Consider the following 106,135-nt stretch of genomic DNA (forward strand, 5'->3'; position numbering starts at 1 on the left):
AATAACCAATACGCTTGAATTTGTGCCGCAGGAATAAACAACAGTGCACCCAATGCCATGGTGCCTAAACCAAACGACATTCCATGTTTATAACTGAATATTTGCAAAATCTTAGCGCTTGGCAGTGCCATCACGGTATAGGCGATATAAAACACCAGTGTCACCATGTAAGCTTCAATATGGTTGAGATCGCAGACCATTTGTAAAAATGGGATCAAGGAGCCGTTAAGCCAAGTTATAAAACCAAATAAGAAAAACAAGCCACCTATAATCATCATAGGCAGTAATTGCGTGCGATTGGTGTGTTCTGTTTGCTCTAACAGTGAGCTTTGTGTTGTCATTTTTGTCACCAAAGAAGATTGTTGTGAAATAATCATAAAACAAAATTCGTAAGTTTTGAAAGTTTTATTTTATTTCGAAACTAAATTTGGCTTTGAAACTGTAAATTGTGTAATATTGAACTACAAATTTGAAAGCAGCTATTAAAACAACAGGCCAGCTATGCTAACCACAATAGAAAGAAGACAAAAAATCGTCCTGATGACTGAGGAAAATGGCAAAGTAAATGTTAAAGATCTTGCAAAGACCTTTGATATTTCGGAGGTTAGCATTCGCCATGATCTTAACGAGCTCGGTAAGCGTGGCTTAGTTGTCCGTTCACGTGGTGGGGCAATTGCCTGCGATAAATTGGCTAAAGAGCTTTCGGTAAAAGATAAGCATAACGAAAACTATGCTGTGAAAGTGTTATTAGCGAAAGCTGTGGCAAGTTTGGTTGATGATGGCGATTCATTGATTATTGATTCTGGCACCACCACAGAAGAAGTTGCCAAAGCATTAACCAATAAGCAGGGCCTTACTGTGATGACAAACGGCCTTAATATTGCCCATGTACTGGCTGATATTGAAGATGCAAATGTGTTTATGCTGGGTGGGCAATTACGAAAGAAATCAATGTCTTTTTACTCAAATGAAGTCGAGCAAGCACTTAGTAAATATAACTTTAAAAAGGTTATTTTAGGGGTTGATGGTATCGATTCAGAAGCAGGGATCACCACCCATTATGAGCCCGAGGCAATGCTGAATCGCACCATGTGCACCCGCGCAGATAAAGTCATTGCAGTCACAGATTCAAGTAAATTTGGTAAGCGTGCTTTGTATAATGTATTGCCGCTTAAATCAATCGATGTGCTGGTCACCGACAAAAATATGCCAGCAGAGTTTGTTGAATCATTAACGAGCTTAGGTATTGAGGTGATTACTGTTTAACTCTCTAGTTAAATAGGATTAATGAAAGGTGGCTTTTGCCGCCTTTTTTATTATCCAAAATAAATCGTACCAGCCCGCCGAAAGAAAATCTTTTAAAAAAAATCATTATCGTAACTTTCGAAATTAAAGTCCCATATTTAAAGGCATTCGAAGCCATTTTTTTCATATGTAAAACAAATTTCGTAACAATCGAAAGTTTCACAAGGTAATTTATTGTTGCTAGATTGTTTCATTTTGTTATAGATTAAATATAAGGCCTTACTCATTACCATTTTTATGGTGAAAAAATCTGAACATTTAAAAACAGGAAATCATCATGGCAACAACAACTAGAAAAACATATTTGAGCGTGCTGATAAGCTCGATTCTGGCCTCATCAGTCAGTTTCGCTGCAACGGCCCAACAACAAGAAAACGACAGTAAGGCCGAAGAGGATGTTGAGGTTATTGAAGTTACAGGGATCCGTAGCAGTATTAAAGAATCAAACTTTCGAAAGAAAGAAGCAACGACGGTTGTTGATGTCGTTGTCGCTGATGACATCGGTAAGTTCCCCGATGAAAACTTAGCGGAAGCATTGCAGCGTATTCCGGGCATCACCATTACTCGTAATGGCGGTGAGGGGCAAAATATTTTAGTCCGTGGTTTAGGTGGCGGCTACAACATTACCACGTTGAATGGTCGTAAACTGGCTTCTGAAAACTCAGGCCGCGACTTTAACTTTGACACCATTGCTTCAGAGTTAGTGGGTGCGCTTCAGGTGTATAAGTCGCCAGAAGCACGCTTAATTGAAGGGGGCATTGGTGCAGTTGTTGATATCGAAACGCGTAAACCACTAGACCAAGATGGCTTTACCTTGAGCGCTTCAGCAAAAGGGATTTATGAATCTCGAACAGGCGATGTACACCCGCATGCTTCATTCATCATCGGTGACAACTTTAATGATGATACTTTTGGTGTGCTTTTCTCGGGTGCGTATTCTAAGAAAACCTTACGTGCAGACACATACTCGGCAAGCGGCTTTTTTGACGAAGAAGAAGGTTGGGGGGCAGACAGCGCTGGTGTGCCAGTCGACATGAACGGCAACGGAGAAATTGATGGGCAAAGTGAAATATTTGCCTCAAAAATCCCGAGTTACATGTATTTTGCCAACGCGCAGGATGTGCGTGAACGCGTCGGTGCGACGTTAGCAATGCAATGGCGCCCAACAGATACCCTAGACATTAACTTTGATGCTCTTTATTCACGTTACAACACCGATGGTCATCGCTATCAAATTGGTTTTGTTAACTATGATGAAAGCTGGACGCCAGGCACGCCAGTGTTTACTGATGCAGAATTTGATGACTCAGGTCGTGTAGTGTCTATGACGCAAACCGGTAACACCATGGTGGAGCTACTCAACTTAACCAACCCACGTAAAACCGATACTTATCAGTTTGCCCTTAATGCCAAATGGTATCCAATGGATGGCCTAACACTGGCTGTAGATGTTGCCCATTCAAAAGCGAAAAACGAAAACGGCGGTGATAACCGCTTTATTGTTGCGCGTGGTTTTATTGACTCGATTGGGATTGATTACACCACAGGTAATATGTTGCCAGATGTGACCTTATCGCCGGGCTTAACTGCGGATCAATCTTACGGTGCACACTATAGCCGTAATACAGGTACTGGGGTTGAAGACACGGTTAATGACTTTAAGTTTACCGGTACGTTTGTGCCTGAAAGTGATTTAGTGACCCGTGTTGATTTTGGTTTAACCTACCTTGAACAAACTAAAAGTCAGCTTGAATATGCATCAAAAAATGCCAGCCAATTCAGTAATGGTGGTCAGTATTTAGAGCGCGATGGCTATGAATTTGATGACAGCACCGTGGTCAATGTTGGTGATTTTAACCTCTTTGAAATCCCAAGTGATGTGTTTGTTGAGGCAAATTTCGATAACTTTTTAGAGGGCGAAAGTAGCATTACACCAGAGCCATGGCCAAGTTTCGATTACGATAAGTTACTTGCTTATTATCGCTCAATTAATGCTGAAGCAACCGATAAGAGCATTGTTGCATCGCTTAATTCTTCGGGCACTTATGAGGTAACCGAAGAAGTTTTAACTGCGTATGCGCAAGTGACGCTCGAGAGCACTCTTGCAAATATGCCGTATATGTTAAACGTTGGTATTCGCGGCTCGCAAACTGAAGTGAGCTCTAAAGGGTCGGTTTATGATCTATCGTTAATTGACTTACAAGAAGATGGTAAACCACTTGAAAATGGTTGGCGCGAAACAGTTGAGCAATCATTTAAAGGGGACTATAGCAACATTTTACCAAGCATGAACTTTAAGCTTAGTATTACCGATGATTTAATTTACCGCTTCTCTGCGGCACAAGTGATTAGCCGCCCATCTTTAAGCTACTTACGTCCGTGGCTTGCGCCAAACTTTGATACATATCGTGAAGGCTTACCGCAACTTTCTATGGGTGATTCGTCGTTAACACCTGAAGAAGCTAATCAAGCAGATATGACTTTAGAGTGGTACTTTGAAGACAGTAGCTCGTTAAGTGGCGGGGTGTTTGTAAAAGACCTGAAATCATTTATCGATTACGTCGAAAGCCCAGTTGAAATCGAAGGTGTGCGTTACTTTGCATCTTACCCAGGTAAGAGTGAATATGGTGCAACTATTAAAGGGGCTGAGTTTGCTTATCAGCAGTCGCTAGAAAACTTACTCCCCGAACCGTTCAATGGCTTAGGCTTTCAGCTTAACTACACCTATGTTGACAGTAGTTACGATGAGCCAGAGCTAAAAGAATCAGGTTTGCCATTTAGAGGCATGTCGAAGAACTCATATAACGCCGTGGTTTACTATGAGCAATATGGTTTCCAAGCACGTTTAGCGTATAACTGGCGTAGCAAGTTCTTGTCGGATCCTGACGCATGGGGTGGTCCATATTGGATCTCTGATTATGGTCAGTTAGATGCCAGCATGAGCTATAACATCAGTGACCAATTCACAGTGTTTGCCGAAGCAACGAACTTAACTAATGAACGTTATTGGGGTTACACCAAGCGTACTGACCAAGTGAGTTACCTTGAGCGCTTTGGTACTCAAGTTGCCTTGGGTGTTCGCGCTAGTTTTTAATACCAATTCGCTTAATTAAGTGGTCTATTTTGAGGCAAGAAAACCTCGTTGATAACAAGGCAAAAATTTCGTTATTTAGTTGTGCTCGGCAATTGCTCCTGCATTGCTCTACCTTCTGCATCCATGCAGTCGTAAATCAGAAATTTTTAACGCGGGTAGCGACAGGTTTAATCCCTCAAAATGACTAAGTATTATTGCGGATTGGTATAATTTTAGTATTCCTAGTGTTAGTGTTGAACAAGCGCCTGTAAGGGCGCTTTTATTTTAAAATGAGGTTGTTATGGCAGGAATTAGTGTTTGGCAATTAGCCATTATTGCTGCAATTGTGGTGCTGTTATTTGGCACAAAAAAGTTATCCCGAATAGGTGGAGATTTAGGGACGTCAGTCAAAGGGTTTAAACGCGCTATGCAAGATAAACCTAATGATGAAGCCTAGCCCATAAGTATTTTAAATTATATTGCTACCTTGTTCTGGATCGCGAGATTGATCCGCTTGTTCGCGAATATCATCGGCATCACTGCTAACGTCATCAAGGCTGTGGTCGTCGAGTGATTTTGCCGTTTTAGGCTCTGCGTTTACATTATTTTTTGGCTGCTCATTATCGTTTTCGCTATTTAAAATAATTCGCTCGCGAGCATCATCAGGCATGCTTATTTGCTCTGCTAAATAGGTATTGACCAGCTCTCGCATTAATTGTGATGCCACTTTGATAGTACTGTGTTCGTTACTATTGACCCAAAAATAAATGGTTAGATTAAGAGTCGCTGAGCCTAATGAATCAATTAACACTTGGCTTGGCGGATCATTAATAACAGCAGGGTGTTGATTAACCACCTTCATTGCTAATTGTTGGGCATAGCGAATGTCATTATCGTAGCCAATGCCAACATTAAAGTGACCCCGCATTTTTGGGTTCGCAGTGAGGTTTTTAATGACGTTTTTATATACGGTCGCATTAGGAATTTGAATGTGATTGCCATCAAAATCAACCAAGGTGGTGGCGCGAGCCGTAACTTTTTTAACTACCCCTAAACGACCATCAACTTCGATAACATCGTCAATACGAAAAGGGCGCTGCACACTAAGCAGCATACTTGAAATAAAGTTTTCGGCGATATCGCGAAAAGCAAAACCTAAAATAAGCCCAACTAAACCAGTCCCACTCATAATCGCCACAGCAAAACTGGTGAGCCCTGCAAGACGCAAAAATAAGTACACGCCAAACAAGATGATAATGATGCTAAAAAAGCGCCTAGTCACCACATGCAAAAGTTTACTTTCACTGACAAAACCAAGCGGTTTGATTAATAAATACGACAAAGGGCGGGCTAATAAGTAGCAAACAATGATGGCTACAATACCGAGTGTCAGTGCAGGTAACATTTGCCATGTAGTATGTAAAAACTGCATAATTTGAGAGTTTAAGTCTTGCCAAGATAAGCTCTCAGGGATTGCTTGCGATGTTACCAAAATGGTGGGACTGAACAAACTAGCCAATTGATTTTTAATAAGTAAATAATAATTCATCGCACCGCTCCATGGACCTTTATACTGTTTTTATAAGCTTAGCTTAATGCAATTCAGACGCCATTATTACTGGCAAGTTGTTTGCAGTTTGAGAGTGTTAAAGGCAATTTTTTAGGTCGTTTATGAGTAAGGATAATCGAGGTTACCAAGCTCGCTCACCGATGGAGATCCCAATGCGAGGCTGGTGGGATATCTGCAAGCGGGTTTATCACAACCTATCACAAGACAATTTATCTTTTGTGGCGGCGGGTGTGGCATTTTATGCCTTGTTGGCTATTTTCCCTGCGCTGGCGGCTACTGTCTCTGTGTATGCATATTTTGCCTCGCCAACAGATATTTATGATCAGCTTGATAAAGTGATTGCCATTTTACCTGAAAGTAGCCGTGACATCATTTTGCTACAGGTTAGTGGTATCACTCAGCAATCGCAAAAGGTATTGAGTGCAAGTGCCATAGGTACTTTATTATTGACTGTTTGGAGTAGTAGCAAAGGCTGCCAAGCTCTCATCACTGCCTGTAATATTACCTACCATCAGCGTAACAAGCGCCAGTTTTTTATGGCATTAGTGGTGCGCTTTTTATTTTCGCTAGGTGCTATTGTGGTTGCGCTGGTGGCGTTATTGATCATTGGTATTTTACCGATAGTGCTTAACTTAGTTGGCTTAACTGAGCTTATCGATTTAATGATTCAGCTTATTACTTGGCCGCTATTAGCCATTATTTTTAATTGCGCATTAGCATTTTTATATCGCTATGCACCGCATAGAACGCCTGCAAAATGGCGTTGGATCACACCAGGTTCAATACTTGCCACGTTGCTGTGGATTATCGCATCAATCGGTTTTTCATATTATGTATCGCAATTTGCGAGTTATAACGAAACTTATGGTTCGTTAGGCGGTGTGGTGATCATGTTGATGTGGCTTTATATCAGCGCATACATCATCATTTTTGGTGCGGCCATTAATGCAAGTGCTGAACAACAAACCTTAGTAGATAGCACCATAGGGCCAGAGAAAGAAGTTGGAGAGCGGGGTGCTACAGTGGCTGATAGATTAACCAGACAACAAAATGAGCATTCTTAAAAATAGAATAATTAGCGCTAATTTTACTCATGGTTGTTAGTTAAATTAGCGCCTACAATCATTTCATACAATTTACGGGAGTAAAGTTATGAAAGTGATTCAACAATTAAATAGTCATGCCACACAAGATGGTGACGGCGTAAACATCAGTCGTATTCCTGGCTTTGATGGCAAGTATTTAGACCCTTTTTTAATGATCGATGAGCTTAAGTCAGATGATCACAGTGATTTTATGGGTGGCTTTCCTGCGCATCCTCACCGTGGTATTGAAACCTTTACTTATATTATTAAAGGTGGCTTTGAGCACCAAGATCAAATGGGTAACAAAAAAGCGATTCGTGCTGGTGATGTGCAGTGGATGAGTACCGGTTTTGGTGTGATCCACAGTGAAATGCCATTAGCGGATGCCAAAGAAGGCATGCACGGCTTTCAGATTTGGCTCAATATGCCAAGTGCCGAGAAACTAAGAGCACCACGTTATCAAGATACCACTGAAGCGCCAGCACCAACGACTCAAAATGAGCAAGGTGTTGAGCTTAAAGCGTTGGCTGGAAGTTGGCAATTTGCCGGTGAAGAGCAGGTATCAAGCCTACAAGACCTCGCCGCTGATGGTATGCTTGCTGATGTGACTTTACCGGCTGGTACGCAGTTTTACCATGCACCATTAGCGCAAACTAAGGTGATGATTTATATCCATACTGGAGAAATTCATACTGAACAGGGCGGCCCAGTTAAAGCAGGCAGCTTATTGATTTTAGAGCCTGGCAGCAACATTGAGTTTAACTCGCAAACTGGTGCTGGGGCGTTAATTCTAGCCGGTGAGCCGCTTAAGCAACCAATCGCTCATATGGGCCCGTTTGTAATGACAACCCAAGCTGAGTTACAGCAAGCAGTACGTGACTATCAGCTAGGTAAATTTGGCACACTATAGGAGGTTATTGTGGGATTACTAGTAAATGGCCAATGGCATGATAAATGGTACGACACCGATAACAATCAAGGTGAGTTCAAACGTGAGGCAGCCCAGTTACGTAACTGGGTTACCGAAGATGGCAGTGCAGGGCAAAGTGGTGATGCGGGCTTTAAAGCTGAGAAAGATCGTTACCATCTTTATGTCTCTTTAGCTTGCCCTTGGGCTCATCGCACTTTGATTTTTCGCCATTTAAAAGGCCTTGAAGATTATATCAGTGTGTCGGTTGTAAGTCCTGACATGCTAGAGCATGGCTGGACCTTTGATAAAGACAATCACAGCACCGGTGATGCACTTTTCGATAGCGAATTTATGCATCAAATTTATACGCGTAACAAAGCCGATTATTCAGGTCGTGTTACGGTTCCCGTGCTTTGGGATAAAAAAACGCAGCGTATTGTTAGCAACGAATCAGCTGAAATTATCAGAATGTTTAATAGCGCGTTTAATGCCCTAACAGGTAATGAACGCGACTTTTATCCGCAATCGTTACGTTCTGAAATTGATGAAGTTAATGAGTTTGTTTATCACAACATTAATAATGGGGTGTATCGTGCAGGCTTTGCGACAACGCAAGAAGCTTACACGGAAGCCTTTGATGATCTCTTTGCTGCTCTAGATAAGATTGAGCAACGCTTAACAGCTAATCGTTATTTAGTGGGTGATACATTGACTGAGGCCGACTGGCGGTTATTTACCACTTTAATTCGCTTCGACAGTGTTTATGTGGGCCACTTTCAATGTAATTTGCGTACTATTGAGAGCTATCCGGCGATCAGCAACTATTTACGTGAGTTATATCAAATTGAAGGTGTAAGTAAGACCGTTGATTTTTATCATATAAAACGTCATTACTATTTTAGCCACACCATGATCAACCCAACTCAAGTTGTGCCAAAAGGGCCTGATATAGACTACGCTCGACCACATAATCGTGGTTAATAGACTCTGATAACTAACAGTTTAATGACTGATTAAGCTGTTAGTTATAACTATCCATGACCTTGCGGATAGTGTCGATGCCAAACATCACCTTTTGAATAAATGACTCTGAACTTTTCACTAAATTAAAGTTAGGGTGCTGTGACCAAACAGCTTGCAGTTTGTCATCAAGCATTATGGCTTGCTGATCAGATTCGTTTCTAACAGGGTTATTAGAATGAATACTTTGCCCAGACTTAGCAGCTGTTTCAAAAAAGATCACTGCATCATACTGGTTAAGTTCGATTTCTAGGCTGGTGTTTAAACACTGAAAAAACTCATCTTGCTCACCGGGCCAATAGGCAAGCCCATCTAAACTACCACGATCGCAAAGCATTAAACGATCTGGGTGCATGGTTCGCTGAATATGTTCAAGGTGTTTTTGTAAGCTGAAGATAGCTTGTTGGTGAGCTTTAATGAGGTGAGTTGCATCACCACGTTCTACACCACCGCTGAATAGCATGGTCGCAGACTCCGGTACAACAACAATTTGATTAGAAAATTCACGTCTTAATAGATCGATGGCTGTTGTTTTACCACCGCCAGGGCCGCCTGTTAATACAATCCTTTTTTTCACCTTACATTCTCACAAATTGCTCGTTTGTGTTTAAGGTAATGAAAATAGGTGGCAAAGAGAAGTAAAAAGCAAACATTACATGATAAAGATCACAACAAACGCAGTAACCAGCTGAAGCGGCTGACTTGTTTCAATTTACCATCTTTGTGGTCTGAGTTATTAAGTGCTTCGTAGCCCATTCCCGCAGTGAAGGCACTGGCAATACCTACTTTACTTACTGCAAAGCGTTTTAAACGGTATTTGAATGCTTGATGGTGTTGACGTTTAAGCTCATCTTGTAGATCCATTTGTTGGCTTAGTTCAGTCACTCTGTGCTGTGGTTTATTAATAAAATAATCAATTAACATCATTCATCCTTATTAATATTAAATAATTGGCGAACGCTTTTTAGCGTGTGATCAAAGCCTATCTTACTACTTACATAACCAATATTTTTCCAAAGCCATGCAAGGCATAGCAGTTGTAATGCAATCAGTGAAATAGCGGCTAACCACAATGATTGGCTAAAGCTAAATATTGCGATACCTACAGTAGCAAGTAGACCAGCCCAAAGTAGCACCAAGCCGCCTGCAAAACAGACGAGTAGGATAATAGTTAAGGCGAGTGAGCGTGTTGATAAGCGCCACTCAGCAGCTGCAAGCTTTTTACAAGTTCCAGTTTGTTCACGGTAGTCAATGTATAGCTGTTTGCCGTAATCAGATAATTTAGCAAGATGATCTTGCCACTGATCAGCGTTTAACGGCTGTTCAGTGGCATCTTGCGTTTTCTCATCTGTAGATTGAGAAGACTGCATAACAATTACTTACGACGAATAAGAGCAGTTACTAACATGCCTGCAGCAAAGGCAATACCTGCTGTTGCAAGTGGGTTTTCTGATGCAAGCTTACGAGTTTTACCACTGTACTCATTAATTTTAGCGCGTGCTACAGCTTGCTTTTCAGATAGCGTTTGAGCAGAGCTCGATGCGCCTTGGCGAACACTATGTTCAGCACTTGCTGCACGAGTTGAAAGTGCATCAACAGCGTGATGTGCTGCTTCAGTTGCTTTTTCTGTGAATGGCGCCTCTACTTGAGCCGCGTTCGAGTTTGCACTGCTATTAGTTTCTGTGCTTGAGTTCGATTTAGAAGTTGCGGTAGTCATAATCATTCCTTAAAAATTGCCATTTAATTGGTAGCTAACCTATCGCAACCTTCATACCAAATAATAAAAACTAACTTTTTCAATGCATTATAATTTTTAATCAGCCATTGGAGGGAGAGCATTCGTAACTCTTGCAGGGTGATTAAGTAAAAATTACAACATTCGATAATTTTGTAATTATTCATTGGTTATTCATTAACCATTTTTCCCTAATACATCGCCAAGAAAATTGAAAAAATATTTTTTTTTCGATGTTTTCCACTTTTTCCCACGTAATTCATAGGCTTTGCTTGAGGCCTTATTTTTTCTGGCTTCACAAGGCGCTTATGATGATCTGCTTACTTGACAAAATGGCTTGTCAAGCCCTAAACTGGAGCACTGTGGTAAAAAGTGGTTTTTAGTGGATCAAACTGGATCGGAAATAATCATTAACGATTAACAACCTATTTTTAAGGCAAGTTATGTTTCGGGGTGCGAGCTCTCTGAGTTTGGATGATAAAGGACGCTTTGCGGTACCAACTAAGTACCGAGATGCGATCTTGTCTGAAGATCAGGGAACGGTTATCTGCACTGTGGCCTTAAATGAACCTTGTTTGTGGTTATACCCGCTAGCAGAATGGCTCGAAATTGAAGAACGATTATTAAAGATTTCGAACATGAATCCACGCGCTCGCCGTATGCAACGTATGCTGCTCGGTAACGCTACAGAGTATCAACTAGATAAAAATGGCCGAATTTTGCTGGCGCCGTCGTTACGCGCACATGCAGAACTTGGAAAAAAAATCATGTTGGTTGGCTTGATGAACAAGTTTGAAATTTGGGATGAAGATCGTTGGCATGAACAAATGCGCCAAGATACTGAAATTGAACGCCTAGGCGATTTTGAGGCGAATCCTGAGTTCGATAATTTCTCACTCTAACCACAATAATAAAAAGGCAAAAACTAGCTAATGACAGCGCAATTTGAACATGTCTCTGTACTGATGGACGAAACCATAGATGCTTTGGATATTAAACCCGAAGGCATTTACATGGATGGCACATTTGGTCGCGGTGGGCACTCTGGACAAATTCTTGCGCGTTTAAGTGAGCAAGGTCGTTTACAAGCAATTGACCAAGATCCACAAGCTATTAAAGCCGCCGAAAAGTTTGCTGATGATGCACGTTTTTCGATTGCCCACACTCGTTTTTCAAACCTTAAAACAGTTGCCGAAGATAACGATTTAATCGGTAAAGTAGACGGTATTTTGTTAGATATCGGTGTTTCTTCGCCACAGCTTGATGATGCTGAACGCGGTTTTAGCTTTATGAAAGATGGCCCGCTTGATATGCGCATGGACCCAACCAGTGGTCGCAGTGCTGCACAATGGCTAGCTGAAGCTGAACTTGAAGATATTACCCATGTGATTAAAACCTACGGCGAAGAAAAGTTTGGTCGCCGTATCGCTCATAAAATAATTGAAACACGTGAGCACACTGCTATCACAAGCACAAAGCAGCTTGCTGAGTTAGTCGATGAAGCGGTGCCAGTGAAAGATAAACACAAACACCCAGCTACACGTACATTCCAAGCGATCCGTATTTATATCAACAGTGAACTTGAAGAAATTCAAACTGCACTGCAAGCCGCTGTTGACGTTTTAAAACCAGGTGGGCGTCTAGTCGTTATTTCGTTCCACTCGTTAGAAGATCGCATTGTTAAGCAGTTTATAAAAAAACAGAGTAAGGGAGAGGCGATACCCAGAGGTCTGCCTTTAACTGATGCACAAATAAATAAAAACCTGACGTTAAAGGCAGTGGGTAAAGCCATTAAGCCGAGTAAGGCGGAAATAGAAGTTAACCCGCGTTCACGTAGTTCTGTATTAAGGGTTGCTCAGAGGTTGTAATGAAAGCTAAAGCGACACATCGCCAACCCAGTTTATTTGTAGAGATTTTTAAAGGCCTAGGAGCTAATAAGCTGACCTTGGCCTTGTTGGTTGTGATCCTTGCTTCGAGCTTGAGTGTGGTTCAAGTGACGCATCTAGCGCGTCAACAATTGATTGAACAAGATAAATTACTGCAAGAGCGCGATGAACTTGATCTTGAGTGGCGTTACTTGCTTGTAGAAGAAGAATTTTATTCGCAGCATGCGCGTATTGAAGAAGTCGCAACCATGCAATTAGAAATGAAACGGCCAACTAGCCAAGACGAACAGGTGGTGGTACTGCAATGAGAAGCAGAGGGAAAAAGCCAACGAATACCTTGATAACATGGCGCTTTTTGCTCGTGTGCTCAGTGGTGTTGCTAGTCTTTATGACGCTGGTTGCGCGTGCCGCTTTTTTACAGGTCATTGAGCCAGATAAAGCGCGTTCAGAAAGTGATAAACGTACTGTGCGAGTTGAAAAACAACATGTGCAGCGAGGCATGATCTTCGATCGTAATGGTAAAGAGTTGGCAGTCAGCGTGCCTGTGGTGAGTGTGTATGCCGATCCTAAAGCACTACATAAATCACTGATCAGTAAGGTACTGCGTCAAGCACGTAAAAATGGTGAAGATCAACAAGCGCTTGCTGAAAACACTGTTGAGTTAGATAAACGTATTGCCGCTTATTACAATAATGATATTCGCTGGCGTGAACTTGCGGATGTATTACGTATTGAACCAAGCAAAATTAACTCTCGTCTTCGTGATAATCCAAAGCGTCGTTTTGTCTACTTAAAACGTCAGGTTACCCCTGCTGTAGCTAACTATATTGGTGATCTTCGTTTACCAGGTATCCACTTACTTGATGAGTCAAAACGTTATTACCCTGCCGGTGAAGTGACAGCTCATGTTATTGGTTTTACTAACATTGATGGTCATGGTATTGAGGGGATCGAAAAGCTTTATGAAAAAGCGTTAACCGGTGTTGAAGGTCAGCGTACTATTCGTAAAGATGCGCAAGGCCGTGAAGTAGAAGTTCTTGATGAGCGCGAGCGTGTAGAGCCAGAGAGTATTCATTTAAGTATCGACCAACGTATTCAAGCAATTGCTTATAAGGCAGTGAAATCAGCGGTGTTATCGTACAAAGCGACCTCAGGTTCAGCCATGGTTGTGGATGTTAAAACCGGTGAAGTGTTGGCTATGGTAAATAGCCCATCGTTTAACCCAAATAACTTATCAGATGCTGCGCCGCATAAGCGTCGTAACCGTGCTATCACCGATTTATTTGAGCCAGGCTCAACTGTTAAGCCGCTAGCCATTTTAGCTGGTTTAGACTACGGCGTAATTCAACCGGATTCAATTGTTGATACTTACCCTGGCTGGATGCGAGTAGGTGGAAGCCTTGTGCAAGATACTCGTAATCATGGTGAGATGACTTTAAGAGAGATCTTAAAATACTCAAGCAATATGGGTGTGACTAAGGTCAGCCAAGAGTTACCAAAAGATTACTTTGTTGGTCTTTATCAAAAAGTTGGTTTTGGCAGCGACAGTGGTACGGGCATGGTTGGTGAAAGCAGTGGTTTATTTTATCCAAATCGCCGCTGGTCTGATCATGAAATTGCCGCACTATCATTTGGTTACAACTTAGCAGTAAGTACCGCACAAATGGCGCGTTTTTATGCCATGTTAGGTTCAGGCGGCGTTATGCGCCCATTGACTGTACTTAAACAAGAGTCGGTACCAGAAGGTGAACGCGTTTTTCAACAAAAAGATGTTGAAGCTGTTGTTCACATGATGGAAAGCGTGTTTGAGAAAGGTGGAACTGCACAAAAAGTTCACGTTGATGGTTATCGTGCTGCAGGTAAAACAGGTACCTCTAAAAAAGCCGCTGTTGGTGGTTACGGTGATGAATACGTTGGTTATTTTGCTGGTATCGCACCTGCAAGCAACCCGCGTTTAGCGGTAGTAGTATTGATTAATGAGCCGGGTGGAGATGTTTATTACGGCGGTGCGACGGCAGGTCCTGCATTTGCAGAGATTGTCTCCAATGCCTTAAGAATTCTAAACGTTGCACCGGACAAAGATGCGGTTGCGTACGTAGAAGGCAAAGATAACGATGCGTGATTTAAAACCGATTCTTAATCATATTGATGTTGAGGCCAATAGTTTAGTGGTCAATCAACTACGTCTTGATAGCCGAGATGTAAAAGCTGGCGATGTGTTTGTTGCCATAAAAGGCCATCAACTCGATGGCGGACAGTTTATTGAAAAAGCCATTGAAAATGGTGCGGTGGCAGTTATTGCTGACCGTTTATGTGAGTTCGAAAGTGAGTTTGAACCACTTTATTTAGTTACCGATTTAGCGAAAAAGCTGCCTGCACTTGCAGCTGCTTTTTACCAGCAACCATCAAAGCAGTTGGATTTAGTGGGTGTGACAGGCACCAATGGCAAGTCAACGACCACAGCGATGATCGCGCATTTAGCACAGCACTGTCATAAACGTGTGGCTGTGATTGGTACGCTCGGTTATGGGCACCCTGATAACCTGACTGAGCTTGCAAACACCACACCATCGAGCGTTGATTTACAGCGTATTTTATCTGAACTTGTAACAGAACAGCATGATGTTGTGGCTATGGAAGTCTCATCTCATGGCTTAGTTCAGCAACGTGTTGATCAGTGTAAATTTAAAGCCGCTGTGTTTACTAACCTTTCGCGTGACCACTTAGATTATCATGGCACGATGGATGCCTACGGTGATGCGAAGTTGATGTTAATGCGTGACCATATGCCTGAGCTTGTGGTGCTTAATCAAGATGATGCGCAAGTTGAAGCATGGTTAGAAAAATACGACTTCAATAACCTAATTTGTTACGGCCATAAAAACCTAACGCCTAAAAATGCGCGTTTTGTTTATTTCAGCGATGTAACATACGATAATGCCGGTATATCGGCGAAGTTCGATACCAGTTGGGGACAGACTGAAGTTAATTGCACCCTGTTTGGCGAGTTCAACTTATATAATTTAGCCGCTGCAATGGCTACTTTATTAGGTATGGGTTACCCACTTGATTTACTTGTTGAAGGGTGTAAATCATTGCAGCCTGTTGCTGGGCGCATGCAGGCATTTAGTGCGCCAGGTCAACCGACTTGTATTGTTGACTATGCCCATACTCCTGATGCGTTAGCACTAGCATTACAAGCATTGCAAAAGCATGTTCCAGGTGGCGTCAGCTGTGTGTTTGGCTGTGGTGGCGACAGAGACAAAGGCAAACGCCCGATGATGGCAAAAGCTGCTGAAGCTAATGCAGACCGTATTATTGTCACCAGCGACAACCCAAGAAGTGAAGACCCTGACGCAATTATTGCTGATGTGATTGCGGGGCTTGAGCAGCCTGAACGCGCACATTGTGAAGCAGACCGCGCGCAGGCTATTAGTTATGCCATTGCGCAAGCAGGTGCTGATGATGTCATTCTAATTGCGGGCAAAGGCCACGAAGACTATCAAATTATTGGCGACCAACGAATCGACTTCTGCGATCGTCAGTATGTACAACAACAATTAAAAGAAAAATCGCAAGGGGCGCAGTTATGATCCCTATGGATTTTGATTGGCTAGCTAAAGTTCTAGCAACCGATTACCAAGGTGGTAATCAAACGGTAAAAAATATCAATACTGATACTCGTACTTTGTGCGATGATGAAGTGTTTTTAGCGCTACAAGGGCCTAATTTTGATGGTCATAAATTTGTTGCGCAAGCAAAAGAAAAAGGCGCGATAGCTGCCATCGTAGCGCGTCCTGTTAATGTCGATATTGTGCAGTTTGTGGTCAGTGATACACGAATTGCGCTTGGCCAAATTGGCGCAGCTGTGATGGCACAGGTTGCACCAAAAACAATTGCTATCACAGGTAGCGTGGGTAAAACGACCGTTAAAGAAATGTGTGCGGCGATTTTATCTGGCCATGGTGAAGTACTGGCAACAAAAGGCAACTTTAATAATGACATTGGTGTACCACTCACGTTATTACGCCTTGAACCACAACACCAATATGCGGTTATTGAATTAGGTGCAAATCACATTGGTGAAATTGCATACACAGTAGCAATGACGAAACCTGATGTTGCTGTGGTATGTAATGTTGCAGCTTCTCACTTAGAAGGCTTTGGCTCACTACAAGGTGTAGCAACGGCCAAAGGCGAAATCTATGACGGCTTAAAGCCTGATGGTGTTGCCGTAGTTAATTGCGACAGTGACTATGCCGATTTTTGGCTTGATAAATTAACTGATCGCAACGTAAAACTTTTTTCTACTAGCAAACAATTAGATTATTGGGCAGAAGATGTGGTGCTTGATGAGCAAGCCCGTGCTTCTTTTGTGCTTTGTAATAAAGATAAAAAAGTACCTGTCACTCTGGCACTACCGGGCAAACATAATATTGCAAATGCATTAATAGCCACCGCGTTAACCACTGAGCTGGGTGTAAGCCTCGAAAGTGTTGCATCAGCGCTGGCAACCATGGGGGAAGTTAAAGGTCGTGTAAACGTCCTTAAAGTGTCAGACACATTGACGGTTATTGATGATACCTACAACGCGAATGTGCAATCGGTTAAAGCGGCAATTGATTTATTAAGTGATATGCCGGGGCGTCGTATTTTTGCGTTAGGTGATATGGGCGAGCTTGGTGAAGAAGCGCGTTTTTATCATCAACAAGTCGGTGAATATGCACAGCAAAAAGGCATTGATGAACTTTATAGCCTAGGTGTACTAAGTAAATCAGCCAGTGATGTATTTGAAAAGCCAAACCGCCACTTCTCAAGCCGTGAACAATTATTACAACAATTACAAAGTGAACTTGCTCAATCGACGCAAAAAACCACAGTTGTTGTAAAAGGTTCGCGCAGTTCTCGTATGGAGCTTGTGGTCACAGATTTAGTAAATAGCCAGCAAAATGGCAACAATGGAGTATCGTCATGTTAGTTTGGCTGGCCGAATATTTAACACAGTATTACAGTGGTTTTAATGTTTTTTCTTACCTAACGCTGCGCGCAATTTTAGGTATTTTAACAGCACTACTTATCTCACTTTATTTTGGCCCTAAGCTAATTCGTGCATTACAAAAAATGCAGATTGGTCAGGTGGTTCGTCACGATGGTCCAGAGTCACACCTATCTAAAAAAGGCACGCCAACTATGGGCGGTATTTTGATTTTAGGGGCGATTTTTACCAGCACATTACTGTGGGCTGACCTTTCAAATAAATATGTTTGGGCAACCTTATTTGTCGTGGGCTCGTTAGGTGTGGTTGGCTTTGTTGATGACTACCGTAAAGTGATCCGCAAAGACCCTAAAGGCTTAATTGCTAAGTGGAAATACTTTTGGCAATCAGTGATTGCGTTAGTGGTTGCCAGTGCGCTTTATTTTACCTCGCAGCAAGGCAGCGAAACCTCATTAGTTGTGCCGTTTTTCAAAGACGTGTTACCACAGCTAGGGTTGTTTTATATCGTGATGACTTACTTTGTGATTGTCGGTACGTCGAACGCGGTAAACCTAACAGATGGCCTTGATGGTTTAGCGATTGTACCAACCATTTTAGTGGCGGCAGCACTTGCCATTATTGCTTATTTAACCGGTAACGTTAATTTCTCAAGCTATCTACATATTCCGCATTTGCCACTCGCCAGTGAGCTTGTGGTTGTGTGTACAGCAATTGTGGGAGCTGGACTTGGCTTCTTATGGTTTAACACCTACCCAGCACAGGTATTTATGGGTGATGTAGGCTCATTAGCACTCGGTGGTGCTTTGGGTATTATTGCGGTGCTGGTTCGCCAAGAACTAGTACTTATCATCATGGGTGGTGTGTTCGTAATGGAAGCATTGTCGGTGATTTTACAAGTGGGCTCTTACAAATTACGTGGCCAACGTATTTTTAGAATGGCGCCTATTCACCACCATTATGAATTAAAGGGTTGGCCTGAGCCGCGCGTAATTGTGCGCTTTTGGATTATTTCAATCGTGCTAGTACTTGCTGGCCTTGCTACATTAAAGATCAGGTAAATGACAGTTATTAACGAGATTAAAAACAAACAAATTTCAGTGCTCGGACTCGGTGTAACCGGTCTGGGCATTGTGCGTTTTTTATTATCTCAGAATATTAAGCCAATTGTTGTTGATAGCCGCACAGCGCCGCCGGGTGCTGATTGGCTAAATGAGCATGCCAGTGAGTTAACGACTCACTTTGGTGATTTAGAACAGGCAGACTTAGCCAGCAATGACATTATTATCATCAGCCCAGGTCTAAGCCTCGCGACACCTGCAGTAGCAAAAGCGATTGATGCTGGTGTTGAAGTGATTGGTGACGTTGAGCTTTTTGCTCGTTTAACTGATAAACCAATTGTTGCGGTGACAGGTTCAAATGGTAAGTCGACTGTAGTTACATTGGCGTTTGAAGTGCTTAAAGCGGCCGGTTATAAAGTTGGCCTTGGTGGCAACATTGGTACTGCGGTACTTGATTTACTATCGCAAGACTATGATGTGTATGTACTTGAACTGTCGAGCTTTCAGCTTGATACCACACACAGCTTAAAAGCAAAAAGTGCCTGTGTATTGAATGTGAGTGAAGATCACCTCGATCGTTATCCAAGCTACCAAGCATACATTGACTCTAAGCAAAGTATTTATAACGGCTCTGAGCTCGCGGTAGTTAATGCCATTGATGTGGCAACTCATACTGCAAAGCAGCCCCAAGTGAGCTTTGCGCTCGCTAATGCAGATTTTGCCTTGGTTGAACATCAAGGTGAGCAATACTTTGCAGCACACGGTAAGCCAGTATTACCAGCAAGCTGCTTAAATGTTGTTGGCTCTCACAATCAACAAAACGCCTTAGCGGTGATGGCATTGCTGAGCCCGTTTGATATTGCTAAAGAGCATTACCAGCAAGCGTTTAGTGCTTTTACTGGGCTTGCACACCGTTGTCAGTTTGTTGCTGAAATTAATGAAGTAAAATACTTTAACGATTCTAAAGCGACCAATGTAGGTGCAACTATCGCTGCGATTGAAAGCTTAGCAGATCAAGCAAAGCAATTAGTTGTTATTGCCGGTGGTGATGCAAAAGGGGCTGATTTAGATGCCTTAAAGCCATACTTAAACAACAAAGTAAAAGCGCTTGTTTGTTTTGGTAAAGATGCTAAAGCGTTAGTGGCTCTAACTGAAAAAGGCCACCTAACCACCAACATGCATGAAGCGGTGCAACTAGCAAAACAGTTAAGCAGCAGTGGCGATATTGTTTTATTAGCACCTGCATGTGCCAGCATTGATATGTATAACAATTATATGCAACGTGGTGATGACTTTGCGCAGTGCGTATTGGCGGAGGCAGTATGATTGCATTTGCTGACATCCGTGAAGCATTAACACCAAAACAATCGCCGCAACTTTATGATGTGCCGTTATTGTATTGCATGTTGATGTTGATTGGCGTTGGCTTTGTGATGGTAACCAGTGCCTCTATGCCAACAGCAGAGCGATTATTTGATAATCCGTATCACATTATCATTCGCCATGGCATGTTCTTAATTATGGGCTTTTTCTTGTTTTGGATTGCCACTAACGTGCCTATGGATTGGTGGAAGCGCAGTAACGCCTATTTATTGTTGCTGGGTTTAGGTTTGCTCGTTTTGGTGCTGATTGTTGGCCGTGAAGTGAACGGTGCAAAGCGTTGGATACCTATTGGCCCGGTGGGCTTTCAGGTCGCTGAAGCCGCCAAGCTGTATTTCTTTAGCTACATTGCTGGTTACTTAGTGCGTAAACGTGAAGAAGTACAAGAGAACTTAAAAGGTTTCTTTAAGCCATTAGCTGTATTTGGTGTGTATGCGTTTTTGATTTTGATGCAACCAGACTTAGGAACTGTAGTTGTACTGTTTGTGACGACAGTTGGTTTGTTGTTTTTAGCGGGTGCTAAGTTATGGCAGTTTTTTGGCCTTATCTTAACGGGTATTGCTGCAGTGGTGGTGCTAATTATCGCTGAGCCATATCGTATGGCTCGTGTCACAGGCTTTTTAGAACCGTGGGAAGATCCATTCGGTAAAGGTTATCAGTTAGTACAATCGCTAATGGCGTACAGCCAAGGTGGTTGGTTTGGTCAAGGCTTAGGCAATAGCGTACAAAAACTGCAATACCTGCCAGAGGCACATAATGACTTTATCTTTGCTGTGATTGGTGAAGAACTCGGCTTTTTTGGCGTATTTAGTATTTTGATTGTACTTGCTGTATTTGTATTCAGAGCCTTGTTAATTGGCCAAAAAGCGCTGCAATGTGGCAAAGAGTACGAAGGCTATTTTGCCTTTGCTATTGGTATCTGGTTTGCGTTTCAAACCATGGTAAATGTGGGGGCAAGTGCCGGTATTTTGCCAACCAAAGGCCTAACACTACCGTTTATTTCGTACGGTGGCTCTAGCTTATTAATTATGACCATAGCAACAGGTGTACTTTTGCGAATAGATTTTGAAACAAAGATGGCGACTAAGCAGGCAACCTCACGTGGAGGTAAGCGATGAGTAAAAAATTACTTGTTGTTGCAGGCGGTACCGGTGGCCATATTTTCCCAGGTATTGCAGTTGCTGACTTTTTAAAACAGCAAGGCTGGCAAGTTAGCTGGATTGGCACGCCTGACAGAATGGAAGCAACGGTAGTACCTAAGCACAACATTGAGATTGATTTTATCAATGTGAAAGGTGTGCGCGGAAATGGAATTAAACGCCTGATTAAGGCACCTTTTATGGTGATGAATGCGGTTTTTCAAGCACGTAAAATTTTAAAAGCTCAAAAGCCAGATGTTGTTCTTGCTATGGGGGGCTATGTGACCGGACCTACTGGCATTGCAGCAAAGAGCTTAGGAATTCCTTTGGTTATTCATGAGCAAAATGCTGTTGCAGGCATGAGTAACCGCTGGCTAGCGAAGTTTGCCAACAAAGTGTTAGCCGCTTTTCCATCGGCTTTTGCAAAAGAACAATGTGAAGTGGTAGGTAACCCAGTCAGAGCAAGTGTCGCTAATGTCACTGCTAAGCAAACAACGACACCGATTAATGTGCTGGTGGTAGGTGGTTCACTCGGAGCACAGGTACTAAATGAGACTTTACCTGCTGTATTCAGTGAACTTTCAGCGCTAACAACGCTTAATATATGGCACCAAACGGGTAAAAATAATGAACCGAATGTGACTGCCAGCTATCAACAGTTAGGATTAACTGAAAATAGTAAAGTCGCTGAATTTATTGATGATATGGATAGTGCATATCAATGGGCCGATTTGGTAATTTGCCGTGCTGGTGCGTTAACGGTGAGTGAGATTGCGGCAGCGGGAAGAATGGCCTTATTTGTGCCTTTTCCGCATGCTGTCGACGACCATCAAACTGCCAATGCAAAGTATTTAGTGACTGAGCAAGCAGCGTTGATTATGCAGCAAAGTGAGTTTAACCAAGCGGCGGTTGTTGAGTTATTAGCGCCTTACGTAAAAGCACCAGAAAAAATTTCAACAATGGCAAGTAAAGCAAAACAGCTTGCTATTTTAGATGCCACAGCCAATGTTGCAAAACGCTGTGAGCAACTAGCAGATAGAAGAGATTAGTAGTGAAAGAAAGCACGATGAAAGAAAACAACACTCGTCCTGCGATGCGTCGTATCGACACTATCCACTTTGTGGGTATAGGTGGCGCAGGCATGGGTGGTATTGCCGAAGTACTTGCTTTTGAAGGCTACCGCATCACAGGTTCAGACATTGCGCACAGTGCGATGACTGAGCGCTTAATTAAAGTGGGTGCAGAAGTATTTATTGGTCATGATGAAAACAATGTAAAAGATGCCAGCGTGGTGGTGGTATCAAGTGCGATTAACGAGCAAAATCCTGAGATTAAAGCAGCAAAAGCGGCGCGTATTCCTATTGTTCGCCGCGCAGAAATGTTGGCTGAATTAATGCGTTTTCGCCACGGTATTGCAGTGGCAGGCACTCATGGTAAAACAACAACCACGAGTTTAATCGCGAGCATTTATGCACAAGCAGGCCTTGATCCAACCTTTATTATTGGTGGCTTGCTAAACAGTGCTGGGAGTAATGCTAAGGTTGGTAAAAGTGACTTTTTAATTGCAGAAGCTGATGAGAGCGATGCGTCATTCTTACATTTACAGCCTATGGTATCTGTGATCACAAATATTGAAGAAGATCACATGGATACGTACGGCGGTAGCTTAGAAAAAATGAAAGACACGTATGTTGATTTCATTCATAACTTACCGTTTTATGGTTTAGCTGTGGTGTGTATTGACTCTGAGGTTGCGGCAGAGCTGATCCCTCGCTTTGGGCGTCCTGTTATTACCTATGGTGAGTCGGCAGAAGCTGATTACCGCATGGTTGATTTTAGCCAAACAGCGAATACTTGTTCATTTAATGTTGTAAATAAGCAAGGTGAAAGCCTAGCAGTTACGCTTAATATGCCGGGTAAGCACAATGCGCTTAACGCGACTGCTGCGATTGCGGTCGCTAAAGATCAAAACATCGCTAACCATGCAATTTTAGAAGCGCTAACAAAATTTGAAGGGGTGGGTCGTCGTTTTCAGCATTACGGAAGCTTTGAAAATGAGCGCGGCAATGTCATGTTAGTTGATGATTATGGTCATCACCCATCAGAAGTTGCGGCGACGATTGCGGCGGTTCGTGAAGGGTGGCCAGATAAACGTTTAGTGATGATTTATCAGCCGCACCGTTATAGTCGAACCCGTGATTTATACGAAGACTTTGTCAAAGTACTGGCTGATGTCGATCAGTTATTACTGCTAGATGTGTATTCAGCGGGTGAAGAGCCAATCGTGGGAGCCGACAGCAAGAGTTTATGTCGTAGTTTACGCCAGCGTGGTAAAGAGCCATTACATGTTGCTAGTAACTCTGAGCTTGCCGGTGTCCTAGCAAATACACTGCAAGATAATGATTTAGTTTTAACACAAGGCGCTGGTAACATAGGCCAGTTAGTGAAAAAGTTAGCAGCAACCGAGTTGTCTATTGAACAACTAAAGCAGGTAAACGTATGAGCCAGTTAAGTGACAAATTTGGCAAAGTAGCGGTACTTTTTGGCGGCACATCTGCCGAAAGAGAAGTATCTCTTAAATCAGGCCAAGCTGTATTGAATGCTTTGCAAAGTGCTGGCGTTGATGCCATTGCTTTTGATCCGAAAGATCAGCCGTTATGGCAATTAAAAGAATTAAACATTGAACGTGTATTCATTGCCCTCCATGGTCGTGGTGGTGAAGATGGTACCATTCAAGGTGCACTTGAGTTTATGGGGATTCCATATACAGGCAGTGATGTTTTAGGTTCTGCGCTTGCGATGGATAAAGTACGTTGTAAGCATTTATTTAAGGCAATGGGGCTCAGCACAGCACCTTATGCTGTTGTTGATAGCCGCCATGAGTTTGATAGCCAAGCGATTATTAATGAATTTGGTAAAGTGATGGTGAAACCGTCACATGAAGGCTCAAGTATTGGTATGGCAGAAGCAAACAGCGCAGAGCAACTTGATGCTGCGCTTAACGCTGCATTTAAGTTTGATAGCCAAGTGCTTGTTGAGCAATGGATCACTGGCCGTGAATTTACTGTTGCTGTACTAGGGCAAGATGTTCAGCCTGTCATTGAGATGACGACGCCAAATGGTTTTTATGACTATCAAGCTAAGTATCAATCGAATACAACTCAGTATCATTGCCCTGCAGATATATCTGTGCAAGAAACTGAATTGTTGCAAGATATGGCATTAAAAGCGTTTGATTTAGTGGGTGCAAGTGGTTGGGGCCGTGTTGATGCGATGCGTGATCAGCAAGGTAACTTTTACTTATTAGAAGTAAATACAGTACCAGGCATGACAGAAAAGTCTTTAGTACCAATGGCAGCAAAAGCTAATGGTGCAAGCTTTGAACAATTAGTTGTTCGCATTTTGGAGCAAACCCTTTAATATGCATCCTTTTTTAGAAAAAGCGCAACAATTAAAACAGCAGCTAAATTGGTCGTTGATTTTTGGTGTGAGCTTTTTTCTAGTAGTGATTTTTGCATTAGTAAAAATCACTACAGGCGTCTCAGATTGGTTGGTAGAGAACAAAGACGCACAAATAAAGCACTTATCAGTACTTGGGCAACCCCAATATACTGATGAGAAAGCAATTATTGGTGCAATAAAAAAAGCCGACTTATCGAGTTTTTTTGAATTAGACGTAAAACATGTGCAACGCTTAGTACAAGGCTTGCCTTGGGTGGCAACGGCATCGGTCAGAAAGCAATGGCCAGATACCTTGCAAGTATACGTTGTTGAGCATCAAGCTGTAGCGCATTGGAACAGTGACTTACTGTTAAACCAAGCTGGCGAAGTGTTCCAAGCAAGTAGTGATAAATTACCTACAAGCTTGCCACAGCTATATGGCCCAGAAGGCAGTGAAATCGAGGCGTGGACTGCTTTTAGTCAATTTCAAGAAATGCTCAAAGTGAATAACTTAGAGCTGACCAGTTTAGCGCTTTCTGAGCGCTTTTCGTGGCAGTTATGGCTTGATAACGGCATTCGCCTGAACTTAGGCCGCAAAGAAAAAGCAAAGCGTGTACAGCGTTTTATTGACGTGTATCCGCGCATGGAACAACGTGCAGATGCACAAATCGATGTTGTTGATTTACGGTATGATACCGGTCTTGCAGTGAGCTGGAAGCCAGTGCAAGAAGAACAATTAGAAAATAAGAGTAAGGCATGACCAAGTCAGCAGAAAGAAACCTAGTGATTGGATTAGACGTTGGCACATCGAAAGTTGTGGCCACCGTTGGTGAAATCACCGCAGATAACAAACTAAGCATTGTGGGTGTTGGCAGCCAAGTATCGCATGGTATGGATAAAGGCGGCGTTAACGACCTTAACCTTGTTTCTGAATCGATTCGTCGAGCTATAGATGAAGCTGAGTTGATGGCTGATTGTCGTATTAGCTCTGTTTATTTAGGTATTTCTGGAAAACATATCCAGTGCCAAAATGAAAGCGGTGTCGTGGCAATTAATAACACGGAAGTGACTGACGAAGATATTGAAAATGTCATTCACATTGCTCGTTCAGTGCCTATTTCGGCAGAACGAAAAATGCTACATGCATTGCCACAAGAATACAGCATCGATATGCAAGAGGGGATTAAAAACCCACTTGGCATGAGCGGTGTGCGTATGGAAGCTCGCGCGCACATCATTACTTGCTCAAACGATATGGCAAAGAATATCGAGAAATGTGTTGAGCGTTGTGGCCTTGAAGTGGATCAGTTGATCTTCACTGCACTGGCATCATGTTATTCAGTACTCACAGATGACGAAAAAGAGCTCGGTGTAGCCGTGTTAGATATCGGTGGTGGCACCATGGATATCACCATTTATATTAATGGTGCGCTTCGTCATTCAGCGGTTATTCCTGTGGCGGGTAACCAAGTGACTGGTGATATTGCAAAAATATTTAGAACACCTATATCACATGCTGAGTCACTCAAAGTACAATATGCGTGTGCGAGTAGCCAAATGGCAAGCAACGAAGACACAATTGAAGTACCGAGTGTTGGTGGCCGACCTGCGCGTATTATGTCGCGCCATACTTTAGCTGAGGTTGTTGAGCCACGTTTTAGAGAATTATTCGAGTTGGCGATGGAAGAAATACGCCGCTCAGGTTTTGAAGACCAAATTGCTGCAGGTCTCGTCATTACTGGCGGAACAGCAAAAATGACAGGTGCAATGGAAGTGGCAGAAGACATTTTCCAAATGCCAGTCAGAATTGGCAAACCAATCGGGATTGTTGGTTTGACAGATTATGTAGATGATCCTTCGTACGCGACCGCGGTTGGTTTGTTACAATACGGCCGTACAATGCAATCGATGAATGCACAAAAGTCGAAAGCTGAAGGTGATAATAATTGGTGGAACCGTATTACTAAGTGGTTCCAAGGTGAGTTTTAAGACTCAAGTCGGAGAGTAAACATGTTTGATATGATGGAACAGCACAGCGAAGAAGCTGTCATTAAAGTAATTGGCGTGGGCGGTGGCGGCGGTAACGCTGTTGAGCACATGGTAAAACAACAAATTGAAGGCGTACGTTTCATTGCTGCGAATACGGATGCACAAGCATTACGTAATTCATCAGCAGATGTAACTGTACAGCTAGGTACACAAATCACCTCTGGTCTAGGTGCGGGTGCTAACCCTGAAGTGGGTCGTAACTCTGCTGAAGAAGACGCTGAGACTATCCGTGCCAGCCTTGAAGGCGCTGATATGGTATTCATCGCAGCAGGTATGGGCGGCGGTACTGGTACAGGTGCTGCGCCAGTGGTTGCTAAAATTGCTAAAGAGTTAGGCATTTTAACGGTTGCTGTTGTAACGCGCCCGTTTGACTTTGAAGGTAAAAAGCGTGCTGCAGCTGCTGAACAAGGCATTAATGAATTGTCAGAAACTGTAGACTCGCTTATTACAATTCCGAACAATAAATTGCTTAAAGTTTTAGGCAAAGGCACTACACTATTAGATGCCTTCGCAAAAGCGAATGACGTGTTATTTGGTGCGGTACAAGGTATTGCAGAGCTAATCACACGTTCAGGTCTAATCAACGTGGATTTCGCCGACGTACGTACTGTTATGTCAGCGATGGGTACTGCGATGATGGGCACAGCATCAGCATCTGGTCCTGACCGTGCGCAAGAAGCAGCTGAAGCGGCTATCTCAAGCCCACTACTTGAAGATGTCGATTTAACAGGTGCTAAAGGTATCCTAGTTAATATCACTGCAGGTATGGATATTGCGATTGAAGAATTTGAAATTGTTGGTAACCACGTTAAAGCACTTGCGTCAGAAAACGCAACAGTGGTTGTAGGTGCGGTAATTGACCCTGAAATGAGCGACGAGTTACGTGTAACGGTTGTTGCAACAGGTTTAGGCGGCGATCGTCGTCCACAGTTTGGTATTGTTGATAATGGCTTTAAGAAAGCATCAGGTTCTGATGTACAAAGCTCAATGAACCAAACAACTAGCAGCATGTATGTACCAAGCTTTGCAAGTCAAGGTAGCAGCGATGATGTAAGCATGTCATCTGCGTCTGAAAAGCAAGAGCCAGTACAACAAAGTACAACGAGCAGCTCAGTATCTAGCAGCACTGAGAGCAGCAAAAAATCTGATAAGTCAGAAGGGGGAGATTATTTCGATATCCCTGCTTTTCTTAGAAAGCAAGCTGACTAAATAGACTTTTACTGGTTATTTTGTTCGATAAATAAACAAATTGGCAGCTGGATGTATTTATGATACAATTCGCCGTCTAACTGTAACTATAAGTGAGCGAACCTATGATTAAACAGCGTACGATTGCAGAAGTAGTCAAAGCCATAGGAATTGGACTTCATAAAGGTGAGAAGGTCACTATTACTCTCCGACCTGCGAGCGCAAATACTGGGATAGTATTTCGTCGCGTAGACCTTGATCCGGTTGTTGATTTTGAAACAACACCAGAAGCCGTTGGTGATACGCAACTGTGTACCTGTTTAACAAACAAAGATGGCGTTCGCTTATCAACGACTGAGCACCTTATTGCGGCGGTAGCGGCAATGGGTATTGATAATCTAATTGTTGAATTAGACAGCTCAGAAGTACCAATTATGGATGGTAGTGCATTACCATTCATCTATTTGTTACAAAAAGGCGGCATTAAAGAAGTAAATGCAGCTAAGCGCTTTATTCGTATTAAAGAAAAAGTACGTATTGAAGAAGGCGATAAATGGGCTGAGATCGAACCATACGATGGTTTCCACATCGATTTTGAAATTGCGTTTGATCATCCAGCAATCAATGAAAGCCGCCAACGTATCGGTTTAGATATCACGGCACAAAGCTTCACTGAAGAAATCAGCCGCGCACGTACTTTCGGCTTTATGAAAGATATCGAGTATATGCACGCTAACAACCTAGCATTAGGTGGTAGCATGGATAACGCAGTTGTATTGGATGAGTTTAAAGTACTTAATCCAAACGGATTACGTTACAGCGATGAGTTTGTTAAACACAAGATCTTAGACTGTGTGGGCGATATGTTTATGACTGGCCACAACATTCTAGGTAAAATCACGGCTTATAAATCAGGCCATGATTTAAACAATAAACTACTTCGTAAAATTATGGCGACTGAGTCAGCATGGGAATGGGCAACATTCGATACCCCAGTGACTATGCCAGCACCAGGCCTAGAAGTAGCGACAGCTTAATCGCAAGCATATTACAGTTATAAAAAATGACGCTTTAAGCGTCATTTTTTTTGCCAAACTATTATCAAGATTTATAACCCTAGAATAGCTTCAAGCTCAACCAACTGATTGATCTGATAAGTTGGTTTAATGTCCTCTGGTAACTCAACCCCAGGGTGTTGTAACCAACACGTGTCGATACCTACATTGTGACCACCTAAAATATCACTGGCAGCTGTATCGCCTACCATTAAAATCTGCTCTTTTGGCGGATTCCCCATTAATTGAAATGTATGTTGAAAAATCTCTGGGGCAGGTTTTGCTTTACCGACTAACTCTGAAATAACCAGCCAATCGAACATATCCTGTAAACCGGTGTGCTCTAGGCGTTTTTGTTGTAACTTAGCAAACCCATTGGTAATAATGCCTAGCTTGGCGTGTGATTTTAACTTTGTAAGCAAGTCAACTGCACCAGGTAATGGCACACAAATAGAGGCCATAGCATCCAAGAAGCCATCGTTAAGTTCTTTTGCTGGCACATCGAGTCTATTAGCCCATTCTGTAAAGCGAGTTATCTGTAGCTCGCTGGCGGTAATTTCATGCTTTTGATAAGCAACCCAAAGCGGCTTATTGGTTGCTTGGTAATGATGATAATCTGACTCAGTAAATTCTACGCCGTAATGTGCAAACATCACTTTTAAACCTTCGAATGCATTAAAACTAAATAACGTTTCATCTGCATCGAATAATACGTGGCTATACTTCATGGTTATCCTAATTACTGGTTGAATAGGGTAGGGTGTGAAAATGGCGCCATAGCCAATGTCAGCGCTTGTACATAAGTACTTTCGCGCGTGGCAAGATGATTGGTTAATAAGCCAATAGCACCACCTTGTTGTTTGATATTAACGGTATTGAATGCCTCATCCATGACATCACCTAGTTCTTTACCAGCTAGCAAGGCATCGTAAAAAGGTTGCGGTAACGGTAGGTTGCTACTGCGACCAACGCTAAATTGTTGCTTGTTTGCAATCACTACAAAGGCAAAGGTTGCAGCGCCATAACTAAATTGTTCTGCGCCGCCTTCCATTGCTGCATAAAAGTCGGCGTCAAAGTGATCTTGACAATACTTAACACGATTTTCAGCGCCGATACGGGTTTCATCTTCGCCTAGCGGCTGATCAGGCACACCAGAAGGTGCATCTTCACCTTTGCATTCAATGGTATGATTTGGGAAATAAAGACTAAAGACATGTTTAGCCGCGTTAATTTTAACGGGGTTCTTTGAACCAACAATAACACGTAAAGTTTGTTTCAAGCCGACGACTCCATTGTTTTCACCAGAGTCAGCAGTGTACCCGAGTGAGTTAAATCGGCAAGTCAACCGGGGCTAAATTTTCAAGGGCGCGTTTTTTCAAAATAATATCTTTGATCAATGGGGTTAACACAAGCTCCATAGCTAAACCCATTTTGCCTCCAGGTACCACAAGGGTATTGATACGAGACATAAAGCTGCCTTCAATCATGCTCAAATAGTACGGAAAATCTACGTCATCTATGCCTCGAAAGCGAATAACAACAAAGCTTTCGTCTAAAGAAGGAATATCTTTTGCGCTGAATGGGTTTGAGGTATCAACCGTCGGCACTCGCTGGAAGTTAATATGAGTACGCGAAAACTGCGGAGTAATATGATTTATGTAATCGTCCATCGAGCGCACAATAGAGCCCATTACCGCTTCACGAGAGTGGCCTCGTTCAGAGGTATCGCGAATGAGCTTTTGGATCCACTCAAGGTTAATAATAGGCACCATGCCAATCAATAAATCGACATGCTTAGCAACATCATGATTCTCATCGACAGCACCACCATGTAGACCTTCATAGAATAGAATATCTGTATTTGATTCTAAGTCTTGCCAAGGTGTAAAGGTGCCCGGTAATTGGTTATAAGGGACCGCTTCGTCGAAAGTATGTAAGTAGCGTCTGATTTTACCTTGCCCGGTTTCACCATATTGGTAAAAAAGCTCCTCAAGGGCGCCAAAATCATTAGCTTCTCGGCCAAAGTAGCTAATATGCTTGCCTTCTTGCTGTGCTTCACGGACTTTTTTATCCATTTCTGGACGTGTATAACGATGAAAGCTATCGCCTTCGATGAAGGCTGCATCAATGCTTAAGCTTCTAAAAATGTGCTTAATTGCATTGGTGGTTGTGGTAGTCCCCGCCCCAGATGAACCGGTAATAGCGATGATAGGGTGTTTAGCTGACATAATTATTCTCGTTATTGTTGATACCAGTCGGCTTAAATTGTTAACCATTCTAGCGTGTTAAATGGTCAGTTACTTAGCTCGATTGGTATTATCGTGCATAAAATCAATCAGTAGAAACTGATAAAAAACGAACACGTCCTAGTTATAAAGGTCGAGCATGGTAAGGTCAAGTGACTGGCGGATTAATTAACGCTATCATGGGCTGATAAAAATTAAAACGAGAGAACAACATGAAATCGATTTCGTCTTTACTTTTGGTCGCAGCAGGGACATTTTTTACCAGTCACTTACATGCAGCGATGCCTAAAAGCGAAATATTACTTGCCGAGTTAGACACCCCATATGGTATGCAGGTGTCGCGAGTAACAGATGATAAAGCTTATAATAATCAACCATTTTTAGTTGATGCAGGGCTTTACTATACCCATGAGGTTGTTGACGAAAATGGCCAGTCACAAACCGATATTGCGTTTTATGACTTTACATCTAAGAGCAGCGTGAATATCACCAACACGCCTGTCAGTGAATACTCGCCTACGCTGATGCCAAATCAGCAAGCCTTGTCGGCAATCGTGGTCGAAGCAGATGGCAAGCAAAAGTTATGGCAGTATCCATTAGCAGAAGAATCTGTTGCTAGCCGAGTTTTTGAATGGATTGAGCCGGTTGGCTACCACGCTTGGGGCGCTGATGAAGACCTGATCATGTTTATCTTAGGTGAGCCGCATACGTTGCAATACACTCGTGTTGCAGCTGCTAAACCGCGTGTCATTGCCGGTGATATTGGCCGAACTTTAATTTTTGATAAACACACAAACAGTTACTTGTTTAGTTATAACAAAAACAACCAACATTGGGTTGCACGCTTTGCGCCGCAAACTGAGGAAGTTAGTGATTTATTTAGATTACCGGAGTCGGTGCAAGACTTTGCTTTAATTGACAAAGACACTGTAGCCTATGCGGTTAATAACCGAGTTCATAAGCGCAGTTTGACAGAGCCTGAAGTGGTATCACAGTGGCTTGATTTAAGACGCTTTTGTGAAGGCTCAATCTCGCGTTTAAATTACAAACAGAGCAAACTGGCATTTGTATGTAATAAATGAGTAACGGTTTTTGCTTGATTGCTGTACTGTGGCTAAACTATCCCGTTATATGTAAGGAACGCCTTTGTCTTTTTCTGCCGAGCAAGTGAGTGTACAGCTGGTTAAAGCGGGCTGCCGCAGTAATTTTAAGATTAAAAATATTAACGAATTTATGCCAGCTAGCTCAAAAGAGGCATTTTATGTTCATGAGCAAAGTGGCCAAGCAAAAATTGTTATTAGACCTATATTTGAAGTATTCAGTGCTGATTTCGAGTCAATAGAGGGCATTACGCGTATCAAAGACTACTTTCACAGTAGTGAAATGACCCGCTTTCCAACTCGCATTCATAAAAGTGCACAGCCCATTCATTATGGTATTGCATTTAAAGTCACCTCACCTGACGCTGCTGAGCAATTTATAACTAAGTTAACTGCTATTTTAGCGCAATAAAAAAGGGCCACATTGTGGCCCTTTTTGCATTTGCTTTAATTAGCGCTTAAGGAAGCTATTCACCGAGTTTAACTCACGGTTTTTCAGTGCAATACAATCATTAATGCTTTCTTCAAGCTTACTAAGAGAACGTGCATAACCTGGTACTTCAGTGATTTTATCGTTGAAGAAGGTTTTGGTTTTCTCTAAGCTTTTCGCATCACAGCTTGCCGTCGTGAAGAACGGTAAATTTGGTACAAAGAACGGTGGTAAGTTCTTAGTGATGGCATCGTAATTGTTGTAAATCCACTCAATAAACAGTGCTTCACGCTCTTTACCATAGCCTAACCCACCTAATAACGTACGCATATCAGAGGCTGTTACGTTATCTGTTAAGCTGTATTCTAGAACCGCTTTTTGTAACTCAGGTTTACCAAAGTAACCCATCGCTGCCAGCATCTTAGTACGCACTTGTGGATCTTTGGTGGTTTTAAAGGTTTGTTTGTACTTTTCAAGTAACTTTGCATCGCCATGGTAAGCCGCAAGGTTTAAGTAAGTTGAGGCTAAATATGGGTCAACATTTTCAGGGTTGTTTAAGTACAGTGCCGCTTGTGCTTTTGCGGTATCAATGACTTTTTGGTCTTGACCATCAAAACCTAAACGGGCAATAACTTGCGCACGCAATTGCGATACCGCGGCATCTTCACCTGCTTTTGCTGTTAAACCATATTGTTTAGCAGCTGGTGCAATGCTGTTACGGATAAACTTAGGCCATAATTCACGGTTGCTGTCGTCTTCGAATACGCGTTTTTGAGCAGCAAGGTAACCTAATGCTGTGTTTGCTACTAATGGGTGAGCATCACTCACAAAGGCTTCTAAAGTTTGCATTAAGTGAGCCGCAGATATAACGCCTGCATCAAGTAATGAATCAACCGCAGAAAGTAGCGCTAAGCGTTCACGCACCGTTAGCTTGTCAGCTGCGTTCTCTAGTAGGGCATTAAACTGAGCATCATCTAATACCCAGCGGTAATAACCCATGGCACCTTGATCTGGGTAGATCCACTCAGGTTCAAAGTCGAGAGTTAGTTGCTGTGTTTCTTTATTCAGCAGTACATTTGCGGTTTTAACTTTGTCGCCCGCACCATACTTAATTGCAACCGGAACATTCCACAGTTGTGCAGGCGCATCAACGCCAGCATTTACAAAGCGGCTTTGGCTGATATTAATTTTCTTACCGTCTTGCGTTACTTTGATAAGTGGGAAAGATGACTGTTCGATAAACGATTTAAGAACACTTGCTACATCTTTATTAGACGCTTCGCCTAGTGCTTGCCATAGATCAGCAGCTTCTGCATTTTTATACGAGAATTTCTTCAAGTAAGCACGAATACCTTGCTGGAATGCCTCTTCGCCAATCCAGTTTTCAACCATAGATAAAACCGCACTCCCTTTACTGTAGGCAAGGCCAAGGCCATCCATGATATCAGCTTCAGTTTTGATTGGCTTACGAATAGGTTTAGTACTTAAACGCGCATCCAGTGCCATTACATGGTTTTGTGGTAAGTCTAAGTGCGACTCAAATTCAGGGTTGATTTGTGCAGTGATTTTCGCTGCCATCCAACTTGCGAATGCTTCGTTTAACCATAAATCATTCCACCACTTCATAGTCACTAGGTTACCGTACCACTGGTGAGCTAACTCATGGGCAATGATTGATACATTACGCTCTTTTTTGCTGCGCGTTGCTGTTGCTAGGTCTACTAGCAAAATGTCTTCACGGTAAGTCACTAGGCCTGCGTTTTCCATTGCGCCAAATGGAAACTCTGGTACCGCCACTGAGTCTAGCTTTTTGTATACGTAAGGAATGCCAAAATAATCTTCTAGCGCTTTTAACACACGCGGCATATTTTCTTTTGCGTAATCAGCAAGGTGAATTTTACCTTGCGGAGTCAGTACACGGCCAGGGATTGGCATGCCTTTAATTTCAAGCTCTTCAAACGGACCCACAGCCATAGCGACTAAGTACGAAGGAATAGGTGGCGTTTTGTCGAAAAAGTGCGTTGTCATATCGCCGTCTACTTTGGTTTTTAAAACCGGTGTATTGGCATACACTTTTTGTGATGTTGGCGCTGTGATAGTTAGCTGAAAAGGTATTTTATAACTTGGCTCGTCAAAAACCGGGAATGCACGACGCGCATCGCTCATTTCAAATTGCGTGAAAAGATAAGGTGTACCTTGATCTAAAGTTTTATATAAACCAACACTTTGACGATTATAAGGTGCGGTAAAATCAACTTTTAAAGTGTATTTTCCTGGTTGGATTTTTTCTTCACAAGCGAATTTAACTTTGCCTGTTTTTAGCATTTCAACACTTAGGTCACAGTTTTCTGCACCTAAAATTTTCGCCATGCTAACTGCATAATCAATACCGTTTAATTCGATATAATTCGTTGCTTCTAGAACCTCTAAAGCAATTTCGGTATGACCAGAAAAATTGTCTTTGGCAGGATCAAGCGTAAGTTCTACTTGTTGTGAGCTAGGCTTGGCAAGCTTTTCGATAACATATTCATTGGCATGGGCAGAGCTAACAGCAAGTGCAACACTCACCGTTAATAGGCTTTTTAAGAACATAAGTATCCCTGATTTTTTGTTGTTAGAAAGGCACCTGCTATGAGGGGCGAATCACCATGCTATCAGGTTTTAATTTGAACAGTAATAAATAGTTAGTAACAAAGTTTGTCAGTTAATTATGGCGTTCAATGAAACGCTGCCAATGCAGTTGCGGGTTTATTTGTCGTATGTTTTGCAGCACGGTATTTAATAACTGCATATCAGTAAAGCGCTGCTCGTTGAAATCTTTAAAACCAAGCAAGTAGTTAAAGGCGTCTTTGCTATTTGCTTGCAGTGCATGAATTCGCACTTGTTGTTCAAAGTTGAGCCGTAAACTGCTTATCGCGGTTTTCATACCTTGCTGATCAACTGTAGGAATAGCGCACTTTTGTAAATAACCAGCGCGTTCACCTTCACCCGAAAACCAAATACGTACTTTTTCGCTATAGCGACCTGATTTAGCGGGTAAATCAAACATCAGTCGTTGCTGATTTTGCTCATTTAAATAGCCTAAGTATTGGTCAAGTCCTGCATCGAGTAATGCATTGTGGATAGGGACATAGCGGGGTTTTATCTTGCCATGTGTATGAAAATCAAAGCAGCGAATTCCATCAAGGGTGACGATGTTATCAAGGGTTAAGTGGCCAATTTCATCACTGTAGGCACCGGTGTAATAGGCAAATAAAGGCAGCCAAAAGTGCCAATGCTTAGCTTGTTCACGTGCTAAACGCTGATCACCATAAATGTAACCATTATACAGGGTATGTAATTCCATGGCCGAAAAGGGCCTACGACCAAGATGGGACTTCAACCTAATACCTTGATAATAAAGATGTGTCGAAGAGTATAACTGATATACCCAAACCACCTCAAGATGCGAGCTTCAGTTGGAATTAAAAGCGATTTAGGCAAGGCATTGATTGCAAGTAATAGTGGTTCTATTGTTAAAATCAATATAAGTATCAAGTTTCCAGCTAAACGACACTGCCATAAATACGGCCGTGTCGTTATAAGCTTAAGGATTGCGATTAATCGCAAAGAGCTTTAGCTAAACCAACCGGTTCGATTTCAACGCATACTTGATCATCGTTCCAGTTTAAACCAACAAGCGCATCATCTTCGTTAAGGTCTTCAACCCACTCATCAAGAAATTCGTCTAGGCCAATTTCAACAGGGGTATAGTCTTGCCACTCATCTTTACATTGCGCTTTTGCAGCGTCTTCAGTACCCCAAAGTAATAACACATCAGTGTCGCTAAATTGGTTTGATTCACAGACAACAAAACCACCATCTTCGGCACCCAGTGCCCACATAGATTCGTTCAAACGAACTTTTTCTACAAAGCTAACTAATTCTGATTCAATTTCGATATCGCTCATTTGCGTAACCCTTATCTTTATATTCGTGGATCTGTTTGTTGTACCGCCGCTTTATCGGCGAATTTATGATAAAAAACCACTAAGTTTTCTAGTTGGCTTAAATCAGTTAATTCGCGGAAGCGGATCCAATCTAGCAAGCAGTATAAACTGATGTTGAGGTATTCACAGCTTTTAAATACTGGCTCCGATAAATGAGTATTTAAATAGGCTAATGTTTCAACAATTCGTTCATTCTGTAAATTAAAAAATAGTTTGTCGCTGTTGGTATCAAGCCCTGAACGCTGACAAAGTAAAATTTCTACCAGTGAATCATTGCAGGCATTGATAATGGTTAAGTAGTTCTCTTGCTGCCAGCTAAGTAACGGCTGATCAGCTTTCTCTAGTAGATAGCGGATAATTGAGTTGGAATCACATAAGGTAAAATCATGGTCGATTAATACAGGAATTTTTCTGGCAGGGTTATGAGCAATCATGGTTTGTCTGTCTTGCTCAGAGAAAATATCCAAATTAACAAAATCAATAGGTAGGTTATTAAGTGTCGCCCAAATCCGAATACGGCGCACAAAAGGTGAGGTAGTAGAGCCTAGTAATTGCATGATGGTGTCCTTTGCAAAAAAAAGCCGCTGTGAAGCGGCTTTTTGAAATCAATTTGTTAATTAGTCAGTACGGCTTGTTACTTCTAGAAGATGATAACCAAACTGGGTTTGCACTGGGCCTTGAACTTGGTTAATTGGTGCAGAGAATACGACTTTGTCGAACTCTGGAACCATCATGCCAGGGCCAAACTCACCTAATGCGCCGCCATCTTGACCAGATGGGCAATTAGAGTGAGCACGAGCAAGCTCTGCAAAGTCAGCTCCTTGCTCAATTTGCTGTTTTAAATCTAAACAGTGAGCTTCACTGTCTACGAGAATGTGTCTTGCACTGGCTACTGCCATAACATCTCCTAATGTGTGTTTTAGTATTAAATTACTAGTTTAGTTCAATATTTACCGAACGAAAAATTAAATTTATTTTGCAGTCAGCTCAGCTTCAATTGCATCACGTAAAGTTTGCGATTGTGGCTTAGTTTTACTATTAAAGCGCTGCACTGTCTTACGGTCAGCAGACACTAAATATTTGTAAAAGTTCCAGTTAGGTGAGCTGGTTGCTTCGTTTAGGTGTTTGAATATCGGGTTTGCATCGCTACCGCGAACGGCACTGGTAGCAAGCATATTAAAGGTTACGCCATAATTAATGAAACATACTTTTGCAGTGTCTTTTTCATCGTCTTCTTCTTGGAAAAAGTCATCTGATGGAAATCCTAGTACTACTAAGCCTTGGTCTTTATATTCTTTATGAATAGCCTCTAAGCCTTCAAACTGGCCGGTAAAACCACAATTACTAGCGGTATTGACTATTAGGAGTGGTTTGTCTTTGAATTCGCAGAAGTTAATTGACTCTTTTGAGCGTAACTTTCTCATTGTAACATTGGTAAAGTCATCACATTGGCTGCTTGCTTTAGCAGTTGGCGTAGCCTCAGTAGTTTGTGCTGCAAGGTTGGTTGTTATTAGACCTGCTGCAAGTAACAAAGCATATTTATACATAGTTATTTCCCGCTAGTTATTTGTGATGAATATACGCTAATATGCAGCAAAGTGATCATTTAATTTCAGCTATTTATGACGATTCGCAAAGCAATACAAAACGATTTAACTGACATAGTCGCTATTTATAACGAGACCATCCCTGGCCGTATGGTAACCGCAGATACTGAAGAGGTGTCGGTTGCAGACAAACAAGCTTGGTTTGATAGCCATACAGAAAAAAGACCTATTTTTGTTTTTGAGCAAAAAGGTAAAGTGCTTGCTTGGCTGAGTTATAAGTCGTTTTATGGTCGCCCAGCCTACGATGGTACCGTTGAAATTAGCATTTACATCACCCAGCAAGCTCAAGGGAAGGGACTTGGTAAACAATTGCTTACATTTTCAGAACAGCATGCAAAAACACTTGATATCAAGGTGTTATTAGCTTTTATCTTTAGTCATAACCTACCAAGTATAAAACTGTTTAATCGCTTTGATTACAAGGTCTGGGGAGAGCTTCCCGAGATTGCGATCATGGATGATAAAGCCTATAGCCTTACTATTTTAGGTAAGCGTTTAGACAGTTAATTAGCTAAAAAGCTAATAAAAAATGCGGTACAAATTGTGACCCATTGCGATTTTAGGCTACGCTAAAATAGGTATTTATTATTAAGCGAGTCTAGTCTACTGTGCGAAGAATATTGATTGTTGATAGCAATAGTGTTTTAGCAATGCGGGTCAAGGTGCTACTAGAGCTGATTGGCTGTCGAGTTGAGCTATTACATTTTGCAATGGTTGATGATGCTGTTTTAGAGCAAGACTTTGATCTTGTTGCAGCTTCTCATGGTGTACCAACCACTGTTATTAAAACGCTAATGGGAGTGTTCGCACAAGAGCACTTCTTGCTGCTAGCGCCTAAAGCGCAGCGTAGTGATTTACTAGAGCATTTTAGTGAAGTAAATCGCCTATTACCTAATGCTGTGGTGATTTACCCCTTCTTTGCTAATAAAGAAATTAGCTCTTTATTAGAAGGGGTACTTGAGCTCGACAGCGATAATATTCTTCAACTTCCTACCGTGTTACTCGTTGATCACTGCGCAGAACGTTTGGCGCAAATAGCCCTAAACCTAAAAGGGGCACATATTAAAACCTTCACAGCTGATAATACTGCATCTGCTATGGATGTTATTAAAGAGCAGAACATTGATTTACTCATAAGTGATTTTACTTTTACTGATGGCACTGGACTTGAGCTCTTTAATAAGCTCAAAACATGTCAGCCTAATAGCCGCTGTTTACTTTATACTTCTAAACCTGATCAAGTCTCGATGGTGGCAGCTATTCGTCAAGGGGTAGAAGATGTGCTCATCAAGCCGGTTGATGATAATAGCCTGCTGCAATCAGTACATAAACTGTGGCAAACAGAACTATTAAGGCGTCATAACACTGAATTAGTCGAGCGTTTGCAAAATACAGTTGATGCACTCATAGAAAAAGACAGCTTACTACGCGTAATTTTTAAGCATACACCCGATGCCATTATTCTATTTGAGCGTGGTGGTAAGGTTATAGAAACTAACGACGCCTGCGAGCAGCTTTTTGAAAAACCGCTGAAAGAATTTGAGAATTGCTCTGTTTTTGAATTTTTTGATGTTGCTTCAACTGAGCGCATCAAAGATAAGATTGCGACTTTAAGTAAAAACCGACAATTTAGTTGTGACTTACGACTACTCAAGAAAAACGGCAGTGAGGTGCCTTTAGTTGGCTCGTTTAACGAAATCGACCACCACGGCGAAATTGCGCTAGCGGTGATCTTTAAAAATGTTACGCATCTTAAAGAGAAAGAAGATTTACTCGTTGAAGCAAAAGATTTGCTTGAAGAAGAGGTCAAAGCCCGCACAGCTCAGTTAGAGCATGCTAAAAATGTGGCAGAAGCGGCAAATCACAGTAAATCTGAGTTTTTAGCGAACATGTCTCATGAACTTAGAACACCTATGCATTCTATTTTAAGCTTTGCTCGCTTTGGGCTTGATAAGGTTGCTAATGACGATTTAAGTAAAGACAAGTTAAACAAGTATCTATCTAGAATTGAGCAAAGTGGTGAGCGGTTACTATCGCTGCTGAATAACTTACTCGATCTCTCAAAGCTCGATGTCGGGAAATTCCCGTTCAATCCGCAAAAGCATAACTTAAGCAATATTATAAAAACCAGCATTGATGATGTGTCGGGCACAGCCCTAGAAAGAAGTATTGCTATTCGGCCTATAGGTTTTGAACAGGGCATTGTGCTTGAGTGCGACGAAGAACAAATTAATCAAATTATGCGTAACTTGATAGGTAATGCACTGAAGTTTAGTGAGCCAAATAGCGAAATTGATATTTGTTTAGCGGTGAATGAGCAGATGGCCGAAATCGCTGTTATTGACCGCGGAATAGGGATCCCTGAACAGGAACTTGAAAAGATTTTTGCTAAGTTTGAGCAAAGCAGTAAAACCAACAGTGGTGCGGGAGGCACTGGGCTTGGATTAGCTATTTGCCGGGAATTTGTAGCCTTACATCAAGGCACTATTTCGGCAAGTAACAATGAGTACGGGGGCGCTACTATTTTGGTACGGCTGCCCTTAGAAATAGACTTGCCGCAACACTTGGCAAATGAACAACAGTCTATATCGATGAATTAATAAAAGGGAAGAGATAATTATGGCCTTGAAACGTATTTTAGCGGTTGATGATGAACCATTTAATTTAGAAATTATTGAAGAGATCCTTGAAGATCTCGATTTTGAGCTGAAAATGGTTAATAGCGGCCCAGAATGCTTAGAAGTCGTAGAGCAGTTCGACCCACAAGTGATTTTACTCGATGTGAGCATGCCACAAATGAGTGGTTACGATGTCTGTCGTAAGCTGAAAGAAAACCCCAATACACAAAAAATTATTGTGATGTTTGTCTCAGCCAGGGGCACGGTTGAGGAGCGCATGGAAGGCTATTCTGTTGGTGCAGAAGACTACATTGTTAAACCATTTAGTCATGGTGAATTAAAACTTAAGTTACAACATTTAAATCAAGTACTAATTGAAAAAGAATCGCTAGAACAACAAGTTGAAGATGCTACGTCAACGGCATTTAATGCCATGGCAAACAGCAGTGAAATGGGACAAATTGTTAATTACATCGAGCATATTGGTTCGATTGATAATGAACAAGAGCTCGGCAAAGCCTTTTTAAACTGTTTAGGTGCGTTTGATTTACAAAGTAATGTGGAGTTTAGGTTAGATAACGAAGTATTACATTTCTCTGTGTCGGGTGTGTGCTCGCCGATTGTGATCGAGCTGTTTGAAATGCTGAAAAGCAAAGGTCGATTGCATGAGTTCTCAAATCGGATTTTAGTAAACTATGAAATGATTAGTTTGCTTATCTTAAATATGCCTGGGCAAGACCCCGATAAGCATGGTCGAATTCGAGACCATATCTGTTTTTTAGTCAGTGTTACAGAGCAACAGCTAAAAGCGATTCTCACTAAAAAAGAGCTTCTTCAGCAACAGCAACAGTTAAATGATGCTGTAGGTAAGGTGCACAGCAAATTTACAGGTTTGATTGAGCTTTTAAATGAAAACCGTATCAATAACGAAGCTGTATTTAAGCGGCTTCAAGAAGACTTAGAAAGTCGCATACCGACCATGGGCTTAGATGAAGACCAAGAGGTGTTTATCTATCAAAAGGTCGACGAAACCATTCAGAACTCAGTGGCTCGAGAGGAGTCTGTAAAAGGGGTTAAAGCGGCCTTTAAAGAAATTGAGAATGACCTATCGCTATTATTAACGCGGTAGGGCAAAGCTTGAGCTAGTCATCAAGCATCTCTGGGTAGGCCTTTTTCAACAATGCGAATTAAGCGCGCAGTTTTACGAAGCTTTAACTGGCGCTTATTTTTTTGCTGATCAAGCGCCCATTCAATATGCTCAGCGACCAAAGCTGTAGCTGTTGTTAATCTTTGCGCTAACGCCTCAATTATTTGCTCATTGTAATCAGCGTTACCTAATCCGACAGCGAGGTTTCTTAACCAACGTTCGTGGCCAATGCGGCGTATAGGGCTGCCTTCGGTATTTTTAAGAAAGGTTGCTTCATCCCATGCAAATAAAGTCAGTAAGTCTTGATCTTTAAGCTGCTTTCTTGGATGAAAGTCAGCTTCATCGGTAAGCTGACCATAGCGATTCCATGGACAGACTAATTGGCAGTCATCACAGCCATAAATACGATTCCCTAACAGTGGGCGATACTCTTCTGGAATCGCGCCTTGCAGTTCAATAGTAAGGTAAGAGATACATTTACGGGCATCGACTACATAAGGCTCGACAATCGCACCGGTTGGGCACAGCGTCATACAGGCAACGCATTTCCCACAGCCTTCAAAGCTATTTTCTTCATCAATAGGGAGCGGTATATCAACAAACAGCTCACCTAAGAAAAACCAAGAGCCCGCCTCTTTATTGATTAATAAGCTATGTTTTCCACGCCAGCCCAAGCCTGCCTTTTCGGCTAGTTGTCTTTCAAGCACGGGGGCTGAGTCAACAAAGGGGCGAAAACCGAGCTGGCCAACTTGCTGCTCTATTTTTTGGCCTAACTTTTTCAGACGGTTGCGAATTAACTTATGATAGTCACGACCCAATGCATAGCGACTAATGTACGCTTTATCAGTCTGTTTGAGGTTTTTAGCAAAGCTTGCATCAGGCGGCAGGTAGTTCATTTTTACTGAGATGACTCGCTGCGTGCCAGGTACCAGCTCTGCTGGGCGCGCTCGCTTCATACCATGGGCTGCCATGTATTCCATCTCACCGTGATAGCCTAAATCTAACCAGCGCTGTAGCTGCGCTTCATGCTTCGTTAGGTCAATATCAGTGATCCCGACTTCTGCAAAGCCAAGGTCTTTACCCCATTGCTTTATTTGCAGTGCGAGTTGTTCATAATCAATAGCGGGTGTTGTCACGGTCAATAAAAAAGTAGCCAAGAAGCGGCTACTTTAACATAGTTTGACTCAGAGCAGCAGTTAAAAGCCGATCACACAAAGCGTTTTAACTGCTCTTGGGTTTGTTGGCTCAGTTTGTGTGATTGTTGGCAATCAGCGAGTGATTCATCAATTTGCTGCTTAGCTTGCTCACCCAAAGCAACTATTTGCTCAACCGTTTGATGGGTCTGGGTTTGGGTTTGCTCTAGTAAATGCACGGCGCTGACAATCTGTTGTAGTTGTTGTTGGTTTTGCTCAAATTCGCCAAGCATATTGCTAAAGCCTGTTGAGGTGTTGCTAATGGCAGTTTCAGCTTCACTCGAGTGGCTAATTAACTGCTCAGACTCTTTATTGGTTTCGCTAACAAGGCTATTCATTTGATTAATAAAGTCACTGATCTGGCGAGTTGCATCGTTAACTTTAACCGATAGCGATCTAACTTCATCGGCAACCACCGCAAAACCTCGGCCTGCTTCACCGGCACGTGCCGCTTCGATTGCAGCATTTAGAGCAAGTAAATTGGTTTGATCAGAAAACTCTTCAACCATTTTTAAAATGGCACGAATGTTCTCGCTGTTTTCTTTAAGGCCAGACACTGTTGCTGAGAAGTTACCCAAAATTTGGCTAATCATCGCGACCTTTTTAACTAATGCCGATAACTCCGTGGCTGAGTGCTTAACAAAGTTTAAGTGTTCACTATTAACATGGTGCACGCTGTCAGTATTTGCTGAGATATTCTCTAGGCTTGAAGTAATTTGGTTGCTTGAATCAGTAATGGTTTGACTGAATTTTATTTGCTGGTGGCTCATTTCTGCGGTTTGCTGCATCGAATGAGTCATCTTTGAACTACTATCTGCACTGGCTTGTGCACTTTGATAAGTAGTTGCTAATAGGTTTGCTAAATGAACTGTAAAGGTATTGTACTGCTCACTTAAATCACGAAATTCATCGTAGGTAAAATGCGGTAACTTGGCAGATAAATCGGCATCATGGCGGTTGATTTGCTCAAGTGTATCGCGCATTGCTTGCACTGGGCGCACAATTAAAAAGCGCATGTAGAAAATAGTAAAAATAAAGCTCGCGATGATAACAAAGGTCATTAACCAAAATAGTCCCATGCCAGCTTGTTGTTCTGAAAGGCTGCTATAAAGCCAGATCAAAGTAATGACTTGAAACGCAAACACAAAACCTAAATTACCGACAATTTTACGTGTAAGAGTGTAAAAGAAAGTTTGTTCGATAAAATTGTAAATGCGCATATAGCTACTCATTAAGGTGTTGTGTTGATTCATTTTGGCGTAATTTTTTATTATTCAATGTCACATAATTCAACAGTATAGCTTAGTTTTGTTGAGTTACAGTGACTGCAGTGTCATTTGTGTATGACACGGAAAATTAGTAAAAATACCATCTACGCCATACTCTAGCATTAATTCGATATCTTCCACTTTATCGACCGTGTAAGCATAAACTTGAAGGCCGCGTTGTTTTGCGTCAGCAACAAACTCATGGTTTATAAAGTTTTTATCTACATGAATGCTATAGGCATGGAGTTTTTGCGCAAACTCGCTGTAATTAATTGGGATAGAAGCGGTTAGTGCACCAATCTTTACCCACGGCAATTTTTGCTTTAGCCACATCAGTTGATGGTGATCGAATGAAGAGACTAGCAAGTTATCCCGAGAAATTTTCCCAGCGCTAACGTTTGATTCTATAAGCTCTACAAATTTATCTAACGAAAAAGTATGTTTAAGCTCTAAATTAAGTAAAGTTTTATCAGCAACCCAATCGATTGCCTGTTGTAAAGTGGGCACGCACTCGCCATTGCCTGCATCGTATTGTTGAATTTGCTCTTTTGAGCAGGCGTTTACTTTACCGCGACCAGAGGTTGTACGATCAAGCCAAGTGTCGTGAATAATCATGTAATCATCAAGGCAGCTTTGCACATCAATTTCGATGCCATCTACTGCTAAATCAACAGCTGCGATAATGGCGCTTTGAGTATTTTCTGGGTAGGTACCACTGGCACCTCTGTGAGCGAATACTTTCATCATTGCTTATACCTACGAGTCACTGACCATGTTTCATAAAAAGCGGCACTAATCACCAGTGCGCCACCAATAAGAGTGCTAATTGAAGGTTGCTCATGCAAAATTAAAAAAGCGAAAAACGTACCGTATAAAGGCTGCAAACACGATATCAAACCAGCGGTTGAAGCTGATAAGTTTTTTAGGCTTGCTGCAAACAGTGAATGCGGTGCTGCTGTAAAAATAACTCCTACGGTAATTAATAGCAGCCAATTTATTGTATCAACTTGTAATGGCGGTACTTCGACAAAGGCGCATAGCATAATGCAGGCGATCCAAGTTTGATAAAGCATGGTTTGTGGGCCGCCATATTGGCTAAAGTAACGCTTGTGAACGATATTTCGAAAAGCAAAAAAGAACGCTGACAAAATACCAATAGCAATTCCGAGTGTGACATCATTGCCTAAGCTGGCATCAGGAATAAGTAAATAAATACCAAGCATCACCACCAAGGCGCTAAAAATATCTTTGAGCTGTGGTTTACTGCCATGAAATAAAGGCTCTAAAAATACCGTGATAACAGGGTAAGTAAAAAAGGCAATCATACCGACTGCAATACCTGCTAATTGCATACCTGCGAAGTAGGTGAGCCAATGTATTCCAACAGTGATACCAAGTAACAAGGCTATAAGGTAGTCGCGACGCGAGTGAAGCTTAATCGCTTTGTGTTGAATTGTAAGTAAGATCAGTAAGGCACAGCCTGCAATTGCTGTTCGGTAAACGGTAATATCTAATGCACTTAAGCTGACTAGCTTGGCGAATAATGCAGTACCACCAAATAGTAGCACTGCAATGTGTAAGTATATTAGGCTCTGTTTGTGCGCCTGCATTACAAACCTTGTTATTGTTGTTATTAACTCTCTTTGTAACGGTAATCCTTTACTTTGTAAACTCCCCAAATGGGCTAATCCATTCGTTTAGTTCCAATATTTCCATCCCTGCAAGTAATAGTGCAGCACATTCGGCTCATCAAGCGTCGATACTTTTTCATTGTTTGCGCTAATATCCGGCGTGAAAATAAACAATTGTGCGTCATTTTCTGGGCGGTAAAAGCGGGTTTTAACTGGCAATACTTGTTGGTTTCTGCACATCAAGTTGCAAGCCATAACAAAGCCCCATTCGCCAAAAGAGGGCACATTTAAGTGATAAGGCAAGGTGTGCGCAAAGCCCGCTGCACTGAGTGTGTTGTTGATAGACCAAAATGCTTGCTTCGCAAAAAATGGACTGGTGGCTTGGGTCACGACAATACCGCTATTTGGTAATCGTGTTTTTACTAGTTGATAAAACTGCTGACTGTATAGCCGTGCTAGGTTGATTGCTTTTGGATCCGGTAAATCAATAAAAATAATATCGAACAGCTGTTCGCTTTGCTCAATATACACATAGGCATCTTGATGAATAACAGTCACTTTTGGGTCACGGAGTGAGTGCTTGTTAAGTGTTGTCAGGTTGTGATTAGTTTGCGCAAGTTTGGCGACTGCGGGGTCTAAGTCGACTAGGGTAATAGATTCTATTTGCGGGTACTTCAAAAGCTCTCTAGCTGCTAAGCCATCGCCACCGCCTAAAATTAGAATACGTTTTGCATTACCATGGCGCACCATGGCTGGGTGAATAAGCGCTTCGTGATAGCGATACTCATCAATCGATGAAAACTGTAAGCCACCATTTAAATAAAGACGAATATCATCTTTATGACGAGTCAGTACAATTTGCTGATAGGGGGTTTGTTCTGAGTGTACTACACGATCATCGTAGATTTGGCTTTGCCAAAGATGGGTGAGCTGTTTACTAGCAAATAAGCAAAGCACTAATACTGAGCAGACTAAAACTAATGTGAGTCTAAGCACTTTTCGACGATTTGGGCTGATATGGTCGATAAAGTACCACAGCAATAACAGCGCAATACTTAGATTCATTAAGCCAAAGCTTAAGGCTGTTTTAAAAACCCCAAGCCAAGGTAAAAATAGAAAAGGAAACAGTAAAGTCGCAAGCAGGGCGCCAAAGTAGTCAATAGATAACACATTAGCGAGGTTTGCTTTTAGCGCATAATGTTTTTCCATTAGGCGACTTAACAGCGGAATTTCTAAGCCAATCAAAATCCCTATTAGCGTAGTGAGTAAAATACTAATTGCTTGCAGTGGTAAACCAAACGCATAGCAGAAATACAGCAATGGCACACTCAAACCGCCAAGTAGTGCAAGCGCAAGCTCAAAACCAATAAAATACACCAGCAATGGCTTATCAGGCACAAAGCGGGAAAAATAAGAGCCAACCCCCATTGCTGCCATATAGACGCCAATCGTCAGGGAAAACTGAGTGATGCTATCACCCAAAAAGTAGGCACCAGTGGTTGCGATCAGTAGCTCATAGATAATTGAGCAAAGGCCAGCAACAAAAATACTAAACAGTAAAATGTGGCTTTCGCGAATTGATTTATTTACCACCTGGGCCGCCTCGTGAACGGAAACCTGCACTACCAATACTTTGCTCACGTAATTGTTTATCAACGCTTATTGTGAGGTGGTGATAGGAGTAAACTTGCCAATCTTGCTCTTTGTCACCTTTGCTATATGCCAAGAAGGAAAAGAAGAGAACGGGTGCTAAAAACAGTAACACAATAGGCCAAACTGAGATACGCGATTCCATTGCTTTTATAGCCTCAGGGTTTAACTTATTGATTGGTTTATAAGTAATATCAGAGCCTTCACGCTCAGCTTCTAAACGATGCAGCATTACAAATAGGGCTACACCGCCGATGAAACCAGAAATCCATAACAGCGGTAGCATAAAATTACTGTTACCTTTGATTGGGATAATACGAAACGTATAACTAAAATGTTCGGCACGCTTATTTGGGCCAAACGTACTACTGACGTAGGCGCTATATTGCCCCTTCTTTGGGAAGTGGACATCGTGATGAGTATAATCACGGTACTCAGTCCATTTGCCATCTGAATCGTGTCCGGTTTCGGCCCAAAGTTCATCAGAGTAACTAAATAAGTAGTTACCATCAGGGTCAAAAATTTCGATATCAATAGCTTTCCAAGAGTTTAAAGGCAGTCTGCCTTTAATTTCTAAGCGCATCATTTGGCCATCTTCTGGCACTGTAAATAGGTAAGGTTTGTCTTGTCCGTCGTAGTCTTTAAAGTTGCCATATTGGCCACTAATAAGTGGCGCTTGTAGATCTGCACGTATCACCAAGCAAACAACAAATGTGATAGCGGCAATAATAAAAAGCTTATAGATGTTCATCCATTACTCCATAAATAAGCTTAAATAGCGATAGTGATGATAACAGCAACACAGATTGCAATGCTGCTTTCAATAACCGCAACGGCGGTGTTTTTGTCGTGCATTGCTTGGTCGAGTGAAATTTTGCTAAAGATAATTTTATCAACGAGGTAACGCACAATTGGTAAAATTAAAAAGCCAAATAATGCGTCAATAAAGAATAAGCTTAAGCTTTGTTGCCAAGTATGAAAGCCACCAATGAGCGCATGACACAAGATAATAGCTAACGCCAACATAGTGCCTGAAAAGCTAAGTGCAACGGCTTTGTTGCCTTTTTCGAGCTGTTCATGGAGATTAAAAGCAGTGAGGTGATCATAGCCTTTGGCAAAAATGATCAGCATTAGTTGCCCTAAAAAATAAAACACTATGGCAGATAACCAGCTGCCTTCACCGGTTAATGCGCCACCAATGATCAGTGCTGCGGCCATATAGTTTGCTGCTTGTACTAAGCCCACAGCCTCATTTTGTTGGTTAATTAATTGCTCTTGGTTACAGAACAAGCGCAGCAGTAATTTGTCATTTAAAATACGTGAGCAGGTTAGCAGCACCATACCTAATACACTGTACAGTGATACATTCATCAAATCTCTTAGTAAACCTTGGCTAGGTCCAGCTAAAACAAAACCATAAATAATGGTAATTGCCCCTAAGTAGCCGCCAATAGATAAACCCAAGGCACTGTTGGCATTATCGGTTAATTGGCTGGTGGTGTTATAAGGGGTTGCTAAGTTATACGACAGTTTTGCAACCGCTATGATCGCAATGAACAGACCAATATAGGCGCTGTTGTAGGCCATCGTTGCGAGGTAGTGGGTTAAGTTAATATCCATATAATTATGTTAGCTTGTTGTTATTTTCCGAAAATATTAACACAGAGTGTTTGTTGCAAAGAATATCAAAGCTTCATTTTTGGCAGAATTAATCAATTTCTTAAAAGTTTCATAGCTTTTGCCTGTCTCATTGTTAGGTTATGGGTTAAAATAACAACATAACCAACTAACAAGATAGTGAATGTCAAAACAGGATCCCAATCTCAGTCGAGAACAAGAAAAGTACGAAAACCCCGTCCCTAGCCGTGAGTTTATACTTACTCATTTAGAATCTCGCGCCAAACCAGCAAACTTCACACAACTTTGTGACGAATTACATGTGAATGATACAGAGCGTCAAATTGCGTTCAAACGTCGTTTACGTGCTATGGAACGCGATGGTCAACTGTATTTCAATAAGTTTAAATGCTACGCATTGATTGATGAATCTGGGCTAGTTAAAGGCAAGGTCATTGGTCATCGTGACGGATTCGGCTTTTTAGAAGTTGAAGGTGAGAGTAAAGATTGGTTTATCGCAAAGCACCAAATGAATATGGTGTTGCACGGTGACATTGTGCTTGCTAAAGGCAATCGCAAAGGCTCAAGTGGCAAATGCGATGCACGCATCATTAAGGTATTAACCAATGAACGTGCACCGATTGTTGGCCGCTATTTTGTTGAGCATGGTATTGCTGTTGTTGTGGCTGAAGACCCACGCATAACGCAAGATATTATGATACTACCGGGTAGTGAAAATGGCGCGCGCCACAACCAAATGGTGCAGGTGCAAATTACCCAAAACCCAAGCCGACATATGAATGCGGTAGGCAAAGTCACTGAGGTACTGGGTGAGCACTTAGCACCGGGTATGGAAATTGAAGTTGCACTACGCAATCACGATATTCCTCACGTTTGGCCAGAAGCGGTTGAAAAGCAAGTTGCTCATTTAGGTGAGTTTGTTGATGAACAAGCAAAGCAAGGTCGCGTTGATTTACGTGACTTACCGCTAGTTACAATCGACGGTGAAGATGCCCGAGACTTTGACGATGCCGTTTATTGTGAGCGCAAACCATCAGGTGGTTGGCGTTTATGGGTGGCTATTGCCGATGTGTCGCACTACGTAGGAATGAACACGCCTCTGAATAAAGAAGCGATTGAACGTGGTAACTCAGTATACTTCCCTGAGCAAGTTATTCCGATGCTGCCAAAAGTGCTATCGAATGGCTTGTGCTCATTGAACCCAGAAGTTGACCGTTTATGTATGGTTGCTGAGATGACGGTGTCAGAAGCGGGTAAGTTGTCTGGGTATAAATTTTACGAAGCGGTGATGAATTCACACGCTCGTTTTACCTACACCAAAGTGAATGCGATTTTACAAGGCGATGAAAAGCTACGTGAAGAGTACGCTAAAATGGTGCCACATTTAACTGACTTACAGCAAATGTACATGGCACTTAAAGCTGCTCGCCAAGAGCGTGGTGCGATTGAGTTTGAAACCTTAGAAACGCGCTTTGTGTTTAATGCACATCGTAAGATTGAATCAATTGTGCCTGTGGTTCGCAATGATGCGCACAAACTTATCGAAGAGTGCATGATTTTAGCGAACGTATCGGCAGCCCGATTATTAGAAAAGCACGAGGCGAGTGCGCTTTATCGTGTGCATGATGAGCCTGATGCCGAAAAGCTTGGTTTCTTCAGAAACTTTTTATCAGAGCTTGGTATCGAAACTGCGATTTCTGATGAGCCAACACCAAAAGAAATAACCCAAGTGTTAGCTAAATTAGGCGACCGCCCAGAAGCTGAGCTTATTCAAACCATGTTGCTCCGTTCAATGAAGCAAGCGGTTTATCAGCCAGATAACATTGGCCACTTTGGTTTAGCTTTACCAGCCTATGCCCACTTTACATCGCCAATTCGTCGTTACCCTGATTTAGTGGTGCACCGTGCAATTAAAGCGGTACTTAAAGCGCAAGGTCAGCAAACATCGGGTGAGTATGCCTACACTGATGACGAAGTTGATATTTTAGGTGAGCAGTGTTCAACCACTGAACGCCGTGCTGATGATGCGACTCGCGAAGTAGCAGATTGGCTGAAATGTGAATTTATGCAAGACCATGTTGGTGACGAATTTGGTGGGGTGATCTCATCGGTAACTAACTTTGGTTTATTTGTACGCTTAGACGATTTACAAATCGACGGCATGATCCATGTAACTAACCTGGGCAATGAGTACTTCCATTACGATGGTGCTAAGCATTGCTTGATTGGTGAACAAACTCACACTGTTTATCGTTTAGGCGATAAACTAACGGTTCAGGTGTCATCTGTCAGTCTTGACGAGCGACGCATAAACTTAGTGTTAGCAGGTGAAGCGCAACAAGACCGTTATGCGCGTCGTCGTGGCCGTAGTGCCCCTGCAAAACCAAGTGTTCGTGCCCAGCTTAAAGCAGGTAAAATTCCTGGTAAAAAAGCGCAGTCAGGCAGCTTTGAGGCAAAATCAGGCGACAAAGAGAATGAAAAACGTGGCAAGTCTTCATCTTCTAAAGGGCGTAAAAAGCCTAATAGTAAACAAGCTGATGCTGTAAAAGCTGGCAAAAAGAAGAGTAAGAAAAAAGCCACCAAAAAGGCAAAAAGACCGGGTAAGAATGCCCGTAAACGTAATGGCCGAGGAGCAAATAATACGTGAGTAATGAATTAATTTTTGGTTTTCACTCAGTTGAAGCAATATTAGCAAAAGAGCCTGAGCGCTTTTTAGAAATATACGCTTTAAAAGGGCGTGAAGATAAACGTTTAAACCCGGTTATTGACCAAGCACGTAAATTCGGTATTTCTGTACAATTTATGCAGCGTAAAGCGCTTGATAATAAAGCAAATGGTGAGCAGCACCAAGGGATTATCGCTAATGTAAAAGCGGCGCGCATGTATAACGAAAAAGATCTAGATGAGATCATTGCCCGTGAAGAAACGCCTTTCTTACTGGTACTTGATGGTATTACTGATCCACATAACTTAGGTGCCTGTTTACGTAGTGCAGATGCTGCGGGCGTGCACGCGATTATCGTTCCTAAAGATAAGTCTGCAAAACTGAACGGCACAGCGCGCAAAGTAGCATGCGGTGCAGCAGAAACAGTGCCATTAGTTCAAGTAACCAATCTTGCGCGTACGTTGCGTGAAATTAAAGATGCTGGCGTTTGGGTTGTCGGCACTGCCGGTGAAACAGATACTGAGTTATTTGATGCAAACCTAACAGGGCCAATGGCTATTGTTATGGGTGCTGAAGGGGATGGTATGCGCCGCCTTACTCGTGAGCATTGTGATTTATTAGTTAAAATCCCAATGGCTGGTTCGGTATCTAGTTTAAATGTGTCAGTTGCGACCGGTATTTGTTTATTTGAAGTGTTACGTCAGCGTAATGCAACGCAAATCTAACTACCGCGAAAATTTCAGACACAAAAAAAGCCGATGTAACATCGGCTTTTTTGTATCTAACAGTTCTGATTAGATTTTTGCAAAAGCGTCTTGTAGTGGTGGTACTACTTGCTTCTTACGGCTTAATACGCCATCTAACCATACGCGACCGTCTTCTGATTTAACATCATAGGCAGCTTCGATTACTGATACGTCATCAGACGCAATTAGCATTTCAGAGCCTTCTTTCATGATATCGGTTAACAGGAGTAATACTGAGTGGCGACCGCCTTCTTCTTTAAGCTTTGCGATGTCAGCTTCAAGGTCTGCTTTGATCTCATCAAATACAGCAAGGTCGATAACTTCTAGCTGGCCAATACCTACTAGCTTACCGTTCATGTTGAAGTCTTTGAAATCACGCATTACTAAATCACGTGCAGGGGTGCCATCAACTGCTGATTTAACCTTGAACATTTCCATGCCAAGTTCTTTGAAATCTTCTATGCCAGCGATTTCAGCAAGTGCTTCAACACATTTGATATCAGCTGTTGTACACGTTGGTGATTTAAAGATTACAGTGTCGCTTAAGATAGCGCATAACATGATGCCTGCGATATCTTTTGGAATCTCTACGTTGTAGAAGTCATACATCATTTTGATGATAGTGTTTGAACAACCCACTGGGCGGATCCAACACTCAAGTGGTGTTGATGATGTCAAGTCGCCTAGTTTGTGGTGATCAACAACACCTACAACACGCGCTTCATCGATGTCATCAGGTGCTTGTGTTTTTTCTGTGTGGTCAACGATATAAACGTCTTCGCCTGCGTAGCTAAGTTTTAGCTCAGGTGCTTCGAAACCGAATTTATCTAGGATAAATTGTGTTTCAGGTGATACTTCACCTAAACGCGTCGGGATCGCAGGTTCATTGATCTGGTTTTTTAAGTATGCAAGCGCAATTGCACCACAAATTGAATCTGAATCAGGGATCTTATGACCCACTACATACATTGACATTGACGGAACTCCTTTAAATTTGGCGGATATTTTAGCAAAGTATCGACAGATTGATACATAACAGACATGAAATTTTGTTGATCAATTACAACTGCCAATTAATGTCCTTTTTGGTTACACTTTAAGATATTGAAAACTGAGGAAGATACTGATGCGCTTGAGCCGAAAAGCATGGAATAATGTGGTGATTATTTCGATGCTATTGATGATTTTTTTCTTCAATGGCCTACATAAAAAGCTCAATACACAGCCCGTTGAAGAAGGAGTACAAGCATTACTCCCAGAACAAAGCTTTATTTTGGCGATGGCATTTCCAGAATTAAAAATCGAGCGTATCGGCACCTCTTGGCGTAGCCAATCACTGCAAGAAACCACATGGCAAGGCGATGAGCAGCAGCTCGAACAACTTGTTGAACTTTGGCAACATCAAAGACTGACTATTGCCAGTCTCCCTGTTAGTAAAATTTCACAGACATCGGCTGATTATGTTGCCTCCGTGTGGCTAGCCGGGGAGCAGTTGCCAGCGGTGTATCAGTTGTACAACATAGATCAGCAATACTATTTATTAGATAAGCGGTTACAACGAGTATTTGAGCTTGAACAAGCTGATGCTGCTAAGTTATTTCCGTTATACCCGTTTTAAGAGAGTCACAGATGCCTGAATTACCAGAAGTTGAAGTTAGCCGTTTGGGAATAACGCCGCATGTGCTTAACCAAACAGTGACCAAAGTAAATATTCATAACGCTAGTATGCGTTGGCCTGTGCCTGATGATGTATATCAATTACAAGGACTTAAAGTTACTTCAGTGGAGCGTAGAGCAAAATATTTATTACTCGGTTGTGAGCTGGGTAGTGTTATTTTGCACTTAGGAATGTCGGGCAATTTACGAGTTGTGAGCGCAGATGAGCCATTAAAAAAGCACGACCATATCGAATTTATTTTAGCCTCAGGTAAAGCGCTAAGACTCAACGACGCGCGTCGCTTTGGTGCCTGCTTATGGCAAGCACCAGGCGAATGTCATACCTTGCTAACCAAGCTTGGACCGGAGCCTCTTACCGATGAGTTTGCTGCAAAGCGTGTTTACGAACAGTCTAGAAATAAAAAAGTACCAATTAAACAGTTTATTATGGATAACGCTGTGGTAGTTGGTGTAGGTAATATCTATGCTAATGAGTCGTTATTTAAGGCCGGAATTCACCCGAAACGAGAAGCCGGCAAGGTGTCTTTAAAGCGTTATCAGCAATTAGTGCCTATTATTAAAGAAACACTTGCTGCGGCTATCACGCAAGGCGGCACAACATTAAAAGATTTTGCTCAAAGTGATGGTAAGCCCGGTTATTTTGCCCAGCAATTACTAGTTTATGGTCGCAAAGGTGAGCCATGTGTAACGTGTAAAGAGCCATTAAAAGAAATTAGATTAGGGCAAAGAAGCACTGTGTACTGCTCTAATTGTCAAAAATAACAAAGAATCCCTCATCTATGTAGTATTGCAACAGATAGCAAGATAGAGACAGGCTTAAGGAATGAGAAGGTTGTATGCTATTAAACAAATACGTCATAGGGTGCGTGTGCTTAGCGGCACTGGTGGGTTGTTCTAAAGAGCAACCTCAAGTTATCGTTGAGGAAGTGGTTACCGCTGAGGTTAAGCAGTTTGATGTGCCGCTGTATGGGAATTACGTGGCGCGTACAGACGCTTCACTTGATGTTGAAGTACGCGCACGGATCACCGGCTTTGTACAAAGTGTTGAATTTGTTGAAGGTAGTTGGGTAAACGAAGGTGATTTACTCTACACTATTGATGATAGACCCTACCGAGCTAAGCTTAATCGCGTTAAAGCCGCACTACAAAAAGACCAAGCAGCGCTGGCAAAAGCAAAGCGCGATGTTACTCGTTTAAAACCCCTCTACGAGCAAGATGCAGCAAGTCAGCTCGACTACGACAATGCAATTTCTATTCAAGAGCAAGCGCAAGCGTCATTATCAGCAACCCAAGCAGAACTTGAAGAAACCAAGCTCGATTTAGAATATACCCGTATTACGGCGCCAATTAGTGGCATGGTTGGTAGCTCTGAAGCCGATCTCGGTGCTTTGGTCGGCAGTAATGGTATTTCACTCCTTACTACCATTCAGCAAATAGACCCTATTTTCGTTAATTTTAATATGTCGGCACTTGATTATTTGAATGCCAAGCGGCGTATGACCAGCATGATGGAGCAGCTACAAGCCGAGCAACAAGGCAAGGCGCTAGAAGGCTTTGTACGTATTTCTTTGCCTGATGGCAGTGAGTATCGATATTGGGGTGATGTGAGTTTCACCGACCCTAAAATTAGCCCGAAAACGGGCACCTTTAAAGTAAGAGCAAAGCTGCCTAACCCTAATAGTGAGCTATTACCTGGGCAATATACAAAAGCACGGATTAAATTAGCTGAGTTGAAAAATGCCATTGTTGTCCCTGAGGAAGCTACCCAAGTGGAGCAGGGTGGTATTTATGTAATGGTGGTACTTGATTCAGGTGAGATAGAGCGGCGCTTTATTGTTGTTGAGCATTACGGTGAACAAGGAATTGTTGCTAGCGGTGGCTTGAGTGCGGGTGAGCAAGTGGTGGTGAAAGGTTTGCATCGCATTCGTCATGGTCAGCAAGTAAAAGCGATTTCGTTAGCCGAGTTTGAAAAACGCCGATTAACGCCAAACACGGGCACTACTCCACTGGCGCCAGATAAACCAAGCAAACAAGATGATGAAAAAAATCAGCAGGGAGCTTAGCTATGTTTTCGCATTTTTTTATCAAGCGTCCAGTGTTTGCTATCGTTATTTCGTTAGTTATTTTACTCACAGGCTTGGTCTCGCTCTTTACCCTACCCATTGATCAATACCCAGATATTGCTCCGCCGTCGGTTAAAGTGTCTGCTTCATTCCCCGGCGCAACGGCAGAGACCGCATCTGAGTCGGTAGCCATTCCTCTTGAACAAGAATTAAATGGCACGCCGAATATGTTGTATATGGAGTCAAAGGCAACTAACTCTGGCAGTGTTGGGATCACACTCACCTTTGATGTTGGCACCGACCCAGATCTCGCCCTTGTCGATGTACAGAACACCGCAAGCCAAGCAGGCAGTAATTTACCTGTTGATGTGCAAACTGAAGGGGTGAATGTATCTAATGAAAGTTCCGTTGAGCTTTTAAAACTGGCACTGACCTCTGATGACCCACGCTATGACGAAATCTATTTGAGTAACTACGCTAGCATCAATGTAGAGGCGGCTTTAAAGCGTGTTCCGGGGGTTGGCAAAGTGCGAAACACCGGCTCGCGTTCATATGCTATGCGGGTCTGGTTAAAGCCTGATATTTTAGCGGGTTACGAGTTAACCGTGAATGATGTGACCGCAGCAATCAAAGCGCAAAATAAAGAGGCAGCTGCTGGGGAGATTGGCGCTCAGCCAATGAGCGATGCAATTAAGCTTAACTTTCCGGTACGAGCACAAGGTCGGCTTAATAAGGTGGGTGAGTTTAATAGTATTATGCTGCGAGTTAACAGTGATGGCTCGATGATCCGTTTGCGAGATGTTGCAAGGGTTGAGTTGGCGTCGTCAGCGTACACTTTAAATTCAAAACTAAATGAACAGCCCGCCACTATTTTGCAGGTTTATATGTTACCAGGCTCTAATGCATTAGCGGTTACTGAACGTGTTAAGGCTGAGATGGAACGCCTGAGCGCGGCTTTTCCAAAGGGAGTGAAATGGCAGTTATTTTATGATGCCTCTGAGTTCATCAAGCTGTCGATTAATGAGGTGATCAATACCCTTATTCAAGCGCTTATCTTAGTGATTTTAGTGGTGTATTTATTTTTGCAAAACTGGCGAACAACTTTAATACCCGCTTTAGCTGTGCCGGTGTCAATAGTGGGTACCTTTATCGCCTTGGCTGCATTTGGATTTACCATCAACAATGTCAGTTTATTGGCTATGGTATTGGCAATCGGCATCGTCGTTGATGATGCGATTGTTGTAGTCGAAAGTGTTGAGCGACTGATCAATGAGCAAAATATGGAGGTAGTTGCTGCTACTAAGCAAGCGATGACAGAGCTTTCTGGCGCCATAGTGGCAACCTCTTTAGTACTGGCAGCGGTGTTTGTTCCAGTGTCTTTTTTAGCCGGTATTACGGGCATTATGTACCGAGAATTTGCGATTTCAATTACCGTTGCGGTACTCATTTCGACCCTAGTTGCGTTAACCTTGAGCCCTGCTTTATGTGCGATTTTCTTAAAACCTAGCCTCCCATCAAACAATAAGATTTTTGTTAAATTTAATAACTGGCTTGAAAGTGTTGGCGAAAAATACACTTGGCTTGTAAAGGCATGCTCTGAAAAAGCAAAACGTAGTTATATTGGCTTTTTTATAATGATAGGTGGCTGTTACTTTGTGTTTAGCCAATTACCAAATAGCTTTATGCCGCAAGAAGATCAAGGACGCTTTTTTGTTGATATTACCTTGCCAGATGCGGCAACGGTCTCACGTACCAATGAGGTGATAAGTAAAGCTAACCAATTTGTTATGAGCCATGCTGGGGTGGCTTATTCATTCACGCTAGCGGGTGAAAACCGCCGTGCTGGTAGTGCGCAATCACATGGTCAAATGGAGGTGATTTTAAAGCCTTGGCAAGTGCGTGCAGAGCAAGGTTTTACGGTCACAAGTGTGATGAATGATATACGTAAGCAGCTCTACGCCATTCCCGATGCTGAATTTAATGTGTTTCAGCCATCGGCTGTGGCGGGGCTTGGTTCGGGCTCTGGTGTTGAGTTTGCGCTGCAAGAAAAAACAGGGGGCAACTTAACGAGTCTGGTTGAATCGCTCGAGGTACTGCTGGCAAATTTAAATAACCGCCCTGAAGTTGCTAAAGCAAGTAGCTCACTGCGTGGCTCAGTACCCCAGCTGTTTTTGGAATTAGATAGAGAAAAAGCCATGGCATTAGAGGTGCCGATTGCTGATGTTTACAGCACAATGAAAGTGCTTACTGGCTCATCAACAATTAATGACTTTAATTTATTTGGTCGCGTTTATCGGGTTAAAGTTCAGGCTGAAGATGAATTTAGGGCACGCCCTGAAAACCTCAACGAATTTTATGTGCGTTCAAAAAATGGCGCAATGGTGCCATCAAATGTGCTTGCTAAGCTAAATTTAACAACCGGTCCGTCTGCAATAAATCGCTTTAATATGTTTACCAGTGCCATGGTGAATGTATCGCCAGCTGAAGGTTATGCATCGGGTGATGTAATTAACGTAATTAAAGAAGAAATGGCAAAACTACCGCCTAACCTTGGCTATGAATGGACAGGATTAACCTATCAAGAAATTCGCTCATCGGGTCAGCTAAGTATCGCTATCAGCCTTGCTATTGTGTTTGTATTTTTATTTTTAGCGGCGCTCTATGAAAGTTGGAGCTTGCCGTTTGCTGTACTACTAATAAGCCCGATTGCCATGTTGGGAGCCTCTGTATTGACCTTAGTGACGGGGCATGAAAACAATTTATTCTTCCAAGTCGCCTTTATTGCCTTGATCGGCCTTGCGGCAAAGAACTCAATTTTGATTGTTGAGGTGGCAAATCAGCTTTATCAGGAGGGGATGGATGCTACTGATGCAGCAATAGAAGCCGCCCGTTCTCGCTTTCGGCCTATATTAATGACTGCAGCCTCTTTTGTGCTTGGTGTATTGCCGTTAGTACTTGCTTCTGGCCCCGGAGCGGTTGGTCGACAGTCGGTATCTATGCCTATTTTAGGGGGGATGTTACTGGCAAGCTCTATCGGCATAATATTAGTGCCGCTGTTTTTTATTACCGCTGCACGCTTTGTAAAAAAACAGCAAACACCGGCCTCTAAAGTAGTAGAGGAGCAAGTCGATGCATAAATTGTTACCATTGCTTTGTTTCGCTTGCATTCAAGGCTGTGCTGTAGGGCCTGATTTTGAAGCACCTGAGCATAGTGAAGTTGCTAACTTTATGGGCGCAACAGCAACGCCACAATCGGAGGCTTTAGCGGGCTGGAAGCAAATTTATAGCGACCCTCATTTGCAAAAGCTGATTAGCCAAGCGCTTCTTAACAACCAAGATATGTTAATTGCGCAATCGAAAATTATTGAAGCGCGAGCTCGGTATCGAATTACGGATGCCGCTTTATGGCCTGATGTGAATGTAGGGCTTACTTCAGAGCGAGAAGAAGAGCTTAATAGCAGCCCAGAAAATACCTTTGATTTAAAAGGTTACTTAAGTTGGGAGCTAGATTTATTTGGTAGTAACCGACGCGCAAGCGAAGCCGCACTGGCAAATTATTATAGCCAAGAGCAAGCAAGAAACGCGTTGCAGCTCGCCTTGATTGCTGATGTTGCTCAGCAGTTTTTTGCCCTCAAAGAAGTTGAAGAGCAATTAAAAATTAGCCTCAGTACGATTAAGCTTCGCGAGAAGGAGCTTGAAATTGCGCGTATTCGTAAAAAAGGCGGTATTATTTCAGGGCTAGAACAGCGCCAAGCCGAGGTTGAATTAGAGTCAGCGAAAGTGAAGATCCCTCCTTTACAGCACAGTGAAAGGCGGATTATTAATCAGTTAAAGTTTTTGATTGGTGATGCCAATGCTGATGTGCAAGGGGGGAATGAGTTATCTGTGCAAACCCTTCCTAAGCAATTACCCACAGGACTACCTAGTGAACTGTTAAAGCGTAGACCAGATGTGCAGCAAGCAATGTATCAATGGCAAGCGGCCATGGCTGAAATTGGGGTCGCAAAAGCGGCCTTATTCCCAAAACTTAAGTTGTATGCCGAATATGGCAGTGAAAGTACTGATTTTAGTGATTTGCTCGCCAGTAATTCGCAGGTTTGGTTGCTGGGCTCAGAGCTTTTAATGCCAATATTTAATATGGGGCGCAATCAGGCAAATTTAACGGTGGCGGAACAACGAGCTTATCAGGCAAGTATTCAATATCAGAAAATAGTGTTGGTGGCACTGCAAGAAGTGAGCAATCAGCTTTCGAACTATCAGTCGGCAGAAAAAAGCTATGATGCGCAAAGAAGCTTGGTGCTCAGTAGCCAAGATTACTATCGCTTAGCACGCCTAAGATATAGCAATGGTGTTGCCAGCTCCCTTGATTTAATGGATGCACAGCGCCAGTTATTTTCGGCAGAAATTGCGTTATCGCAGGCAAAAAATGATCGTCTGCAAAGCCTAGCAACGCTTTATAAAGCCCTTGGTGGCGGGTGGTATGAATTAAGCGAACAGGAACTAGAAAAAGAAAAAGTGGTGGATTAATTTAAAGAGCATGCAAAAACATGCTCTTTAAAACTTATAACTCAAATGGTGCTACACCGACGGCTTTCATTTTATAGCCGACTTGGGCAATTTCACCAGACCAGGTTTCGGTGCTGATAACGCCTGTCACGACAATCGCATCGTAGAGGCTTTCGATTGGTACGCCGTCTTTAATCGTGACATGCACAATTTGATTTGGTGGCGGTGGTGGCACGTGGATACAGGCACCAAAATAAGGAACCAATAAAAACTCGGTGATCACTTCGCTGTCGCCTTCAAGGGGAACAACAAAACCAGGCAAACTCACTGATTGGCCATTAAGCTCTTTTACCACGGGTGCATCAAGGTCTGGTTGCACCCAGTTTTGCTCGCTACCTTCATGGTTTGCTTGCGCTTGGGTGTCGATTTGGACATGACCTTTTGGAATTAAATCTTCCCAGAAGATTTCTTTAGGTGCGCCAGCATTAGCTCCAGCACACACAACTAATGCGACTAAAGCGACGAATTTTCGAAAAAACGGCATAACATTCCTTAAATTTTAATACTCATACCATCAGCAAGAGAGTAGAAATACGCGCGAGTTGCGGGAATTAACCCAACAATAAAGCCTGCAACCATTATCGCAGCTAAAAGCATGAGTTCATAGGATGACAATAAGGCTATATTTAGGCTTATTCCGGCATGGCTTTGCAAGTAATCTGCGCCGAGTAGCATTAAAGCATAGAATAATGCGATACCAACAATGCAGCCAAGCCCTGTAATGAGTAATGATTCGACACTGATCAAGGTGAAAATATGCCAAGGTCTTGCGCCAACAGAGCGCAAAATTGCAAGTTCTCTGCGGCGTTGATTGAGGCTTGAAAGCAGGCTCGTTAACATGCCAAGCAAACTGATCAGCACCACGACGATAGAAAATAATAGCAATATTTTTTCAACGATAGAGAGCATTTCCCATAGTTCACGCAAAGTAACACCCGGCATGATGGCAAGCAGTGCCTCATCTTTGTATTGGTTGATATTACGACGTACTTGTAAGGTATAAAGAGGTGAATCGAAACCAAGTAAAAAAGCGGTTATTTGTTTTGGTGTGCCAACTAAATCAACATCATCATGCTGGTCGTGGTCGTGGTCGTGGTCGTGGTCGTGGTCATTTGCATCAGCCTGAGCGGCTTCATGCTGATGAGCATGACCACCATGAATCGCTTCAATTGCTGCAAGTGGAATATGCAGGGTTTTATCAACAGGCGTGCCCGTTGGATTTAAAATACCGACCACTTTAAATGGGTTATCGTCATGATTATGAAAGCTGGTATTGCCCATGCCGTGCGCAATCACTACTTCGTCACCAAGCTGATAGCCAAGGGTATTGGCAACCTCAGCACCTAATACAACCTCAAATAAGTGATTAAACTCATGACCTTGTGAAAAGCTCAACGACTGCTTTTTAGCAAAGCGATAGTGCTCAAAATAGTCTTTATTTGTACCAAGTACAGCTAAACCTTTATGGCTGTCGCCAAGTGACATAGGAATAGCCCATTTCACACCCCGTTGCCCTGAGATGTATTGGTAACTTTTCCAACTCACGCCATTATTAGCATGACCAATGCGAAATACCGAAGACAGCAGCAACTGGATATCACCGGTACGCGCACCGACAATTAAATCAGTGCCAGAAATTGTATTGCTAAAGCTACTTTTAGCATCAACTCGAACCCGCTCAATCGACATCAATAACATTACGCTGATAGCAATTGTAAATAGGGTGAGTAGGGCGCTGGCCTTTCGGTTTAATAAACTTTTTGTGGCGAGTTTAATGAGTAGCATCTGTGCCTCCTTGTAACTCAACAAGGCTGATACTGCGGGTAAATAGCGTTTGTAATGTTTCATCATGGCTAACAAAAATTAGCGTGCTATTTGCTGCGCTTGCCTGCTCAAATAACAATTTTACGAATGCTTGGCGATTTTGTGTGTCGAGTGCTGAGGTAGGTTCATCTGCAATAATAATTTCAGGGCTGCCAATAAAGGCTCGCGCTGCGGCAACTCTTTGTTGCTGGCCAATACTCAGCTGTGCAACTGCTTGATGCTGCAAGTTATCATTTAGCCCTAAAGCGCTCAGTAAGCGGCTTGCTTCAGCGGCTATTGTTGCACTATTTTTTAATGCGTTTTTTTGCCTTTGCTTTGAAAATTGGCAACCTAAAGTCACATTTTCAATAGGCGATAAATAAGGTAGTAAATTAAAGTTTTGAAAAATATAGCCAATATGGTCGGCACGAAAACGGTCCCTTTTACTATTACTAAGTTGGTTAATCGCTTTACCAAGCAGCTCGATATTGCCCTGTGTTGGCACTGTGACGCCAGCAAGCAATGATAATAACGTTGATTTACCACAACCACTCGGACCGTGAAGAAAAACATGTTCGCCTTGATCAATATCTAGCTTAGTAATATTGATCGTCGGCTTGGGTTGTTTTGCGTGCCATTTAAAAAGCACATTTTCAAGCGTGATCATAACGACCTATGAATTGTTACCATCGCCAGTAATTTAATTTTCTACGCATTTTAAAATTACGAATAAAATTACGTGGTTTCGGCTTAAGTGCAGGATTGCTCAATAGTAATTCATTGCTAGCAGCAAGTACACGTTGACTCGATAAGCCGTCTTGATATGGATGCAGTTGCTGGCAGAAGTGCTCAATTTTCGCCATTAATTCAGCAGGCTGTGTGAAGGCATAATCAATCGCTTCAGTTAGTTTATTGACATCTGTAATATCAATAAGATGTTCGCCAGGTGCTTGATTGCAGAAAGTTACGACAGGCTTTCTTTGTAAGATAAACATAAGCAAAATGGATGAGGTATCACACAGCATGACATCCGCTGCTTGCAACAGCGGTAATACATTATCTGTCTCGACAAAGGTTAGGTTTTCGTTTTGTAGAGCCTTGTATTGTTCAACAAGCTCGCTTGGCATTTTCGGGTGAAATTGCACCAAAATTCGCCACTTTCCTTGCTCACTGTATGCTTTTATTTGTTCGTATAATTTAGGTGCAAGAGAAAGGTTTCTAGAAAAAGTTGAACAAATTAAAAGAGTTTGCCTTTTATCGCCTTCATCTACGTATGGATTGTTTTCTATTTTTGAAAATAATGGATCTAGAGTAGGCCAACCTGTTTCTTTAGTTAAAAAGAAACCATGCTTTTTAGCTAGTTTCTCAAACTTAGAAGTTGTATTAGGGCCTTGGGTACAATACAGGTCAAAGCAGCCTCGGATGTTAAAATGATCTTCGTATCCTTTTCGATTTAGTTTTCCAGAATTAAAGCCGTGAAAAACAGCTACTTTTTTTCCTGGGATAAAGTTTGGAATTACATTCCCAGGAATGTATGAAATGTCTGGTTGCCACTGGATTACATCATCTATAGTTTCTAAACACGATTCATCTGAACGAAGGAAGTTCTGATTAACTTCATCACCATAGAAAAACCATTTAACTTCACCACCACGAGCTAAAATCTCCCGTTGCAATGGGCGTAAGATCGCGTACGAATAGTTCTGCGAAATAAACATTAAATATTTTTTTTCTGCGGTAGCTGCTAAGTAATCCAAGAAAACCTCCTATTTCGAGGGCACTAGTATAGCGAAATAATGTTTATGACAGCAAAATTACTGAAAGTTTAAATTTTTATGGTTTTTATTACATCCGCAGGCTGCTGATGATAGTGCAATGATTGAGCTTTCAAAGCGTCTAGATTATTATAGGCGGCCATAACCCCAATCCCATACATGTGCTCACAAGAGCATGCCAAATACTATCGGAGATAGCATGACTAGCTATAAAGTTTTAGACGTAAACGATGATTTACCGATCCGTACTAAAGGTGCGGTACACAGTGGTAAAGTGCGTTCAGTTTATTGGTTAACTGATGAAGACAGCGCTCGTTTAATTAATGACAAAGGTTATCAAGTTCCAAAAGGAACTGAGCTAGCTATTATGGTTATTTCTGACCGTATTTCTGCGTTTGATTGTATTTGGCAAGGTGAAAACGGTTTAAATGGTGTTCCTGGTAAAGGCATCGCGCTAAACTCTGTGGCATCTCATTGGTTTAAGTTATTTGATAAAGCAGGCCTTGCTGGTAACCATATTGTTGATATTCCACACCCTTATGTATGGATTGTGCGTAAAGCAAGTACTGTAAAAGTTGAAGCCATTGCTCGCCAGTATATTACTGGCAGTATGTGGCGTGATTATGCGAAAGGCACGCGTAATTTCTGTGGTATTGATTTACCAGAGGGACTAGCTGCGAACCAAAAGCTAGATGAAGTTTTAATTACGCCATCAACGAAAGGCATTATCACAGGTGTTACTGACATTCCTGAAGTAGATGATGTGAACATTACTCGTGAAAACATCACTAATAACCTATCTGTTTTTAACTTCAAGTCTGAAGACGATGTGGCTAAATATGAGCAACTACTTGTTGAAGGCTTTAAGCTGATCAGTGATGAACTAGCGCAGCTTGACCAAATCTTTGTCGATACTAAATTTGAATTTGGTTATGTTGAAGACATTGATGGTTCAGATAAGCTTATCTACATTGATGAAGTAGGCACGCCTGATTCATCACGTATCTGGGATGGCCCAGCTTACCGTGATGGTAAAATCATTGAAAACTCAAAAGAGGGTTTCCGCCAGTTATTAATTAATAACGTGCCAGACAGCGATGTGTTATTAAATAAAGACCGCATGGACGAGCGTGAGCAGCTTGCTAAAGACTACACCTTGCCAGAATCAGTGATGCTTGAAGTGTCTGATACTTACGTTGGCATTGCGAGTAAAATCATTGGTCAAGAAATTACTATTCCAAGCGACCCACGTAGTGAAGTAATCGCTATTTTAGATAAAGAATACGGCTTAATTAAGCACAATTAATTGCTATTTTTTTAACTTAGATATGCTCTAAGTCAATATTATTAAAGCCAAGTTGGTTTTCTACTAAAACTGCTTGGCTTTTTTCTTGCTTTTCATACCCTCTCTCATTAACTTAAGCTAAGATTAATCTATACTTATTAGCAAACTAGGCTAAGCAAGGTTCAATTATGACGTTTTTTGCGCACTGTGCTCGCACGGTATGTTCTTTTGTAGTTCTGTGCAGCGCAGCAACTGCATTCGCTGCTGATATTTCATTTACCGTTCGTGATCAATTTGGTAAGCCTTTGGCTGATGCTGTCATCGAATTAGAAAATAATGCGAACTTACCGAGCACGCAATTACCCGTTGCTGTGATGGATCAGGTAAATAAGCAATTTTCACCTAATGTATTGGTGATACAGCAAGGGCAGTCTGTTGATTTTCCTAATAGCGATAATATTCGCCATCATGTTTATTCTTTTTCAAGTGCTAAACCTTTTAATATTAAGCTTTACGCTGACCGTCCAGAAAAACCTGAGTTGTTTGATAACAGCGGGGTTGTAGTCTTAGGCTGTAATATTCACGACTCTATGGTGGGTTATATCTATGTCGCAAATAGCGCTAATACACTAAAAACAGCAGAGGATGGTAAAGTACAATTAAAAGGTATTACTGTTCCAACTAGTATAACGATTTGGCACCCAAACCAAGCAAGTGAAATTAATAAAAAATTATCAGTCACTGTAACTGAGCAAGTCGCTGATATTACAATTAATACGAATGAACCTGCACCGCGTAATACGTTTGGTGAGATGTTTAAGGCAGATAATGATTCATAGTTTAAGAGGGCGGATCATAGCCTTATGCGTTAGCCTGGTTTTATTAACTAGTTTAGTCAGTTTAGCGAGCTCTTGGTGGTCGACAAATCGCTTTAATGATCAAAAGTTGCGTGAAGATATTAATGTCGCTGAAAATGTTTTTAAGCAATATTTAAGCGCTAAAGAGAGCCTGCTATTAACTGCTGCAAAGGTGCTGACCGCAGATTTTGGCTTTAAACAAGCGGTCGCAACTCAAGACGCCGATACCATTAGTAGTGTATTGAATAACCACAGTCGTCGAATAAATGCTGATTTGATGTTGCTTGTGGATTTATCAGGGCAATTGGTCTCAGCAAATACTGAATTTAATCATAGGCCAGATGAGTTTTCTGCATTGATGAATGAATTACTCATTGATGCTGAGCAATCAAATTTCATTGTACTTGATCAAACCCTTTACCAAGTTATTTTACTGCCAGTACGTGCGCCGCGAACTGTTGCCTACAGTTTAGTGGGGTTCGAGATTAACGATCTGGTTGCTGCAGAGCTTAAAAACCTCACCACAATGGATGTGAGTTTTATTGGTGAAGATGATGGTGTGGTAGAGACATCGCTGCCCAAGCAACCACAAAGCACCTCTGTATTAGCGCATTTTAATAACGAGACAACGCAGCGCATATTTGGTGAAAAGCCGGTCTATAGAAACCGCCTGGTTGAACTTCCATCTTTGCCCGGACACCTAGTTTCTGTGCTATTAAGTGCTGATTTAACCCAGAGTTATCGTGAGTTTGAACAGCTGTTTTTCACCATTATTGTGCTTGCTGCTATTACGGTTGTGATAGGCGTATTGACCAGTGGAATCTTAGCTAAAAATCTCACAACACCGCTTTCAAAGCTTACTTTACTTGCGCAGCAATTTGCCCGTGGCAACTATAAAGCTGAATTTGTAGGTAAAAAGCAAAGTAGTGAAATCACCACCTTAATTGATGCCTTTAACAACATGGGTAACGACATTAAAGAGCGTGAACAGCAAATAAGTTTTCAAGCTAGCCATGATTCATTAACTGGCTTTTATACCCGTTCTGCTATGTTAGAAAACATGGAAAACTTGTTTGCCGAAGGGGCTGAGTACACACTGGTTGCTATAGATATCCGCGGCCTTCGCCATATCAATGATAAATTAGGCCCGCGTATTGGCGATGATTGTCTTAAAGCGGTTGCTGAGCGGATTGGTGAGTACTCAGCTCATCATAATGGTGTTAATGCTCGGATTGGCGGTGACGAATTTTTAACTTTATTGCCAGCCGATGAAACGAAACAATTTAAAGATGCGGTAATGAAGTTAGTTGCTCAGTTACAGGCTGGCTACTTAATTCAAGGCTTAAACATTACGTTACGCTTTAGTGTTGGGGTGGTGCATTGCCTTTCGCAAAATGTCAGCCCTGAGGATTTAATGCGTCGCTCGTTAATTGCTGTTGATACCGCATCTTGCGAGCATAAAACTATTCATTATTATCAAGAAGGTGAAGACGAAGAACATCTTGAGCGCCTAGCAATAATTGATGAACTTAAGCAAGCCCTTGTTGATGATGACGGTCAGCTGTTCATGACCTATCAGCCAAAACTAAATATTAAAACTAATAGCATTGATAAAGTTGAGTCGTTAATCCGCTGGCAACGCAAAGACGGTCAGTGGGTTTCACCAGAACTGTTTATTGATTTAGCAGAGCAATCGGGGGTGATTGTTGAGTTAACTTCTTGGGTTGTTAAAACCGTAGTGTCGCAAGTTGCAGCATGGCAACAGCAAGGTATTACTATGCAGGCTGCAATTAATGTTTCTGCGCAAGATATTGCATACCCAAGCTTTTACTCACACCTTGCTAAACAGTTAGAAAAACATGCTGTTAATGGGCGCTTGATCACAATTGAGCTTACAGAACGCGATATGATTGAGAACGAAGAGCAAGGTATTAAGGCGCTAGAAAACCTCAAAACCTTGGGGGTTAAAATCTCGTTGGATGACTATGGTGTAGGGCAAACATCGCTTGGGCGCTTAAAGTCATTACCGATTGATGAGCTAAAACTTGATAAGTGTTTTATTTTGCAATTAGATCAGTCTCGTCAAGATCAATACATAGTGCAATCTACGGTTACTCTAGGTCATCAGTTGGGCTTTTCGGTTGTTGCTGAAGGGGTTGAGAACAAAAATTCACTGGATATTTTAGTGCAAAATAAATGCGATTATGCACAAGGGTATTATTTAAGTAGGCCACTAAAATCAGAGCAGTTTTTGCAGTGGTTAGAGGTGTACAATGAAGCGTCTTAATTGGTTGTTTTGTCTGGCTTGCCTCGGTTTTGCAAGTTCAGGATTAGCTGCATCGGGTAAATTACTAGCAACGCCTGGTGTCTCACAAGTTGAAGGTAGTGCGGGTGGTGGTATTGTCCCTTGGGCGCAACTTGCAGGCTATGCAAGTGATGATGAAATAGCAATAAATGGTTTTTGCAGCCGTGCAGACGTGAGTGATTACCGCTTAGATGTTTGTGGCGCGCAGCTAAATATTTATGATCGCGTTGAATTTAGTTACGCAGAGCAACGCTTCGAAGTTCCGGCATTAAATACCGATATTGAGCAATCAATTACAGGAGCGAAAGTGCGCTTATACGGCGATATCGTTTACAGTAAATGGCCGCAGCTGAGCTTGGGTGTGCAACATAAATCACTGGATGACGGCAGTATCGCAAACCTACTCGGTGCCAAAGACACCAGCGGTACCGACGTATATCTTGCTGCTAGTAAACTACATTTGGGCGCGCTTGCTGGGTATAACTGGTTTTGGAACACCACCTTTCGTTATAGCGATGCTAATCAGCTTGGCTTGTTAGGCTTTGGCGGCCCTGATAGCGATAAAGAATTGTTATTTGAAGCATCGACAGCTGTGTTTTTAACCCACCAAATAGCCGTTGGTGTTGAGTATCGTGAAAAGTCCAATAACCTTGGCTTAGGAGAGCAAGATTGGCAGGATGTGTTTGTTGCTTGGTTTCCTAATAAGTATGTTAGCGTGACTGCTGCTTGGTTAGACTTAGGAAGTATTGCTGGGGCTAAGGATCAAACAGGTTGGTATCTTTCTGTAACAGGGTATTGGTAATGATGAAAACACTTTTTACATTTGTATTTGCCGTTATGTTAGTTGGTTGTGCAAGTAGCAACAATAGCACCTTGTATCAGCAAATTAATGGCGAACAAGGAGTTGAAAAACTGGTTGATAGTTTTATCAATCAAATAGGCCGTGACGAACAAATTTTAGCTTATTTTAAACAAACGAATGTCGCCCATTTTCGACAAGGCTTTATTACTCATTTGTGTAGCGTCACAGACGGTCCTTGTGAATATAAAGGCGATAATATGGTTGATATCCACACCGGAATGAATATCCCTAAAAAAGACTTTAACCGTGTGGTAGAGCTTTTGATTAATGCTATGGACGAACAACAGATCCCGCAAACGGTACAAAATCAAATCCTTAGCCGCCTAGCCCCCCTTCGTCCTGAGGTAATTGATATTTAGCTAGAACAAACTTGGAATGTAAGCTGAAAGAATAAAGTAATTTATGTACAATAGCTTTATTAAAAGTTTTTTGTTCTATTACTGTCATCTCACAAAAAAATAATAAAGATTGTTTAGCTTTTATGAATATAATTTTCGATACTCAAAGTCTCTACTACTTACCGCAATATATTCCGGTATATAAAAAACTACTTACCAAAGATATAACTAGTAGGTTTGTTTTTTATCGCAATAGCCATGAACAAACAATCCAGCAAATCATAGATGACAATGAACTTGAGCATATTTGGGTTGATAATCAAAAGCAAGCTATTGAATATTACGAAAATGAGCGAGCAGATTGGGTGTTTTTTGCAAACTCATTCGAGTTTTTAGACCGTTTACACAAAGTGTCTAAAAGCGCTCAGTTAGGGCATGGCATTGGGCCTAAATCTAGTTATTACACCAAATCATCACAAGCCATGACGGTCAGGTTTGTTGAGGGGCAGTATCGCCTTAAGCGTTTACAAAATATGTATCCAGATGATTGTTTTGTTGATGTGGGTTTTTGTAAACTTGACGATATTTTTAATCAAGTGCCTCTTGATGGTGCTTTAGATTTAACGAAATTTGATAAAAGTAAAAAGACTATTCTCTATGCTCCTACATTCTACCCAAGTAGTATCGAACGCTTTCCAAAAAACTGGCCAGAGCAATTTTCTGAATTTAACATTCTGATCAAACCTCACTATTTCTCAATATGTAAAAGCCGCTATCAAAAGCAACGTGATTTATTAGAGCATTGGTCAAACTACGATAATGTTTATCTTGCTCGGGTTGAGGACTATTCACTATTACCATTTTTAGATCAGGCTGACTTACTTATAAGTGATGCATCTTCCGCTCTTTTTGAATTTGCTTTACTTAATAAACCTGTAATTTGGTGCGATTTCTTGAAGTTGCGTTGGAGCTACAGAGGTATCTTCTCTTATCGTTTTAAACGTCGTATGGATCAAGACTACGGTGAATATGCCAATATTGCTGTACATGCAAAAAATTACAAAGACTTACACAAACTTGTTATCGAGCAACTTGAAAACCCTGAGTCTTTGGCTGAGAAAAGGCTTGAATTAGCTGAAAAGCTAGCAGGTAAACTTGATGGCAAAGCAAGTGAACGAATCGTCAATTACTTAGTCGAAAATAATTAAGTTATTAAGAGTACACACTGGAAAAATTAATGAAGAAGATAGGTTACACGACAGGTGTTTTTGATTTATTTCATATAGGTCATTTAAACATTTTAAAACGAGCAAAATTAGAATGTGATTACTTAATTGTTGGTGTAACTACCGATGAACTTTGTCGTAATGTAAAAAATAAAGAGCCCGTCATTCCTTTTCAAGAGCGAATGGAAATTGTTGAAGCAGTTAAATTTGTGGATGAAGTTGTCCCACAGGTTAATTACGACAAAGAAGAAGCTTGGAATAATTTGAAATTTGATAAAATGTTTGTAGGTGATGATTGGAAAGGAACTGAAAAGTGGAACAAAATAGAAGCTGATTTTGCAAAACTTAATGTTGAAATTTGCTACTTTTCTTACACATCTCATACATCAAGCACAAAGCTGCGTGAAGTGCTTGATAAAATAAGTAAAAACTAATGAAGAATATCGTCTCGCCAGAATGGCTTAACGAGCATTTAAACCTGGATAACTTGGTTATCTTTGATGCAGGAATGCTACGTCCTGGTTTACCGGGTGAGTATGCGCCTAAGGCGATGCTTCCTAATGCACAGCGTTTTGATTTCAAAAAGACGCTGGCAGATAACAGTAATCCTGTACCAAGTATGATGTGCAGTAGCGAGCAGTTCACAGAACATATGCAGCTTGCTGGTGTTAACCAAGACTCTCTAGTTGTGATTTATGAGGATCAAGGCTTATTCAGTTCAGCCCGTGCGTGGTGGATGTTTAAAGCCATGGGCTTTGATAACGTAAAAGTTTTAAGTGGCGGTTTAGCTAAGTGGCAGGCACTTGGCTTTGCTACACAAGCAAGTTATTCAGCTGCTTCTGGTCAAGGCAATTTTGTTGCCAGCCCGCGTGCTGATTACTTTATTAGTGCTGAGCAAGTACTTAACTCACTTGATGAACAAAGCACACTAACACTCGATGCTCGCCCTTATGAGCGCTTTACAGGTGAACACGCTGAGCCGCGCGAAGGTATGCGCAGTGGTCATATTCCAAATAGTCGCAGTTTATCTCTAGCAACAGTGCTAAATAACGGTGAGCTTAAACCGCTTAGCGAGTTACAGGCATTATTTGAACAACACATAGCGCCGCATCACACCCAGTTGCAGTTTAGCTGTGGTTCAGGTGTAACCGCTTGTGCAATTGCATTGTGTGCCGATGAATGCGGTTACGCTAACTTACGTGTTTACGATGGCTCATGGAGTGAGTGGGGCGCTCGTCACGACCTACCTATTGAAACAGGCCCGCATCAATAAAATCGGCGTAATTTTGCCAGCTGTCGATACTCTTTTTATTCAGTGGCTGGCGGATTTGCTTTTTACTCGCAGTGGCTGATGCTGCATTGCTTTTATAAAAAGTCAGGCAGTTTTCCTGCCAGCTTAAATCACAAAACGCATAGAGCTTTTGCGTTTGTTGGGTAGGCTCTGCTACTAATTGCTCATAGCTTTGCAAAAAAACATTTTCAGGATACTTGTTGGCAAAATGACTGACTAAGGCCGAGTAATCTTGATGGAACGAGGCAATATCTTCAAGTGTAAAACTGTAGTGATGAAACACACTTTGCGGGCTATACATCTGCCTAAAATTGGCAATGCTGCAATCTTGCCAGCCCCGCTGCATACAAACGATTTTCGCATTAGGAAAAGCCGCTAAAATAAAATCAATATAGTAAAAGTTAAATGGCTGTTTATCACAACTTCTTAGGCCGTCACTTAGCAGCTCGGCTCTTTGTTGATAGTTAGCTAATGCTGTTTTTATTGCCTCAAATTCATATGCCTTATCGAGCATTTCGCTGTCTATTACACGAGCTGATTGCGTGGCGTCTTGTATGAGTTGCGCAATATCATTTAACTCCCCAACCCCTTGCAGTTGTGTACTTTGATTAAGGATTTTTTCAACTAAGGTTGTGCCAGAGCGGGGCATGCCAACAACAAAAACGGGTGAGAACTCAGAGTCACTACTAGCTGGTGCTTGCTGTTTGCTTTGAGTAATGAGCTTTTGACAAAAGTGGTGGTGTTGGCTTGCTTGATAGTTAAGTTTACCGGCTATCGCTTGCTTACTTAGTGCAAAGTATTTAAATGCATTTTTGTAGTCATTAAGGTGCTCATAATTAAGGGCAAGACTATGAAAATACACTTGCTGTTCAACAATGCTTTTTTCTTTATCCGCCAAGGCTTGTAGTTTTTGTATATGTTGCTTGGCATCTACTTTCGTATTGAGTTCAGCCTGCGAATAGTGGGCTTGATAAAAGCTAGGTTGCTTTGTGGTTAGTTGCTGTAATAAGCTTTTAGCTTCATCGAACAGTCCGTGAATTTTATAACACACCGCCAAATTATAGCTAATTTGTGGGTTATCTTTATTGCGCTGGTAGGCTGCTTGTTGGAAGCTAAGAGCGTCGTCATAATGCCCTAAACGGGTCGCAATGTTGGCTAATGTATCAAAGTCTGCGCCACTAAAGCCAGCTGTTTGTAGTGCGCTTTGATAATGCACAGCTGCATTACTTACTTTGCCTAACAGTACGTATAACTTGGCAAGTGCTAAATGATAAACAGCAAAAGGGGCTAGGCTTAGCGCTTTTTCAAGGAGCTTAATAGCTTTGGTGATATCGCCAGCTGCGGTGTTGACTTCGCTGAGTAAAAAGTAACAAACGTGGTCTTCAGGATTTTGTTTTAGGCGCTGCACAAGTAGGTGATGTGCATCGTTTAGTTGTTTATTTGCTAACAACTGTTGGATATGAGCGCGAAGCGCTTGTTGGGTATCATTTAGCATAAGCGCATATTATATCAATTCACCAGAAACTTAATTTTATACCAATCCGCAATAATACTTAATCATTTTGAGGGATTAAACCTGTCGCTAGCTGCGTTAAAAATTTCTGATTTACGACTGCATGGATGCAGAAGGTAGAGCAATGCAGGAGCAATTGCCGAGAACAACTAAATAACGAAATTTTTGCCTTGCTATCAACGAGGTTTTCTTGCCTCAAAATAGACCAATTAATTAAGCGAATTGGTATTAAAAAGCCCTGCCTGAAGGTGGCAAGGCTTTTATGGGTATGTTTAATTACAGCTCAAAGTTGTAGCTAAACTTCATACCGATAGTACGCGGCGCTGTGGTGTAGTGACCATAAACACGCTGTAGCTCAGGTAGCTCTTTATTAAGCTCAGCATATTGCGACATACCAGCCCAAGACTTATCACGACGTACAGAAGTGAATGCGTACTTATCGAATAAGTTGTCTACGTAAAGCGTTGCAGACCACATATCACCAGTAATTTTGGCAGATAAGTTACTTAGTGCATAACCTGGTAATACTTCGCCGTCTGCTTTTAAGCCTACTTTGGTGATTACATCGCTTTGCGCTGTGATACCGTAGTTTACGCTTAATAACTTATCACCTAAGACATCTTGCTCGTAACGAAGACCAAACGAGAATTGATGCTCAGGAGCGCCCGGTAAACGGTCGCCTTTGGCACCATCATAGTAGCTTTGGTACTGTGCTAAGTCATCGCCTAACACACCAAATAAGTAAGGCGCATCTTCGGTCAATTCAGCCTTTGCATACGCGTATGTCGCATATGCAGCCCAATTATCACCAATCATTGCGCGAGTAGAAAGCTCAACACCTTTAGAATTAGCAGAGCCTGCATTTGAGGTAATTAGCTCTTGACCATTTACGGTGCTGCTACCCACTTGTGCATCTTTCCAATCAACATTAAATAGCGCCGCATTAAAATGTAGGCGGTTACGTAACCATGATGACTTAAAGCCTAGCTCGTAGTTGACCGTTGTATCTGGTTTGTAATCTTCTTCGTTTGGCAGGGCACAAACAATTTGTTGCTCAGGTAATACATCAGGGCAAGGAGCAATACCGTTACCACCACCAATACGGAAACCTTCACTCACGGTAAAGTAAGCAAGTACACCATTATCGAATGTATAGTTAGCATTAAACTTAAATAAGTTACCGTTATCGCTAGCGCTCACATTTTCCATAACAAGGTTATCTAGTGAATCAAAATCACCAGAATAAAGCGGTGTAGCAGAGCCTGATGTTGTTGATACATCGTATTCGTAAAAACGAGCACCTAAAGTTACATCAAACTGATCTGTGATGCTGTAGCCGACTTCACCAAAAAGTGCTTTTTCAGTGGTCTCGCTATCTGAAATTAGAATGTACTCAAGGTCTTGTTCAACATTTGGAATACCACCACCCCAGTACTCAGTCAGACCCGGCGTGTACTCACGATCATCAGAGTAACTTTCTACTTTGTTGTAGAAGCCGCCTACAATCCAGCTAAAAGCACTATTACTATTTGAAACTAAACGAAGCTCTTGCGTAAATGTATCGCGATCTGAGGTATCGTGCGTGTAGCCAACAAAAGAAGGGAAATCGGCATAGCCTGACCAAATATCGTAAAGTAGATCAGTTTGATCGCGCTGACCAGATTGCTCATAGCTAGACCAACCAGATGCAGATACCAGCTCAGCAAAACCAAGATCTGCTTTTACTTCTAAGCTTAATAAATCGTTTTCTTCTTCACCTGGTTCAAGTACACGAGCTACGTTTTCGTATTTTCCAGGAATCCCTTGTAGCGCACTGCTATCAGCAAGAGAGCCGTATTGCGATGTCGAGTTACCGCCATTTTCTTGCTTTTGATAGAAGTAGTTTAGCGTTGCATCAATATCTTCGGTTGCAAGCCAACGAAGTGATAAACGTGCAGTGGTGATTTGCTCATCGTTAACATCGCTTACGCTTTTTAAGTTGGCATTTACATCGCTGCTGTCTGAAAAATCAGGATTTGGGTTTGATACACCCGGTTCTTGAACCACGTGGGTGTAGTCAATGTAACCAGGGTTATCGTAATAATTTAAGCTAGCACGAAGCGCTAGTTTTTCTTCAATTAGCGGGGTATTGAATACCACACCAAACTCACCGCCAGTGCCGTCACTTTCGTTAATGCTAAATACATCGCCTGTAACCTTACCTTCGGTGATATCAAGCTCTGGTTGTTTTAGTAAGTAACGAATTGCACCACCTAAAGTACCTGCACCATACAGTGTACCTTGTGGGCCAATTAGCACTTCAACACGGTCAACGTCAGTTAAACGTAAGTCGATGCTAAGTGGAATTTCACCAACATAGGTTGCCACTGTGCCACTATCAGAAATACGGTCAGAAGTATTTGTATTCAAACCACGAACGATAATCGGAGAACCTTCACGGCCACCTTGATCAGAAATTGTTAAGCCAGGTACCCAGCGTGCGACATCTTCTAGATCACCAATGTTTTGGTCGCTAATTACATCGCCATTGAGCGCTGTGATATTAAGCGGTGCATCTTGCACTGAGCCTGCACGTCGTGTTGCAGTAATTTGAATAGTTTCAATTGATTTATCAACTTCGATAGCATCTTCTGCAGCAAACGCCATATTACTATTGATTAAAACTGCAGAAATTGCACTTGCAAGTAGAGCAGGCTTAAAAGTGTTCATGATTGATTCCGACTTAGTTACAGTAAATTTATGCTTAAAAAATAGACGTTACTAGTAATTTAAGCTTAAAAATTGATGATTTAGTGAATTTATATCCAATTATAATGTATTTTTATTCTTATCGTCCATGCGTTATTTGCAATTAAATGCAAAATATTTGAATAAATACTCTGTAAGAGGTTAGCTATCGGAATAAGGGCAATGAGTACAGCCATTACTACAGCAGTGGCCACGTTTTAAAAAGAACCAGCGGCTAAATACCATGTAGTTGTTTTGCATGGTGTAATCGAGATTTTCTATTAAATTACCTTGAGTAAAATAAGGCTTAGCGAAGGCAAGCTGCTGTTCAAGAGGCTGTTGGTAAAGTTTAGATAAAAATGAATTTATCTTTTTTATAGTACAGTCTCGGCATAAACATTCTGTTGCAGCCTCATCGAGTGGTAAAATGTTGGGCAGCTCACTACACCAACAGGCATTAATATTGTCGGCTTGGCAGTTAAGCGTTGCTTTGCATTGTGAGCAAGTAAGGGTTGTCATTAAGTAAAAAGATGCTTTGAGATTGAAAAGGTAAGCATAGCAAATGGATAAATTAGACGCATTAGATGAGTTTGCCCGCTTTGGTGATAACCGATTTGAGGCAATCTCAGTAATTACCAGTACTCCAGACACACAAGGTGGTGTCTATACTCTGACGCAAGATGTTTTCTGCCAGGTTTTACAGCGTGTTATAGACGGCGAAATAGATATCGATGAATTAGAACTTTGGGCAAACGTAGTAGAGTCTAGGCAAGACATCGACGAAAGTGCCGTTGAAGGGGCTATTTATGCGCTAAGTAATAACGAGCAAATGGGTGAGTTGAGTACAAGTACGCTAAAGAAGTTATTAGCAGTGACTTTAGGCTGAAAGAATTTTATACCTTTCAGCCTAAGGCATTTACTGCTTGCTATTTATGGTAGCTTAAGCAGGTTTCCACTTCGTTCTTCGAACCTAAGATCACCGCCACACGTTGGTGAATAGCATCAGGTTGAATGTCCATGATGCGCTCAGTGCCTGTTGAGGCAATACCGCCAGCTTGTTCGATTAACATTGCCATTGGGTTTGCTTCGTATAATAAACGTAATTTGTTAGGTTTATTTGGATCTTTCGTGTCGGTTGGGTAAGTAAAAATACCACCACGGCATAATACACGGTGCACATCACCTACCATTGCAGCAATCCAGCGCATGTTAAAGTTACGACCACGCGGTCCAGTATCACCAGCAATTAAGTCATTGATGTAATTTTGCATTGCTGGTTGCCAATGGCGTTGGTTTGAAGCATTGATTGCAAATTCGCTAGTCTCTTCAGGTACGGTTGCAAAATCTTGCGTTAATAAGAAGGTACCGTGCGTTTTATCTAAGGTGAAAAAGCGTGTGCCTTTGCCAGTTGTTAACGCCAGCACGGTTGATGGGCCATATAATACATAACCCGCTGCAACTTGGTTTTTACCCGGTTGCATAAAAATACTAGGATCAGCCGGATCAGCCCCTTCAGGCGCCGCCATAATTGAGAAAATCGTACCAACGAGTGAGTTGATATCAGTATTTGATGAGCCATCAAGTGGGTCGAATGCAACAATGTAGTTGGCATCTGGATTACCCGCAACGGTGAAGTCTTCTTCTTCAGAGGCAATGGCTTTTACGTAGCCCGATTCTAATAAAATATCTTTTAAAAGTTGGTTAGTTAGAACATCGAGTTTTTTCTGAGTTTCACCCTGAATGTTTTCGTCTAGGGTTGAGCCTAATACGCCAGATAGGGCGCCTTGACCAACACGAAATGAAATTTCTTTACATGCCGCAAGTACCGTTCTGATCAATGAGATCAGTTCACGAGGGCAACCATCTTCTAACAATACCGGTGGGAGTCTACGCATTCTATTTTCCTGATAACGTTGTAGCCAGACATTTTTAGTGTGAGAGAGAATGTCTTAGCAAGCGCTGAATTTCGTCTTAAATAGCTGATTTTTCTTGGCGGTACTTTATACTGCTTAATACCTATACAGTATTTAAAACGCGAATAACAAAGATAAGATTATGCAAAAAATACCATTACTACGATATCTGCTCTTAGCTGTGCTACTTACTATGATAACTCAAGCACACGCAGCAATTAAGTCTATAAATGATTTTACTGAAAAAATGACTCATTTTTCAGGCTATTTTTCATTTTACTACGATACAGAAAACGGCAAATTGTATCTTGAGGTGGATAAACTCGAGCAGCAATTTTTATTACAACAAAGCTTACCTTACGGTGTTGGTTCAAACGATATTGGCTTAGATCGCGGTCAGCTAGGTGATACTCACTTAGTTCAGTTTGAGCGTTTTGGCGATAAGGTGATGCTAAGAGCTATTAATACTTATTACCGCGCTAATACTAATAACCTTGCGGAACAACAAAGTATTAAAGAGGCGTTCGCATCAAGTATTTTAGCCGGCTTTAGTGTTGTAGCTCAGTCAGATACTGCGGTACTTGTGGATTACACCCCTTATTTATTAAGCGATGTTCATGGTGTAAGCCGTCGCTTATCGGCAACCGGGCAGGGAAGTTTTAACTTAGATAGCAACCGCAGTGCGGTATATTTAGCACGCTCAAAAGCGTTTGAAAAAAATACTGAATTAGAAGCCGTGCTAACTTTTCAAGGTAATAACCCAGGAAAGTATGTTCGCCAAGTGAGCGCAGACCCTTATGCGCTGACAGTGCATATGCATCACTCATTAATTGAGTTACCGGACGATAACTACACCCCTCGCAAATTCCACCCTCAAGCAGGTTTTTGGAGCATTGAGCACAAAGATTATGCGGCAGCGCTGGGTGAATCTATGTATGTGCGTTACATCCCGCGTCATCGTTTAGCGAAAAAAGATCCGAGCCTGCCAATCAGCGAGCCCGTTGAGCCGATTGTTTATTACTTAGATCCGGGTGTACCTGAGCCAGTTAAAACAGCGTTACTTGATGGTGCTAAATGGTGGAATGATGCCTTTAATGCAGCAGGTTATAAGAACGCATTTATCGTTAAAGTGCTCCCTGATGATGCAGACCCTATGGATATTCGCTACAACGTAATTCAATGGGTGCACCGTGCAACCCGTGGTTGGTCATACGGCAGCTCCGTGATTGACCCTCGAACAGGCGAAATTATCAAAGGTCATGTGACACTGGGTTCACTGCGTGTTCGTCAAGACATCCTAATTGCAGAAGCATTAGCAGCTCCCTATTTTAAAGGCAATGAAGTGGCTAAGCGCTTACAAGCCATGGCACTTGATCGTATTCGTCAATTAAGCGCCCATGAAGTCGGGCATACTTTAGGTATTTCGCATAATTTTGCAGCGTCAGTGGCAGACAGAGCCTCTGTAATGGATTATCCACACCCACTACTAAGCTTTAATGAGCAAGGTAAATTAGATGTAAGCCGAGGTTATGCTGCTGGCATGGGCGTGTGGGATACCCAAGTGGTTAAATACGGTTATAGCGACTTCACCAATCAAGATGAAGCACAGCAATTGGCCGCAATTTTAGCTGAAAACAAAAGCAAAGGGCTGGAATTTATTTCAGACAGTGATGCCCGCGCTCAAGGTGGTGCTCACCCAACAGGGCATTTATGGGATAACGGCAGTTCACCGAGTGATGAGCTAATGCGTGTACTTGATGTTCGTAAACAAGCGCTGACGAGCTTTGGTATCGAAAACATCAAAACAGGCACTGCTTTATCGCAATTAGAAGAAATGCTGGTGCCACTTTATTTGTTCCATCGCTATCAAGTTGAAGCTGCGGTTAAATTAATTGCCGGTGTAAATTACGAGTACGAAGTACGTGATGGCTCACAACCTAAAGGGGCGCAGGTTGTGGCAAAGCAAACGCAACAAGCGGCAGCCGATGCAGTACTTGCGACATTAAAAGCTGAGAACCTTGTTTTGCCTGAGTCGGTATTAGCGCTTATTCCACCAAAAGCGTATGGTGAATCAAAATCACGCGAGAGCATTGTTGGCCGCACAGGACTCACGCTTGATGCGATGGCGCTGCCTGAGGTTGCTGCAGCACATAGCTTGAGCCTACTTTTTAATAGCCAACGCATTAACCGTTTAGCACAGCAGCAAGCACGAAGCGATGCATTTTATGGTTTAGATGCGCTATTAGCACAAACTTATCAGCAAGTTTTTGAGCAAAAAATTGCTTCAGGGATGGCAGGTAAAATTAGCCAACGTGTACAGCTTTTAACTGCAAAACAGTTTGCTGACTTAGTGGCAAGCAATGAGGTGGCACCCGAAGTGCAAGCACAGCTTCGTTACTACTTAGCTAAACTTGCAAAGAGTTACCAGCAAGAATCCATGCTAGGCAGTGCATCCGTTGGTAACAGTGCATTTAAGCAATATTTAAGCGAGCAAATCAGTTACTTTTTAGAAAGTGGTGAATGGCCTACAAACTTTAAAGTGCTGCCAATGCCACCGGGCTCACCAATTTAATCCTCCTTTATTTTAAGACGCCTAGCATAGCTAGGCGTTTTACTTGCATAAAATTGGATATTTGCTAATCTAGCGGCCTTCCTTTTTTGTCTTTTTGAGGTGTATATGGCGTTCTTTTCTCGCTCGTTGTTAGCAGCGGCCATTACATTCTCTAGCTTTTCAAGCTACGCAACCCTAGAAAAAAAACAATGCGATGTAGAGCTAAGCCATGGCTTAATCATCACCGATGATGTCATTCGTATCGTTGATAAAGGTCAAACTCGCGTACAGATCAACAACGATAACCAATTATTTATACGAGGTTATTGGGTTGATTTAAGCCCTGATGAAAGCAAAGTTGTGGAGCAATTCAGTCGAGGCATTAGGCAAACCGTCCCTGAGCTTGTTGACTTGGCGACCGATGGTGTAAACCTTGGCTTAAGTGCTATCGAGCAAGTTGTTGAGGGCATGTCAGACAAAGAGCCAGAAGTGTTAAAAACTCAGCTGCAATATGTTGAGCGTGCACTGATGGATAAATTTAAGCGTGGTGATGACTTTTTCTTTATTGCTCCACAGTCGCTGTCGAAAATCGATGACTTTTTTACCAAAGAAATCAGTCAGAAAATTCACTCTGCAGTGCACGGATCGCTTGGCGCTATTTTAGTCTCGTTAGGCGATGCTTTTAAATCCCGCGAAGGTAATATCGAAGACCGTATCAATGATATGGGGCAGCGTATGGATATCATCTCAAAAGAAATTGATAAATCACTGCAAAAGAAAGCAGAGCAATTAGAGATGAAAGCGTCTGAATATTGTGAGTGTTTAAACTCGTTAGATGTCACTGAATCGCGCTTACAACAAATGGTGCCGGGGATGGCCGATTTTGATTTGGTACAAATAAAGTCTTAATACGAATTTAAAACGAGAAAGCCCAGCAGTTGCTGGGCTTTTTCGTTTTTAGTTGATTTAAATTAACTGAATTTAGCGGTTTCAGTTTCTAAATTGCTAGTAAGACCTTTGATCAAATCGGTTGCTGTATGGGCCTGATTTGATACATCAGCCGTTTGTGAAGCCGTGTCTGAGATAGTCACGATACGTTTGGCAGTGTCTTCACCGGCATCAAGCTGCTCTTTTGCAGCAATAGCTATCTGATGGCTCATTTGCGCGATTGCGCTGAGTGAACTGGCAACGCGTTTTAGTTCTTCATTGGCTTTAGTCGACTTTTCAACGGTTTGTTCACTGGTACTAATACTAAGCGAAACAGATGACTTGGCATCTTGGGTTGCAGCTTGTAGTTTGCCAATCATATTGCGGATTTCTTCAGTGCTGGTCTGTGTGCGCTGAGCAAGCCCACGAACTTCATCAGCAACTACAGCAAAACCTCGTCCTTGCTCGCCTGCTCGGGCAGCTTCTATCGCCGCATTAAGCGCAAGTAAGTTCGTTTGTTCGGCAATACCTTGAATAACACTGAGCACATTAGCGATATTATTTACTTCATCATCAAGCACTTGAATGTTATTACCAGCGCTGTCAATTTGCTGCTCTAAAAGCGCGATGGTATCAGCAGCCTCGCTGGTTAAGTGGCTGGCACTTTGACCTTGTTGCTCAGCTTCTTGCACTGAGTAAGCAGCTTGTTCAGCATGCTCCACAACGGTTTGTGCTGAGGCTGTTAACTCGGTAATAGCTGAAGCAACCATTTGAGTTTCTTCGTTTAGGCTACGAGTCAGTTTGTCGAGCTCAACAGAGCGAGACTCGTTATCAACACTTTGATTTTTTAAGCTATCAGTAACGCCTTTAATGCCGCCAACAACGCCACGTAAACCTTGCTGCATGTAATGCATGGCAGCAATAATGCTCTCAGGTGGAGCATCTTGGCGAATATGTGAGTTTAAGTTGCCGCGAGAGACGTTTTTTACAATACCAATTACTTCGTCAATTTCGCCGCCCAAGGCATTAGTGAGCGATGAACCAAAGCGGGCAATGGCAAAGGTCAGCGCAATGGCAATAAGCATAGATAAGCCGAGCAGCCACTTTGCAGTATTCCAATAACGTTCATCAACTTCTTTGGCGCTAATGCCTGTACCAACATACCAGCCAAACAGCGGTGTTTTTTGTACTACAGAGGTTAAATCAACGGTTTCACCATCTCGCACTGAATCCCAGTGATAGGTGATGATTTTATTGGTAGTGTTACCCACGAGATTTTCGACCATACGGCCGATACTGTTGCCGCTGGCATCTTTAAAATCGTTAAAGCTGGTACCGTGTAGTTCTGGGTCGTGCGGAGTAGCAACAAAATCTAAGTTGTTGTCGACGACGTAGACATATTCTGAGTCATGGTATTTATTTTCTCGAAGTACCTGAATAGCGAGCTGCTTTGCTTGTGCTTCTTCGAGTTGATTGCTTTTAACCATCAACTCAAATTGCTCAACAATATTGGTGGTGCTCTTCATGAGCTGATTGATACGCGCGATATTGTCGCTTTCGCTGGCATGGCGTAAAGATTGTAAGCCAAGTAACGCTATCGCAGATAACGCAATAAACATAGCGATAGCAAATAAGGTAATTTTTGTTTTTAAAGCTAATCCTGATAACACAGTCAGCCTCCTTTATTATTTCCCCTGTTAACTTTTACCACGTTTGTCTGGTTTTATTAAGGAAAAATGACAGCGTTATCATGACTTTTGCTCAAGTACCTATTTAGAGCTTCAGTTCGGCTTCTGTGAGGGCACGATATTCACCGCTTGCAAGGCTTTCGTCGAGGGTGATGTCAGCTATTTTTTCACGATGTAATTCAACAACTTTATTATCTACAGCAGCAAGCATTCGCTTAACTTGATGGTATTTACCTTCGCAAATTGAAAGGCGTAAGCTGTAGCTTGCAAGTTTTTCAACAACCGCAGGGCGAGTTAGCTCTTTTTCGTTGTGCAATTGCACCCCTTGCTCTAACGCTGTAATGGCTTCTTCATCGATAGGTTCTTGAGTTTCAACTAAATAGGTTTTGAATTTGTTATGCTTTGGTGCAGTAATTTTGTGTGACCAGTCGCCATCATTAGTGATGATCACTAACCCTGTGGTATCGATATCTAAACGGCCTGCAACATGAAAGTCGCTCATATTTGGTTCATCAAGCAAGTCAAATACAGTCGGGTGAAGGTCATCTTTATTGGCACATACATAGCCTGCTGGCTTATGAAGCATGAAGTAGCGCTTACCTAAAAACACCAGCGGCTCGCCTTGCCAGCGCACGTCATCATCTTGGCTGATTGAATAATCAAATGAGGTGATCACCTCGCCGTTAACAGTGGCGTATTTACGTTTGATACCTGCTTTGGTTTTGCTGCGAGGTAACTCGGCAATATGGCTGATAAATTTATCTAAACGGCATGGAAATTTCATTGGGATCACATTTTTAGTCGGCTACAATGGCGGCGAGTATAGCGGATACTAGTTACCTATGACAGTACAGCAAGGACAAATATTACAGCATTACCAAGCGCAAATAGCCAAAGGTGATTTGCAAGAAGACCGTGCCCAGCGCACAGCGATTAATGCTCTCGATAATCTAGCCACAGAATTAGCTGCACCAAGCCATTGGTGGCAAAGCGCTAAGCCAATAAAAGGAGTTTATTTATATGGCCCAGTAGGGCGTGGTAAATCCATGTTAATGGATGTGTTTTTCAAGCTTGTTAACATTGAAGCTAAGCAGCGTTTGCACTTTCATCATTTTATGAAGCAAGTGCATGAGCGCTTAACTCAGCTGCAAGGGCAGAAAAATCCGCTGACTGTGATTGCTAAAGAGTGGGCAGAGCACATTCGCTTGATTTGTTTTGATGAGTTTTTTGTTTCTGATATTGGTGATGCCATGATCTTGGGTGGCTTATTCAAAGCCCTGTTTGAGCAGCAAGTAGTGTTAGTGGCAACGTCGAACTGTAAACCTGAGCAGTTATATCGCAACGGTTTACAGCGAGCACGATTTTTACCCACTATCGATTTATTAAATGAGCATTGCCATGTTTTAAGTGTTGAAGGCGATACCGATCATCGCTTTCGCTTTGGAAAACAAACCGCACATTATTTTATTGGTAACAAAAAGGCGCTAACAGAGCGCTTTTTAAAGCAAGAGCAAGTAATACAAAGGCAAACAACGATAGAGGTTTGCCACCGCGAGCTTAGCTGTGTAATGCAAGCTCAAGACGCCATTATGTTTGATTTTATGATGCTTTGCTCAGGACCTAGAAGCACCGCGGATTATATTTATTTGGCAGAGCGTTTTCAGCGCGTTTATTTACTCAATGTGCCAGTAATGGGGCGCGGAGCAACAGGTAAACAAATTGTGCATGGCATTGAAGATAGTTATCAGCGAGAAAAGCAGGATTTACAAGAACACTTTTTAGATGATGAGGCACGGCGCTTTATTGCTTTGGTTGATGAGTTTTATGATCGCAGCCGATTACTGGTGATTTCGGCCGATGTGGGTATTAGCGATTTATATCAAGGCCAAAAACTGGCATTTGAATATGCGCGTACCGAGTCTCGATTAGTTGAGATGCAAAGCTGGAAAAGATAAAAGGCGCAATAAAAATGCGCCTTTGATGTCAGCCTAGCTGGGGATCTTCATATGAAACGGTTAAAAGCTATATTGAGCACCTACATACACGTAGCGACCAGCACCACCGCCGTATGCGCTGTAGTAGTTACCACGGCCATATGGATAAAAGTCACCTTTATTATCAAACACGTTATTCACACCACCGAATACGCGCAATTGGCTCTGTTCACCAAGTGACATGGTGTAAGACGCTGAAAGGCTGTGTTTTAAGAACGAGCCATAATCTTGGTAGGCAAGTTTTTCTGGATTACTGATACAAGTATCTTCACCAGCCTCACAGCGGGCATCGTTTTCGGCAATATACTCTTGATAATCTTCTTCAAGACTCTGGCTTGCTTTAAACGAGCCTAAGTAATTTGTACGCCAGCGAATACGTAAGTTATCGTTACGCCATGTCAGTGACATTGAGGCTTTATCTTTGCTGCTGCCGTAACCTGCGTAGTGACTGGTTACTAAGCTGCCATCAAGTCCTTCATAGGTTTGCGAGTTTTCGATTACATGGTTGTAATCTAGTTTAAATGACAACTGACCTAGGTTATCTAAGTCTAATTTGTACTGTGCAACCACATCATAACCACGTGCAGTTAGCTCATCGAGGTTATATTGACGCTGAAGAATTTTGATAATGTTACCTTCGCTATTACGGGTAATATCATTACAAAATACGTTGTCTTCACCCCATGCTGCTTCTGAGTCGTAACATTCACGCATGATGTTTTCATTGCTGATCTGCGAAATCGCATCAACAATCGCAATATCGTAGTAATCAACGGCAAGATTAAAGTTTTCTAAAAAGGCAGGAGCCACTGTCACACCAAAGGTATAAGTATCAGCGGTTTCTTCTTTTAGATTTTCGTTACCTGCCCCTGGAGAGTAACTGTTATTCTCATCGCTAAATTCAAAGTTAGGATCAGCAGCAAGTTGCGCAGCTAACGTCGGTTCTTTGCGGCAGTTATCGTGACCTGCTTTAGTTGATGTTGCCGTTAAACCGTCACAAATATCATCATAGCTGTCGTAATCGCCACGCGGTGGTGACATAAGCTCTGTGATTGTAGGAGCACGTTGAGCGCGAGCGTAGTTTGCTCTAAATGCATAGCCTTCGATTGGTTCCCAAAATACACCTAGCTTGTAGCTGGCAACAGTGTTGACGTTTTCCATGCTGTAGTTAGCTAAACGTAATGAAGTTTCTGCGCTTAAATTTTTTGCTAAAGGGGCATCTTTTAAAAGTGGGATCGCAAGCTCTGCAAAGGCTTCATAGACCTCAACTTCACCATAAAAATTTGGTACATAGTTAAAGGTAATACCGCCTGCTTTCATGTCGTCGCTGGTTGATAGGTCTTGGCTGTCTTTACGGTATTCGCCACCAAATACTGCGGATACTGAGCCTGCTGGTAATTCAAATAAATCACCCGCAACGTAGCCAACCACACCGTATTGTTTTATTTCGGTATCAATAATTGGGTTGGTACGGATCCAAGCAGCCATCTCATCGGTGATAGATCCCTCACCAAATAAGTTAATTGGCACACAGCCTTCAGCACGAGCTGCTTCATCAATACATTGAATGGTGCCATCCGCTAACTCTTCTGCTTGCAAAGCTTGATTAAGTTTTACAGTATTTAATTCATTGCTACGAATTTGGTGTTGGGTAAAACGACCATAACTTGCAGATAGATCCCAGTCCCACTCGTCATTAAATAATGTGCCTTGAAGACCTGCCCAACTACGAATCGTTTTACGGGTATTATCAGTGCTGATATTCCCCACTTCACTGAAGCGGCGATCCCAATAAATACGATCTTTATATGGGTTGGCATCGAGGATTTCTTGCGGAACATATGGGTTGTCGATTGGGATGTAACCCGGTGCTACATCTGCAAGGGGCTCGCCCGTGGTCGGGTCATAACGCGGTACATAGGCACCTTCGTATTCATCTTCAGGCGACTTATTGTTAAAAGAGCCACTTTCACTGTATTGAACTTGCGCGTAGAACATCACATCGTCAGTTAAGTCGTAATCAATTTTAACTGCAGCAGATGCGTTATCGCTTGGTACATCAAGCATCACGTATTGCCTAGAATTCACACCGTAAATTTCTTCGTTGCCTTTCCAGTCATCACGTAGAGTTTGACCGTCATACCAAAATTGTGTGTCGTTACGGCTATTTTCTAAGAACACACCGCCCGGAATACCGTCGCTTTTGCTAACCCAATCAGCTTGTGTGATGTCACGCATACATTGATCCCCATCTGCTGTTTGCATTACATTACACATGCGATCTGGATCGTAATCGTAACTATCTTCGATTTGTGCGCGTTTACGATCGTAAAAAGTCATACCGAAATCACGGTCCCAGTTGGCACTGAAATAGGCGTAACCGCGATCTTCAGCAAACGAGGTACCGTAGTTTAAATCAAGGGTAAATTCTTTACCGCCGCCATCGGTGGTTTCACCTGTGTTCGCTTTAAAATCAAAGCCTTCTTTTTTTGATTGGGTGATAATATTCACCACACCTGCTACAGCATCGGCACCATAGGTTGCAGATGCACCGCCACTGATTATTTCAACGCGCTCAACCATACCGCTAGGAATGGTATTTAAACTGACATAGTTGCCACTGTAGCTGTTTGAAACAACACGACGACCATCAATCAATGTAAGGGTACGGTTAGCGCCTAAATCTCGAAGTTGCACTGTCGATAAACCGGTTGCTGATACACTTGATTGGCTGGTGGTGTTACCTATGCTCTCGCTAAGAGCTGGCATGTTATCAACCAGAATATCTGATAAGTTGGTTAAACCTGTATCGGCAATGGCTTCACGGTCCATTGTGACCAACGGTGTTGGAATTGAAAAACTATCGCGTTTAATACGTGAACCCGTTACAACGATTTTTTCAGGTTCTTCAGTTTGTTCATTAGCGGCTGGAGTGGTGTTGGCAGGGCGGGCAATCTCAGCCTCATTGGCAAATGCATGTTGGCTAAAACCACTGGCAACAGCAAGTGCAATAGCACAAGGTTTGGTTAGTAGATTTCTCACAGGCGTTCCTAGTTGTTTTATTTTTAGTTTTTAGAACCAGAGTGATGCTCTTTTTAAGGGCAGTTAAAATTTACAGTGAACAACACTCTGGTTGGTCGGTATTGACGTAAAAATTTTTATAGAAATGTGAACCTAACTACAATCTTAGGTGGCTCGTTTATGTCTCTATTTTATATCTATTGAATATCTATTTATTTAAAATCAGTGGGTTAAGAAATGTTCATTGTTAACTGTTTTGCAACGTTAAAGCTGGTGAAAGGGCTGCTTTTACGATAAATTGATAGGGCTTTATACTGCTGTACTTCTAAAATGGGGTTTTATTTAGAGTAAATGGAAACATCTAATCGCGTTTATCAGCTGGGCTCATGTATTGTTAACCCTCTCGAAAATAAACTGATCTGCAATGGCAGTGAACAGCTTTTGCAGCCTAAGTTTATTGAGTTGTTAGCTTGCTTAGTGGCGCGTTACCCCGAACCAATCACCCGTGAAGAGCTCATCAATCATGTATGGGAAGGCAATTTTTACGTGGGTGAAAAAGCCTTAACAAATGCTATTTGGCATCTACGAAAAGCATTCAAAGAACTCGATCCAGAACAAACTTACATAGAGACACTGCGTAAAACGGGTTATCGCGTTTTGTTAAAGCCCGAGCCAATAGATACAGCGGATAAAGAAAACCCTGTGGGTTTTAGTATCACTACTGCGCAAACCCGCCAGCTGTTTGTGGCTTTGTGTGTCATTAGCTTGGTGGTAATGTATTGGCTGTTCTCTTCGCCTGCAAAGCAAACTAACTCAAGCTTTGTGTTGCCGCTCAATAGCATCGAAAGCGTGACGGCAAGCCCTGGTCGTGAGATTTATCCTTCAATTTCTGATGATCAGCACTATTTGGTGTATTCATGGCGACAGCTTGGTAAACCAAATAACCTATATTTACGTGATTTACATTTTCCTGAGCACCCAGCAAAGCAATTAACGGACTCACCTTTTACAGAAGGGCGCTCTGTGTTTAGCCCAGATGCAAACACATTATATTATTACCGCATGGTCTCTGATGTTTGTGAAATTGTAAAACTCTCTTTGGTAAATGCCACCAGTGTCGTGCTAGGTGAGTGCAGTAATAACTATGCGCCTGATCTTGATATCAGTAGTGATGGTAAAACCTTGGCATACATTGCTGATCATACAAGTAAGTCAGGTGACTATGTCACTCGTATCAAACTGCTCGATTTACAGGCAAAACATACAAAAGAAACAGTTATTCCTTGTAATGATGACTGCGAAACTGTGTATGAGTCAGTGTCGTTTTCGCCGGATGCACAGCGAGTTGTGGTTACGCGTACTGTTAAAAACAACCAAAAAGCGCTGTTTTTAATTGATGTTAAAACAGGGCAAAGTCAACGCTTAACTCATGATTTTGTAGATATTCATGGTGTGGATTGGCATCCATCTAAAGAACAATTGGCGTTTAGTGCAGTTGAGGGCGGCAAACGGTATGGCTACTTCTATGATATTAATAATCAAACCCTAATCAACACGCAAATTGCGGGCATGAGCTCACCTAATTACAGTAGCGATGGCAGTGTTTATTATCATCAGTGGGATTTGGACAAGGTGATCACGCGTTTGAAAATAGACGAACAAGTGGCCAATTCACCGTTTTCTATGTTGTCGACCAATTTTAGCTCGCTATTCCCTGAATATAATCAGCAGCAAAATAAACTGCTGTATGTGTCGAATGAATCGGGCAGTTCACAGCTTTGGATTGTTAACCCCGATAGTAGCTCGCGAAAGCAGCTTACTGACTTTGCACATAACACGGGGGAAGTTCGTGATCCAACCTGGTCAGCCGATGGACGCTATATTTTGTTTTCATTGTATGACAATGGCAGTACCCGCTTATATATTTATGATTTCAAAGTAGAGCAAAGTCAGCAAATCAAACTGCCATTTAGTCATGCAATTAAACCCAAGTTTAGCGCTGATAGCCAGCATATTTTAGTTTCTGATGGTGACTACTTATATCGTTATGACTTAACAGGTAAAAGCCTAGGTAAAGCTGTTGAAGTGCCTGCGCAGTATGGCGTTGAAACACAATCAGGCGATATTTTATTTACCAACTCGCGCCATGCTATTTGGATAAAACATCATGATACGGGTGTTGAAGAAATGCTGGTGAACGATGTTAAGTTGGCGCGCAGTTATGCATGGTTGCTGGTGGCAAAGAACGCGTATCATAAGGGGCGTATTTATTATTATAAAGAACGCTTAGGTGATTACCGTATTAGCTACTATGACTTAGCAAGCAAGCAGCATCATGATTTAATTGCTTTACCGGAGCGAGCTTATAGTCGCTCATCGGGCTTGACCTACATACCCAATGAGCGTTGGCTGGTTTATACAGCGTACTTATCGCCTGAGATAGAAATCAAGCGTTTACCCGCAGCCTATTTACCAAAGTAGTTAACACTTACGGTAGATGTCAGCATCCATATCGTAAATATTAACGCTTAAGCTATACGAGCGGCGGCAGTATGTTCTTAAGCAACTTAGTAATTGCTCACTGAGCATTTGCTTTTGCTCTATAGTTCTGCCTGCCATGATTGATGCGCCGATGTGAATAAAGCCATCTTTGCCTTCACCTAATTCGTAATGCTGATAAGCAATTGCACGAGTCTTTATGGTCGAAAGCTCAAATAAGCCTGAGTCAAAAACGGCTTGGTGAACTTTTTCAACTAACACTTGTGGCAGAATTGGCAAGTCTTCTGAGTGTTCTATAACAATGTGCGGCATGGGGTCTTCCTTAAAAGCGGTAACTAAAACCGATGTTTGTCTGAAATTGGTTTAACACATCACCATCAAAGTGCCATAGACATTGGTCGTCTTCTGATGTTGGCAATGTGCACGATACGTTACTTGCATTATTTACAATAGTTGCCAGCCAGCGAGTTTCAACATAAACCCGTGCTTGTTCAGTAAATAAATAATCTGCGCCAGCATAAAGGCCAGAGGTAAAATATGTATCAGAGTCGGCAAAGTCAGTGCTGACGTGGTTTGCGCCAATTTGGGCACCAACAAAACCAACTATACGGTCAGCTAATGGCACTTCTACGGCACTTTGAAATAGCAGGTATTGCATCTCGACTTGCTTGTTAGTTTGGTCTTTCATATCAAGCTCGGTTGCTGAATAAAAGAACCCATAACGAGCATTATCAATGGTTCTATCTAGGCTGACAGTAAAATGGCTGTCATCCTCAAGCTCAATTTTAAGGTTTTCTTCGGTTTGCACCGAGTTAGTAAAGTTTTTGCCGAAACCAGCGCTAATAGAGTAGTCAGCTTGAGCTGTACTACTTAAGAACATTAAACACAGTAAACCAAGCGATTTTTTCATTGTTTAGGTGCTCGTTGTTGAAGATATTTTGAGATAGTATTGAAACATAGCAAGCAAATCGTTGTAAACGGACAACTATCGCTTTTTAATAAGGAACACTAGGATGAAGTTACTAAAATTAGCTGCTCTTACTGCACCACTGATTTTGTTGAGTGGTTGCTCGGATGATGCTGCTTCGGTGAGTTTAGGATTATTTACGACCAAAGATATTAAAGTGGTATCACAACAAGACCCGCTGATCAGCGGTGTTACTTGTCACATTAGCCATATTGAAGCGAACCTTGATTTTGCTGATCCATCTGATATGTCTATTGCCTGTCGTCAAACAGGCCCCATTACCGCTGACCAATTAAAACAAATTGACCGCAGTAAATCAGGCGAAGTGGTATTTAAATCATCGAAAAGTATTTTGTTTAAATCGTTAAAAGTACGTCGTATTTATGATGCGCCAACACGCACTTTATTATATTTGTCTTATTCAACGAAAGAGTCGAGCGGCAGCCATCATCATGCTTTATCAACTGTGCCTCTTTACAATACGGATGCATGGCAATGGGCACAATCACAAGAGTAATTTATGTTAGCGTTATTTAAGTCGGCCCCACTTGTTGATGAGCAAGAGCAGCAGTGGTTAATCGATACCTTTTTATGGGCTGTTGAACACTTTGATAGTGAATATTTTTTAAAACACACACAAATCATTTTACCTAACGGGCAGTTCTTTCCGGATAGGGTGTCTAGCGTCAGTGAAATGGCTGAAAAAGTATTTAGCCGAGTTGTTGATTATGCGGGGATGCAGGCGTGGCCAATTAACTTAGTTGCGCCATCTGGGCTTACACCGCAGGTGTTTCCGCATTTTGAATTTCAAGACAATTTACGCGGTAGTGAGGCGAGTTTAATTGTGCCGGCAAATCATCCGGTGAATATCTCCTTTAACCCGAACCAAATCAATCAACCGCAAGATTTAGTGGCAAGTTTTGCTGGTACCTTAGCGACCATTTTGATTCACCATGTGGGTGTCTTACCTCCCGGCGGTAAAGAGTACTTACCGCAAGCAAGCGATGCGTTGGCATGCTATTTAGGCTTTGGGGTGATGATGAGTAATACGGTGTATCAATTTAAAGGTGGCTGCGGCTGCGGTTATAACCCTTATGCCAATCGCCAAGCAGCGCTGACTGAGCCACAAACGCTATTTATGCATGCGTTGGTTACGCATTTTAAAGGGGATAATCAGTCGAAGAAGTTTTTAAAACCCCATTTACGCAGCCAATATAAAAAAGCGCAAAAGCAAATTAAAGCATTGGTAAATGACAGTGCAAATCCGTTGTTATTAGCATTAGATGAACAAGCAGTAGGGTAATATTGAGTGCAGTATTTAGATGAGTTTTTATTGATAGCCATAGCTCACTTTTTTGCGGTAGCAAGCCCAGGTCCTGACTTTGCAATTGTACTGAAGCAAAGTATTCAACAAGGTCGTAAAAATGCGCTTTGGACCAGTGCTGGGGTTGGTGCGGCTATTTTGCTGCATATTGCTTATTGTGTATTAGGTGTGGCATTAATTTTATCCCAGTCACCTAGCTTATTCATGGCTTTAAAATACCTTGCAGGGGCTTATTTGGCATACTTGGGTGTGCAAGCGTTACGAAGCGCAAAACCTAGCGATAGTAAACAGCAAACCCTTGCCCCTGCTGAGCCTGAATCGGTGTATAAAGCATTTCGACGCGGTTTTTTTACCAATGCCCTTAATCCCAAAGCAACACTGTTTTTTATGTCGTTGTTTACTCTTGTAATAAGCCCTGAAACACCTGTTGTAGTGCAGGCTGGTTATGGCGTGTATATGGCAATGGCGACTTGGCTGTGGTTTTCATTTTTATCATTGGTGTTATCAAAAGCATCAGTGCGAGCATTTTTCTTAAAAAGCGGATACTGGTTTGATAGAGGCATTGGCGTGATCTTAATTGCCTTAGCTATTCGCGTTGTTGTGTGAGGTAAGTATGACGCTATATAACTTTTCATTTGGTTCAAATATGTCATCGAGCAGATTGCTGGCAAGGCTGCCTGAAGCAAAGCGGGTAGGCACAGCTATTTTAAAGGGCTATGAGCTGACGTTTGATATGGTAAGTACCGACGGCTCTGCAAAGTGCAGCGTGCGCAAAACAGATCAGGCAGATGCCTTGGTATATGGTGTTGTGTATCAGTTAAACGAAGCTGAAAAGTCGATTCTTGATGATATCGAAGGGCCGCGTTATGACTGTGTAGATATCACCGTTGAACTCATTGATGGCGAGCAACTTGCTGCCCATTGTTATATTGCTAATACCTTAGATGAGTCTTTACTGCCATTCGACTGGTATCTTCAGCATGTTCATCGCGGAGCGCTTGAAGCAGGTGTACCAAATCATTACAGTGAAGCAATACTCGCAAGACCAAGTTGCGATGATCCAGATAAAACCCGAGCAGCGAAAGAGTTCGCTATTCACAACAATAAAAATCACCAAGGGATATTATGATATTTCGTAAATTAGCCGTTGCAGCGGCGCTGTTATCGAGCTGTTCGTTTTACAGTTATGCCGATATTGATACTAAAAAAATTGAAAAAGTAATCGAAACGTCAATGGCACGTTTTGACGTACCGGGTATGGCTGTAGCGATTGTTGAAAATGACCAGGTCGTGTTAGCAAAAGGTTTTGGTGTATCTCACCTTGATACCGGTAAAAAAGTAAATAAAGACACCTTATTCGGTATCGCGTCAAACACCAAAGCATTTACCGCAGCAGCGTTAGCTAAATTAATTGATGAAGGTAAGCTTAGCTGGGATGACAAAGTAATTGATCATCTTCCTGAGTTTCGTCTGTATGACCCTTATGTAACACGTGAAATGACCATTCGCGATTTATTAAGCCACCGTAGCGGTTTGGGTTTAGGGCAAGGCGATTTAATGATTTGGCCAGATACTGACAAATCGATTGATGAAATTATCGCAGGGCTAAAATACTTAAAACCGGCGAGTAGCTTTCGCAGTAAATACGCCTATAACAACTTAATGTTTGTGACAGCAGGTGAGGTGGTAGCCCGTGTGTCTGGCATGAGCTGGAATGATTACATCGAGAAAAATATTCTTCAGCCACTTGATATGAAAAACTCACGCGCAGGTTTTTCACGTATCCCTAGTAGCAATAAAAACTGGGCGACGGGTCATATTCCAATGGATGGCCAACTACACCCATTTTTTGTGAACTACCTTGAAGATTTCCGTGGCGCTGGTGCGATTGCATCAAGCGTAAGCGATATGAGCCAATGGCTTCGCACGCAGCTTGCTCATGGCAAAATGCCAAATGGCCAGCAGTTATTCACTGAAAAACAGCAGCAACAAATGTGGCATCCACACATTACCTCAATGGCATCAAAAAGTGCTTATGAAGCTTACCACCAACAATTCAGAGGTTATGGTTTAGGCTGGAGCATTGAAGATTTCCACGGCATTAAAAAGCTGGGCCACGGTGGTGGTATCTTAGGCATGGTGTCTCAAGTGACATTATTACCAGAGAAAAACCTCGGTATTGTTATTCTGAGTAACCAGCAAGCATTCAGCGCGCTCTCTGCGGTGACCTATGAAGTATTAGAAGATGCATTAGATCTTGAAGACAAAGACTGGGTTGAAGATCTTGCTAAAAAGCACTTTGAAGGTAAAAAAGAAGCTTACGCAAACGCAAAACCAGAAACACCTGCAGATTATCAAGCGAAACTACCAAACATCAACTACACAGGCACACTGCACGATAACTGGTATGGTGATGTGGTAATCGAGGAGTTAAATGGTCAGCTACGTATTGATTTTACTCATACAAAGCGTTTGAAAGGTCAGCTTGAGCATTACACCGGCAATACATTTATTGTTAAGTGGGATGAAAAGTTACTTGAGGCAGATGCTTACATTGAGTTTCAAATGAGCCCTGATAACCGAGTGAGTAGTGCAAAAATGCGCGCTGTCTCAACGGCGGTCACAGACTTTAGTTTTGACTTTAGGAATTTAGATTTACGCGCTAAAAAGTAAACCAAAGTCGCAAAGCCACCATTAGGTGGCTTTGTTATACTGGGGGAAAATAATTCAAGGAGCGTATTATGAGAACGGCAGTTATCTCACATCCATTTTGTCGTAAACATAAAATGATTGAGGATCACCCCGAATGCCCTGCGCGTTTAGATGTGATCACCGACCGCTTGCTAGCAAGTGGTGTTGATATAGCAATTACTCACTTACAAGCTCCTAAAGCCAGCCGCGACGACTTTTTACGTGCTCATGATGAACCTTTGGTAAGCCATGTAGAGCAAACAATTCCCGATGAAGGACTTGCTGAATTAGACGGCGATACATGGCTGTGCCCAGATTCAATGAAAGCAATTGAACGAGCCGTTGGTGCTGGATTACTCGCCGTTGATGAAATCCTTGCTGATAAACTGGATGCCGCATTTTGCTCGGTTAGACCGCCTGGGCATCATGCAAACCGTAGCACTTCTGCAGGTTTTTGCGTTTTTAATAACCTAGCCATTGCCGTGAAATACGCGCAAAGCAAAGGTGTTAAACGTATCGCTATTTTGGACTTTGATGTACACCACGGTAATGGCACGCAAGATATCTTTTTAGATGATGACAATGTGTTGTTTTGCTCTTTGTTTCAACACCCTTTTTACCCAAATACTGCGGTTGAAAATAACGCGACTTTAGTTAACTCACCGCTGCCAATTGCCAGTGATGGTAATGACTTAAAAGCTGTTTACCTTGAGCAGTGGCTGCCAAAACTCAATGAATTTAAACCTGAACTGTTGTTTATTAGTGCTGGCTTTGATGCTCACCTTGAAGATGACATGGCAAGCCTGAAATTTGTTGAAGACGATTACGCATGGCTAACCACGCAATTAGCTGAGTTTTGTCAGCAGCAAGATTGCAAAGGGATTATCTCTTATCTTGAAGGGGGCTATGCTTTATCAGCTCTAGGTCGTAGTGCCGTTGCGCACATTAAAGCGCTGGTGGATGCGCCTTAATCTGCCAGCATCGCAAAGGCTTGCGTTGGTGTAAGCCGAGTAACCTTACTTAAACAGCATACTCCCTCTTGTGCTAGGTGCTCAGTCACTCTATTAGCAAGCTCTATATCAGTTAATGCTTTCACGCTTTCTCCCTGCAAGTTGACATACTGCCCTGTTGCCAAAAGTAGCATCGCTTCATGTTGCTGCTCTTCACTTAAGCCATATAAAAAGCTTTCTATATCGGCTTCGTCTTCAACTAATGCTATTTCATGGTCTGAAAAAATAATCTTAGGAAATGATGAGTGCATTTATTGTCCTGTGTCAAAGTTGCATAGGTTGAAATGATTATAATTGCCAATTCATGTAAGAACTAGGAAAGTCGACTTATGAATCAACCAAGACGACATCAAAAGGTGAGTGATGTCTTTTCGCAAAAGCTGGTATCGTGTCCTGCGCATACGCCTTTGGTCGATGCGGTGAGGTTGATGCATGTTCACAATGTGACGGCGATTTTTATCAAGCATGAGCAGTCTGTTGTTGGGATTTGGACTGAGGCTGATTGTTTGAAAATTGACATCAGCAGCCCGCTCTATAAGAACCTTGCCATTCACGAGGTCATGTCAGCACCTGTTATTACAGTGCCAAATCAATGCTCAGTCAGTGATGCAACCCTGCGTTTTCAACAACATGGCATTCGTCATTTATTGGTGATGGATAGTGAGAATCAGCCTGCAGGTATGTTGAACTTATCTGATATTGTGCATAACCAAGGTTTGGACCACTACTTACAATTTCGGCCTATTCATGAGCAGTATCGCACTGACCTAGAGATAGTTGATGCGCAAACACCGATAGAAGAGGTTGTGCAACTGATGCGCGCTGGCCGCCTTGATAGTGTATTGGTTTATAACCGAGAGCTTGAACTGCACGGTATTATTACTCAGCGTGATATTGTTGAGCTGATCATTCAAACTGAGTGGCTAAATCCTTGTTGGCAATATGCTAGCTACCCGTTAATTGAAATTGATTGTGAAAGCAGTTTATTTGATGCGTATCGCACTATGACAGAGCGTAATGTGCGTCATTTGGTGGTCAGAGATGATGAAATTTGCGGGGTGATTTCATTTGCTGATTTGATCACAGAGATTGAGTCAGCTTATTGCTGCGAGCTCGAGCGTGCTATTGAGCAGCGTGATATTGCTTTGCAAAAATCACAACGTAACTTGTTTTTAGCAAATAAAATTATTGATGCCTCACTCGATGGCATTATGTTAACCCGTAAAGACGGCACTATTATTCAAGTTAACCCTGCTTTTACTAAACTGACCGGCTTTGCTGAGCATGAGGTAATCGGTAAGCGTCCCAATATTTTAAGCTCTACAAAACATAGCCGTTCGTTTTATCAAAAAATGTGGCATGCCATTGAATACGAAGGGGTCTGGCAAGGGGAGATCTGTAATTGCAAAAAAGATGGAGAAGAGTTTGTAGAGTGGCTCACCATTATCCAGATTAAAGACCCTAACTTTGATGAAGTGCTTTATGCGGCAATTTTTAGCGACATTACAGAGCGCAAACGTGCCGAAGAAAAAATTGCCCAGCTCGCCTATTACGATGAGCTGACAGGCCTGCCTAATCGGCGTTTATTTCATGACAGACTCTCTATTGCGCTGAGTTCTGCCAAACGAAACCATGATCTATTAGCGGTGATGTTTATCGATTTAGACCGCTTCAAAGAGGTTAACGACAGCTTAGGGCATGACGCTGGTGATAACTTATTGCAGCAAGTGGCAGAGCGTATTTTATCAATTCTACCTGAAGGGGATACTCTTGCGCGCTTAGGTGGCGATGAGTTTGTTTTATTATGCGAAGTAAATCGGGTTGAAACACTGCTCAACTTTGCTGAACAAGTTTTGCAGCAGGTGAGTATGCCGCTTGCTATTAACGAGCATGTGGTTGCAATTACAGCTTCTATTGGCGCTGCGGTTTACCCTGATGATGGCGTAGATAGCGCTACACTGCTCAAGCATGCTGATATTGCTATGTACCGTGCTAAAGAAGTGGGGCGTAATTCATTTCAATTATTCAAACCTGCGATGAATGCACGTTCTTTAGAACGATTGGCAATGATGAGCCGATTACAAAACGCCATAGAAAGCGATGAGTTTGAGCTTTATTTCCAACCTAAGCAGGAGTTAAATTCAGGCAAAATTTTAGGGGTAGAGGCTCTCTTACGTTGGCATGAGCCAAACCTTGGGGTGATATCACCCGCTAAATTTATTCCCCTTGCTGAAGAACTAGGCCTAATTGTGAAACTTGATTTATGGGTCATCGAGCAAGCTTGTAAAGAGTTAGAAAAATGGCAGCAACAAGGCATTGAAGCAGGGCGCTTAGCAATTAATATCTCGGCAAATCACTTACGTCAGGGGCAATTAGCGTCGAATGTTGAGCGCTTACTTGAGCGTTACGATGTAGACCCTCACAAGCTTGAAGTAGAGCTTACTGAAAGTTGTTTTATCAGCCACTTTAGTGAAGCTAAGCAAGAGTTACTCGCGCTTAAAAAGTTAGGTGTGCATATAACGTTAGATGACTTTGGCACGGGCTACTCGGCTTTAAGTTACTTAACTAAACTGCCAATTGATACGTTAAAAATAGATGCCAGCTTTATCGCAAAAGTGCCCGATGAATACGGTAATAGTGAAATTGTTACGGCGATTATTAGCCTTGCGAAAAGCTTGAGTATTCATGTTGTCGCAGAAGGGGTTGAGAAGGTAGAGCAGTTAAATTACTTACGTTCACTTAACTGCGATACCATTCAAGGCTATTACTTTTGCCGCCCAATAGCGAAGCAGCAATGGTATGATTTTTATCTCAATAGCGAAAAAAGTGCCTAAGCTAGGCTAATTTCGTAAGAAGTAAACTTACGAATATTAATGACGCCAGTATCAAAAATTAAGTACTGGCCTTTAATGCCTTTTAAAATACCTGATACTTCTGGTGCTTTATCAAAATTGAAAGAGCTGATTTTGCTTGGGTATTCACTTACTGGGTAGTCTAGCTCAACTACATCTTCATCGAGCTTTTCAATGGCTGTTGCGCCAAATAGCTCTGCAAGTTCACTCAACTTAGCATCAATTTGTGGGATCAACTCTGCAGCAGCGGCTTTTAAATCAATCGCTTCAGATTGGCCTTTCAGCATGTTTCGCCAATTGGTTTTATCAGCAATAAACTCGGCTAAAGCAACCTCAACTAAACCCGATTGAAGGCGGGTTTGTACTTTGAATATAGGTAAAGCTTGCGTCGCACCTTGGTCAATCCAGCGTGTAGGAATTTGAGTATGGCGGGTAATACCTACTTTTAGGCCTGAAGTGTTGGCTAAATATACGTAGTGCGGGATCATGCAGTTTTCTTCACCCCACTGTGGCTCACGACAGGTGCCTTTATCAAAGTGGCACGTTTCAGGTTTCATGATACACATGTCACAGCTAGCCAGTTTGCGCATACAGACAAAACAGTGGCCTTGAGAGTAGCTTTTCTTGGTTTTCTTACCACAGTTACAGCAAAAAATATTGCCGGTGAATGTCAGCGTGAGCGGCTTACCAATATAGTCATTTAATGAAACTAGCTCATCACCGATAGGTAATTGATATTCGACAGGAGAGGTCAGTGTCGACTTTAATTTTCTGATCGTACCTTGCATCTTTACATGGCCCCTAAAGATGTTAAAAAGGGCAGTGTAACACGGCCTATTTAAATTGTGAGGCAATAAAGCTTAGATACTCATTAATCGGTACCGCTTTGCTGTAATAATAGCCTTGCCCTTGATCTGCGCCCATCTTGATCAGCATTTTTTCTGTTTCTTGGTCTTCAATGCCTTCGATGGTGATATTCATATCAAGGTTATGAGCCATATCAATAGCCGTTTTTACCACTACTTGGTTGGTGGTGTTATTCACTAAATCAAGAATAAAGCTCTTATCGACTTTAATCGTGCTAAATGAATAATTTACTAAGTAGTTCAACGACGAGTAACCAGTACCAAAATCATCGAGTACCACCTTGCTACCGAGTTTATTAAGTTCGCTGATAAAGCTGACCATTTCATCATGGTTTTTGATAAGCGCAAATTCAGTCAATTCAAACTTTAACTGATCCGCAGTAATGCCATGCTTTAAAATGGTGTTTTCGACTTTTTCGACAAGCTTAGGGATCGCTAGATTCTTGGCACTTAAATTAACGCTAATGGTATGCTCGCGATAGCCTTGTCGATTAAGCTGGGCAGCAGCTAGGCAAGCCTGATCAATCACCCATAAGCTCAACTCGTTAATTAAACCAGTACGTTCAGCCAATAAAATGAGTTGCTCAATGTCCAGGTATTTACCCGCTGTAGGCCAGCGTAACAATGCCTCTGCGCCACAGATAGCACCATTGCGTAAATTAATAATGGGCTGTAAGTAAATGGCTAAGGTATTGCTTCGCATTGCTTGTTGTAACTCAGCGGCAAGGCTGACATCCATATCGATATGCGGTGTAGTAAAGTCGATGTTTTGCTGTTTTTGTGACAACCCTAAATAGCCACGTTGTAGCCAAATATCAAAGCCATCATCACTAACCGGTTCGGTAATGCTATAGCGGTAGTAAAGCTGCAGGTCTAAGCCTGCCACTTTATATTGCTTTGGCAGCTGTTTGCATAAGTTGCTCAGTTCTTGGTGCAGCTCTGCTTGCGATTGAATTTTGGTAGAAATAAAAGCCAGTACACCATTGCCTAAGTCAGCCACTTTTGGACTGTTATCTAGCGCTGACTCTAAATTAATAAATTGCCTATTTTTATTTATTTGATGCTCTAGCGATTGGGCAACAGTAATAATTATTTGGCTGCTTTGGCTTGGCTTTAGAATGCTCATTAGGGCATTAAATTGCTCTATTTTCACTAAACAAAGATTAGCGAGTCTTTGCTCCGAGGTAATCGCCATATAGGCTTGTTTGAGCATTGCTTGGTTGAGTAGCTCAGTTTGTTGGGTATGGGTTGCATGATAAAGCGCTTTTTCACGTTGATAACGAACGCGATCTGCCAACGCCATTGCCATGAGCACAATCTCACAGAGAATGGCGACTAAAAATATGTGCCTAACTGCAAAGCTATAAGGAATAAAGCCCGTTAGTTCTAAAGGCTGAATGGCAGCGCCTACAATCAGTGGCACCCACGACATGACATAAAATTTTGCCCACCGAAAACCGCTCACCAACTTTTTGTAAATCATGCAAATACATAGAATGTATAACGGCACCATGATGGCAAAAAAGATTTTTGAAGAATGGTATTCCAGCATAAAAAAGCTGATAAGACTGAGGCTAAACAGCAAGGCTAAAAAGCTGATACTGAGTTTGTATAAGCGGCAATTGTCTTTGTGGTAGCGTAAGAACATGGTGCAAAACGCGACAGTGAAAAATGCAATCGCGTAGTTACTGAAGACCACTTGCTCATTAAAAAAGATTTGCCACGATAACGGCCATAAGTAAAAACCAAAGCCGAGCACTGAGCCCATAAGTAGCAGTGCTGAGATGATGTAGCCTATATAAATAAGGTAGACGCGGTCACGGATCCCTAAAAATAATACCAAGTTATACAGGGCAGCCATGATCAGCACACCAATGAAGATCCCCCAAATCCCTGATTGCGAACGTAGTAGATCTTGAAACTCTTTTTCACCATAAATATTGATAGGCGTTTTGCTAATCCCAACCGTATCAATTTTTATAACGAGTGATGTTTGCTCATAGCCCTGCATGGTGAGCATGCTGTGCGGTGTACTGTACTGAAACAAACTGAGGCCTGATACTTTATCACCCAACTCGGTTGTATCTATAAGCTGCCCCTTATCATCAACATGATAAACGCTAAGATAATCAACCATAGGGTTGTCAAAGTGAATCGCCAGCTCCACAGGCTTTGCTTGACGGTTTTCTAAATCAAGCTTTAACCAATAATCTTGCGCCGCTAAATCCCACTCAACATCTTTAAAAGGGCGCTGTTTAAGTTTGTCTGGTTCAGCTAAAAACTGCTCGAGAGTCAGCGCTTTACTACTATCTATTCGATAAGCTGTATTACTGTAGATGGGGGCTGTTTTATCTATAGTGTAGCGGGTAGGACTGGCTAAATGTGCAGCTAGGGTAGCAATGATAAAAAACAAAATTGTCAGAATAAGAAATGAAACAAAGTTATATTTCAGTGCTTTATTATTCAAAATTAGTTCTTTATCTAGGTAAATGTTCTTAACAGTGTAGCATTAAAAAAGCGCAGATAAACTGCGCTTTTTTCAGAATTAGACTGGTTTGACCTTAATTCTGTTCGCGAGCAATAGCACGGTAAGCGATATCAGTACGATATTCCATGCCTTCCCAGCTGATTTCATCAACTAGTTTATAAGCACGTTGCTGCGCTTCAGTTACTGTGTTGCCAAGTGCCGTAGCACAAAGTACACGACCGCCAGCTGTTACTACGTTGTCGCCGTCTTGCTTAGTCCCTGCGTGGAATACTTTCTCACCTTCAGGGTAAGTAACTTGCAAGCCGCTGATTGCATCACCTTTCGGGTAGCTATCTGGGTAGCCTTTTGCTGCTAATACAACACCGACTGCTGCACGCGGGTCGAACTCGATTGCTGTTTTATCTAGTTCTTCACGGTTAGCCGCTTCGATAAGCTCAACAAGGTCAGACTTAAGACGAAGCATCATAGGTTGTGTTTCAGGGTCGCCAAAACGACAGTTGTATTCGATTACTTTTGGCGTACCATCAGCGGTGATCATTAAACCTGCGTATAAGAAACCAGTGTATGGGTGGCCTTCTTTTGCCATACCTTCAACCGTTGGGTTGATCACTTCGTTCATAATGCGTTGGTGAATTTCATCAGTCACCACTGGAGCCGGTGAGTATGCACCCATGCCGCCAGTGTTCGGACCTTGGTCACCGTTATAAGCGCGTTTGTGGTCTTGGCTAGTTGCGAATGGCAGTACGTTCTTACCATCAACCATCACGATGAAAGAAGCTTCTTCGCCTTCTAAGAACTCTTCGATAACTACACGGCTACCCGCTTCACCAAAGCTGTTGCCTGCAAGCATATCGCGGATAGCTTCTTCAGCTTCAAGCTCTGTCATCGCAACGATAACGCCTTTACCAGCTGCTAAGCCATCAGCTTTAACAACAATAGGCGCACCTTTTTCTTTTAGGTAAGCAAGTGCAGGATCGATTTGTTCAAACGTTTGGTAGTCAGCAGTTGGAATGTCGTGACGTGCTAAGAAGTCTTTAGTGAATGACTTAGAGCCTTCTAGCTGTGCAGCACCTGCTGTTGGGCCGAAGATAGCTAAACCGTTTTCACGGAATGTATCAACGACACCTAAAACAAGCGGTACTTCTGGACCAACAATAGTTAACTCAACGTTGTTTTCTTTAGCAAAAGTAACTAAACCTGCTAGGTCTTCAACGTTGATAGCTACGTTTTCAAGTTTTGGCTCTAGTGCAGTACCTGCGTTACCAGGAGCAACGAAAACGGTGTTTACTTTAGTATTTTGTGCAGCCTTAAACGCAAGAGCGTGTTCGCGGCCGCCACTGCCGATGACAAGTACATTCATGGCGTATAATCCTATTTATAGCGGTTTTTTAAACTTCAGCGTCATACGATCACTCTCACCAATCGCTTTATATTTAGCAGCATCTTTTTCGTCAAGTGCTAAACGTGGTGGTAGTGTCCACACCCCTTTAGGGTGATCCGCTGTATCAAGAGGGTTTGCATTAATGTCACTGCTTGCCACTAGTTCAAAGCCAGCTTGCTTTGCAATTTCAATTACATAGCTTTGCTTCATATAACCTGATGATTTCTGATCTTCATCGCTGCGCGCTTCAGGTAGGCGGTGTTCAACCACACCTAAAGTGCCGCCTGGTTTAAGTGCTTTATAAAATGCTTTAAACGCACTTAACGCGCCTTCTTTATCTTTACCCATGTACCAGTTGTGTACATTTCTAAATGTTAAGACAAGATCTGCGCTACCCGCTGGTGCAATATCAAGATGTGTTACCGGCGCAAATTCAGTTAGTTTAACTTCACTGAAGCGTGCGTCATCGCTCATCTTTTTCTTAAAACCAGCTAATGAACGTTGGTAATAACCCACCTCAGAATCAGCAGGGAAATGTGCCGCGTAGTAAACACCATGGCCTTTTACAGCCGGTGCAAGGATTTCACTGTACCAACCACCGCCCGGTGCAATTTCAACAACGGTCATGCTTGGCTTGAAGCCAAAGAACTCAAGTGTCTCAACTGGATGGCGATATTGATCACGTGCGCTATTTTTAGCATCACGTTCGCTTGATTGCACGGCTTGTGTAAGCGCTGATTCATGGCCATGGCTTAAAGCTTGTGCTGATGTCAGTGCAAGGCTGGCAACAAGTAACGATTTTACGGCAAATTTCATCATCTGTTCCTTCATTATATGGGTAATTATTATTATTAATC

Annotated in this window: 95 protein-coding genes (1 of these 95 running past the window's edge); 54 read left to right on the forward strand and 41 right to left on the reverse strand. The window is 42.1% G+C overall.

The genetic code is table 11. The features are described from left to right. Window positions 1-341, reverse strand: partial view of a sugar MFS transporter gene (locus L1D51_RS00300; RefSeq protein ID WP_055020781.1) — the 5' portion only. It extends 991 nt beyond the left edge of the window; the window shows 341 of its 1,332 coding nt (coding positions 1-341); its start codon is at window positions 339-341; its stop codon lies beyond the left edge, outside the window. 160 nt (window positions 342-501) lie between these two features. On the opposite strand from L1D51_RS00300, the gene agaR reads away from it, so the two are divergent. The 3 genes from agaR (at window position 502) to tatA (ending at window position 4,835) form a co-directional block, all read left to right on the forward strand. Next, on the forward strand, window positions 502-1,266 hold the full coding sequence (agaR, locus tag L1D51_RS00305; protein ID WP_054561067.1) for a transcriptional repressor AgaR: 765 nt from the start codon (window positions 502-504) through the stop codon (window positions 1,264-1,266). A 316-nt stretch (window positions 1,267-1,582) separates the two neighbouring features. Then, window positions 1,583-4,399 (forward strand): TonB-dependent receptor, encoded by a 2,817-nt coding sequence (locus L1D51_RS00310; protein WP_055020779.1) that lies wholly within the window; start codon window positions 1,583-1,585, stop codon window positions 4,397-4,399. Between the two features lie 280 nt (window positions 4,400-4,679). Next, window positions 4,680-4,835 (forward strand): twin-arginine translocase TatA/TatE family subunit, encoded by a 156-nt coding sequence (gene tatA, locus L1D51_RS00315; protein WP_082401550.1) that lies wholly within the window; start codon window positions 4,680-4,682, stop codon window positions 4,833-4,835. 12 nt (window positions 4,836-4,847) lie between these two features. On the opposite strand, the gene L1D51_RS00320 is transcribed toward tatA, so the two are convergent. Continuing rightward, complete coding sequence (locus L1D51_RS00320) at window positions 4,848-5,927, reverse strand: mechanosensitive ion channel family protein (RefSeq protein WP_239962009.1); 1,080 nt, start codon at window positions 5,925-5,927, stop codon at window positions 4,848-4,850. 122 nt (window positions 5,928-6,049) lie between these two features. Between L1D51_RS00320 and L1D51_RS00325 the strand changes: the two genes are divergently transcribed. The 3 genes from L1D51_RS00325 (at window position 6,050) to L1D51_RS00335 (ending at window position 8,924) form a co-directional block, all read left to right on the forward strand. Next, window positions 6,050-7,012, forward strand: a complete 963-nt coding sequence (locus L1D51_RS00325) for a YihY/virulence factor BrkB family protein (protein WP_055020777.1) — start codon at window positions 6,050-6,052, stop codon at window positions 7,010-7,012. An 88-nt stretch (window positions 7,013-7,100) separates the two neighbouring features. Continuing rightward, window positions 7,101-7,943: a pirin family protein gene (locus L1D51_RS00330; protein WP_054561063.1), complete on the forward strand. Its 843-nt coding sequence runs from the start codon at window positions 7,101-7,103 to the stop codon at window positions 7,941-7,943. 9 nt (window positions 7,944-7,952) lie between these two features. Continuing rightward, a complete protein-coding gene (locus L1D51_RS00335; RefSeq protein WP_239962011.1) occupies window positions 7,953-8,924 on the forward strand; it encodes a glutathione S-transferase family protein in 972 nt (323 codons plus the stop codon). 40 nt (window positions 8,925-8,964) lie between these two features. Here L1D51_RS00335 and L1D51_RS00340 read toward each other — a convergent pair whose 3' ends face one another. The 4 genes from L1D51_RS00340 to L1D51_RS00355 form a co-directional block, all read right to left on the reverse strand. Beyond that, window positions 8,965-9,540 (reverse strand): AAA family ATPase, encoded by a 576-nt coding sequence (locus tag L1D51_RS00340; RefSeq protein WP_054561061.1) that lies wholly within the window; start codon window positions 9,538-9,540, stop codon window positions 8,965-8,967. 89 nt (window positions 9,541-9,629) lie between these two features. Continuing rightward, window positions 9,630-9,887 carry a hypothetical protein gene (locus tag L1D51_RS00345; RefSeq protein WP_054561060.1) on the reverse strand — a complete coding sequence of 86 codons (258 nt, stop codon included), beginning with the start codon at window positions 9,885-9,887 and terminating at the stop codon, window positions 9,630-9,632. After that, complete coding sequence (locus L1D51_RS00350; RefSeq protein ID WP_054561059.1) at window positions 9,887-10,333, reverse strand: hypothetical protein; 447 nt, start codon at window positions 10,331-10,333, stop codon at window positions 9,887-9,889. Before L1D51_RS00350 ends, L1D51_RS00345 begins: the two co-directional genes overlap by 1 nt. Before the next feature lie 5 nt (window positions 10,334-10,338). After that, entirely contained in the window at window positions 10,339-10,680 is a 342-nt protein-coding gene (locus L1D51_RS00355) for a hypothetical protein (RefSeq protein ID WP_054561058.1), read from the reverse strand. 461 nt (window positions 10,681-11,141) lie between these two features. Between L1D51_RS00355 and mraZ the strand changes: the two genes are divergently transcribed. The 16 genes from mraZ (at window position 11,142) to lpxC (ending at window position 28,872) form a co-directional block, all read left to right on the forward strand. Next, complete coding sequence (mraZ, locus tag L1D51_RS00360; protein WP_054552739.1) at window positions 11,142-11,600, forward strand: division/cell wall cluster transcriptional repressor MraZ; 459 nt, start codon at window positions 11,142-11,144, stop codon at window positions 11,598-11,600. Between the two features lie 30 nt (window positions 11,601-11,630). Beyond that, a complete protein-coding gene (gene rsmH, locus L1D51_RS00365; RefSeq protein ID WP_239962020.1) occupies window positions 11,631-12,566 on the forward strand; it encodes a 16S rRNA (cytosine(1402)-N(4))-methyltransferase RsmH in 936 nt (311 codons plus the stop codon). Next, a complete protein-coding gene (gene ftsL, locus L1D51_RS00370; RefSeq protein WP_239962029.1) occupies window positions 12,566-12,892 on the forward strand; it encodes a cell division protein FtsL in 327 nt (108 codons plus the stop codon). Before rsmH ends, ftsL begins: the two co-directional genes overlap by 1 nt. Next, window positions 12,889-14,706 carry a penicillin-binding transpeptidase domain-containing protein gene (locus tag L1D51_RS00375; RefSeq protein ID WP_063527969.1) on the forward strand — a complete coding sequence of 606 codons (1,818 nt, stop codon included), beginning with the start codon at window positions 12,889-12,891 and terminating at the stop codon, window positions 14,704-14,706. The genes ftsL and L1D51_RS00375 overlap by 4 nt, the downstream gene beginning before the upstream one ends. Continuing rightward, on the forward strand, window positions 14,699-16,177 hold the full coding sequence (murE, locus tag L1D51_RS00380) for a UDP-N-acetylmuramoyl-L-alanyl-D-glutamate--2,6-diaminopimelate ligase (protein ID WP_239962031.1): 1,479 nt from the start codon (window positions 14,699-14,701) through the stop codon (window positions 16,175-16,177). The genes L1D51_RS00375 and murE overlap by 8 nt, the downstream gene beginning before the upstream one ends. Next, the gene (locus L1D51_RS00385; RefSeq protein ID WP_055199207.1) at window positions 16,174-17,562 is read left to right on the forward strand and encodes a UDP-N-acetylmuramoyl-tripeptide--D-alanyl-D-alanine ligase; all 1,389 of its coding nucleotides are present in this window, start codon (window positions 16,174-16,176) and stop codon (window positions 17,560-17,562) included. The genes murE and L1D51_RS00385 overlap by 4 nt, the downstream gene beginning before the upstream one ends. Further along, on the forward strand, window positions 17,556-18,638 hold the full coding sequence (gene mraY, locus L1D51_RS00390; protein WP_054561052.1) for a phospho-N-acetylmuramoyl-pentapeptide-transferase: 1,083 nt from the start codon (window positions 17,556-17,558) through the stop codon (window positions 18,636-18,638). Before L1D51_RS00385 ends, mraY begins: the two co-directional genes overlap by 7 nt. Beyond that, a complete protein-coding gene (gene murD, locus L1D51_RS00395) occupies window positions 18,639-19,964 on the forward strand; it encodes a UDP-N-acetylmuramoyl-L-alanine--D-glutamate ligase (RefSeq protein ID WP_239962039.1) in 1,326 nt (441 codons plus the stop codon). It abuts the gene before it with no gap. Further along, window positions 19,961-21,136, forward strand: a complete 1,176-nt coding sequence (gene ftsW / locus L1D51_RS00400; RefSeq protein WP_054561050.1) for a cell division protein FtsW — start codon at window positions 19,961-19,963, stop codon at window positions 21,134-21,136. Before murD ends, ftsW begins: the two co-directional genes overlap by 4 nt. After that, on the forward strand, window positions 21,133-22,206 hold the full coding sequence (murG, locus tag L1D51_RS00405; protein WP_239962041.1) for an undecaprenyldiphospho-muramoylpentapeptide beta-N-acetylglucosaminyltransferase: 1,074 nt from the start codon (window positions 21,133-21,135) through the stop codon (window positions 22,204-22,206). Before ftsW ends, murG begins: the two co-directional genes overlap by 4 nt. Window positions 22,207-22,223: 17 nt before the next feature. Continuing rightward, a complete protein-coding gene (gene murC / locus L1D51_RS00410) occupies window positions 22,224-23,660 on the forward strand; it encodes a UDP-N-acetylmuramate--L-alanine ligase (RefSeq protein WP_275669095.1) in 1,437 nt (478 codons plus the stop codon). Continuing rightward, complete coding sequence (locus L1D51_RS00415; RefSeq protein ID WP_054561047.1) at window positions 23,657-24,577, forward strand: D-alanine--D-alanine ligase; 921 nt, start codon at window positions 23,657-23,659, stop codon at window positions 24,575-24,577. The genes murC and L1D51_RS00415 overlap by 4 nt, the downstream gene beginning before the upstream one ends. 1 nt (window position 24,578) lies before the next feature. Further along, a complete protein-coding gene (locus L1D51_RS00420; RefSeq protein ID WP_054561046.1) occupies window positions 24,579-25,358 on the forward strand; it encodes a cell division protein FtsQ/DivIB in 780 nt (259 codons plus the stop codon). Beyond that, a complete protein-coding gene (gene ftsA, locus L1D51_RS00425) occupies window positions 25,355-26,587 on the forward strand; it encodes a cell division protein FtsA (RefSeq protein WP_054552726.1) in 1,233 nt (410 codons plus the stop codon). The genes L1D51_RS00420 and ftsA overlap by 4 nt, the downstream gene beginning before the upstream one ends. A 21-nt stretch (window positions 26,588-26,608) precedes the next feature. Further along, window positions 26,609-27,856 carry a cell division protein FtsZ gene (gene ftsZ, locus L1D51_RS00430; RefSeq protein ID WP_054561045.1) on the forward strand — a complete coding sequence of 416 codons (1,248 nt, stop codon included), beginning with the start codon at window positions 26,609-26,611 and terminating at the stop codon, window positions 27,854-27,856. 104 nt (window positions 27,857-27,960) lie between these two features. Then, a complete protein-coding gene (gene lpxC / locus L1D51_RS00435) occupies window positions 27,961-28,872 on the forward strand; it encodes a UDP-3-O-acyl-N-acetylglucosamine deacetylase (RefSeq protein ID WP_036971181.1) in 912 nt (303 codons plus the stop codon). A 71-nt stretch (window positions 28,873-28,943) separates the two neighbouring features. On the opposite strand, the gene yjjG is transcribed toward lpxC, so the two are convergent. From yjjG to L1D51_RS00450, 3 genes are read right to left on the reverse strand one after another with little or no spacing between them, the layout of a single operon-like run. Next, window positions 28,944-29,618 carry a pyrimidine 5'-nucleotidase gene (gene yjjG / locus L1D51_RS00440; RefSeq protein WP_239962043.1) on the reverse strand — a complete coding sequence of 225 codons (675 nt, stop codon included), beginning with the start codon at window positions 29,616-29,618 and terminating at the stop codon, window positions 28,944-28,946. A gap of 11 nt (window positions 29,619-29,629) precedes the next feature. After that, window positions 29,630-30,169, reverse strand: a complete 540-nt coding sequence (yjjX, locus tag L1D51_RS00445) for an inosine/xanthosine triphosphatase (RefSeq protein WP_054561043.1) — start codon at window positions 30,167-30,169, stop codon at window positions 29,630-29,632. 49 nt (window positions 30,170-30,218) lie between these two features. After that, the gene (locus L1D51_RS00450; RefSeq protein WP_054561042.1) at window positions 30,219-31,118 is read right to left on the reverse strand and encodes a phosphoribulokinase; all 900 of its coding nucleotides are present in this window, start codon (window positions 31,116-31,118) and stop codon (window positions 30,219-30,221) included. Between the two features lie 230 nt (window positions 31,119-31,348). Here L1D51_RS00450 and L1D51_RS00455 point away from each other — a divergent pair, with 230 nt between their 5' ends. After that, window positions 31,349-32,218, forward strand: a complete 870-nt coding sequence (locus L1D51_RS00455) for a hypothetical protein (RefSeq protein ID WP_239962045.1) — start codon at window positions 31,349-31,351, stop codon at window positions 32,216-32,218. Between the two features lie 64 nt (window positions 32,219-32,282). After that, window positions 32,283-32,648 (forward strand): hypothetical protein, encoded by a 366-nt coding sequence (locus L1D51_RS00460; protein ID WP_054561040.1) that lies wholly within the window; start codon window positions 32,283-32,285, stop codon window positions 32,646-32,648. 39 nt (window positions 32,649-32,687) lie between these two features. On the opposite strand, the gene L1D51_RS00465 is transcribed toward L1D51_RS00460, so the two are convergent. The 6 genes from L1D51_RS00465 to L1D51_RS00490 all read right to left on the reverse strand — a co-directional run bounded on the left by L1D51_RS00465 (window position 32,688) and on the right by L1D51_RS00490 (window position 38,202). Further along, the gene (locus L1D51_RS00465; RefSeq protein WP_239962047.1) at window positions 32,688-35,258 is read right to left on the reverse strand and encodes a M1 family metallopeptidase; all 2,571 of its coding nucleotides are present in this window, start codon (window positions 35,256-35,258) and stop codon (window positions 32,688-32,690) included. A 112-nt stretch (window positions 35,259-35,370) separates the two neighbouring features. Then, complete coding sequence (locus tag L1D51_RS00470) at window positions 35,371-36,048, reverse strand: site-specific integrase (protein ID WP_239962049.1); 678 nt, start codon at window positions 36,046-36,048, stop codon at window positions 35,371-35,373. Window positions 36,049-36,265: 217 nt separating this feature from the next. Further along, complete coding sequence (locus tag L1D51_RS00475; RefSeq protein ID WP_054552718.1) at window positions 36,266-36,616, reverse strand: DUF2750 domain-containing protein; 351 nt, start codon at window positions 36,614-36,616, stop codon at window positions 36,266-36,268. Between the two features lie 17 nt (window positions 36,617-36,633). Next, window positions 36,634-37,212, reverse strand: a complete 579-nt coding sequence (locus tag L1D51_RS00480; RefSeq protein WP_239962051.1) for a glutathione S-transferase family protein — start codon at window positions 37,210-37,212, stop codon at window positions 36,634-36,636. A 60-nt stretch (window positions 37,213-37,272) separates the two neighbouring features. Then, window positions 37,273-37,554, reverse strand: a complete 282-nt coding sequence (locus L1D51_RS00485; protein WP_054552716.1) for a peptidylprolyl isomerase — start codon at window positions 37,552-37,554, stop codon at window positions 37,273-37,275. A gap of 72 nt (window positions 37,555-37,626) precedes the next feature. Further along, window positions 37,627-38,202, reverse strand: a complete 576-nt coding sequence (locus L1D51_RS00490) for a glutathione peroxidase (protein WP_054561036.1) — start codon at window positions 38,200-38,202, stop codon at window positions 37,627-37,629. A 75-nt stretch (window positions 38,203-38,277) separates the two neighbouring features. On the opposite strand from L1D51_RS00490, the gene L1D51_RS00495 reads away from it, so the two are divergent. From L1D51_RS00495 to L1D51_RS00505, 3 genes are all read left to right on the forward strand, one after another. Beyond that, window positions 38,278-38,769, forward strand: coding sequence for a GNAT family N-acetyltransferase (locus L1D51_RS00495; protein WP_055199214.1), 492 nt, complete (start codon window positions 38,278-38,280; stop codon window positions 38,767-38,769). Window positions 38,770-38,912: 143 nt separating this feature from the next. Then, the gene (locus L1D51_RS00500) at window positions 38,913-40,862 is read left to right on the forward strand and encodes a hybrid sensor histidine kinase/response regulator (protein WP_055020802.1); all 1,950 of its coding nucleotides are present in this window, start codon (window positions 38,913-38,915) and stop codon (window positions 40,860-40,862) included. Window positions 40,863-40,881: 19 nt separating this feature from the next. After that, window positions 40,882-42,009: a response regulator gene (locus L1D51_RS00505; RefSeq protein WP_054561034.1), complete on the forward strand. Its 1,128-nt coding sequence runs from the start codon at window positions 40,882-40,884 to the stop codon at window positions 42,007-42,009. Window positions 42,010-42,029: 20 nt separating this feature from the next. Here the strand turns inward: L1D51_RS00505 and queG are convergent, their stop codons facing one another. The 7 genes from queG to L1D51_RS00540 all read right to left on the reverse strand — a co-directional run bounded on the left by queG (window position 42,030) and on the right by L1D51_RS00540 (window position 49,389). Further along, on the reverse strand, window positions 42,030-43,163 hold the full coding sequence (queG, locus tag L1D51_RS00510; RefSeq protein ID WP_239962105.1) for a tRNA epoxyqueuosine(34) reductase QueG: 1,134 nt from the start codon (window positions 43,161-43,163) through the stop codon (window positions 42,030-42,032). 71 nt (window positions 43,164-43,234) lie between these two features. Next, window positions 43,235-44,452 (reverse strand): methyl-accepting chemotaxis protein, encoded by a 1,218-nt coding sequence (locus L1D51_RS00515; RefSeq protein WP_055199215.1) that lies wholly within the window; start codon window positions 44,450-44,452, stop codon window positions 43,235-43,237. 84 nt (window positions 44,453-44,536) lie between these two features. Next, window positions 44,537-45,235: a glycerophosphodiester phosphodiesterase gene (locus L1D51_RS00520; protein WP_054561032.1), complete on the reverse strand. Its 699-nt coding sequence runs from the start codon at window positions 45,233-45,235 to the stop codon at window positions 44,537-44,539. Then, entirely contained in the window at window positions 45,232-46,098 is an 867-nt protein-coding gene (locus L1D51_RS00525; RefSeq protein WP_054561031.1) for a DMT family transporter, read from the reverse strand. Before L1D51_RS00525 ends, L1D51_RS00520 begins: the two co-directional genes overlap by 4 nt. A gap of 87 nt (window positions 46,099-46,185) precedes the next feature. After that, window positions 46,186-47,712 carry a polyamine aminopropyltransferase gene (locus L1D51_RS00530; RefSeq protein WP_239962053.1) on the reverse strand — a complete coding sequence of 509 codons (1,527 nt, stop codon included), beginning with the start codon at window positions 47,710-47,712 and terminating at the stop codon, window positions 46,186-46,188. After that, window positions 47,702-48,520, reverse strand: coding sequence for a hypothetical protein (locus L1D51_RS00535; protein WP_054561029.1), 819 nt, complete (start codon window positions 48,518-48,520; stop codon window positions 47,702-47,704). The genes L1D51_RS00530 and L1D51_RS00535 overlap by 11 nt, the downstream gene beginning before the upstream one ends. 20 nt (window positions 48,521-48,540) lie before the next feature. Continuing rightward, on the reverse strand, window positions 48,541-49,389 hold the full coding sequence (locus L1D51_RS00540) for a DUF350 domain-containing protein (protein ID WP_054561028.1): 849 nt from the start codon (window positions 49,387-49,389) through the stop codon (window positions 48,541-48,543). A gap of 181 nt (window positions 49,390-49,570) precedes the next feature. Between L1D51_RS00540 and rnr the strand changes: the two genes are divergently transcribed. Next, the gene (gene rnr, locus L1D51_RS00545; RefSeq protein ID WP_055199218.1) at window positions 49,571-52,054 is read left to right on the forward strand and encodes a ribonuclease R; all 2,484 of its coding nucleotides are present in this window, start codon (window positions 49,571-49,573) and stop codon (window positions 52,052-52,054) included. Further along, window positions 52,051-52,797 (forward strand): 23S rRNA (guanosine(2251)-2'-O)-methyltransferase RlmB, encoded by a 747-nt coding sequence (gene rlmB, locus L1D51_RS00550; RefSeq protein WP_239962055.1) that lies wholly within the window; start codon window positions 52,051-52,053, stop codon window positions 52,795-52,797. The genes rnr and rlmB overlap by 4 nt, the downstream gene beginning before the upstream one ends. 69 nt (window positions 52,798-52,866) lie before the next feature. Here rlmB and L1D51_RS00555 read toward each other — a convergent pair whose 3' ends face one another. Beyond that, window positions 52,867-53,793, reverse strand: coding sequence for a manganese-dependent inorganic pyrophosphatase (locus L1D51_RS00555; RefSeq protein WP_055020763.1), 927 nt, complete (start codon window positions 53,791-53,793; stop codon window positions 52,867-52,869). Between the two features lie 151 nt (window positions 53,794-53,944). Here L1D51_RS00555 and L1D51_RS00560 point away from each other — a divergent pair, with 151 nt between their 5' ends. From L1D51_RS00560 to L1D51_RS00580, 5 genes are all read left to right on the forward strand, one after another. Continuing rightward, the gene (locus L1D51_RS00560; RefSeq protein WP_239962057.1) at window positions 53,945-54,436 is read left to right on the forward strand and encodes a hypothetical protein; all 492 of its coding nucleotides are present in this window, start codon (window positions 53,945-53,947) and stop codon (window positions 54,434-54,436) included. 11 nt (window positions 54,437-54,447) lie between these two features. Then, a complete protein-coding gene (gene mutM, locus L1D51_RS00565; protein WP_054552701.1) occupies window positions 54,448-55,257 on the forward strand; it encodes a bifunctional DNA-formamidopyrimidine glycosylase/DNA-(apurinic or apyrimidinic site) lyase in 810 nt (269 codons plus the stop codon). 74 nt (window positions 55,258-55,331) lie between these two features. Continuing rightward, complete coding sequence (locus tag L1D51_RS00570) at window positions 55,332-56,558, forward strand: efflux RND transporter periplasmic adaptor subunit (protein WP_239962060.1); 1,227 nt, start codon at window positions 55,332-55,334, stop codon at window positions 56,556-56,558. Window positions 56,559-56,560: 2 nt separating this feature from the next. Then, the gene (locus L1D51_RS00575) at window positions 56,561-59,695 is read left to right on the forward strand and encodes an efflux RND transporter permease subunit (protein WP_239962062.1); all 3,135 of its coding nucleotides are present in this window, start codon (window positions 56,561-56,563) and stop codon (window positions 59,693-59,695) included. Next, complete coding sequence (locus tag L1D51_RS00580) at window positions 59,688-61,085, forward strand: efflux transporter outer membrane subunit (protein WP_055020761.1); 1,398 nt, start codon at window positions 59,688-59,690, stop codon at window positions 61,083-61,085. Before L1D51_RS00575 ends, L1D51_RS00580 begins: the two co-directional genes overlap by 8 nt. Window positions 61,086-61,119: 34 nt before the next feature. Here L1D51_RS00580 and L1D51_RS00585 read toward each other — a convergent pair whose 3' ends face one another. Genes L1D51_RS00585 through L1D51_RS00600 form a run of 4 tightly spaced genes read right to left on the reverse strand, consistent with a single transcriptional unit; the run spans window position 61,120 to window position 64,684 of the window. Then, on the reverse strand, window positions 61,120-61,608 hold the full coding sequence (locus tag L1D51_RS00585; protein ID WP_054552700.1) for a DUF3299 domain-containing protein: 489 nt from the start codon (window positions 61,606-61,608) through the stop codon (window positions 61,120-61,122). Window positions 61,609-61,616: 8 nt separating this feature from the next. Further along, a complete protein-coding gene (locus L1D51_RS00590; RefSeq protein ID WP_055199221.1) occupies window positions 61,617-62,909 on the reverse strand; it encodes an ABC transporter permease in 1,293 nt (430 codons plus the stop codon). Beyond that, complete coding sequence (locus tag L1D51_RS00595; protein WP_239962064.1) at window positions 62,896-63,594, reverse strand: ABC transporter ATP-binding protein; 699 nt, start codon at window positions 63,592-63,594, stop codon at window positions 62,896-62,898. The genes L1D51_RS00590 and L1D51_RS00595 overlap by 14 nt, the downstream gene beginning before the upstream one ends. 16 nt (window positions 63,595-63,610) lie before the next feature. Next, window positions 63,611-64,684 (reverse strand): CDP-glycerol glycerophosphotransferase family protein, encoded by a 1,074-nt coding sequence (locus L1D51_RS00600; RefSeq protein WP_239962066.1) that lies wholly within the window; start codon window positions 64,682-64,684, stop codon window positions 63,611-63,613. A 217-nt stretch (window positions 64,685-64,901) separates the two neighbouring features. Here L1D51_RS00600 and L1D51_RS00605 point away from each other — a divergent pair, with 217 nt between their 5' ends. The 8 genes from L1D51_RS00605 to L1D51_RS00640 all read left to right on the forward strand — a co-directional run bounded on the left by L1D51_RS00605 (window position 64,902) and on the right by L1D51_RS00640 (window position 72,848). Further along, window positions 64,902-66,008 carry a phosphoribosylaminoimidazolesuccinocarboxamide synthase gene (locus L1D51_RS00605; RefSeq protein WP_054561015.1) on the forward strand — a complete coding sequence of 369 codons (1,107 nt, stop codon included), beginning with the start codon at window positions 64,902-64,904 and terminating at the stop codon, window positions 66,006-66,008. Between the two features lie 167 nt (window positions 66,009-66,175). Beyond that, the gene (locus L1D51_RS00610; protein ID WP_239962068.1) at window positions 66,176-66,826 is read left to right on the forward strand and encodes a methylamine utilization protein; all 651 of its coding nucleotides are present in this window, start codon (window positions 66,176-66,178) and stop codon (window positions 66,824-66,826) included. Further along, window positions 66,816-69,131, forward strand: a complete 2,316-nt coding sequence (locus L1D51_RS00615) for a bifunctional diguanylate cyclase/phosphodiesterase (protein ID WP_055020757.1) — start codon at window positions 66,816-66,818, stop codon at window positions 69,129-69,131. The genes L1D51_RS00610 and L1D51_RS00615 overlap by 11 nt, the downstream gene beginning before the upstream one ends. Next, complete coding sequence (locus L1D51_RS00620) at window positions 69,118-69,951, forward strand: DUF3034 family protein (RefSeq protein ID WP_058585872.1); 834 nt, start codon at window positions 69,118-69,120, stop codon at window positions 69,949-69,951. The genes L1D51_RS00615 and L1D51_RS00620 overlap by 14 nt, the downstream gene beginning before the upstream one ends. Beyond that, complete coding sequence (locus tag L1D51_RS00625) at window positions 69,951-70,370, forward strand: group I truncated hemoglobin (protein ID WP_425605528.1); 420 nt, start codon at window positions 69,951-69,953, stop codon at window positions 70,368-70,370. The genes L1D51_RS00620 and L1D51_RS00625 overlap by 1 nt, the downstream gene beginning before the upstream one ends. Window positions 70,371-70,492: 122 nt before the next feature. After that, window positions 70,493-71,557 carry a CDP-glycerol glycerophosphotransferase family protein gene (locus tag L1D51_RS00630; protein WP_239962070.1) on the forward strand — a complete coding sequence of 355 codons (1,065 nt, stop codon included), beginning with the start codon at window positions 70,493-70,495 and terminating at the stop codon, window positions 71,555-71,557. A gap of 29 nt (window positions 71,558-71,586) precedes the next feature. After that, window positions 71,587-72,009 (forward strand): FAD synthase family protein, encoded by a 423-nt coding sequence (locus L1D51_RS00635; protein ID WP_239962073.1) that lies wholly within the window; start codon window positions 71,587-71,589, stop codon window positions 72,007-72,009. Then, complete coding sequence (locus L1D51_RS00640; RefSeq protein WP_055199227.1) at window positions 72,009-72,848, forward strand: sulfurtransferase; 840 nt, start codon at window positions 72,009-72,011, stop codon at window positions 72,846-72,848. Before L1D51_RS00635 ends, L1D51_RS00640 begins: the two co-directional genes overlap by 1 nt. Here the strand turns inward: L1D51_RS00640 and L1D51_RS00645 are convergent. The 3 genes from L1D51_RS00645 to L1D51_RS00655 all read right to left on the reverse strand — a co-directional run bounded on the left by L1D51_RS00645 (window position 72,823) and on the right by L1D51_RS00655 (window position 77,625). After that, window positions 72,823-74,361, reverse strand: coding sequence for a tetratricopeptide repeat-containing sulfotransferase family protein (locus tag L1D51_RS00645; RefSeq protein WP_239962074.1), 1,539 nt, complete (start codon window positions 74,359-74,361; stop codon window positions 72,823-72,825). The genes L1D51_RS00640 and L1D51_RS00645 overlap by 26 nt on opposite strands. 294 nt (window positions 74,362-74,655) lie before the next feature. Next, entirely contained in the window at window positions 74,656-77,088 is a 2,433-nt protein-coding gene (locus tag L1D51_RS00650; RefSeq protein ID WP_239962076.1) for a TonB-dependent receptor, read from the reverse strand. A gap of 180 nt (window positions 77,089-77,268) precedes the next feature. Beyond that, a complete protein-coding gene (locus L1D51_RS00655) occupies window positions 77,269-77,625 on the reverse strand; it encodes a DUF5522 domain-containing protein (RefSeq protein ID WP_239962085.1) in 357 nt (118 codons plus the stop codon). A gap of 43 nt (window positions 77,626-77,668) precedes the next feature. Between L1D51_RS00655 and L1D51_RS00660 the strand changes: the two genes are divergently transcribed. Beyond that, window positions 77,669-77,992: a hypothetical protein gene (locus L1D51_RS00660; protein ID WP_239962087.1), complete on the forward strand. Its 324-nt coding sequence runs from the start codon at window positions 77,669-77,671 to the stop codon at window positions 77,990-77,992. Window positions 77,993-78,032: 40 nt separating this feature from the next. On the opposite strand, the gene L1D51_RS00665 is transcribed toward L1D51_RS00660, so the two are convergent. Beyond that, window positions 78,033-79,001, reverse strand: a complete 969-nt coding sequence (locus L1D51_RS00665; RefSeq protein WP_054561004.1) for a class 1 fructose-bisphosphatase — start codon at window positions 78,999-79,001, stop codon at window positions 78,033-78,035. A 160-nt stretch (window positions 79,002-79,161) separates the two neighbouring features. Between L1D51_RS00665 and L1D51_RS00670 the strand changes: the two genes are divergently transcribed. Both L1D51_RS00670 and L1D51_RS00675 read left to right on the forward strand, forming a co-directional pair. Further along, window positions 79,162-81,591, forward strand: coding sequence for a zinc-dependent metalloprotease (locus tag L1D51_RS00670; protein WP_054561003.1), 2,430 nt, complete (start codon window positions 79,162-79,164; stop codon window positions 81,589-81,591). A 105-nt stretch (window positions 81,592-81,696) separates the two neighbouring features. After that, on the forward strand, window positions 81,697-82,479 hold the full coding sequence (locus L1D51_RS00675) for a YggN family protein (RefSeq protein ID WP_054551020.1): 783 nt from the start codon (window positions 81,697-81,699) through the stop codon (window positions 82,477-82,479). 62 nt (window positions 82,480-82,541) lie between these two features. On the opposite strand, the gene L1D51_RS00680 is transcribed toward L1D51_RS00675, so the two are convergent. After that, the gene (locus L1D51_RS00680) at window positions 82,542-84,116 is read right to left on the reverse strand and encodes a methyl-accepting chemotaxis protein (RefSeq protein ID WP_055020799.1); all 1,575 of its coding nucleotides are present in this window, start codon (window positions 84,114-84,116) and stop codon (window positions 82,542-82,544) included. 154 nt (window positions 84,117-84,270) lie between these two features. Beyond that, window positions 84,271-84,969 (reverse strand): 16S rRNA pseudouridine(516) synthase RsuA, encoded by a 699-nt coding sequence (gene rsuA / locus L1D51_RS00685; protein WP_055020750.1) that lies wholly within the window; start codon window positions 84,967-84,969, stop codon window positions 84,271-84,273. Between the two features lie 58 nt (window positions 84,970-85,027). On the opposite strand from rsuA, the gene zapE reads away from it, so the two are divergent. Beyond that, a complete protein-coding gene (zapE, locus tag L1D51_RS00690; protein WP_055020749.1) occupies window positions 85,028-86,140 on the forward strand; it encodes a cell division protein ZapE in 1,113 nt (370 codons plus the stop codon). 60 nt (window positions 86,141-86,200) lie between these two features. On the opposite strand, the gene L1D51_RS00695 is transcribed toward zapE, so the two are convergent. Beyond that, entirely contained in the window at window positions 86,201-89,221 is a 3,021-nt protein-coding gene (locus L1D51_RS00695) for a TonB-dependent receptor domain-containing protein (protein ID WP_055020748.1), read from the reverse strand. Between the two features lie 330 nt (window positions 89,222-89,551). On the opposite strand from L1D51_RS00695, the gene L1D51_RS00700 reads away from it, so the two are divergent. Next, complete coding sequence (locus L1D51_RS00700; RefSeq protein ID WP_239962094.1) at window positions 89,552-91,681, forward strand: winged helix-turn-helix domain-containing protein; 2,130 nt, start codon at window positions 89,552-89,554, stop codon at window positions 91,679-91,681. On the opposite strand, the gene L1D51_RS00705 is transcribed toward L1D51_RS00700, so the two are convergent. Continuing rightward, the gene (locus L1D51_RS00705) at window positions 91,682-92,011 is read right to left on the reverse strand and encodes a 5-carboxymethyl-2-hydroxymuconate Delta-isomerase (RefSeq protein WP_054560998.1); all 330 of its coding nucleotides are present in this window, start codon (window positions 92,009-92,011) and stop codon (window positions 91,682-91,684) included. Window positions 92,012-92,021: 10 nt separating this feature from the next. Continuing rightward, complete coding sequence (locus L1D51_RS00710) at window positions 92,022-92,609, reverse strand: outer membrane beta-barrel protein (RefSeq protein ID WP_054560997.1); 588 nt, start codon at window positions 92,607-92,609, stop codon at window positions 92,022-92,024. Between the two features lie 103 nt (window positions 92,610-92,712). Here L1D51_RS00710 and L1D51_RS00715 point away from each other — a divergent pair, with 103 nt between their 5' ends. The 6 genes from L1D51_RS00715 (at window position 92,713) to L1D51_RS00740 (ending at window position 97,652) form a co-directional block, all read left to right on the forward strand. Then, window positions 92,713-93,183 (forward strand): CreA family protein, encoded by a 471-nt coding sequence (locus tag L1D51_RS00715; protein ID WP_054560996.1) that lies wholly within the window; start codon window positions 92,713-92,715, stop codon window positions 93,181-93,183. A gap of 3 nt (window positions 93,184-93,186) precedes the next feature. Next, entirely contained in the window at window positions 93,187-93,969 is a 783-nt protein-coding gene (locus L1D51_RS00720; protein WP_054560995.1) for a hypothetical protein, read from the forward strand. Between the two features lie 6 nt (window positions 93,970-93,975). Beyond that, window positions 93,976-94,596 carry a LysE family translocator gene (locus tag L1D51_RS00725; RefSeq protein ID WP_054560994.1) on the forward strand — a complete coding sequence of 207 codons (621 nt, stop codon included), beginning with the start codon at window positions 93,976-93,978 and terminating at the stop codon, window positions 94,594-94,596. A 7-nt stretch (window positions 94,597-94,603) separates the two neighbouring features. After that, on the forward strand, window positions 94,604-95,119 hold the full coding sequence (locus L1D51_RS00730; RefSeq protein WP_054560993.1) for a gamma-glutamylcyclotransferase family protein: 516 nt from the start codon (window positions 94,604-94,606) through the stop codon (window positions 95,117-95,119). Beyond that, entirely contained in the window at window positions 95,116-96,663 is a 1,548-nt protein-coding gene (locus tag L1D51_RS00735) for a serine hydrolase (protein WP_054560992.1), read from the forward strand. The genes L1D51_RS00730 and L1D51_RS00735 overlap by 4 nt, the downstream gene beginning before the upstream one ends. A 68-nt stretch (window positions 96,664-96,731) precedes the next feature. Next, window positions 96,732-97,652, forward strand: coding sequence for a histone deacetylase family protein (locus tag L1D51_RS00740; RefSeq protein ID WP_054560991.1), 921 nt, complete (start codon window positions 96,732-96,734; stop codon window positions 97,650-97,652). On the opposite strand, the gene L1D51_RS00745 is transcribed toward L1D51_RS00740, so the two are convergent. Beyond that, window positions 97,649-97,942 (reverse strand): hypothetical protein, encoded by a 294-nt coding sequence (locus L1D51_RS00745; protein ID WP_054560990.1) that lies wholly within the window; start codon window positions 97,940-97,942, stop codon window positions 97,649-97,651. The two genes, L1D51_RS00740 and L1D51_RS00745, sit on opposite strands and share 4 nt — an antisense overlap. Before the next feature lie 78 nt (window positions 97,943-98,020). Here L1D51_RS00745 and L1D51_RS00750 point away from each other — a divergent pair, with 78 nt between their 5' ends. Continuing rightward, window positions 98,021-100,525: an EAL domain-containing protein gene (locus L1D51_RS00750; protein WP_055196725.1), complete on the forward strand. Its 2,505-nt coding sequence runs from the start codon at window positions 98,021-98,023 to the stop codon at window positions 100,523-100,525. Here L1D51_RS00750 and L1D51_RS00755 read toward each other — a convergent pair. From L1D51_RS00755 to L1D51_RS00770, 4 genes are all read right to left on the reverse strand, one after another. Beyond that, window positions 100,522-101,331: a DUF2797 domain-containing protein gene (locus L1D51_RS00755; protein ID WP_054560988.1), complete on the reverse strand. Its 810-nt coding sequence runs from the start codon at window positions 101,329-101,331 to the stop codon at window positions 100,522-100,524. The two genes, L1D51_RS00750 and L1D51_RS00755, sit on opposite strands and share 4 nt — an antisense overlap. 46 nt (window positions 101,332-101,377) lie before the next feature. After that, window positions 101,378-103,876, reverse strand: a complete 2,499-nt coding sequence (locus L1D51_RS00760; protein ID WP_055020743.1) for an EAL domain-containing protein — start codon at window positions 103,874-103,876, stop codon at window positions 101,378-101,380. A 94-nt stretch (window positions 103,877-103,970) separates the two neighbouring features. Further along, window positions 103,971-105,257, reverse strand: coding sequence for a phosphoribosylamine--glycine ligase (gene purD, locus L1D51_RS00765; protein ID WP_239962103.1), 1,287 nt, complete (start codon window positions 105,255-105,257; stop codon window positions 103,971-103,973). A 15-nt stretch (window positions 105,258-105,272) separates the two neighbouring features. After that, window positions 105,273-106,094 (reverse strand): class I SAM-dependent methyltransferase, encoded by an 822-nt coding sequence (locus tag L1D51_RS00770; protein WP_055196723.1) that lies wholly within the window; start codon window positions 106,092-106,094, stop codon window positions 105,273-105,275. Window positions 106,095-106,135 lie beyond the last annotated feature (41 nt).

The sequence above is a fragment of the Pseudoalteromonas shioyasakiensis genome (genome assembly GCF_022398475.1).
Taxonomy (GTDB): domain Bacteria; phylum Pseudomonadota; class Gammaproteobacteria; order Enterobacterales; family Alteromonadaceae; genus Pseudoalteromonas.

Bases quoted from the DNA above. Each gene is read 5' to 3' on its own strand.
- zapE (WP_055020749.1), top strand. From the start codon at position 85,028: ATGACAGTACAGCAAGGACAAATATTACAGCATTACCAAGCGCAAATA.
- L1D51_RS00630 (WP_239962070.1), top strand. From the start codon at position 70,493: ATGAATATAATTTTCGATACTCAAAGTCTCTACTACTTACCGCAATAT.
- L1D51_RS00740 (WP_054560991.1), top strand. From the start codon at position 96,732: ATGAGAACGGCAGTTATCTCACATCCATTTTGTCGTAAACATAAAATG.
- L1D51_RS00705 (WP_054560998.1), bottom strand. From the start codon at position 92,011: ATGCCGCACATTGTTATAGAACACTCAGAAGACTTGCCAATTCTGCCA.
- L1D51_RS00515 (WP_055199215.1), bottom strand. From the start codon at position 44,452: ATGAGTAGCTATATGCGCATTTACAATTTTATCGAACAAACTTTCTTT.
- rnr (WP_055199218.1), top strand. From the start codon at position 49,571: ATGTCAAAACAGGATCCCAATCTCAGTCGAGAACAAGAAAAGTACGAA.
- murC (WP_275669095.1), top strand. From the start codon at position 22,224: ATGAAAGAAAACAACACTCGTCCTGCGATGCGTCGTATCGACACTATC.
- L1D51_RS00610 (WP_239962068.1), top strand. From the start codon at position 66,176: ATGACGTTTTTTGCGCACTGTGCTCGCACGGTATGTTCTTTTGTAGTT.
- L1D51_RS00615 (WP_055020757.1), top strand. From the start codon at position 66,816: ATGATTCATAGTTTAAGAGGGCGGATCATAGCCTTATGCGTTAGCCTG.
- L1D51_RS00490 (WP_054561036.1), bottom strand. From the start codon at position 38,202: ATGTATAAATATGCTTTGTTACTTGCAGCAGGTCTAATAACAACCAAC.
- L1D51_RS00750 (WP_055196725.1), top strand. From the start codon at position 98,021: ATGAATCAACCAAGACGACATCAAAAGGTGAGTGATGTCTTTTCGCAA.
- tatA (WP_082401550.1), top strand. From the start codon at position 4,680: ATGGCAGGAATTAGTGTTTGGCAATTAGCCATTATTGCTGCAATTGTG.
- L1D51_RS00385 (WP_055199207.1), top strand. From the start codon at position 16,174: ATGATCCCTATGGATTTTGATTGGCTAGCTAAAGTTCTAGCAACCGAT.
- L1D51_RS00420 (WP_054561046.1), top strand. From the start codon at position 24,579: ATGCATCCTTTTTTAGAAAAAGCGCAACAATTAAAACAGCAGCTAAAT.
- L1D51_RS00575 (WP_239962062.1), top strand. From the start codon at position 56,561: ATGTTTTCGCATTTTTTTATCAAGCGTCCAGTGTTTGCTATCGTTATT.
- ftsA (WP_054552726.1), top strand. From the start codon at position 25,355: ATGACCAAGTCAGCAGAAAGAAACCTAGTGATTGGATTAGACGTTGGC.
- mutM (WP_054552701.1), top strand. From the start codon at position 54,448: ATGCCTGAATTACCAGAAGTTGAAGTTAGCCGTTTGGGAATAACGCCG.
- L1D51_RS00620 (WP_058585872.1), top strand. From the start codon at position 69,118: ATGAAGCGTCTTAATTGGTTGTTTTGTCTGGCTTGCCTCGGTTTTGCA.
- L1D51_RS00635 (WP_239962073.1), top strand. From the start codon at position 71,587: ATGAAGAAGATAGGTTACACGACAGGTGTTTTTGATTTATTTCATATA.
- L1D51_RS00670 (WP_054561003.1), top strand. From the start codon at position 79,162: ATGCAAAAAATACCATTACTACGATATCTGCTCTTAGCTGTGCTACTT.
- lpxC (WP_036971181.1), top strand. From the start codon at position 27,961: ATGATTAAACAGCGTACGATTGCAGAAGTAGTCAAAGCCATAGGAATT.
- L1D51_RS00700 (WP_239962094.1), top strand. From the start codon at position 89,552: ATGGAAACATCTAATCGCGTTTATCAGCTGGGCTCATGTATTGTTAAC.
- L1D51_RS00605 (WP_054561015.1), top strand. From the start codon at position 64,902: ATGACTAGCTATAAAGTTTTAGACGTAAACGATGATTTACCGATCCGT.
- L1D51_RS00640 (WP_055199227.1), top strand. From the start codon at position 72,009: ATGAAGAATATCGTCTCGCCAGAATGGCTTAACGAGCATTTAAACCTG.
- L1D51_RS00535 (WP_054561029.1), bottom strand. From the start codon at position 48,520: ATGAACATCTATAAGCTTTTTATTATTGCCGCTATCACATTTGTTGTT.
- L1D51_RS00465 (WP_239962047.1), bottom strand. From the start codon at position 35,258: ATGTTCTTAAAAAGCCTATTAACGGTGAGTGTTGCACTTGCTGTTAGC.
- L1D51_RS00555 (WP_055020763.1), bottom strand. From the start codon at position 53,793: ATGTCAATGTATGTAGTGGGTCATAAGATCCCTGATTCAGATTCAATT.
- L1D51_RS00570 (WP_239962060.1), top strand. From the start codon at position 55,332: ATGCTATTAAACAAATACGTCATAGGGTGCGTGTGCTTAGCGGCACTG.
- L1D51_RS00770 (WP_055196723.1), bottom strand. From the start codon at position 106,094: ATGAAATTTGCCGTAAAATCGTTACTTGTTGCCAGCCTTGCACTGACA.
- L1D51_RS00755 (WP_054560988.1), bottom strand. From the start codon at position 101,331: ATGCAAGGTACGATCAGAAAATTAAAGTCGACACTGACCTCTCCTGTC.
- L1D51_RS00655 (WP_239962085.1), bottom strand. From the start codon at position 77,625: ATGACAACCCTTACTTGCTCACAATGCAAAGCAACGCTTAACTGCCAA.
- L1D51_RS00645 (WP_239962074.1), bottom strand. From the start codon at position 74,361: ATGCTAAATGATACCCAACAAGCGCTTCGCGCTCATATCCAACAGTTG.
- L1D51_RS00680 (WP_055020799.1), bottom strand. From the start codon at position 84,116: ATGTTTATTGCGTTATCTGCGATAGCGTTACTTGGCTTACAATCTTTA.
- L1D51_RS00520 (WP_054561032.1), bottom strand. From the start codon at position 45,235: ATGATGAAAGTATTCGCTCACAGAGGTGCCAGTGGTACCTACCCAGAA.
- L1D51_RS00730 (WP_054560993.1), top strand. From the start codon at position 94,604: ATGACGCTATATAACTTTTCATTTGGTTCAAATATGTCATCGAGCAGA.
- L1D51_RS00480 (WP_239962051.1), bottom strand. From the start codon at position 37,212: ATGCAATTACTAGGCTCTACTACCTCACCTTTTGTGCGCCGTATTCGG.
- L1D51_RS00745 (WP_054560990.1), bottom strand. From the start codon at position 97,942: ATGCACTCATCATTTCCTAAGATTATTTTTTCAGACCATGAAATAGCA.
- L1D51_RS00455 (WP_239962045.1), top strand. From the start codon at position 31,349: ATGAAATCGATTTCGTCTTTACTTTTGGTCGCAGCAGGGACATTTTTT.
- L1D51_RS00660 (WP_239962087.1), top strand. From the start codon at position 77,669: ATGGATAAATTAGACGCATTAGATGAGTTTGCCCGCTTTGGTGATAAC.
- L1D51_RS00450 (WP_054561042.1), bottom strand. From the start codon at position 31,118: ATGTCAGCTAAACACCCTATCATCGCTATTACCGGTTCATCTGGGGCG.
- mraY (WP_054561052.1), top strand. From the start codon at position 17,556: ATGTTAGTTTGGCTGGCCGAATATTTAACACAGTATTACAGTGGTTTT.
- L1D51_RS00540 (WP_054561028.1), bottom strand. From the start codon at position 49,389: ATGGATATTAACTTAACCCACTACCTCGCAACGATGGCCTACAACAGC.
- L1D51_RS00505 (WP_054561034.1), top strand. From the start codon at position 40,882: ATGGCCTTGAAACGTATTTTAGCGGTTGATGATGAACCATTTAATTTA.
- L1D51_RS00310 (WP_055020779.1), top strand. From the start codon at position 1,583: ATGGCAACAACAACTAGAAAAACATATTTGAGCGTGCTGATAAGCTCG.
- purD (WP_239962103.1), bottom strand. From the start codon at position 105,257: ATGAATGTACTTGTCATCGGCAGTGGCGGCCGCGAACACGCTCTTGCG.
- L1D51_RS00495 (WP_055199214.1), top strand. From the start codon at position 38,278: ATGACGATTCGCAAAGCAATACAAAACGATTTAACTGACATAGTCGCT.
- L1D51_RS00580 (WP_055020761.1), top strand. From the start codon at position 59,688: ATGCATAAATTGTTACCATTGCTTTGTTTCGCTTGCATTCAAGGCTGT.
- L1D51_RS00650 (WP_239962076.1), bottom strand. From the start codon at position 77,088: ATGAACACTTTTAAGCCTGCTCTACTTGCAAGTGCAATTTCTGCAGTT.
- L1D51_RS00560 (WP_239962057.1), top strand. From the start codon at position 53,945: ATGCGCTTGAGCCGAAAAGCATGGAATAATGTGGTGATTATTTCGATG.
- rsuA (WP_055020750.1), bottom strand. From the start codon at position 84,969: ATGAAATTTCCATGCCGTTTAGATAAATTTATCAGCCATATTGCCGAG.
- L1D51_RS00325 (WP_055020777.1), top strand. From the start codon at position 6,050: ATGAGTAAGGATAATCGAGGTTACCAAGCTCGCTCACCGATGGAGATC.
- L1D51_RS00500 (WP_055020802.1), top strand. From the start codon at position 38,913: ATGCGGGTCAAGGTGCTACTAGAGCTGATTGGCTGTCGAGTTGAGCTA.
- L1D51_RS00735 (WP_054560992.1), top strand. From the start codon at position 95,116: ATGATATTTCGTAAATTAGCCGTTGCAGCGGCGCTGTTATCGAGCTGT.
- L1D51_RS00710 (WP_054560997.1), bottom strand. From the start codon at position 92,609: ATGAAAAAATCGCTTGGTTTACTGTGTTTAATGTTCTTAAGTAGTACA.
- ftsW (WP_054561050.1), top strand. From the start codon at position 19,961: ATGATTGCATTTGCTGACATCCGTGAAGCATTAACACCAAAACAATCG.
- L1D51_RS00330 (WP_054561063.1), top strand. From the start codon at position 7,101: ATGAAAGTGATTCAACAATTAAATAGTCATGCCACACAAGATGGTGAC.
- L1D51_RS00585 (WP_054552700.1), bottom strand. From the start codon at position 61,608: ATGCCGTTTTTTCGAAAATTCGTCGCTTTAGTCGCATTAGTTGTGTGT.
- yjjG (WP_239962043.1), bottom strand. From the start codon at position 29,618: ATGAAGTATAGCCACGTATTATTCGATGCAGATGAAACGTTATTTAGT.
- L1D51_RS00345 (WP_054561060.1), bottom strand. From the start codon at position 9,887: ATGTTAATTGATTATTTTATTAATAAACCACAGCACAGAGTGACTGAA.
- murG (WP_239962041.1), top strand. From the start codon at position 21,133: ATGAGTAAAAAATTACTTGTTGTTGCAGGCGGTACCGGTGGCCATATT.
- L1D51_RS00625 (WP_425605528.1), top strand. From the start codon at position 69,951: ATGATGAAAACACTTTTTACATTTGTATTTGCCGTTATGTTAGTTGGT.
- L1D51_RS00375 (WP_063527969.1), top strand. From the start codon at position 12,889: ATGAGAAGCAGAGGGAAAAAGCCAACGAATACCTTGATAACATGGCGC.
- L1D51_RS00665 (WP_054561004.1), bottom strand. From the start codon at position 79,001: ATGCGTAGACTCCCACCGGTATTGTTAGAAGATGGTTGCCCTCGTGAA.
- rsmH (WP_239962020.1), top strand. From the start codon at position 11,631: ATGACAGCGCAATTTGAACATGTCTCTGTACTGATGGACGAAACCATA.
- ftsL (WP_239962029.1), top strand. From the start codon at position 12,566: ATGAAAGCTAAAGCGACACATCGCCAACCCAGTTTATTTGTAGAGATT.
- mraZ (WP_054552739.1), top strand. From the start codon at position 11,142: ATGTTTCGGGGTGCGAGCTCTCTGAGTTTGGATGATAAAGGACGCTTT.
- murE (WP_239962031.1), top strand. From the start codon at position 14,699: ATGCGTGATTTAAAACCGATTCTTAATCATATTGATGTTGAGGCCAAT.
- L1D51_RS00525 (WP_054561031.1), bottom strand. From the start codon at position 46,098: ATGCAGGCGCACAAACAGAGCCTAATATACTTACACATTGCAGTGCTA.
- murD (WP_239962039.1), top strand. From the start codon at position 18,639: ATGACAGTTATTAACGAGATTAAAAACAAACAAATTTCAGTGCTCGGA.
- L1D51_RS00475 (WP_054552718.1), bottom strand. From the start codon at position 36,616: ATGAGCGATATCGAAATTGAATCAGAATTAGTTAGCTTTGTAGAAAAA.
- agaR (WP_054561067.1), top strand. From the start codon at position 502: ATGCTAACCACAATAGAAAGAAGACAAAAAATCGTCCTGATGACTGAG.
- L1D51_RS00590 (WP_055199221.1), bottom strand. From the start codon at position 62,909: ATGCTACTCATTAAACTCGCCACAAAAAGTTTATTAAACCGAAAGGCC.
- L1D51_RS00595 (WP_239962064.1), bottom strand. From the start codon at position 63,594: ATGATCACGCTTGAAAATGTGCTTTTTAAATGGCACGCAAAACAACCC.
- L1D51_RS00355 (WP_054561058.1), bottom strand. From the start codon at position 10,680: ATGACTACCGCAACTTCTAAATCGAACTCAAGCACAGAAACTAATAGC.
- ftsZ (WP_054561045.1), top strand. From the start codon at position 26,609: ATGTTTGATATGATGGAACAGCACAGCGAAGAAGCTGTCATTAAAGTA.
- L1D51_RS00415 (WP_054561047.1), top strand. From the start codon at position 23,657: ATGAGCCAGTTAAGTGACAAATTTGGCAAAGTAGCGGTACTTTTTGGC.
- L1D51_RS00320 (WP_239962009.1), bottom strand. From the start codon at position 5,927: ATGAATTATTATTTACTTATTAAAAATCAATTGGCTAGTTTGTTCAGT.
- L1D51_RS00485 (WP_054552716.1), bottom strand. From the start codon at position 37,554: ATGGCAGTAGCCAGTGCAAGACACATTCTCGTAGACAGTGAAGCTCAC.
- L1D51_RS00350 (WP_054561059.1), bottom strand. From the start codon at position 10,333: ATGCAGTCTTCTCAATCTACAGATGAGAAAACGCAAGATGCCACTGAA.
- L1D51_RS00675 (WP_054551020.1), top strand. From the start codon at position 81,697: ATGGCGTTCTTTTCTCGCTCGTTGTTAGCAGCGGCCATTACATTCTCT.
- L1D51_RS00715 (WP_054560996.1), top strand. From the start codon at position 92,713: ATGAAGTTACTAAAATTAGCTGCTCTTACTGCACCACTGATTTTGTTG.
- L1D51_RS00720 (WP_054560995.1), top strand. From the start codon at position 93,187: ATGTTAGCGTTATTTAAGTCGGCCCCACTTGTTGATGAGCAAGAGCAG.